93 protein-coding genes, 4 tRNA genes and 1 pseudogene are annotated in these 113,150 nt (G+C 72.7%); 45 read left to right on the forward strand and 53 right to left on the reverse strand.

Translation table 11 applies throughout. The annotated features are described in order from the left end of the window. The first annotated feature begins 82 nt into the window (after window positions 1-82). Together NLX94_RS14635 and NLX94_RS14640 are read left to right on the forward strand one after the other, a co-directional pair. A complete protein-coding gene (locus tag NLX94_RS14635; protein WP_254383144.1) occupies window positions 83-316 on the forward strand; it encodes a heavy-metal-associated domain-containing protein in 234 nt (77 codons plus the stop codon). Between the two features lie 96 nt (window positions 317-412). Further along, complete coding sequence (locus NLX94_RS14640) at window positions 413-2,686, forward strand: cation-translocating P-type ATPase (protein WP_254383145.1); 2,274 nt, start codon at window positions 413-415, stop codon at window positions 2,684-2,686. Window positions 2,687-2,971: 285 nt separating this feature from the next. Here NLX94_RS14640 and NLX94_RS14645 read toward each other — a convergent pair whose 3' ends face one another. Then, window positions 2,972-4,261 carry a citrate synthase gene (locus NLX94_RS14645; RefSeq protein ID WP_243335006.1) on the reverse strand — a complete coding sequence of 430 codons (1,290 nt, stop codon included), beginning with the start codon at window positions 4,259-4,261 and terminating at the stop codon, window positions 2,972-2,974. A 183-nt stretch (window positions 4,262-4,444) separates the two neighbouring features. Beyond that, window positions 4,445-6,691, reverse strand: a complete 2,247-nt coding sequence (locus tag NLX94_RS14650; RefSeq protein ID WP_374683948.1) for an ATP-dependent RecD-like DNA helicase — start codon at window positions 6,689-6,691, stop codon at window positions 4,445-4,447. Between the two features lie 290 nt (window positions 6,692-6,981). Here NLX94_RS14650 and NLX94_RS14655 point away from each other — a divergent pair, with 290 nt between their 5' ends. Beyond that, complete coding sequence (locus NLX94_RS14655; protein WP_254383146.1) at window positions 6,982-7,560, forward strand: DUF937 domain-containing protein; 579 nt, start codon at window positions 6,982-6,984, stop codon at window positions 7,558-7,560. 146 nt (window positions 7,561-7,706) lie between these two features. Here the strand turns inward: NLX94_RS14655 and NLX94_RS14660 are convergent, their stop codons facing one another. The 14 genes from NLX94_RS14660 to NLX94_RS14725 all read right to left on the reverse strand — a co-directional run bounded on the left by NLX94_RS14660 (window position 7,707) and on the right by NLX94_RS14725 (window position 25,373). Continuing rightward, a complete protein-coding gene (locus tag NLX94_RS14660; protein ID WP_254383147.1) occupies window positions 7,707-8,081 on the reverse strand; it encodes a nuclear transport factor 2 family protein in 375 nt (124 codons plus the stop codon). 11 nt (window positions 8,082-8,092) lie between these two features. After that, window positions 8,093-9,373 carry a PLP-dependent aminotransferase family protein gene (locus NLX94_RS14665; protein ID WP_254383148.1) on the reverse strand — a complete coding sequence of 427 codons (1,281 nt, stop codon included), beginning with the start codon at window positions 9,371-9,373 and terminating at the stop codon, window positions 8,093-8,095. Continuing rightward, a complete protein-coding gene (locus NLX94_RS14670; protein ID WP_254383149.1) occupies window positions 9,370-10,710 on the reverse strand; it encodes an MFS transporter in 1,341 nt (446 codons plus the stop codon). Before NLX94_RS14670 ends, NLX94_RS14665 begins: the two co-directional genes overlap by 4 nt. Next, a complete protein-coding gene (locus tag NLX94_RS14675; protein ID WP_254383150.1) occupies window positions 10,707-13,319 on the reverse strand; it encodes an acetyl-CoA carboxylase biotin carboxylase subunit family protein in 2,613 nt (870 codons plus the stop codon). Before NLX94_RS14675 ends, NLX94_RS14670 begins: the two co-directional genes overlap by 4 nt. Window positions 13,320-13,410: 91 nt before the next feature. After that, a complete protein-coding gene (locus tag NLX94_RS14680; RefSeq protein WP_254383151.1) occupies window positions 13,411-14,691 on the reverse strand; it encodes an acetyl-CoA carboxylase biotin carboxylase subunit family protein in 1,281 nt (426 codons plus the stop codon). Beyond that, entirely contained in the window at window positions 14,688-15,980 is a 1,293-nt protein-coding gene (locus tag NLX94_RS14685; protein ID WP_254383152.1) for an amidohydrolase, read from the reverse strand. Before NLX94_RS14685 ends, NLX94_RS14680 begins: the two co-directional genes overlap by 4 nt. Before the next feature lie 13 nt (window positions 15,981-15,993). Further along, window positions 15,994-17,349, reverse strand: a complete 1,356-nt coding sequence (locus NLX94_RS14690) for an MFS transporter (protein WP_254383153.1) — start codon at window positions 17,347-17,349, stop codon at window positions 15,994-15,996. After that, complete coding sequence (locus NLX94_RS14695) at window positions 17,336-18,052, reverse strand: hypothetical protein (RefSeq protein WP_254383154.1); 717 nt, start codon at window positions 18,050-18,052, stop codon at window positions 17,336-17,338. Before NLX94_RS14695 ends, NLX94_RS14690 begins: the two co-directional genes overlap by 14 nt. 37 nt (window positions 18,053-18,089) lie before the next feature. Continuing rightward, entirely contained in the window at window positions 18,090-19,424 is a 1,335-nt protein-coding gene (locus NLX94_RS14700) for a diaminobutyrate--2-oxoglutarate transaminase family protein (protein ID WP_254383155.1), read from the reverse strand. A gap of 4 nt (window positions 19,425-19,428) precedes the next feature. Continuing rightward, the gene (gene hypF, locus NLX94_RS14705; RefSeq protein WP_254383156.1) at window positions 19,429-21,816 is read right to left on the reverse strand and encodes a carbamoyltransferase HypF; all 2,388 of its coding nucleotides are present in this window, start codon (window positions 21,814-21,816) and stop codon (window positions 19,429-19,431) included. Between the two features lie 22 nt (window positions 21,817-21,838). After that, window positions 21,839-22,864 carry a hydrogenase expression/formation protein HypE gene (gene hypE, locus NLX94_RS14710; RefSeq protein ID WP_254383157.1) on the reverse strand — a complete coding sequence of 342 codons (1,026 nt, stop codon included), beginning with the start codon at window positions 22,862-22,864 and terminating at the stop codon, window positions 21,839-21,841. A gap of 43 nt (window positions 22,865-22,907) precedes the next feature. After that, the gene (locus NLX94_RS14715; RefSeq protein ID WP_254383158.1) at window positions 22,908-23,492 is read right to left on the reverse strand and encodes a cysteine hydrolase family protein; all 585 of its coding nucleotides are present in this window, start codon (window positions 23,490-23,492) and stop codon (window positions 22,908-22,910) included. Window positions 23,493-23,799: 307 nt separating this feature from the next. Further along, window positions 23,800-24,381 carry a GNAT family N-acetyltransferase gene (locus tag NLX94_RS14720; protein ID WP_254383159.1) on the reverse strand — a complete coding sequence of 194 codons (582 nt, stop codon included), beginning with the start codon at window positions 24,379-24,381 and terminating at the stop codon, window positions 23,800-23,802. Window positions 24,382-24,569: 188 nt separating this feature from the next. Then, a complete protein-coding gene (locus NLX94_RS14725) occupies window positions 24,570-25,373 on the reverse strand; it encodes a hypothetical protein (protein WP_254383160.1) in 804 nt (267 codons plus the stop codon). Window positions 25,374-25,774: 401 nt separating this feature from the next. On the opposite strand from NLX94_RS14725, the gene NLX94_RS14730 reads away from it, so the two are divergent. Further along, window positions 25,775-26,650, forward strand: a complete 876-nt coding sequence (locus tag NLX94_RS14730; RefSeq protein ID WP_254383161.1) for a LuxR C-terminal-related transcriptional regulator — start codon at window positions 25,775-25,777, stop codon at window positions 26,648-26,650. A gap of 63 nt (window positions 26,651-26,713) precedes the next feature. Here NLX94_RS14730 and NLX94_RS14735 read toward each other — a convergent pair whose 3' ends face one another. Then, a complete protein-coding gene (locus tag NLX94_RS14735; RefSeq protein WP_254383162.1) occupies window positions 26,714-27,712 on the reverse strand; it encodes an EamA family transporter in 999 nt (332 codons plus the stop codon). 108 nt (window positions 27,713-27,820) lie between these two features. Here NLX94_RS14735 and NLX94_RS14740 point away from each other — a divergent pair, with 108 nt between their 5' ends. Both NLX94_RS14740 and NLX94_RS14745 read left to right on the forward strand, forming a co-directional pair. Continuing rightward, complete coding sequence (locus tag NLX94_RS14740; RefSeq protein ID WP_254383163.1) at window positions 27,821-28,777, forward strand: LysR family transcriptional regulator; 957 nt, start codon at window positions 27,821-27,823, stop codon at window positions 28,775-28,777. A gap of 10 nt (window positions 28,778-28,787) precedes the next feature. After that, complete coding sequence (locus NLX94_RS14745) at window positions 28,788-30,650, forward strand: glycoside hydrolase family 3 protein (protein WP_254383164.1); 1,863 nt, start codon at window positions 28,788-28,790, stop codon at window positions 30,648-30,650. A 16-nt stretch (window positions 30,651-30,666) separates the two neighbouring features. Here the strand turns inward: NLX94_RS14745 and NLX94_RS14750 are convergent, their stop codons facing one another. Further along, window positions 30,667-32,136: a S28 family serine protease gene (locus NLX94_RS14750; RefSeq protein WP_254383165.1), complete on the reverse strand. Its 1,470-nt coding sequence runs from the start codon at window positions 32,134-32,136 to the stop codon at window positions 30,667-30,669. Between the two features lie 84 nt (window positions 32,137-32,220). After that, window positions 32,221-32,562: a hypothetical protein gene (locus NLX94_RS14755; RefSeq protein WP_254383166.1), complete on the reverse strand. Its 342-nt coding sequence runs from the start codon at window positions 32,560-32,562 to the stop codon at window positions 32,221-32,223. A gap of 351 nt (window positions 32,563-32,913) precedes the next feature. On the opposite strand from NLX94_RS14755, the gene NLX94_RS14760 reads away from it, so the two are divergent. The 3 genes from NLX94_RS14760 to NLX94_RS14770 all read left to right on the forward strand — a co-directional run bounded on the left by NLX94_RS14760 (window position 32,914) and on the right by NLX94_RS14770 (window position 36,675). After that, window positions 32,914-33,468 (forward strand): EF-hand domain-containing protein, encoded by a 555-nt coding sequence (locus tag NLX94_RS14760; protein ID WP_254383167.1) that lies wholly within the window; start codon window positions 32,914-32,916, stop codon window positions 33,466-33,468. 92 nt (window positions 33,469-33,560) lie between these two features. After that, window positions 33,561-34,757 (forward strand): 4-hydroxybenzoate 3-monooxygenase, encoded by a 1,197-nt coding sequence (locus NLX94_RS14765; RefSeq protein WP_254383168.1) that lies wholly within the window; start codon window positions 33,561-33,563, stop codon window positions 34,755-34,757. 82 nt (window positions 34,758-34,839) lie between these two features. After that, window positions 34,840-36,675, forward strand: a complete 1,836-nt coding sequence (locus tag NLX94_RS14770) for a methyltransferase (protein ID WP_308402430.1) — start codon at window positions 34,840-34,842, stop codon at window positions 36,673-36,675. Between the two features lie 46 nt (window positions 36,676-36,721). On the opposite strand, the gene NLX94_RS14775 is transcribed toward NLX94_RS14770, so the two are convergent. From NLX94_RS14775 to speB, 4 genes are all read right to left on the reverse strand, one after another. Next, window positions 36,722-40,516, reverse strand: a complete 3,795-nt coding sequence (locus NLX94_RS14775; protein ID WP_254383169.1) for an ABC transporter ATP-binding protein — start codon at window positions 40,514-40,516, stop codon at window positions 36,722-36,724. Between the two features lie 116 nt (window positions 40,517-40,632). After that, window positions 40,633-41,337, reverse strand: coding sequence for a hypothetical protein (locus tag NLX94_RS14780; protein WP_254383170.1), 705 nt, complete (start codon window positions 41,335-41,337; stop codon window positions 40,633-40,635). A gap of 16 nt (window positions 41,338-41,353) precedes the next feature. Further along, on the reverse strand, window positions 41,354-43,021 hold the full coding sequence (locus NLX94_RS14785) for a thiamine pyrophosphate-binding protein (protein WP_254383171.1): 1,668 nt from the start codon (window positions 43,019-43,021) through the stop codon (window positions 41,354-41,356). Window positions 43,022-43,025: 4 nt separating this feature from the next. Next, window positions 43,026-43,997, reverse strand: a complete 972-nt coding sequence (speB, locus tag NLX94_RS14790) for an agmatinase (RefSeq protein WP_254383172.1) — start codon at window positions 43,995-43,997, stop codon at window positions 43,026-43,028. 117 nt (window positions 43,998-44,114) lie between these two features. On the opposite strand from speB, the gene NLX94_RS14795 reads away from it, so the two are divergent. Next, the gene (locus NLX94_RS14795) at window positions 44,115-45,590 is read left to right on the forward strand and encodes a PucR family transcriptional regulator (RefSeq protein WP_254383173.1); all 1,476 of its coding nucleotides are present in this window, start codon (window positions 44,115-44,117) and stop codon (window positions 45,588-45,590) included. A gap of 28 nt (window positions 45,591-45,618) precedes the next feature. On the opposite strand, the gene NLX94_RS14800 is transcribed toward NLX94_RS14795, so the two are convergent. Next, window positions 45,619-46,491, reverse strand: a complete 873-nt coding sequence (locus NLX94_RS14800) for a hypothetical protein (protein ID WP_254383174.1) — start codon at window positions 46,489-46,491, stop codon at window positions 45,619-45,621. A 268-nt stretch (window positions 46,492-46,759) separates the two neighbouring features. On the opposite strand from NLX94_RS14800, the gene NLX94_RS14805 reads away from it, so the two are divergent. The 3 genes from NLX94_RS14805 to NLX94_RS14815 are packed head-to-tail and all read left to right on the forward strand — an operon-like array spanning window position 46,760 to window position 49,780. Next, a complete protein-coding gene (locus NLX94_RS14805; protein WP_254383175.1) occupies window positions 46,760-47,917 on the forward strand; it encodes an acyl-CoA dehydrogenase family protein in 1,158 nt (385 codons plus the stop codon). Window positions 47,918-47,935: 18 nt separating this feature from the next. Continuing rightward, on the forward strand, window positions 47,936-48,814 hold the full coding sequence (gene tesB / locus NLX94_RS14810) for an acyl-CoA thioesterase II (protein WP_254383176.1): 879 nt from the start codon (window positions 47,936-47,938) through the stop codon (window positions 48,812-48,814). Between the two features lie 27 nt (window positions 48,815-48,841). After that, window positions 48,842-49,780 carry a cation diffusion facilitator family transporter gene (locus NLX94_RS14815; RefSeq protein WP_254383177.1) on the forward strand — a complete coding sequence of 313 codons (939 nt, stop codon included), beginning with the start codon at window positions 48,842-48,844 and terminating at the stop codon, window positions 49,778-49,780. Window positions 49,781-50,405: 625 nt separating this feature from the next. Here NLX94_RS14815 and NLX94_RS14820 read toward each other — a convergent pair. Both NLX94_RS14820 and NLX94_RS14825 read right to left on the reverse strand, forming a co-directional pair. Further along, complete coding sequence (locus tag NLX94_RS14820; protein ID WP_254383368.1) at window positions 50,406-51,212, reverse strand: phosphatase; 807 nt, start codon at window positions 51,210-51,212, stop codon at window positions 50,406-50,408. Between the two features lie 56 nt (window positions 51,213-51,268). Further along, the gene (locus NLX94_RS14825) at window positions 51,269-51,847 is read right to left on the reverse strand and encodes a TetR/AcrR family transcriptional regulator (RefSeq protein WP_254383178.1); all 579 of its coding nucleotides are present in this window, start codon (window positions 51,845-51,847) and stop codon (window positions 51,269-51,271) included. Between the two features lie 109 nt (window positions 51,848-51,956). On the opposite strand from NLX94_RS14825, the gene NLX94_RS14830 reads away from it, so the two are divergent. From NLX94_RS14830 to NLX94_RS14855, 6 genes are all read left to right on the forward strand, one after another. Continuing rightward, window positions 51,957-53,573, forward strand: a complete 1,617-nt coding sequence (locus NLX94_RS14830) for a carboxyl transferase domain-containing protein (protein ID WP_254383179.1) — start codon at window positions 51,957-51,959, stop codon at window positions 53,571-53,573. Between the two features lie 16 nt (window positions 53,574-53,589). Further along, window positions 53,590-55,659 (forward strand): biotin carboxylase N-terminal domain-containing protein, encoded by a 2,070-nt coding sequence (locus NLX94_RS14835; protein WP_254383180.1) that lies wholly within the window; start codon window positions 53,590-53,592, stop codon window positions 55,657-55,659. Beyond that, window positions 55,656-56,588 (forward strand): hydroxymethylglutaryl-CoA lyase, encoded by a 933-nt coding sequence (locus NLX94_RS14840; protein ID WP_254383181.1) that lies wholly within the window; start codon window positions 55,656-55,658, stop codon window positions 56,586-56,588. The genes NLX94_RS14835 and NLX94_RS14840 overlap by 4 nt, the downstream gene beginning before the upstream one ends. Window positions 56,589-56,596: 8 nt before the next feature. Continuing rightward, window positions 56,597-57,772, forward strand: a complete 1,176-nt coding sequence (locus tag NLX94_RS14845; RefSeq protein WP_254383182.1) for an acyl-CoA dehydrogenase family protein — start codon at window positions 56,597-56,599, stop codon at window positions 57,770-57,772. Between the two features lie 137 nt (window positions 57,773-57,909). Continuing rightward, a complete protein-coding gene (locus NLX94_RS14850) occupies window positions 57,910-58,956 on the forward strand; it encodes an ABC transporter substrate-binding protein (RefSeq protein WP_254383183.1) in 1,047 nt (348 codons plus the stop codon). A 107-nt stretch (window positions 58,957-59,063) separates the two neighbouring features. Next, on the forward strand, window positions 59,064-59,984 hold the full coding sequence (locus tag NLX94_RS14855) for a siderophore-interacting protein (protein ID WP_254383184.1): 921 nt from the start codon (window positions 59,064-59,066) through the stop codon (window positions 59,982-59,984). Window positions 59,985-60,012: 28 nt separating this feature from the next. Here the strand turns inward: NLX94_RS14855 and NLX94_RS14860 are convergent, their stop codons facing one another. Beyond that, window positions 60,013-61,605 (reverse strand): beta-N-acetylhexosaminidase, encoded by a 1,593-nt coding sequence (locus NLX94_RS14860; protein ID WP_254383185.1) that lies wholly within the window; start codon window positions 61,603-61,605, stop codon window positions 60,013-60,015. A gap of 52 nt (window positions 61,606-61,657) precedes the next feature. On the opposite strand from NLX94_RS14860, the gene NLX94_RS14865 reads away from it, so the two are divergent. From NLX94_RS14865 to glmS, 3 genes are all read left to right on the forward strand, one after another. Beyond that, entirely contained in the window at window positions 61,658-62,578 is a 921-nt protein-coding gene (locus NLX94_RS14865; protein WP_254383186.1) for a DUF4429 domain-containing protein, read from the forward strand. 107 nt (window positions 62,579-62,685) lie between these two features. Further along, complete coding sequence (locus NLX94_RS14870; RefSeq protein WP_214951593.1) at window positions 62,686-62,961, forward strand: hypothetical protein; 276 nt, start codon at window positions 62,686-62,688, stop codon at window positions 62,959-62,961. A 78-nt stretch (window positions 62,962-63,039) separates the two neighbouring features. Further along, the gene (gene glmS / locus NLX94_RS14875) at window positions 63,040-64,857 is read left to right on the forward strand and encodes a glutamine--fructose-6-phosphate transaminase (isomerizing) (RefSeq protein ID WP_254383187.1); all 1,818 of its coding nucleotides are present in this window, start codon (window positions 63,040-63,042) and stop codon (window positions 64,855-64,857) included. A 91-nt stretch (window positions 64,858-64,948) separates the two neighbouring features. Here glmS and NLX94_RS14880 read toward each other — a convergent pair whose 3' ends face one another. Both NLX94_RS14880 and NLX94_RS14885 read right to left on the reverse strand, forming a co-directional pair. Further along, complete coding sequence (locus tag NLX94_RS14880; protein ID WP_254383188.1) at window positions 64,949-65,515, reverse strand: acetate uptake transporter; 567 nt, start codon at window positions 65,513-65,515, stop codon at window positions 64,949-64,951. 99 nt (window positions 65,516-65,614) lie between these two features. Continuing rightward, complete coding sequence (locus NLX94_RS14885; protein ID WP_214951587.1) at window positions 65,615-66,145, reverse strand: universal stress protein; 531 nt, start codon at window positions 66,143-66,145, stop codon at window positions 65,615-65,617. 556 nt (window positions 66,146-66,701) lie between these two features. Between NLX94_RS14885 and NLX94_RS14890 the strand changes: the two genes are divergently transcribed. The 4 genes from NLX94_RS14890 to NLX94_RS14905 all read left to right on the forward strand — a co-directional run bounded on the left by NLX94_RS14890 (window position 66,702) and on the right by NLX94_RS14905 (window position 69,341). Beyond that, window positions 66,702-66,941 carry a hypothetical protein gene (locus NLX94_RS14890; protein ID WP_374683949.1) on the forward strand — a complete coding sequence of 80 codons (240 nt, stop codon included), beginning with the start codon at window positions 66,702-66,704 and terminating at the stop codon, window positions 66,939-66,941. Window positions 66,942-67,317: 376 nt separating this feature from the next. Further along, a complete protein-coding gene (locus NLX94_RS14895) occupies window positions 67,318-68,487 on the forward strand; it encodes a helix-turn-helix domain-containing protein (protein ID WP_250741288.1) in 1,170 nt (389 codons plus the stop codon). A gap of 82 nt (window positions 68,488-68,569) precedes the next feature. Then, window positions 68,570-69,172 (forward strand): oligoribonuclease, encoded by a 603-nt coding sequence (gene orn / locus NLX94_RS14900; protein ID WP_250741286.1) that lies wholly within the window; start codon window positions 68,570-68,572, stop codon window positions 69,170-69,172. Window positions 69,173-69,268: 96 nt separating this feature from the next. Then, window positions 69,269-69,341: transfer RNA gene (locus tag NLX94_RS14905), tRNA-His, on the forward strand. 51 nt (window positions 69,342-69,392) lie between these two features. Here NLX94_RS14905 and NLX94_RS14910 read toward each other — a convergent pair. Continuing rightward, window positions 69,393-71,123: a VCBS repeat-containing protein gene (locus NLX94_RS14910; RefSeq protein ID WP_254383190.1), complete on the reverse strand. Its 1,731-nt coding sequence runs from the start codon at window positions 71,121-71,123 to the stop codon at window positions 69,393-69,395. A 164-nt stretch (window positions 71,124-71,287) separates the two neighbouring features. Here NLX94_RS14910 and NLX94_RS14915 point away from each other — a divergent pair, with 164 nt between their 5' ends. Both NLX94_RS14915 and NLX94_RS14920 read left to right on the forward strand, forming a co-directional pair. Beyond that, a complete protein-coding gene (locus tag NLX94_RS14915; RefSeq protein WP_254383191.1) occupies window positions 71,288-71,791 on the forward strand; it encodes a MarR family winged helix-turn-helix transcriptional regulator in 504 nt (167 codons plus the stop codon). Window positions 71,792-71,901: 110 nt separating this feature from the next. Next, window positions 71,902-73,245 carry an MFS transporter gene (locus tag NLX94_RS14920; RefSeq protein WP_254383192.1) on the forward strand — a complete coding sequence of 448 codons (1,344 nt, stop codon included), beginning with the start codon at window positions 71,902-71,904 and terminating at the stop codon, window positions 73,243-73,245. On the opposite strand, the gene NLX94_RS14925 is transcribed toward NLX94_RS14920, so the two are convergent. The 5 genes from NLX94_RS14925 to NLX94_RS14945 form a co-directional block, all read right to left on the reverse strand. After that, entirely contained in the window at window positions 73,160-73,462 is a 303-nt protein-coding gene (locus NLX94_RS14925; protein ID WP_254383193.1) for a hypothetical protein, read from the reverse strand. The two genes, NLX94_RS14920 and NLX94_RS14925, sit on opposite strands and share 86 nt — an antisense overlap. Window positions 73,463-73,599: 137 nt before the next feature. Further along, the gene (locus NLX94_RS14930) at window positions 73,600-74,238 is read right to left on the reverse strand and encodes a disulfide bond formation protein B (protein ID WP_254383194.1); all 639 of its coding nucleotides are present in this window, start codon (window positions 74,236-74,238) and stop codon (window positions 73,600-73,602) included. 11 nt (window positions 74,239-74,249) lie between these two features. After that, complete coding sequence (locus NLX94_RS14935; RefSeq protein ID WP_254383195.1) at window positions 74,250-74,414, reverse strand: DUF5993 family protein; 165 nt, start codon at window positions 74,412-74,414, stop codon at window positions 74,250-74,252. 63 nt (window positions 74,415-74,477) lie between these two features. Beyond that, the gene (locus tag NLX94_RS14940) at window positions 74,478-75,869 is read right to left on the reverse strand and encodes a HAMP domain-containing sensor histidine kinase (protein WP_254383196.1); all 1,392 of its coding nucleotides are present in this window, start codon (window positions 75,867-75,869) and stop codon (window positions 74,478-74,480) included. Continuing rightward, a complete protein-coding gene (locus NLX94_RS14945; protein ID WP_254383197.1) occupies window positions 75,866-76,555 on the reverse strand; it encodes a response regulator transcription factor in 690 nt (229 codons plus the stop codon). The genes NLX94_RS14940 and NLX94_RS14945 overlap by 4 nt, the downstream gene beginning before the upstream one ends. Before the next feature lie 79 nt (window positions 76,556-76,634). On the opposite strand from NLX94_RS14945, the gene NLX94_RS14950 reads away from it, so the two are divergent. Both NLX94_RS14950 and NLX94_RS14955 read left to right on the forward strand, forming a co-directional pair. Then, window positions 76,635-77,171, forward strand: coding sequence for a hypothetical protein (locus tag NLX94_RS14950; RefSeq protein ID WP_254383198.1), 537 nt, complete (start codon window positions 76,635-76,637; stop codon window positions 77,169-77,171). A gap of 59 nt (window positions 77,172-77,230) precedes the next feature. Next, window positions 77,231-78,715 carry a class I adenylate-forming enzyme family protein gene (locus NLX94_RS14955; protein WP_254383199.1) on the forward strand — a complete coding sequence of 495 codons (1,485 nt, stop codon included), beginning with the start codon at window positions 77,231-77,233 and terminating at the stop codon, window positions 78,713-78,715. A 29-nt stretch (window positions 78,716-78,744) separates the two neighbouring features. Here NLX94_RS14955 and NLX94_RS14960 read toward each other — a convergent pair whose 3' ends face one another. The 3 genes from NLX94_RS14960 to NLX94_RS14970 are packed head-to-tail and all read right to left on the reverse strand — an operon-like array spanning window position 78,745 to window position 80,650. Then, the gene (locus tag NLX94_RS14960) at window positions 78,745-79,215 is read right to left on the reverse strand and encodes a pyridoxamine 5'-phosphate oxidase family protein (protein ID WP_254383200.1); all 471 of its coding nucleotides are present in this window, start codon (window positions 79,213-79,215) and stop codon (window positions 78,745-78,747) included. Between the two features lie 48 nt (window positions 79,216-79,263). Next, complete coding sequence (locus NLX94_RS14965) at window positions 79,264-80,160, reverse strand: spermidine synthase (protein ID WP_374683950.1); 897 nt, start codon at window positions 80,158-80,160, stop codon at window positions 79,264-79,266. Between the two features lie 34 nt (window positions 80,161-80,194). Then, the gene (locus NLX94_RS14970) at window positions 80,195-80,650 is read right to left on the reverse strand and encodes a hypothetical protein (protein ID WP_254383201.1); all 456 of its coding nucleotides are present in this window, start codon (window positions 80,648-80,650) and stop codon (window positions 80,195-80,197) included. A gap of 318 nt (window positions 80,651-80,968) precedes the next feature. Here NLX94_RS14970 and NLX94_RS14975 point away from each other — a divergent pair, with 318 nt between their 5' ends. Further along, a complete protein-coding gene (locus NLX94_RS14975; protein ID WP_254383202.1) occupies window positions 80,969-82,318 on the forward strand; it encodes a tetratricopeptide repeat protein in 1,350 nt (449 codons plus the stop codon). Between the two features lie 134 nt (window positions 82,319-82,452). Here the strand turns inward: NLX94_RS14975 and NLX94_RS14980 are convergent, their stop codons facing one another. Further along, entirely contained in the window at window positions 82,453-83,049 is a 597-nt protein-coding gene (locus tag NLX94_RS14980) for a histidine phosphatase family protein (protein WP_254383203.1), read from the reverse strand. Window positions 83,050-83,203: 154 nt separating this feature from the next. Between NLX94_RS14980 and NLX94_RS14985 the strand changes: the two genes are divergently transcribed. Genes NLX94_RS14985 through NLX94_RS15000 form a run of 4 tightly spaced genes read left to right on the forward strand, consistent with a single transcriptional unit; the run spans window position 83,204 to window position 88,227 of the window. Next, a complete protein-coding gene (locus tag NLX94_RS14985) occupies window positions 83,204-84,148 on the forward strand; it encodes a phosphatase PAP2 family protein (protein WP_254383204.1) in 945 nt (314 codons plus the stop codon). After that, window positions 84,072-85,304, forward strand: coding sequence for a hypothetical protein (locus tag NLX94_RS14990; protein ID WP_254383205.1), 1,233 nt, complete (start codon window positions 84,072-84,074; stop codon window positions 85,302-85,304). Before NLX94_RS14985 ends, NLX94_RS14990 begins: the two co-directional genes overlap by 77 nt. After that, window positions 85,292-86,887: a hypothetical protein gene (locus NLX94_RS14995; protein ID WP_254383206.1), complete on the forward strand. Its 1,596-nt coding sequence runs from the start codon at window positions 85,292-85,294 to the stop codon at window positions 86,885-86,887. Before NLX94_RS14990 ends, NLX94_RS14995 begins: the two co-directional genes overlap by 13 nt. Beyond that, window positions 86,884-88,227, forward strand: coding sequence for an AAA domain-containing protein (locus tag NLX94_RS15000; protein WP_254383207.1), 1,344 nt, complete (start codon window positions 86,884-86,886; stop codon window positions 88,225-88,227). Before NLX94_RS14995 ends, NLX94_RS15000 begins: the two co-directional genes overlap by 4 nt. Window positions 88,228-88,248: 21 nt before the next feature. On the opposite strand, the gene NLX94_RS15005 is transcribed toward NLX94_RS15000, so the two are convergent. Next, on the reverse strand, window positions 88,249-88,737 hold the full coding sequence (locus NLX94_RS15005) for a MarR family winged helix-turn-helix transcriptional regulator (protein WP_254383208.1): 489 nt from the start codon (window positions 88,735-88,737) through the stop codon (window positions 88,249-88,251). 115 nt (window positions 88,738-88,852) lie between these two features. Between NLX94_RS15005 and NLX94_RS15010 the strand changes: the two genes are divergently transcribed. Then, window positions 88,853-89,422 carry an NADPH-dependent FMN reductase gene (locus NLX94_RS15010; protein ID WP_254383209.1) on the forward strand — a complete coding sequence of 190 codons (570 nt, stop codon included), beginning with the start codon at window positions 88,853-88,855 and terminating at the stop codon, window positions 89,420-89,422. A gap of 50 nt (window positions 89,423-89,472) precedes the next feature. Here the strand turns inward: NLX94_RS15010 and NLX94_RS15015 are convergent, their stop codons facing one another. Beyond that, window positions 89,473-90,735 (reverse strand): M20 family metallopeptidase, encoded by a 1,263-nt coding sequence (locus tag NLX94_RS15015; protein ID WP_254383210.1) that lies wholly within the window; start codon window positions 90,733-90,735, stop codon window positions 89,473-89,475. 121 nt (window positions 90,736-90,856) lie between these two features. Between NLX94_RS15015 and NLX94_RS15020 the strand changes: the two genes are divergently transcribed. The 4 genes and pseudogenes from NLX94_RS15020 (at window position 90,857) to NLX94_RS15035 (ending at window position 93,005) form a co-directional block, all read left to right on the forward strand. Continuing rightward, window positions 90,857-91,204, forward strand: a complete 348-nt coding sequence (locus tag NLX94_RS15020; RefSeq protein ID WP_254383211.1) for a hypothetical protein — start codon at window positions 90,857-90,859, stop codon at window positions 91,202-91,204. Between the two features lie 146 nt (window positions 91,205-91,350). Further along, window positions 91,351-91,924, forward strand: a pseudogene (locus NLX94_RS15025) (bifunctional DNA primase/polymerase). Beyond that, window positions 91,915-91,988, forward strand: a tRNA-Lys gene (locus NLX94_RS15030). Before NLX94_RS15025 ends, NLX94_RS15030 begins: the two are co-directional and overlap by 10 nt. Before the next feature lie 129 nt (window positions 91,989-92,117). Then, window positions 92,118-93,005, forward strand: a complete 888-nt coding sequence (locus tag NLX94_RS15035; protein ID WP_254383212.1) for an NAD(P)H-binding protein — start codon at window positions 92,118-92,120, stop codon at window positions 93,003-93,005. Here NLX94_RS15035 and NLX94_RS15040 read toward each other — a convergent pair. Further along, window positions 92,995-94,188 (reverse strand): M6 family metalloprotease domain-containing protein, encoded by a 1,194-nt coding sequence (locus NLX94_RS15040; protein WP_302169419.1) that lies wholly within the window; start codon window positions 94,186-94,188, stop codon window positions 92,995-92,997. The two genes, NLX94_RS15035 and NLX94_RS15040, sit on opposite strands and share 11 nt — an antisense overlap. 387 nt (window positions 94,189-94,575) lie before the next feature. Between NLX94_RS15040 and NLX94_RS15045 the strand changes: the two genes are divergently transcribed. Further along, entirely contained in the window at window positions 94,576-96,480 is a 1,905-nt protein-coding gene (locus NLX94_RS15045; RefSeq protein ID WP_374683951.1) for a putative bifunctional diguanylate cyclase/phosphodiesterase, read from the forward strand. 1 nt (window position 96,481) lies between these two features. On the opposite strand, the gene NLX94_RS15050 is transcribed toward NLX94_RS15045, so the two are convergent. Further along, window positions 96,482-96,742 carry a DUF397 domain-containing protein gene (locus tag NLX94_RS15050; protein WP_254383215.1) on the reverse strand — a complete coding sequence of 87 codons (261 nt, stop codon included), beginning with the start codon at window positions 96,740-96,742 and terminating at the stop codon, window positions 96,482-96,484. Next, window positions 96,702-97,550: a helix-turn-helix transcriptional regulator gene (locus NLX94_RS15055; RefSeq protein ID WP_254383216.1), complete on the reverse strand. Its 849-nt coding sequence runs from the start codon at window positions 97,548-97,550 to the stop codon at window positions 96,702-96,704. Before NLX94_RS15055 ends, NLX94_RS15050 begins: the two co-directional genes overlap by 41 nt. A 172-nt stretch (window positions 97,551-97,722) precedes the next feature. Between NLX94_RS15055 and NLX94_RS15060 the strand changes: the two genes are divergently transcribed. Continuing rightward, a complete protein-coding gene (locus NLX94_RS15060) occupies window positions 97,723-98,889 on the forward strand; it encodes a serine hydrolase (protein WP_254383217.1) in 1,167 nt (388 codons plus the stop codon). A gap of 67 nt (window positions 98,890-98,956) precedes the next feature. Here the strand turns inward: NLX94_RS15060 and NLX94_RS15065 are convergent, their stop codons facing one another. Next, on the reverse strand, window positions 98,957-100,663 hold the full coding sequence (locus NLX94_RS15065) for a glycosyl hydrolase family 18 protein (RefSeq protein ID WP_254383218.1): 1,707 nt from the start codon (window positions 100,661-100,663) through the stop codon (window positions 98,957-98,959). 329 nt (window positions 100,664-100,992) lie between these two features. Here NLX94_RS15065 and NLX94_RS15070 point away from each other — a divergent pair, with 329 nt between their 5' ends. Next, window positions 100,993-102,069, forward strand: a complete 1,077-nt coding sequence (locus NLX94_RS15070; RefSeq protein WP_254383219.1) for an NADAR family protein — start codon at window positions 100,993-100,995, stop codon at window positions 102,067-102,069. 21 nt (window positions 102,070-102,090) lie between these two features. On the opposite strand, the gene NLX94_RS15075 is transcribed toward NLX94_RS15070, so the two are convergent. After that, window positions 102,091-103,239, reverse strand: a complete 1,149-nt coding sequence (locus NLX94_RS15075) for an LLM class flavin-dependent oxidoreductase (RefSeq protein ID WP_254383220.1) — start codon at window positions 103,237-103,239, stop codon at window positions 102,091-102,093. 237 nt (window positions 103,240-103,476) lie between these two features. Here NLX94_RS15075 and NLX94_RS15080 point away from each other — a divergent pair, with 237 nt between their 5' ends. Next, a complete protein-coding gene (locus tag NLX94_RS15080; protein WP_254383221.1) occupies window positions 103,477-104,235 on the forward strand; it encodes an IclR family transcriptional regulator C-terminal domain-containing protein in 759 nt (252 codons plus the stop codon). 73 nt (window positions 104,236-104,308) lie between these two features. Here the strand turns inward: NLX94_RS15080 and NLX94_RS15085 are convergent. The 5 genes from NLX94_RS15085 to NLX94_RS15105 form a co-directional block, all read right to left on the reverse strand. Further along, window positions 104,309-104,382 (reverse strand) — tRNA-Lys (locus tag NLX94_RS15085). A 74-nt stretch (window positions 104,383-104,456) separates the two neighbouring features. Next, window positions 104,457-106,130, reverse strand: coding sequence for an AMP-binding protein (locus tag NLX94_RS15090; RefSeq protein WP_254383222.1), 1,674 nt, complete (start codon window positions 106,128-106,130; stop codon window positions 104,457-104,459). Window positions 106,131-106,188: 58 nt separating this feature from the next. Further along, window positions 106,189-106,815: a lytic polysaccharide monooxygenase gene (locus NLX94_RS15095; RefSeq protein ID WP_254383223.1), complete on the reverse strand. Its 627-nt coding sequence runs from the start codon at window positions 106,813-106,815 to the stop codon at window positions 106,189-106,191. 235 nt (window positions 106,816-107,050) lie between these two features. Next, window positions 107,051-110,005: an SPFH domain-containing protein gene (locus NLX94_RS15100; protein WP_254383224.1), complete on the reverse strand. Its 2,955-nt coding sequence runs from the start codon at window positions 110,003-110,005 to the stop codon at window positions 107,051-107,053. Between the two features lie 11 nt (window positions 110,006-110,016). Further along, the gene (locus NLX94_RS15105; protein WP_254383370.1) at window positions 110,017-111,381 is read right to left on the reverse strand and encodes a peptidoglycan-binding protein; all 1,365 of its coding nucleotides are present in this window, start codon (window positions 111,379-111,381) and stop codon (window positions 110,017-110,019) included. A gap of 248 nt (window positions 111,382-111,629) precedes the next feature. On the opposite strand from NLX94_RS15105, the gene NLX94_RS15110 reads away from it, so the two are divergent. Continuing rightward, window positions 111,630-111,703: transfer RNA gene (locus NLX94_RS15110), tRNA-Lys, on the forward strand. A gap of 78 nt (window positions 111,704-111,781) precedes the next feature. Here the strand turns inward: NLX94_RS15110 and NLX94_RS15115 are convergent. Both NLX94_RS15115 and NLX94_RS15120 read right to left on the reverse strand, forming a co-directional pair. Then, complete coding sequence (locus NLX94_RS15115) at window positions 111,782-112,444, reverse strand: class F sortase (protein WP_254383225.1); 663 nt, start codon at window positions 112,442-112,444, stop codon at window positions 111,782-111,784. Between the two features lie 21 nt (window positions 112,445-112,465). After that, a complete protein-coding gene (locus tag NLX94_RS15120; RefSeq protein ID WP_254383226.1) occupies window positions 112,466-113,125 on the reverse strand; it encodes a hypothetical protein in 660 nt (219 codons plus the stop codon). Window positions 113,126-113,150: the final 25 nt, after the last annotated feature.

Consider the following 113,150-nt stretch of genomic DNA (forward strand, 5'->3'; position numbering starts at 1 on the left):
AACGGTGGACCCTCCGCGAGCGATCCGCGGGCGATCCGCCGCTCCCCGGCCGCCCGGAACCACCCCTGAAGAGGAGAACGACATGAGCGCCGACACGGACACCCAGACCACCACCGTCTACCGGGTGACCGGCATGACCTGCGGGCACTGCGAGGGCGCCGTGACCGCCGAGCTCGCCGCCCTGGCGGGCGTCAGCTCGGTCAAGGCCGTCGCCGCGACCGGCGAGGTCACCGTGGTCTCGGCCGCCCCGCTCGACGAGGCCGACGTACGCGCCGCCGTCGACGAGGCCGGCTACGAGCTCGCCGGCCAGGCCTGAGCACCTCCTCTTCTCAATCGGCACAGCCCCGCCGGGCCGTACCGGCCAGCTCATACTGGTTCCGTACGGCCCGGCCCTCCCCCTGGAGCCCGGATCATGAGCAGCAGCACAGTGCACGACGGACCCATAGCGACCACCGAGGTCGAGCTGACCATCGGCGGGATGACCTGCGCCTCCTGCGCGGCCCGCATCGAGAAGAAGCTGAACCGGATGGACGGGGTCACCGCCTCGGTGAACTACGCCACCGAGAAGGCCAAGGTCTCCTACGGCGCCGACGTGCAGGTCGCCGACCTCATCGCGACGGTCGTCAAGACCGGCTACACCGCCGAGGAGCCCCCGCCGCCGGCGCCCGAGCCGGCCGAACCGGTCGACGCGGCACAGGCCCCCGACGAGGCGCGCGACCCCGAACTGGCCGCTCTGCGCCAGCGCCTCCTGGTCTCCGTGACGCTCTCGCTGCCCGTCGTCCTGCTCGCGATGGTCCCGGCCCTCCAGTTCGACAACTGGCAGTGGCTCTCGCTGACCCTCGCCGCCCCCGTCGTCGTCTGGGGCGCGCTCCCCTTCCACAAGGCCGCCTGGACCAACGCCCGGCACGGCGCCGCCACCATGGACACCCTGGTCTCGGTGGGCACCGGGGCCGCCTTCGCCTGGTCGCTGTGGGCCCTGTTCTTCGGCCACGCCGGAATGCCCGGCATGCGGCACGGCTTCGACCTCACCGTCTCCCGCACCGACGGCTCCTCGGCGATCTACCTGGAGGTGGCGGCCGGAGTCGTCAGCTTCATCCTGCTCGGCCGCTACCTGGAAGCCCGCTCGAAGCGGAAGGCCGGCGCGGCCCTCAAGGCCCTGATGCGGCTCGGCGCCAAGGACGTGGCGGTCCTGCGCGGCGGGACCGAGGTGCGCATCCCCGTGAGCGCGCTCGCGGTGGGCGACCGGTTCCTCGTCCGGCCCGGCGAGAAGATCGCCACCGACGGCACGGTCGTCGAGGGCAGCTCCGCCGTGGACGCCGCCATGCTGACCGGCGAATCGGTCCCGGTCGAGGTCACCGTGGGCGACCCCGTCACCGGAGCCACCGTCAACACCTCCGGCCGCCTCGTCGTCGAGGCCACCCGCGTCGGCTCGGACACCCAGCTCGCCCGGATGGCCAGGCTGGTCGAGGACGCCCAGAACGGCAAGGCCGAGGTGCAGCGCCTCGCCGACCGGATCTCCGGGATCTTCGTCCCGATCGTGCTCGTCCTGGCCCTCGGGACCTGGGTCGCCTGGCTGCTGGCCACCGACAACCCGACGGCCGCCTTCACCGCCGCCGTGGCCGTCCTGATCATCGCCTGCCCGTGCGCCCTGGGCCTGGCCACCCCGACCGCGCTGATGGTCGGCACCGGCCGGGGCGCGCAGCTCGGCATCCTGATCAAGGGGCCCGAGGTGCTGGAGTCCACCCGTCGCGTGGACACCGTCGTCCTGGACAAGACCGGCACCGTCACCACCGGCCGGATGACCCTGGCCGCCACCCACCCCGCCGAGGGCGTCGACCCCGTCGAACTGCTGCGCCTGGCCGGCTCCCTGGAGCACGCCTCCGAGCACCCGATCGCCCGGGCCGTCGCGGCGGGCGCCGCGGAGCTCCCGGGCGGCCTGTCGGTCCCCGAGGGCTTCGAGAACCACGGCGGACTCGGGGTCCAGGGCATGGTCGACGGACACGCCGTCCTGGTGGGCCGCGAACAGCTGCTCGCGGACTGGTCGATCGCGCTGCCCGCCGCCCTCGCCGAGGTCAAGGCCGCCGCCGAGGCGGAGGGCTCCACCGCCGTCCTGGTCGCCTGGGACGGGGAGGCCCGCGGGGTGCTGACCGTGGCCGACGCGGTCAAGGAAACCAGCGCCGAGGCCGTGTCCCGGCTGCGGGCCCTGGGTCTGACCCCGGTCCTGCTGACCGGCGACAACAAGGCCGTCGCGCAGACGGTGGCCCGCTCGGTGGGCATCGAGGAGGTCATCGCCGAGGTCCTCCCCCAGGACAAGGTGGACGTCGTACGCCGGCTGCAGGCCGAGGGCCGTACGGTCGCCATGGTCGGCGACGGGATCAACGACGCGGCCGCGCTGGCCCAGGCCGACCTGGGCCTGGCCATGGGCACCGGCACCGACGCGGCGATCGAGGCGAGCGATCTGACCCTCGTACGGGGCGACTTGCGGGTCGCGGCGGACGCGATCCGGCTCTCGCGCCGGACCCTGGCCACCATCAAGGGCAACCTGTTCTGGGCCTTCGGCTACAACGTCGCGGCGCTGCCGCTGGCCGCCGCCGGACTGCTCAACCCGATGATCGCGGGGGCCGCGATGGCCTTCTCCTCGGTCTTCGTGGTCACCAACAGCCTGCGGCTGCGCTCCTTCCGCTAGTGATCACCCTTCACGTCTCGCGCACACACCCTTCACGCGAGACGCAGATCACAGCGACCCCAACGTAACCTTCGGGCGGGGCCACAGGTCTAATGGGGCGATGCCGAAAACGTGTTGGGACGACTACACGTTCTTCCGGCACACAGACACCCGGTCCGGGTCCCGTGGGGGGAATCCGTTCCGGGGTAAGGGAAAGCGCCCCGACCTTCGACCCGTGGGGGGATCGATGGCGGGGCGCTTTTCCTGTACTGCGAGTCCTGCGGGTCCTGCGGCTCGACCCTCGGGTCAGCGGGACTCGACCGGGACGAAGTCGCGCAGGACCTCGCCGGTGTAGATCTGGCGCGGGCGGCCGATGCGGGAGCCGGGCTCCTTGATCATCTCGTGCCACTGGGCGATCCAGCCGGGCAGGCGGCCGATCGCGAAGAGCACGGTGAACATCTCGGTCGGGAAGCCCATGGCCCGGTAGATCAGGCCGGTGTAGAAGTCGACGTTCGGGTAGAGGTTGCGCTCGACGAAGTACTCGTCGGCCAGCGCGTGCTCTTCCAGCTTCAGGGCGATGTCGAGGAGCTCGTCGTCCTTGCCGAGCGCCGAGAGGACATCGTGCGCCGCCGCCTTGATGATCTTCGCCCGGGGGTCGAAGCTCTTGTAGACGCGGTGCCCGAAGCCCATCAGGCGGACGCCGTCCTCCTTGTTCTTCACCTTGCGGATGAAGGCGTCGACGTCGCCGCCGTCGTTCTTGATGCCCTCGAGCATCTCCAGAACCGACTGGTTGGCGCCACCGTGCAGCGGACCCCACAGGGCCGAGATGCCGGCGGAGATCGAGGCGAACATGTTCGCCTGCGAGGAGCCGACCAGACGCACGGTGGAGGTCGAGCAGTTCTGCTCGTGGTCCGCATGCAGGATCAGCAGCTTGTCGAGCGCGGCGACCACGACCGGGTCCAGGTCGTACTCCTGGGCCGGCACGGAGAAGGTCATGCGCAGGAAGTTCTCGACGTAGCCGAGGTCGTTGCGCGGGTAGACCACCGGGTGGCCGACCGACTTCTTGTACGCGTAGGCCGCGATCGTCGGGAGCTTGGCCAGCAGCCGGATCGTCGAGAGGTTGCGCTGCTTCTCGTCGAACGGGTTGTGGCTGTCCTGGTAGAACGTCGACAGCGCGCTGACCACGGAGGACAGCATCGCCATCGGGTGCGCGTCGCGCGGGAAGCCGTCGTAGAAGCGCTTGACGTCCTCGTGCAGCAGCGTGTGCTGGGTGATCTCGTTGCGGAACGACGCGAGCTGGTCGACGGTCGGCAGCTCCCCGTTGATCAGCAGGTAGGCGACCTCGATGAAGGTCGAGCGCTCCGCCAGCTGCTCGATCGGGTAACCGCGGTAGCGCAGGATGCCCTGCTCACCGTCGAGGTAAGTAATGGCGGACTTATAGGCGGCGGTGTTTCCGTAGCCGCTGTCCAGGGTGACCAGCCCGGTCTGAGCCCTGAGCTTCGAGATGTCGAAGCCCTGGTCACCGACGGTGCTCTCGACCACCGGGTAGGTGTATTCACCGTCCGCGTACCGCAGTACTACAGAGTTGTCGCTCACGTCATCCCTCACCGACGTAGTGCCTCTTCTTCGAGGTGCCCTGACTGCCTCTACCTTCCCCCATTTGGCGCAGGTGAGTGCACTCGGGGTCGAGCTTTGGTGTTTTTGACGGCACTCAGTGCCGCCAGCGTGCACATCCTGCCCCCTCCGCCACCGTTGTAGGAACCCCAGATGATCGATCATCTAGGTGATGTTTCCCACCGGTATACGGCCGGACAGCCTGGGTGCTACGGCCGTGTACCTCCTGCCTGCGGAAACGGTACGCACCGCCTGTGCCAGGGCTTTGCGGGACCCGACCAGGACGACCAGTTTCTTTGCCCGGGTGACGGCCGTATACAGAAGGTTCCGCTGGAGCATCATCCAAGCGCCGGTCGTGACGGGGATCACCACCGCCGGATATTCGCTCCCCTGGGAGCGGTGGATGGTGACGGCGTACGCGTGCGCCAGCTCGTCGAGCTCGGCGAACTCGTAGGCCACTTCCTCGTCTTCGTCCGTGCGCACGGTCAGCCGCTGTTCCTCCAGGTCAAGGCCGGTGACCACGCCGACCGTGCCGTTGAAGACCCCGTTCGCCCCCTTGTCGTAGTTGTTGCGAATCTGGGTGACCTTGTCGCCGACCCGGAAGACCCGGCCGCCGAACCGCTTCTCGGGCAGGCCCGGCCGGGCCGGGGTGACGGCCTGCTGGAGCAGCGCGTTGAGGTTCCCGGCGCCGGCCGGTCCGCGGTGCATGGGGGCGAGGACCTGGATGTCCCGCCTCGGGTCGAGGCCGAATCTGGCCGGAATGCGACGGGCGGCGACGTCGACCGCGAGCCTTCCGGCCTCCTCGGTGTCCTCCTCGGGGAAGAGGAAGAAGTCGGGCAGCCCGTCGGTGATGGGCGGCAGGCCGGTGTTGATCCGGTGGGCGTTGGTGACCACCCCGGACTGCTGGGCCTGGCGGAAGATGGTGGTCAGCCGGACGGCCGGGACCGGCCCGCCCTCGGCGAGCAGATCGCGCAGCACCTCGCCCGCCCCGACCGAGGGCAGCTGGTCCACGTCCCCGACCAGCAGCAGGTGTGCACCGGGTGCCACGGCCTTGACCAGCTTGTTCGCCAGCAGCAGGTCGAGCATCGAGGCCTCGTCCACGACGACCAGGTCCGCGTCGAGCGGCCGCTCCCGGTCGTACGCCGCGTCCCCGCCGGGTTTCAGTTCCAGGAGCCGGTGCACGGTGGAGGCCTCGGCCCCGGTGAGCTCCGCCAGCCGCTTCGCGGCCCGGCCGGTGGGGGCGGCGAGGACCACCTTGGCCTTCTTGGCCCGGGCCAGCTCCACGATCGAGCGGACGGTGAAGGACTTGCCGCAGCCCGGCCCGCCGGTGAGGACCGCGACCCTGCGGGTGAGGGCGAGGCGGACCGCGTCCCGCTGCGCGGGGGCCAGCTTGGCTCCGGTCCGGGCGGCGAGCCAGCCCAGGGCCTTGTCCCAGTCCACGTCCCGGAAGGCGGGCAGCCGGTCCTCGTCCGCGTTCAGGAGCCGGCGCACCTGACCGGCGAGGGACAGCTCGGCGCGGTGGAAGGGCACCAGGTACACGGCGGTGAGGGGGTCCGGGCCGCCCTGCGGGTCCGGCACGGACTCCCGTACGACCCCTTCCGGATCGGCCGCGAGTTCGGCCAGGCAGTCGATGACCAGTCCGGTGTCCACCTGGAGCAGCTTGACCCCGTCGGCGATGAGCCGGTCCTCGGGCAGGAAGCAGTGCCCCTGGTCGGCGGACTGGGACAGGGCGTACTGGAGCCCGGCCTTGACCCGCTCCGGACTGTCGTGCGGGATGCCGACGGCCTGGGCGATGCGGTCGGCGGTGAGGAAGCCGATGCCCCAGACGTCGGCGGCGAGCCGGTACGGCTGGTTCCTGACCACGGAGATGGAGGCGTCGGCGTACTTCTTGTAGATGCGGACCGCGATGGAGGTGGAGACGCCGACCCCCTGGAGGAAGACCATGACCTCCTTGATGGCCTTCTGCTCCTCCCAGGCCGCACCGATCAGCTTGGTGCGCTTGGGGCCGAGCCCCGGCACCTCGATCAGCCGCTTCGGCTGCTCCTCGATGACGTCGAGGGTGTCGAGGCCGAAGTGCTCCACGATCCGGTCGGCGATCTTCGGGCCGATCCCCTTGATCAGGCCGGAGCCGAGATAGCGCCGGATGCCCTGGATGGTCGCGGGCAGCAGCGTCGTGTAGTTCTCCACGGTGAACTGCCGGCCGTACTGGGCGTGCGAGCCCCAGCGGCCCTCCATGCGCAGCGATTCGCCCGGCTGAGCCCCGAGGAGGGACCCGACCACCGTGAGCAGGTCGCCCGCGCCCCGGCCGGTGTCGACCCGGGCGACCGTGTACCCGCTCTCCTCGTTGGCGTAGGTGATGCGCTCCAGCACACCCTCGACCACCGCCGGTGCCACGGGCGCGTTCATCGTCATGGCCCGAAGCTACAGCGCGGGTCCGACGGCCCGTCGGGCCTGTGGACAAGTGGGCGGCCGGAGACCAGAGAGGGGTCCGGCCTCGCGGCCGGACCCCCTCACGGTTACCCCTCCCTCGTCGGACTTCCCGATCCCCCCGGATCCCCCCCGGAAGTTCCGACGCAACGTACGACCCTCGACCCCCGCCCGTGGTTGCACGCGGATCCGGAACTTTACCTTTCCATTACCCAAAGGCGGTTCCGGCGCCATCCGAGGTGCCGGTGAATCACCACAGAAGTAGCGTTTCAGGCATGAGCGAATCTTCCTTCCAGGACGACGTGCTGACCGAACTCGGCGACGACAAGCTGACCGAGATCGCCGGCCTCCTCGGCACCGACACGAACGGCGCCCGGGACACCGTCGCGGCCACGGTCGGGGCGATGACCGGCGACCTCCAGCAGAAGGCCGACGCCGATGACGACGACGGCAACGAGGTCCGCCAGGCCTTCGCCGAGGTCACCCAGGCCCCGCTGGAAGGCGTGGCCACCCTCGGCGGCGGCCTGGGCGGCATGCTCAGCGGCGGGATGATGGCCGGGGTGCTGGCCAAGGTGAGCAAGCCCGTGGCCAACGCGGTCTCCAAGAAGACCGGCATCCCCGCGCCCACCGTCGCCCGGGTCATCGAGATGCTGATCCCGGTGCTGCTGGCGGTCTTCGCCAAGCGCGCGGCGGGCAAGGCCGGGGCCGGGGCGCCGACTGCGGCGGGCGCCGAGTCCCCGATCCCGTCCCCGGGAGCGGTGCCGGGCGGGGCGGGCGCGGCCCCGGGGGCTCCGGCGGCCGGCGGCGGCCTCGGCGACCTGCTGGGCCAGATCCTCGGCGGCGGCAAGAAGTAGCCGGGTTCTTCACGTAGCGCTTCACCCGTTCGGACGAAACACCCGGGCCGGGTCCGGACCGCCCCCCGGCGGTCGGAACCGGCCCGCGGCGATGTCCGGACCCGGCCCCCGGTCGGACCCGACCCTCGGTCGGACCCGGCCCCCGGTCAGATCGCCGGGCGGTAGAAGAAGGTCTTGCGGCGCTCGATCCTGCCGTCGCGGACCAGATAGGTGTCGGCGAAGGCCTCGTCGAGGGTCTTGCCGTCCTTGTCGGCGCCCTGGAAGCGCCCCCAGCAGGCGGCCGCGGCCAGGCTGCCGGTCACCTGGCTCACCTCGTGGGCTCCCGAGGTGATGATCCGCTCGTGCTCGTAGAAGCGGCGGATCCGGTCGAGCCCCTCCAGCGCCGGGTAGCCCGGCCGTTCGTACACGGCGTCCGGCGCGAAGACCTCGCCGAGCCGGTCCCACGAGCGGGTGTCGATCACCTGGAACAGCCGGGCCACCAGGGATTCGGCGGTCACGGGTGCGGGCGACGTCGTTGTCACGGGCTTGCTCCTCAGATGTGTGTCGGAAGGGGGTGGACGGGCCCGGCGGGTCCGTCGGCGAAGGCCTTCTCCCAGGCCACGGAGAGCCGGGCGACGCCCTCCTGGCGCTGCTCGCCGTCCAGGGAGGCGAAGGACAGCCGCAGGACCCGCGAGCCGTCCTCCTCGATGCAGAAGGGAGTGCCGGGCACGACGGCCACGCCCTGCGCCAGCGCGTGCGCGTACAGCGCGTCCGAGCTCACCCGGGGGTCGGTCAGCCGGCACCAGAAGAAGAGCCCGCCGCGCGGCCGTTCGAAGTCCAGCCAGGGCAGCCGTTCGCGCAGCAGCGTCTCCATCGCGCGGGCCCGGCCGCCGTACAGGGTGCGCAGGCCCGCCAGGTGGGCCGGCAGGAACTCCGGGTCCCCGAGCAGGTCGGCGAGGAGGTACTGGCCGAAGGTGTTGGTCTGCAGGTCCCCGCACTGCTTGGCGGCGACCAGCTCCCCGATCAGCTCGGCCGGGGCGACCAGGCCGGCCACCCGCAGGCCCGGGCAGACCGTCTTGGAGAGGCTCATCAGCCGGACCACCCGCCCGCTGTGGACGTCGGTGGACGGCAGCCGGCCCCCCTCGAAGGCCAGGTCCCCGTACGGGTCGTCCTCGACGACGAGGAAGCCGAACCGCTCGGCCAGCGCGGCCAGATGGCGGCGCCGCTCCTCGGAGAGCACGGCTCCGGTGGGGTTGTGGAAGTGCGGTACGACGTAGACCAGCTTGGGGCGGGCCCCGGCGAGGAGGCGCTGCTCCAGGACGTCGGTGCGCATCCCCTCGGCGTCGCCGGGCACCGGCAGCAGCCGGGCGCCGGCCCGCCGGAAGACCTGGACGGCGCCCAGGTAGCTCGGGTCGTCCAGGGCCACCTCGTCGCCCTCGTCGACGATGGTCCGGGCGACGAGGTCCAGGCCCTGCTGGCTGCCGGCGGTGACCATCACCCGGTCGGGGCCGACGGCGGCCCCCGTCGCGCTCGCCCGGGCCGCGATCACCTCGCGCATCGGGCCGATGCCGTCCGTGGGGGCGTACTGGAGTGCTCGTACGGCCGACCCGGCGAACAGCCGGTCGGTGGCCTCGGCGAGCCGGGCCACGGGGAAGCTGTCGGGGGCCGGGATCCCGCCGGCCATGGAGAGCACCCCGGGGGCGGCGGCCGCCGCCAGGATCCGGCTCACCGCGTCGGAGCGGCCCCAGCCGGTGCGGCGGGCGAGCAGGCTCCCGATGGCCTGCGGTTGCTGTACGGGGGTCACCTGGTGCGGGGTCGCCTTGAGCGGGGTCACCTTGCGTCCACCTTCCGCGGCTGCACGACGAGCTGGGGCGGGAACTCCTTCAGGCGCCACACCGGCGAGTTGAGGACCACCAGGACGGCGGTCAGGAACAGCCCGGCCGTGACGAACAGCGTTTCGCGCAGCCCGATCAGGTCGCCGAGCCAGCCGCCCAGCAGGGCGCCGAGCGGGAGCGTCCCCCAGGAGACGAAGCGGTACCCGGCGTTCATCCGGCCGAGCAGCTGGTCCGGGGTCATGGACTGGCGCAGGCTGATGATGTGGATGTTGGCCATGGTGCCGCCGGCCCCGATCAGGCCGAAGGCGGCGACGAACAGGGCCAGCGAGAGCACCCCGCCGTCGGCCGGGGCCGCCGGAATGGCCGCGGGGGCCAGGCAGCACAGCAGCAGGGCCGCCAGGATGGCGCGGCCGAGTCCGATCCTCCGCTTGAGCCACTGCGCGAGCATCGAGCCGACCAGCGAGCCGACCGCCCCGGTGCCCAGCAGCAGGCCGATGCCGCCGGGCGAGATGCCGAGCGTGCGGGCCGCGTAGAGCACGAACACCGTCTGGAGGGACATCCAGCACAGGTTGTACAGCCCCGACTGGAGGGCGCAGGCCCGCAGGTGGGCGCTGTCCCAGATGATCCGGATGCCCTCGGCGATGCTGGTCCGGATCCCGGTCCGCTCCTGCTGGGGCACCGGCTCCGGCTCCACGCGCCGTACCGCGAGCAGCGTGATCACGGAGACGAGGTACGAGGCCCCGTTGATCAGCAGCGCGTAGGGGGCGGTGACCCAGCCGATGAGCAGACCGGCCAGGCCGGGTCCGCCGATCTGGGCCAGCGAACTGGTGCCCTGGAGCTTGCTGTTGCCCTCCACCAGGTGTTCCTTGCCGACCAGGGTCGGGAGGTACGACTGGTAGGAGACGTCGAAGACCACCGTGAGGGTGCCCACGAGCAGCGCGGCGACGTACACGTGCTCGATCCGGAGCAGGTCGAGCACGGCCAGCAGCGGCACCGCGCTGACCAGCAGGGCGCGCCCCACATTGGCCATGATCATCAGGGGCCTGCGCCGCACCCGGTCGACCCAGACGCCGACCAGGAGGGTGACCATCAGGAACGGGGCGTAGGAGGCCGCGTTGACGAAGCCCACCTGGGAGGAGCTGGCGTCGAGCGTCAGCACCGCGGTGAGCGGCAGCGCCAGCGTCGTGACCTGGGCCCCGACCTGTGAGATCGCCTCCCCGGACCAGAACTTGAGGAACTCCGGGTCCCGCCAGAGCGTGGCGGGGGCGGCGGCGGCCGCGGGTGCGGCCGCCGTCTCCTCCACCGGCCCGGCGGCCCCGCTCCCGATGTCGGTCACTTCGCGTCCACTCCCTCGGCGGCCGGGTCCACGTGGAAGGCGCAGCCGATCTGGGCGCCGCGGAGCATGCTCACGATGCCCACGGCCGGGTCGGTGACCCCGCGGGCCAGGGTGCCGGCGTAGCGTCCGTCGACCATCAGCGTTCCGTAGGCGACGGCCATGTCCTCGCAGGTCTCGCCGTCCTCGGAGAGGAACCGCTCGGTGGTGGGGAGCAGGCGGTGCTGGAGGACGTAGGGGCCGTCGACGGCCTGGCGGAGCCTGGAGACCCATTCCTTCTGGTCGGTGGTCCAGCCGGGGGTGACGCCGACGCCGCCGTAGAGCAGGGTGGGCTTGAGGACCAGGTGGTCCTTGTTGGCGATGGCGTAGGGCAGCAGGTCGATCTTCTCGCCGCCGAAGGTGACCTTCTCGTCTCGGACGAAGCGGGTCCAGGGCAGGATCCGGTCGATCAGCTCGCGCTCGGCCTCGGTGAAGACGCCGCGGTTGCGCTCGTCGCTGAGCATCGCGAGGCTGCCCTTGTTGCCGTACAGCTCGCAGTCGAGCGGGGCGAACAGCTCGACCGTGCCGGCCTCGACGGCGTCGAGCAGCGGGTTGACGAGGTCGTAGGTGCGGGGCTCGTCGGGCATTTCGCCGGGCAGGAACATCCGGTAGACCACGTCGACCTTGCGGCCCTGGTGGAGGACGTTCCCGTCCTCGTACGCGAAGTCGCCCAGGTGGCAGACGACGGTCTCGAAGCCGAGCCGTTCGAAGGCCGGTACGACGAACTCCATCCAGCACTTGGACTTCTCGAAGCCCTCGGGCCAGTCGGTGATCGCCAGGTACGGCCGCTCGACGCCTGCGAGGGAGGGGGCCTGGCGGCGCAGCACCTCGGTGATGCGGGCGAGCGGGTCGGGGTAGACCAGCCCCTCGGCGGCGGCGAACTCGGCGAAGTCGGCGTCCTGGATCAGGGCGCGGGCGAACTCGCCCATCTGCCAGCCGCCCAGCGAGGAGCCCGTGTTGAGTTCCATGACGCGGAAGCCGCCGGTCTCGCGGTACAGGTCGGCGCGGGAGAGCGGGGCGAGCTCGTCCACGGAGCCGCGCAGGACCAGGTCGGCCTGGGTGGGCGACATGCCGACGGCGGTGGCGAAGGCGCGCAGGTCGCCGCCGAAGAGCCGGGCGGGCACCGCCTTGAGGAGCTCGAAGAGGCCGTTCAGGTCGTTCTCCAGGCCCGTGACGTCGGCCTCGCTGAGGAAGACGGGGCGGTTGAGCCCCTCGCCGCCGCCGGCTCCGTACCGGAACCACTCCACGCCCCGGACTCCGGAGACGGTCTGGCGGGCCGCGGTGCGCTCGTGGTCGAAGAAGCGGCGGGTCACGGCGTTCTCGACGCGGGCGCCGAGCCGGTGCGCGGCGACTCCGGAGACCTCCGTACGGGAGAGCGCCTCGGCGCGGTCCAGGGCGCTGCGGGTGCCGACCGGGGTCCCGCTGACGGCGATGAGGGCGGCGGAGCGGGGGGTCAGGCCGCGGGGCGGGAGCAGCAGCTCGTCGCCGGGCTCGACCAGGGCGACGGCCTCGGCGAGGTCCTCCACCTCCCCGGGGGCGGGCAGGACGACGCGGTCGACGGCGCCGTCGTAGGCCGGGTAGAGGAAGCGGACCTCGGCGCTGAGGGCGCGGGTCGGGGTGATGTCCGGGGTCTCCTCGAAGGCGATCCGGGCGGCGGCCAGCGGCAGGTCCACACCGGTGGCGAGCTTGTTGAGGTGCGGGATGAGGTCGCCGCCGAGGCGGCCGTTGAGCTCGATGAGGCGGGGGCCGTCCGCGGCGATGCGCAGTTCGGTGTGGGTGACTCCGTAGTCGACTCCGGCCGCGCGGTGCGAGTCCTGGACGAGCCGGGTGACGGCGCCGGCCCACGGCTCGTGGCGCCAGTCGGTGACCAGGTGCCCGACCTCCTCGAAGTACGGGTGGGCGCCGAGGCGCTTGCGGGCCACGCAGACCGGGGTGGCCACGCCGTCCACGACGACGCTGTCCACGCTGAGTTCGGGGCCCTCGATGAACTCCTCGATCAGGACCGAGGCGGTGGTGCCGGCGCCGCGCAGCCGGCTGGTGGAGGCGAGCCGGAAGGCCCGGCGCAGGCCGTCCACGTCGCGGGCCATCATCACGCCGAAGCTGCCGCCGAGGGTGCGGGGCTTGACGACGACGGGGAAGCCGATGGACTCGGCGGCGGCGACGGCCTCGTCCTCGGTGGTGGCCGGGACGTAGCGGACGGCGGCCATGCCGGCTGCTTCGAGGGCCTGGCGGGTGGCGTACTTGTCGCGGCAGATCTTGGCGGCGGCCGGGTCCATGGCCCGCATGCCGAGCTTCTTGGCGACCGAGGACACGGCGACGAGGGACCACTCGTCCCAGGTGACGATCGCGGCATGGGCGACCTCGCCGCGCAGGTCGGCGACCGGGGCGTAGAGCTTGGCGGCGTCCGTGGTGTCGGCGATCCGGTGGGTCTCCACGTAACGGGCCTGCCAGGTGGGGGCCTCTGGCGCGACGAGGGTCACCTCGTAGTGCTGGGCGAGGGAGGCCAGGGCGTATTCCCGGTACTGCTGGATGCGGCTGCCTACGAGGATGACGCGCTGGCGTTCGGAGGTCATGGAGACCACGGTGGATTCCTTTCCGGTACGGGGCGTTGGTGCTGGTCCGCCCCGGAGAACAGGGGGTACGGGAAGTGAGGTGGGGGACGGTTCAGCCGTCGGCGGCCGGCGGGGCTCCGACCGGTACGCAGGTCAGCCGGAAGGAGTTCGCGGACTCGGTGATGGCCGCCTCGACCTCCCGGGTGCTGGCGCCGCGGAAGCGGAAGCGGGTCCCGACGTGCTCGTAGCCGCTGATCGCCGGGGCGGTGGCGCCGACCGGGGTGTGCTTGACGGCGTACGGGAGCCGGTCCGGCGCGGGTTCCCGCAGCCAGCCGGCCGCTTCGACCCGGCAGGGGGCGGGCACGGGCAGCGGGAGCAGCAGGTAGCCGCCGACCCCGCCGGTCTTGAGCGGCGGCAGCACCGGGGTCAGGCCGAGCTGGATGTCCACGGCGGCGGCCATCAGGTCGACTCCGTGGACGTCGCGCCAGGTGAAGGGGATCTCTCCGCCGCCCACCCGGGCCCCGCACTCCAGGAAGACCAGCGCGGGCCCGCCGCCCGGCGCGGGGGTGACGAAGGCCTCCAGGTGGAACACCCAGGGCCGGGAGCCGCCGAGGGCGGGGCCGACGGCGGCGGCGAAGGCCTCGACCGCCTCCAGCAGTGCGGGGTCGTCCTCCTCGACGGAGCCGAGCCAGGTGCCCTGGGTGAAATCGGCGCAGGTGCCGCCGACGTAGCGCGAGACGGTCCAGCTGCCGAGCGAACCGCCCTCCCACAGGCCGTCGATGTGCAGGATCGGCCCGTCCACGTAGCTCTGGACGAGGTGGGGTTCGGCGGCCAGGGCCGCGGCCAGGTCGCCGTCCGGCCCGGTCAGCGCGGCCAGTTCGGCCGCGGAGTCGATCCGGACGACGCCCCGGCTGGCGGTGCCGCGGTGCGGTTTGACGACCAGCGGCCATCCGTGGGCCCCCCCGAAGGCCAGTACGGCGGCCGGGTCGGGCGCGGGGGCGAAGGCGGGCACCGGCAGCCCGGCGGCCTCGGCCGTGCGGCACATGGTCAGCTTGTCGCGGAACACGGCCAGTTCGGCGGTGTGCTGGCCGGGGATCGCGAACTCCTCGCGGATCAGCGCGGCCGTGTCCAGGTCCCCCTCGTTGAGGGCGATGAGCCGCGCCGGGGCGCCGAAGCGGGCCACGAGCCCGGTGACGGCGGCGCGCACGGCGGGCAGATCGTCGGTCAGTGCGACCGTGGTGACCGCGGCGGCGGCCCCGGGTAACGAGGCGCGGCCGAGCCCGGTGCTGACGTAGGTGACGTGGGCGGCGGAGTGGTCGATGTAGTCGGCGTAGTGGGCGTGGGTGTCCCGCCAGCGGTGCAGGACGATGATGTGCGGCCGGTCGGCGCTCATGCCGCCTCGCCCCCCTCGCCCGCGTCGGTGCCGGCCGGGGAGCCCGCGGCGAGCCAGGGAAGCGCTGCCGTCGCCATCGTGCGGACGCCGACGGAGAGCGCGGGTCCGGCGACGGGCGCGAAGGTGGAGGAGTGGTTCTGCGGGAGCTCCTCCAGCTTGCCGGCGGCGAAGGCCTCGCCGAAGGCCTGCGGGTCGAGGCCGCCGTAGAACCAGTACACCGAGGGGACTTGGGCGGCGGTCGCGAGGAGCCCGAAGTCCTCGCTGGCGGTGGTGGGGCCCATGGTCATGACGGCCCCGGCCCCGAAGTGCTCGCGGTGGGCCTCGGCCACCCGCTCGGCGGCCGCGGTGTCGTTCACGGTCATGGGCAGGTGGTAGACGGAGGTGATCTCCGGGTCGGCGGTCGCGCCGCCCGCCGCGGATTCGGCACGGGCGAGGCGTTCGACGGCCGCGAGGACCTTCTCGCGCACCGGCGCGGAGCTGGTGCGCACGTTGATGCCGAGCTCGGCGGTGTCGGGTATGACCGCGGCGGTGGTGCCGGCGTGCAGTTTGCCGACGGTGACCACCACCGGCTCCTGGGCGGCGATCTCGCGGGAGACCACGGTCTGGAGCCGCAGCACGAGCGAGGCCGCCATCACCACGGGGTCGACGGCCGCCTCGGGCTTGGAGCCGTGGCCGCCGCGCCCGAAGAGCTTGACGGTGATCGAGTCGGTGGCGCCCATGACCACGCCGGGCAGGGTCGCGACGAGGCCGACCGGGCCGGGTCCCACGTGCGAGCCGAGGATCACCTCGGGGCGCGGGAAGCGCTCGAAGAGCCCGTCCTCGACCATCTCGCGGGCTCCGTAGCCGCTCTCCTCCCCCGGCTGGAAGACGGCGACGACGGTGCCCCGCCAGGCCTCCCGGTTACGGGCGAACAGGGCGCAGGACCCGATGAGCGCGGCCACGTGCAGGTCGTGGCCGCAGGCGTGCATCACCGGGACCTCGGTGCCCGCGTCGTCGGTGGCCACCACCGTGCTGGCGTAGGGCAGCCCGGTGGCCTCCTTCACGGGCAGCGCGTCCATGTCGGCGCGCAGCATGACCACCGGTCCCTCGCCGTTGGCCAGGACCGCGACCACGCCGGTGCGGCCGACGCCGGTGGTGATCTCCCAGCCGCCCTGGGCGGCCAGCCGCTCGGCGACGAGGGCCGCCGTCCGCTTCTCCTGGAAGGCGAGTTCGGGGTGGGTGTGCAGCTCGCGGTAGTCGGCCTCCAGGGCCGGCATCAGCGCATCGAGACCTTCGAGCAGTGCAGTCATGTGGGTGAAGTCCTTATCGGGCATGAGGGGTTACGGACACGGGGTGTTCCCGTACGGCCCACGAGGCGGCCAGCGCCGCCGCGGCGGTCAGCGCGGGCCACCACGGCAGCCAGGCGCCCAGGCCGGCCGACCTCAGGAGTTCCGCGAGCATCGGGAACGTGCCGCCGAAGAGGCTGATCGCGGCCGCGGTGGGCAGCCCGACGGCGACGGCGCGCACGGCGGGCGGGAACAGCTGCCCCGCGAAGACGTTGCTCACCGCGAGCGGGAGGCCCAGCAGGAAGAGCAGGACCACGGTGACCACGGTGACGGGGACCCGCCCGGCGTTCATGGCCAGGAGCAGCGGCACGCTGCCCAGGGCGAGCCCGGCGAAGCCGAGGCGCAGCACGGGCAGGGCGCCGATGCGGTCGGCGGCCTTGCCGCCGCCGAGCATGGCCGCGAGCAGCGCCACCATGCCGAGGAGCAGGGCGGCGGAGGTCTCCTCCTTGGTGGCGGCTCCGGCGCTCTCGGCGTACGAGGGGAAGTCGACGGTGACGAAGTAGAAGGCGGTGGTGGCCCCGGAGGTGATGGCGAACACCACGGCGAGCCGCCCCAGATGGGCCCGGAGCACCGGCCAGGGGCTTGGCGCCTTGACCGCGGTGGCGGTAGCGGTGGCGGTGGCGGTGGCGGTGGCGGTGAAGACGGTGCTCTCCGCCGCGCCGCGCCGGATCCACAGGGCGGTCAGGCCGAGCAGGCCGCCGAAGGCGAAGCCGTAGCGCCAGGCGCCGTCCTCGACCCCGCTCTCCCCGAACACCCCGAGCAGGACGTTCATCACGATGAAGGAGAGCGCGCTGCCCAGCACCACGCCCCCGTAGGAGACGGCGCTGTAGAAGTAGCGGCGTCCGGCCGGTGCGGTCTCGGTGACATACGCGGCCACGCTCGGGTTCTCCGCCCCGACCGACAGGCCCTGCACGAGCCGGGCCCCGACGACCAGGAGCGGAGCCGCCAGGCCGATGGAAGCGTAGCCGGGTACCAGGGCCAGGAAGAGGGAGCCGGCGGCGATCAGGCCGACGGTGAGGGTCAGTCCGTAGCGCCGGCCGCGGGTGTCGGTGAGGCGGCCGATGAGCACGCTGCCCAGCGGGCGGACCAGGAAGCCGAGGGCGAAGCCGAGGTAGGCGGCGATGAGTCTGGCGGTGGGCGAGGTGCCGGGGAACAGCGCCTCGGCGAAGTAGGGGGCGAGGATGCCGTAGATGGTCCAGTCGTAGGCCTCGACGACCGAGCCGACGGTGGCGGCGGCCAGTTCCCTGCGGGGGCGCCGGGCCGGTGCGGGGGCGGGGGTGGCCCCCGGCGCCGCACCGGCCGCCGGGAGGCCCACTTGGTCAATGCTGGTCATCTGTTACTCCGTAGACCCTGATCAGTGCGGTGTCCCGCCCGGGGAAGGGCACGGCGTGCAGCCGGACCCCCGTCGCCGGGAGGGCGTCCAGGCCGGTCAGGCCCGTGAGGGCGGGCAGGCCCGCGGCGGCGAGCGCCCCCGCCACCGGCCCGTTGCCCTCGCGGCTGTCAGTGGCGACGAGGAGCGCGCCCTGCCCGGCGAGCAGCTCGACCGCGTCCTCGGTGAGGTACGGGCCGGACGCGCGGCCTGTCTGTACGACGACGGCGTGCCCCGCGAGGTCGAAGGGCGCCAGCGCCAGCCGGTCGGCGACCGGCCGCCCGGCTCCGAGGAGCCGGACCAGGACCACGGGAAGGTCCACCAGACCGGCCAGGTCCGGTGCGGTACCGCCCGGGCCCGTCGGCCAGGCGGCCCGGGTGGCGGGGCCGGTCAGGTCCGTCGTGGTGCGGCCCGAACCTTCGGCACCGGTGTTGCGGGAGCCCTTGTGCGGCTCCTGGAGCAGCTCCCGGCGGGTGATCTTCGTACTGCCGACCATCAGCAGTCCGAGGTGGCGGACGATCAGTTCGCCCAGGTCCCCGTCGGTGATGTCGTCACCGGGGATGTCCAGGCGGAACCCCTGCATCTGCAGGGCGCCGCCGTTGCTGAAGACGACCTCCGCGTCGAAGTCGACCCGCCACTCACCGCTGTTGTTCGTTCCCGTGGCCATGTTCTCTGTCCTTAACTCTTCATGGATCCGTGCTCTGTCAGGCGCAGTCGATCAGAGCTTTCTCCAGGGCCGCCGCCATCTCGTGGATCTCCTCGTCGGTGATCACCAGTGGCGGGAGCAGCCGGAGCACGGCGCCGTGCCGGCCGCCGCTCTCCAGCAGCAGCCCGTGGTCCAGGCAGGCGCGCTTGATCCGCTTGGCCCGGGCCCCGTCCGCGGGCAGGGAGCCGAGGGCGTCGGCCGGGCCCGCGGGGTCCACGATCTCGATGCCCCACATCAGCCCCCGGCCGCGGACCTGGCCGATCTCGGGGTGCCCGGCGGCCAGCCGGCCGAGCAGGGTGGCGATCAGCCCGCCCTTGGCGGCGGCCTTCTCGATCAGTCCCTCGGACTCGGTGACCCGCATGGCGGCGAGTCCCGCGACCAGGGCGATCTGGTTGCCCCGGAAGGTGCCCGCGTGGGCTCCGGGCGTCCAGGAGTCGTACTTGCCGTGGTAGAGCAGCAGCGACAGCGGGAAGCCTCCGCCGGCCGCCTTGGAGACGAGGACGGCGTCCGGCTCGATCCCGGACTCCTCGAAGGCCCACATGGTGCCGGTGCGTCCGAAGCCGGCCTGGATCTCGTCCAGGACCAGCGGGATGTCCAGCCGGGCGGTGATCTCCCGCAGCCCGCGCAGCCAGGCGGCCGGCGCCGGGATCACCCCGCCCTCGCCCTGGACGGCTTCGACGAAGATCGCGGCCGGTGTGGTGATGCCGCTCTCCGGGTCGGTGAGCAGCCGCTCGATGTACGTCAGGCCGGCCCGGATGCCCGCCTCGCCGCCGATGCCGAAGGGGCAGCGGTAGTCGTAGGGGTAGGGCAGGTGGTGGACGTCCGGCATGAGGGAGGGCACGGACTGCTTGGCGCCGAGGTTGCCGGTGAGGGCGAGGGCGCCGGCCGTCATCCCGTGGTAGGCCCCGTGGAAGGAGAGCACCGTCCGGCGGCCGGTGGCGGTCTTGAAGAGCTTGATGGCGGCTTCGGTGGCGTCGGTGCCCGCCGGTCCGCAGAACTGCGTCTTGAAGGTGTCCGCCATGGTGCCGGGCAGCCGCGCGTACAGCCCGTGCAGGTACTCGTACTTGGCCGGGGTGGTCAGGTCCAGTGCCTGCTGGACCTGACCGGAGGTGAGGTACTCCCCCACCGCGGCCAGGACCTCCGGGTGGTTGTGCCCCAGGGCGAGGGTGCCCGCCGCGGCGAGGCAGTCCAGGTACTCCCGGCCGTGCCCGTCGCGGATCCGTGCTCCGTGGCCTTCGGCGAGGAGCTTGCCGAAGGCGTTGGCGTAGGTCCGGGCGCCCGATTCGCGCGCCTCGACGAAGGTGTACATCTCGTCCGGCGTGAGGGTGGTCACGTCGTCACTTCCTCGTGTGTGAGCGGGCGTCGGCGACCATGACCTGACCGAGGGCGATTCCCCCGTCGTTGGTCGGGACGAGCCGGTGGACATGGGTGTCGAAACCGTCGGCGGTCAGCCCGGTCAGACAGTTGAGCAGCAGGAACTCGTTGAGGAACACGCCTCCGGAGAGGGCGACCTGGTTGACGCCGGTCTCCTCCCGCAGGGCCTTGCAGCGCTCGCGGACCATCTCGACGACGGCCGTGTGGAAGCGGCGGCTGATCCGCTCGGCGGGCAGTCCGGCGGCGATGTCGGCGGCCATGGCCCGGATCACGGGCCGCGGGTCCACCTCGGTCAGTCCGTCCGCCGCGTAGGACCCGAAGCGGTACGAGGCCTGCGGCTCGGGGGTGGCGTCCCGGTCGAGCAGCCCCTCCAGCTCGATCGGGCCCTGGGCCTCGTACTCGGCCCTGGCGCAGACCCCGGCGAGGGCGGCGGCCCCGTCGAAGAGCCGGCCCATGCTGGAGGTGGGCGGGGAGTTGATCCCCCGGGCCGCCATCCTCGCGAAGACCTCCCGGCGCTGTCCGTCGAGGGCGGCGAGGGCGGGGAAGCCCTCCAGGGCGCGGTCCGCGTCCCCGCCGAAGGCGTCCAGGGCGAGTGCGTACCCAGTGCGGATGGGTTCGCGTACGGCCTGGTCCCCGCCGATCAGCGGCAGGCCGCGCATCCGGCCGACCCGGCGGTAGGCGGCGTAGTCCCCGAGCAGGAACTCCCCGCCCCAGACCGTGCCGTCCTCTCCGTAGCCGAAGCCGTCGAAGATCACGCCGAGGGTGGTGCCGCTCACGTGGTTCTCCGCCATGCAGGAGGCCATGTGGGCGTGGTGGTGCTGGACTTCCACGGTGGGCAGCGCCGGGCCCGTGCCGTCGTCGTCCAGGGCGGCCCGGGTGGAGCGGAACTGCGGGTGCATGTCGTGGGCCGTGACCTCCGGCTTGAGCGCGTACAGCTGCGCCAGGTGCCGGGCGGTGCGGTGGTGCGCGGCGAAGGTCTCGTCGTTCTTGAGGTCGCCGATGTGCTGGCTGAGGAAGACCTGGGAGCCGTTGGTGAGGGCGACGGTGGTCTTCAGTTCCGCGCCGAGGGCGACCACGGGGGCCAGCTCGCGGCCGACGTCCACCGGGTAGGGGGCGTAGCCGCGGGCCCGGCGGATGAACTGGAGGAGCGGTTCGTCGAGTTCGGGGTGGTCGGAGAGGCGGACCACCGAGTCGTCGACCCGGATCTCGATGTCGCGGTCGTGGTAGAGGATCACGTCCGCGATCTCGAAGAGCTGCTCCAGGGCCTCTTCGTTGCGGTAGGCGATGGGGTAGCCGGAGATGTTGCCGCTGGTGGCGACGAGCGCTTCGAGGCCGGGCTCGTCCAGCAGCAGGTGGTGGTGGGGTGCCGAGGGCAGCATGATTCCGAGGTTGGGGTTGCGCGGGGCCACGGACTCCGGGAGGGAGCCCGCGCGCTTTCGGGCCAGCAGGATGGGCCGGGCCGGGGAGCGCAGGACGTCGATCTCCGCTTCGGAGAGCTCCACCAGGCCCTGCGCGGTGGCGAGGTCTCGGACCATCACCGCGAACGGCTTGGTGTCGCGGCGCTTGCGGCTGCGCAGCAGCGCCACGGCCTGCGCGTTGGTGGCGTCCACCACGAGGTGGAAGCCGCCGACGCTCTTCATAGCCGCGATCCCGCCGTCGGCCAGGACCCGGGCGGCCGTGAGGAGGGCCTCGTCCCCTTCGGCCGTGTTCCCCTCGCGGTCCCGGAGCAGCAGCCGGGGGCCGCAGTCCGGGCACGCGTTGGGCTGCGCGTGGTAGCGCCGGTCCATCGGGTCCTCGTACTCGTCCTTGCAGTCCGCGCACATGGTGAAGGTGGCCATGGTGGTCATCGGACGGTCGTACGGCAGGTCCTGGATGATGGAGTACCGGGGCCCGCAGTTGGTGCAGTTGATGAAGGGGTAGCGGTGCCGGCGGTCCTTCGGGTCGCGAAGTTCCGCCTGGCAGTCGCCGCATACGTGGGTGTCCGCCGGGAGCAGCGCGGACCGGGCTCCGGTGTGCTCGCTGTGCACGATGGTGAACGGGCCCGCGGGCACGGTGCCGCGGTCCAGTCCCCGGGTCGGCCGGACCTCGTCCACCCGGGCGAGTTCGGGGGCGCGGCCGCTGAGGCCCGCCGCGAACTCCTCCAGGGCGGCGACCGGTCCGGACGCCTCCACCAGCACGCCTTCGGGGTCGTTGCGAACCCAGCCGGAGAGGCCGAGTTCACGGGCCAGCTTGTAGACGAACGGCCGGTAGCCGACGCCCTGGACCACGCCGGTGACGCGGATGCGCCACTCGTCGGACGCGACGCTCCCGTCGGGCCGCTCGCTGACGGTCTGCTGCTCGGTGCTGCTCATGGCGGTCTCCTCGGTCCCCTTCTCAGCAGAGCCGGGGGAGTTCGGCGCCGAGGAGTTCCTCCAGCTGGGTCTCGCGGCCGTCCGCGTCGCGCAGCAGCACCAGGCCCTCGGTGTCCTCGGAGATCTCGCCGATGGTCACCGCGTCCTTGCCGTAGGGCTGGGAGCGCAGGGCCGCCAGTACGTCGGCCTCGGCGGCCGGGTCCACGAAGACCGCGAGGCAGCCCTCGTTGGCGCAGTGCAGCGGGTTGATGCCGAGCATGTCGGCGGCCATGGCCGTCTCGTGCTGGATCGGCAGGTCGGCCTCGGTGACGCGGATGGTGCGGCCGAGCTTGCCCGCGTACTCGTGGAGCACGGCGGTGAGGCCGCCGCGGGTGACGTCGCGCATCGAGCGGACGGCTCCGGCCGGCACATTCGACAGGACGCCGTCGATGAGGTTGTTGAGCGGGGCGCAGTCGCTGTCCACGCGCTGCTCGAAGCCGAGTCCCTCGCGGATGGAGAGCAGGTGCACCGTGTGGTTGCCGATGGGGCCGCTGAGGATCACCTTGTCGCCGGGGCGCACGTCGGTCATGGTGAGCGGCTCGCGCTCGAAGACCCCGACGCCCGCGGTGTTCAGGTAGATCTGGTCGGCCTCGCCCTTGCGGACCACCTTGGTGTCGCCGCCGACGATCTGTACGCCGGCCTCGCGGGCGGTGTCGCGGATCGATTCCAGGGCCCGGACCAGCTTGGCGATGGGGAGCCCGGTCTCCAGGATCATCCCGAGGGTGAGGTACTTGGGCCGGGCGCCGGCCACGGCCAGGTCGTTGACGGTGCCGCAGACCGCGATCTTCCCGATGTCCCCGTTGCCGAAGAACGGCGGGTCGACCACGAAGGAGTCGGTGGTCATCGCGATGCGGTCGCCCTCGATCTTGAGGATCGCGCTGTCCTCCATGATGCCGCTGTAGACGTCGCCGAGGGTCGAGGCGATCACCTGGAGCAGGTCCTGGCTGAGCTTCGCGCCGGTGCCGTGGTCGAGGACGATGAATTCGGTGGGATCCACGCTCGTGGTCATGCCGGTTCCTTCCTGGAACGGGGAGGTGCGGGGAGGGGCGTGGTCACGGGGTCTTGATGTTCTTGCGGGGCAGTCCGCCCTCGGCGTCGAGGACGCGGATGACCTCGGCGGAGTCGGTCACCGTGGCGCAGTAGCCCTCCAGCCAGTCCAGGGCGCGCTGCTTGTCGTCGAGGCGGGCCGAGACGACGCAGTCGGAGGGGACCCAGATGTTGTAGCCGCGGAAGAAGGCGTCGGCGGCGGTGGTCTGGACGCATATCTGCGTCTGCATGCCGGTGATCAGCACGGTGTCCACGCCGAGGGCCTGGAGCCGCTCGTGCAGGTCGGTCTCGTAGAAGCCCGAGTCCTTGCTCTTCTCCATGACCACGTCCTCGGGGGCGAGGAAGGCCTCGATGATGTCGGCGCCGTGGGTGCCGCGCTGGACCGGGAGGTAGCCGTCGTAGCGCTCGGCGTTCGGGTCGTCCGGGTCGTTGACCAGCTGCAGGTGGAAGATGTGGTGGCCGCGGCTGCGCATCTCGTCGAGGAAGCCGGTGAAGTGCGGGGTCGCGGCCTCGACGGCGGCGACGCGCTCCGGGTTCTTCTCGACCAGTTCGTACTGGAGGTCGTTGGTCAGGACGGCGATCTTGGACATGGCTGTGCCCTTCGGTGGAGTGGTGTGGAGCGGCGTGGTCCCGGAGCCCGTCCGGCGCACGTCGGTGTGCGCCCCGGCGGGCGGTGGCGGGAGGGGGAAGCTGCGCACCGGCCGGTCGGCCGCGAGGGGCCGTGGCGCACGGGCGGATCGGCCCGGGGCGGCGTACGGCGTGCTCGGTGCGGGGGCCTGCGCGGCCCGGGGGGCGGCGCGGCGGTCAGGAGGGGCGCGGAGGCGGGTGCGCGGGACGTACCTCGGGCGTGGGGCGCGTACGGCCTTCGGGTACGGGGATCAGAGCGGGGTCAGATGGTCAGCCCGCGACCGCGACGCGGTCGGACTCGACCTCGTGCAGCCAGGTGCCGGTGGCCTCGAAGTGGGCGGTGATGTCGGCGAGCCGGGCGTGCATGTAGAAGCCGGTGACGGGGCGGCCGTCGGCGCGGGCGTAGTCGGGCAGCCGGCCGTACTCGCGGAAGCCCAGGCGCTGCCAGAGCACGGAGGGGCCGTCGTCGCGGACTTCGAGGGTGATGACGTCGCAGCCCATCTCGCCGACCTTGCGCAGGGCCTCGGCCCAGCCTTCGAGCAGGAACTGCCCGCGGTAGTCGGGGGCCACGACGCAGCGGCGCATCTCGACGATGTGGCGCCGGGCGGGCAGCGGGGCCCGGGCGAGCGTCACCATGCCGACGATGCGGCCCTCGTCGGTGCGGACGTGGAGGAGGTCGACGGCGCCCTTCTTCAGGTCGGCCTCGAAGGCCCGCATCAGGGGCAGGCCCTTCTCCAGTCCCACGGGTTCGTAGAAGCCGAGGGTCATCTCCTTGACCGCGACGGCGTCCATCAGTTCGATCATTTCGCGCATGTCCTGTTCGGACAGTTCGCGCGGCCACGAATAGTGCATCGTCTTCCTTGGTGAGTAGACGGGTGGAGCAGCCGGACCCCGGACATCGCGGCGCTGCCCCTGTGGGGCGGCGCGGCACATCTGGTACGCAATGCCCGGGATCGCCGGACTGCGGGGGTGTCGGCCCTGCGGCCCTACGGCACTGCGGCCGTTCGGGGCCCCGCCGGCAGGTGTGCGCCGGTCGGTCGTCAGACCGAAGCGGTGGCCTTCGTCTGCAGGTTGGTCTGTACGGCGGCGGCCGGTGCGGCCTGGGTCAGCAGCGAGGCGTCCGCGCCGGCACCGAGCACGGTGGCCGCGTAGACCTCGACGAAGTAGGAGACGAACAGCGAGTTGATCTTGATGAGGTGCTCGACGAAACGCTCCTCGTCGGCCTCGTCCTTGATGATGCGCATGATCAGGTTCCAGACCATGTCGACGTGGTCGTCGTCCTCGTCGAGGGCCAGGTGGGCGCGGGCGCCCTTGGTCTTGTCGGCGCCGACGTGCTGCTCCATGATGTCCAGCCAGTCGGGCTGGGTCTTGCCCGCGATGTACTCCAGGTAGAACCCGCTGATCATCGCGGCCAGCGGACCCTCGGTGGCCATCGTGTAGTAGAAGTAGCCGTTGAGCAGCTCGGTGGCGAAGGTCGGACGGATCGCGTAGATCTCCTCGTCCGTCATGCCGACCTTGTGCAGGTCGCCGGCGAACATGCGGTCGTGGCGGCCCTCTTCCGCGCCGTACAGGCCCCACTCCTTGCAGAGCTGCGGGTCCCGGGTGGCCCAGTAGTTGGCGATGAGCGGGTCGACGGCACGCTTGAGGCCGATCCGGATCATCGTCTCGACGTTGTGCCGCTTGTACAGCTCGAGGTCGAACTTGTCCTTGTCGAGCATCCCGTCGGCGCCCGCGCTGCGCTCGTAGAAGTCCCGCTCGAACTTCAGCAGGAGCTCGTCGACGCGCTTGCGGAACTCGGGGCGTTGCAGGTTGGAGTACGTGTTGTACGACTTACTACGAGGCATCTCATCCCCAGCCGAGATCGTTGACTACCTGACCCGGACCAGTGGCGGCGGCGTCGTTCGCCGCACCACTCGTCGACGGGGCGAGGAAGACGGTCACCGCGAAAGTTGCCGCAATGGCGATGAGGAAACTCGCTATACGTGGCATGCTTGCCTGCCCCTCAAGATGTCTTGCGGTCCGGATCAGCTTCGGCATCATCCTGTCCGTTCGACGACATCCGGAGCCATCCCTTTCTGGGATCATGTTGCCGCTGGCGAAAACATGACAGGGGGATGAATTGAACTCAATCAGACAAGTCCATCCTTTTACAGTGCCCCGGCTCACCCACGCAGGGGACCGTCTCTACCGGTTCGTCACCCGAACACCCGGTACAACGCGCGAAACAGCCGCCCTGGCTCTGGACATGAGCACCGATGAGGTGCGGGAGGCCGCGGACGCGCTCGACGGTCTGGGGCTGCTCGGCGAATGCCCGGTGACGGGCATCTACACCCCGTACCCCGTGGAGCACGCGCGCATCAAGGTCCTCCACCCGGCCCAGCACAGCCTCAACGAGACGCAGACCGTCATCGATCAACTACGCGGAGAATTAGATGAGTTGACCTTGCAGACCGCACACCTGCAGGACGACACCTCGCTGGAGGTGGTGCCGGGCCTGGGCGACGTGCGCAAACTCATCGCCGGACTCGCGGACAGCAGCCGCACCGAGGTCCTCACCTCCCAGCCCGGCGGCGCCCGGGACGAGGAGGTGCTCTCCGAGAGCCTGGAGCGGACCGAGCGACTGCTGGGGCGCGGGGTGCGCATGCGGACCCTCTACCAGCACACGGCCCGGTTCAGCCCGGCGACGGCGTCCTTCGTGGGGCGGGTGACACCGCTCGGCGCGGAAGTGTGCACGCTCGCCGGCGGCTTTCCGCGCTGCATCATCTTCGACAAGCAAGTGGCGATCATCCCGCTCTCGGACGGATCGCACGGGGCGGCGATATCGAGAAACAGCCACCTTGTCTCATTCCTTTCGGAGGCCTTCGAGCGGGCCTGGAGCGCCGCCGAGAAATTCACCTCGGAAAACGACCGTCCGGCACGTGCCGCGATTACCTCCGACATTCAGCAGACCATCGTTTCGCTACTCATTCAGGGCGAATCGGACAACAGAATAGCCCATGTGGTCGGTATTTCTTTGCGCAATTGTCAACGCCACATTGCAAACATCATGAAGAGCATCGGCGCCCGCAACCGGCTCCACGCCGGATACCTGCTGGCGAAGGAGCCCTTCAACGGCGTCTGACCTGCCGGCAGTCCGCGCCGCGAGCAAGCGGCCCGGGCTGCCGGGGTCCGCGGCGGACGGCTCCTAGCGGCCCCCCGCCGCCGGAAGCGGAACCGCCGCGGGCTCGGGCGCGGGGCCGGGACCGACGGCCGCCTCAGGGCCGGGACCGGCTGCCGCCTCGGGGCCGGGACCGGCCGCCGTGCCTGCCTCCGCCACCGCCGGCCGGGGCTTCGAGGGGACCAGCAAGGTCACCGCCACCCCGCCCACCAGCAGGACGGCCGCCACCCAGCGCAGCCCGCTCACCTCCTCGCCCAGCACCAGCGCCGCCGAGCTCATCCCGAAGACCGGTACCAGCAGCGAGAAGGGGGCCACCGAGGAAGCGGGGTAGGTGCGCAGCAGGAACCCCCACGCCCCGAAGCCGAACACCGTGGTGATCCAGGCGAGGTAGACGATGACCCCGACCCCGCTCCAGTCGAGCCCGCGCAGCGCCGCGAGGTCCCGCTCGGGGCCCTCGATCAGCAGCGACAGGCCCAGCAGCGGCAGCACCGGCACCACGCTCACCCACACCATGAAGTTCAGCGCGTCGGGCGGGGACGCCTTGCGGGTCAGCACGTTGGAGACGCCCCAGCACGCCGCCGCCGCGATCACCATCGTGAAGCCCAGCACCGGCCCGGAGGCGCCCTCGTCCACGGCGGCCACGGCGATGCCCGCGAAGGCCACGGTCATGCCCGCGATCCGCAGCAGGCCCGGCCGCTCCCTGAGCACCACGGCCGCGAACACGGCGGTGAACACCGCCTGCGCCTGGAGGACCAGCGAGGAGAGCCCGGCCGGCATCCCGTTGGCCATCCCGGTGAACAGCAGCCCGAACTTCGCGATGCCGAGGACCACGCCGACGGCGATGATCCACTTCCACGCCACCTTGGGCTTCCCGACGAAGAACACCGCAGGCAGGGCCGCGACCAGGAAGCGCAGGGCGGACAGCAGCAGCGGAGGGAAGGATCCGAGCCCGAACTCGATGACGACGAAGTTGAAACCCCAGACCGCGGCTACGAGAACCGCCAGGGCGGTGTGAATGGGTCGCATGCTCCGAGCATCGACTCCTCAACCATTTAGCACCAGCGCGGATTTCTTCAGGGTCGGATGTAGCGTTGCTTCATCCGAACCCGCGGCCCCCGCCCTAAGCTGCCTGGCATGCTCGACCTCTCCCGGCTCCGCGCCCTGCACGCCGTCTCCGTCCACGGCTCGGTGGGCGCCGCCGCGGCCGCCCTCGGGTACACCCCGTCCGCCGTCTCCCAGCAGATCGCCAAGCTGGAGCGGGAGACCCGCACCACCCTGCTGGAGCGCCACGGCCGCGGGGTCGCCCTCACCGAGGAGGCCAAGCTGCTGGCCGCGACGGCCCAGCAGCTGATGGACATCTCGGAGCAGGCCGAGACCGCCCTCGAGGAGTCCCGCGGACAGCCCGTGGGCCGCCTGCGGGTCGCCGCCTTCGCCTCGGCCGCCCGCGGCCTGCTCCCCGGGGTCCTCGCGGACCTGGCGCACCGTCACCCGTCCCTGGAGGTACGGCTCACGGAGATCAACCCGCACCTGTCGATGGACCTGGTCTCGCGCGGGGTCACCGACCTCGCCGTGACCCACGACTGGGACATCGCCCCGCTGCCCGCCCCCGAGGGCGTGGAGCAGGCGGTGATCGGGGACGACCGCTGCGACCTCGTGGTGCCGGCCGGGCACCCCTTCACCTCCCGCGAGGTCATCCACCGCTCCGACCTGGGCGCGCAGCGCTGGGTCTGCCAGCCGCCCGGCCGGGTCTGCCACGACTGGCTGGTACGGACCCTGCGCACGGCCGGGTTCGAGCCCGACATCACGCACGTCGCCGAGGAGAACCACACCATCGTCGCGCTGGTCGCCGCCGGGCTCGGGGTGGCCGTCGTACCGCGGCTGGGCACCGGGACGCTGCCGCCCGGCGCGGTGGCCGTACCGCTGGAGCCGGGCCCCGTACGCCGGTTGTACGCCCTGTGGCGGACCGGGGCGGCCCGCCGGCCGGCGATCACCGAGGCCGTACGGACCCTGCGCGAGCACTGGCCCCGGGTCGCCCCCCGTCCGGGGGACTCCGCGAGTGTCCCCCGCACCGCAGGCCCCGCCCCGCAGTAGCGTCCGGCGCGTGCCGATCCACGCCTCCCGCCGGACCCTGCTCACCGTGGCCGCCGTGGCCGCCGTCACCGCCGCGGGGGTCGCCTCCGCGGCGGTGGGCCCCGACGGGGAACCCGGCGGCCCGGTCCCGGACGACTCCCTGCCGGGCGACCGCGCGCCGGGCCGCTCCCGCGGACCGGCGGCGGCGCCGCGCGAGACGATGGCGCGGATGAGCCTGGCCGAACTGGTCGGGCAGCTCTTCGTGTCGCGGGTCTACGGGCACGCCGCGACCGGGCCCGACCCCGAGGACGCCGCGCAGAACCAGCAGCTGTTCGGGGTGCGCACCCCCGCCGAGCTGGTGGCCCGCTACCACCTCGGCGGGATCGTCTACTTCGGCTGGGCGCACAACACCCGCTCCCCGCGCCAGATCGCCGAACTGTCGGCCGGGCTCCAGCGGGCGGCCGCGGACTCCGGCGCGGGCGTCCCCCTGCTGCTCTCCATCGACCAGGAGCACGGGGCCGTGGCCCGTGTGGGCCGGCCCGCGACCCTGCTCCCGGGGGCCATGGCGCTGGGAGCCCTGGCCCTGGGGACCGGCGGTTCCACCGCCGAGGCCCGCCGGGCCGCGCGCATCGCGGGCACGGAGCTGGCGGCCATGGGCATCCGGCACAACTACGCCCCGGTGGCCGACGTGAACGTCGACCCCGCCAACCCGGTCATCGGCGTACGGTCCTTCGGCTCCGACCCGCACGCCGTGGCGGCCCTGGTCGCCGCCCAGGTCCGCGGCTACCAGGGCGCCGGGGTGGCCGCCACGGTGAAGCACTTCCCGGGGCACGGGGACACCGCGACCGACAGCCACGTCGGGCTGCCGCTGATGACCCACACCCGCGCGCGGTGGGAGGAGCTGGACGAGCCGCCGTTCCGGGCGGCCGTGGAGGCGGGCGTGGACGTGGTGATGACGGCGCACATCGTCTTCCCCGCGCTCGACCCCTCGGGGGATCCGGCGACCCTCTCGCGGCCCATCGTCACCGGGATCCTGCGCGAACGCCTGGGCTTCCGGGGGGTGGTGGTCACCGACGCCCTCGACATGGCCGGGGTCCGCCAGAAGTACGGGGACGACCGGGTCCCGGTGCTGGCCCTGAAGGCGGGCTGCGACCAGCTGCTGAACCCGCCGGACCTGGGGCTGGCCGTCCGCAGCGTGCTGGCGGCCGTGGAGTCGGGCGAGCTGACCCGGGCCCGGATCGAGGAGTCGGTGCTGCGGATCCTGGAACTGAAGGCCCGACGCGGCCTGTTCGATCCGGCGGTGCGGGTGGTGGAAGCGGCCCGGGCCGCCGACGCCGTGGACGCCGCCGTCGGCATCCCCGCGCACCTGGCGGCCGCCGGGGAGATCGCGGACCGCACGACGACCCTGCTGGCCAATCCGGTGAACCTGCTGCCGCTGGATCCGGCGGACCGGCCGCTGCTCCTGGTCACCGGGACCGACCCGGTCTCCCCCACGGGTACGACGGGGCCCCCTACCGCGGTACTTGCCCGGGAGCTGTCCGCGCTGGGCTGCCGGGCCACGGCCCTGCCCCCGGCCCGCGCGGTGGCGGCCGCCCCCGGCAACGCCGCCGTGCTCGTGTGCACGTACAACGTCCCCGAGGGCGCGAGCCCGCAGCGCGAGCTGGTCACCGAACTGCTGGCCACCGGGGTGCCGGTGGTCCTGGTGGCGGTCCGCAACCCCTACGACCCGGCCCGGCTGCCGGCCTGCGCGGCCGAACTGGCCACGTACACCTGGACGGACGTGGAGCTGCGGGCTGCGGCCCGGGTGCTCACCGGGACCGTACGCCCCACAGGACGCCTGCCGGTCCCGGTGCCGGGCCGCTACCCGCTGGGCCACGGGCTGGCGTACGGGTAGCCCCGTACGCCTGCTGCTACGGGCGCAGCATCGGCTCGCGCTCGATGTCGCGCTGGTCGAGCTGCGCGTCCGGCTTCGCCAGCGGCGCGGCCTTCGCCGCACCCGTGGGCGAGGCGGCCGGGGCCACTCCGGCCCACTGCAGGATCTTCTCGGTGGCCAGCGCCTTCTCCGCTTCGGTGAGCTTGGAGACGTTGGCCCCGTGGTTGGCACCCGGAGCGATCATCACGTAGCTGTCGCGGGCCCCGTAGCCGAGGTGGAACGGTTCGGCACCCCACGGGTCGTTCTGCCCGTTGATGAAGAGCATCTGGTTCGCGTGGTGCTTGACCCAGGTGTCCACGTCCCGCATGGCCCCGGGCTGGAAGGTCATCGGGATGTCGCGGGGCACGAAGTTGCGCGGCGGCTGGTAGCCGTAGCGGCTCAGGTTGCCCAGGTGGGGCTGCTTGATGTCGGGGGAACCGAGCTGGGTGCCCGCCTGGTAGTAGTACGGGGTGTACGTCTGCAGGCCCTGGTCGGAGTAGGCCGAGAAGCCGGAGATCGCGTCGATCGTGTCCCAGATCTCCTGGTCGGTCGCGGTGGCGGCGGCCGGGATGGAGGCGCAGTCGGCGAGCAGGCTGTACTGCCAGAAGGCCCACACGTAGTCGAGCACCACGGCCTCGTAGGCCTTGTCGAGGTTGCCGACGGTGGTGAAGGTCCAGCCGTTCTCGGCGGCGGCGGCCGCGTACTTGGCCTCCAGCGGCTCGCGGCGCACGAGGGCCTCGCGCTGCACCGCGTTCAGCCGGTCGCGGCACTCCTTGGTGCCGACCTTGGCGAAGAACCGGTCGTAGGCCGAGTCCTCCTTGTTCACCACGTCGTTGGGGGCGACGTACGCGACGACGCCGTCCATGTCGCGCGGGTAGAAGCGCTCGAAGTAGGTGGCCGTCATGCCGCCCTTGCTGCCGCCCGTGGCCAGCCAGTTCTTCTTGTAGATCTTCTTCAGGGCGGTGAAGACGCGGTGCTGGTCACTGGCGGCCTGCCAGATGTCCAGGTTCGCCCAGTTGGCCGGGTCGGGGCGGGACGGGGTGAAGAAACGGTACTCCAGCGACACCTGGTTGCCGTCGACTATGGTCGTCGGCTCGCTGCGGCGCGGGTTGGTGTTGACGTTGTAGCCGGAGGTGAAGAACACCGTGGGCCGTGTGACGTCCTTGTGCAGCAGGGTGATGCGCTGCTTGAAGGTGCCCTTCCACGGCGCGCGGTGGTCGACCGGCTGCTCGTAGTTCAGTACGAAGAAGCGGTACCCGGGGTACGGCTTCTCCTCGATCAGGCTCATCCCGGGGATCGCCAGGATCCGGTCCTTGATGTCTTCCGTGGCGGCCCTGGCATCCGTGGCGGTGGCATCCGTGACGGCGGACGGTTCTGCGGCGGTGGCCGCTTGTGCCGTGGTGCCGGCCGCACCCGCGGTGCCGATCAGCACCGCGAGCGACAGCAGCCATCCGAGCTTCTTGCGCATTCGCACTCCCCATGAGTTCACATCGGTCGCCGTGAACCTAGCCGGGGGAACACGCGGCTGAACAGACCTAGTTGGGCCGCTCCATCAGCAAAGGATCCAGCCGGAATCCACGGATCCGGCCCCCACACTCCCCTTTACATACACACAGCGGTTGATCGCATGGACGGTGACAGGTCCGGCATAGCGGGTGAATTGCCCCGCATCGCGCACCGGGTATCCGCCGCGCGGCTGAATGCTCACCGACATCGCCCGCCGCTGGCCGGGCGCGCGGGCGACCGCCATCGCGCAGGCCCGGTCGCGGGTCTTGTAGACGCGCACCTCCCCCGTGGAGAACGGCAGCGTCCGCACCAGGCTCCCGGCGCATCCGCCGGCCGCCTGCGCCGGCTGCGCCACCAGCAGCCCGGCCGCCGCCAGCCACAGCGTCATGGTGATCACCCCGGCGCAGGCGGCCCATCGCCTGCGCGGGTTCCGCGCCTTCAGCACCCTGTCCCCCATCGGTCGTACGTACAACGTGCGCACGTTCGTACGACGCAGGGCAGCCCGGAAAGGTTGCCCGCGGCCGGACCGGGGCGGTGGGCGGCGCGTTGACGATCAGGCCGTTGCCGGCGGCGAGCGCCAGGGCCCCGTGGAAGCCCCGAGCGGGACCGCCGCCCATCCCCATACCTCGTAAGAGTGCATCCACAACTTCCCAGCGGGATCACGGGAGTTCATGATCAGACAGGAGATTACTCTAGGTGAGCACGAGACACCGCACCGTAGCCGTGAAAGGCAGCCGACATGACGAACGACCTGCTCGACCGCAAGCTGGACCGCGCCTTCGCCCACCTGGACTCCAACGGGGACCAGGTGATCGACGAGCACGACATCATCGGTCTCGGCTCCCGCCTGCTGTCGGCCCTCAGCGAGCCGGCGGACTCCCCCAAGGGGACCGCGGTGATGGGCGGGCTCGTCGACTTCTGGCAGGACCTGTTCACCGAGCTGGACCTGGACCGGGACGGCAAGGTCACCACCGAGGAGTACAGGACGGGCATGACCCGGCTGTACGCCCAGGGCGGGCCCACCTACGACCGCTCCTTCCGCCCGATGATGCGGGCGATCCTGACGATCGCCGACACCGACGGCGACGGGCGGATCAGCCCGGAGGAGTTCCACGCGGCCCAGCTCGCCTTCGACACGGAGCTGAGCCCCGAGGACACCGAGACCCTCTTCGCCCGGATCGACGCCGACCACGACGGCTTCCTGTCGGTGGACGAACTCCTCGGCGCGGTACGGGAGTACTACACCGGAACCGAGGAGGACGCACCGGGGAACCTGCTCTTCGGCGAGCTCTGATTCCCGCACGCCATTCCGATTCCCAGCACATTGCTCCATTCGGATGACGCTTGATCATCTTGGCTCTTTTCCCTGATTATGATTCCCGCTCTATGACGAAGACTCTGAATGGGCGGGCGGCACGGGAATCGGCCGATGTGGTCATCCTCGGGGCCGGGCCCGCCGGCCTGGTCCTGGGCATCCTTCTGCAGGCCACGGGGGTCGACTGCGTGATCCTGGAGCGTTCCTCCCGGGCCCGCGTCGAGAGCCGGGCCCGGGCCGGATTCCTCGTACCGAACACGGTGCGGATCCTCGAACGGCACGGACTCGCCGAAGGCCTGAAATCCCGCGGCCAGTTACACGGGTCCTGCGAATTCCGCACCGAGGAGCTCCGCTTCCGGCTCGATTACAAAAACCTCGGAAACGGCGGGCAGCACACCGTATATCCCCAGCAGAACCTGGTCACGGATCTCGTCGCGCACTTCCTCGGCGCGGGGGGACGGATCCGCTGGGAGACCGAAGCGCTCGGCGTCCTGGACGCGGAGGGCGAACGGCCGTACGTGACCACGCGCGAGGAGGACGGACGGCCCGGCCGCTGGGACGGGCGGTTCGTCGCCGGCTGCGACGGGCGGTGGGGCGCGGCCCGTCGGTCACTGCCGGCCGGGGCGGTCCGCCACCACCACGACCACGGCGTGAGCTGGCTCGGACTGCTGGCCGAGGCTCCGCCCAGCCTCGACGCCGTCGGGTACGCCCTCCACGGACGCGGTTTCGCCGGGCACATGGCGCGCGGCCCGCAGATCACCCGGTACTACCTCCAGTGCCCGCGCGGCATGCGGCCCGACGCCTGGTCCGAGGAGCGGATCTGGGCGGAACTCGCGCTGCGGATGGGCGCGGAGCGGCACGGACCGCTGACCGAGGGCCCGATCCTGGAGCGCGGGACCGTCGACCTGGAGTGCGACGTCGTCGAACCGCTGCGGCACGGCTCGCTGCTCCTCGCCGGCGACGCCGCGAGCCTGACCGCCCCGGCCGCCGCGAAGGGCGCGAACCTCGCGGTCCTGGAGGCGGAGCTCCTGGCCGGGGCCCTGACCGAAGTCCTCACCCGCGGCGACAGCGGGGCTCTGGACCGCTACTCCGCCCAGTGCCTGGCGCACATCTGGCGCGCACAGGAGTTCACCGCCTGGATGACCCGGCTGCTCCACGCGACCCCCGACGGGCCGTTCCACGGCTCCCTGCGGCGCGCCCGGCTGGAGTCCCTGCGCACGTCCCGCAGCCACCAGGACTGGTTCGCCGAGAACTACGTCGGCGTCTGACCGCCGGCCCCGGCTCCCCTTTCACCGGCCCCCTCACCATCCCCTCTCCCCATCCCCTTCGCCTCCCCGAGGACATTCCGCGATGACGACCCTCCCCGCTGAAACGATGCTGCCCGGTGCGCCGGCGCATTCCACCGGCGCACTGCTCCCAGCCGAAACGATGCTGCTCGACGGCACCGCGCCGCCCCCCGACACCACCGCGCCCCTCGACGACACGGCGCGCCTGCGCGCGGCGGCCGCCTTCGTCCGGGAGCACGACAGCGAGAGCCTGCTGCCCCTCCTGCTGCCCGGCCTGCACGGCCCGGAACTGCGGGCGCTGGCCGCCCGCTGCCGGTTCGCCCACACCGGGCTGCTGCTCTTCCCGCCGGATCTCCCGGGCCTGCGGGCCCTGTTCGCCGACTGCGGGCTGGACGTGGACACCGCCTCCCACCCCAGCGTGGTCGTACGGGACCGCCTCGCCCGGCGGCACCGGCGCGACGCGGCCGAGCTCGACGTCAGGATCCTGCGGCCCCACGTCCCCGGTCCGGCGGGGGAACGCCGGGCCGTCGAGGTGTTCGCCCTGGCCGCGCCGGCCGGATCGGACCTGGAGGGGATCGCCGCGTACGAGCGGGCCCGCGGGCACGAAGCGCACCTGGCCTTCGAGATCCTGCGCCCGGACCCGCTGGTCCTGCGCGGGCTGCGCGCGGTCCTCGCCCGGCACGGGGCCGCCCCCGACGGCGGCGGCTACAACCAGCACGAGGACGGCACCGTCTTCTACTTCACCGCCCCCGAGGCCTCCCCGTGCGACTACCGGCGTCTGGAGCTGTACGCGCCCGGTGACCACCGCGAGGTCCTCGCCGAGCACCTCGGCAACCCCGTACCGGCCCCCGTACCGGCCCCCGCGTCCGCCCCCGCGGCGGCCCCGGATGCCGAAAGACTGCTGCGCCTGCTCACCGGCGCGTGGACCACGCAGGCCCTCGCCGCCTTCGCCCGCCTCGGCCTGCCCGACGCCATGGACCCGGCCGCCGCGACCACCGCCACCGAGCTCGCCGGGCGGACCGGAACCCATCCCCGCGGTCTGGCCACGCTCCTGCGCTACCTCGCGATGCTCGACGTCGTGGCCCAGGACCGGGAGGGCTTCCGCCTCACCGCGCTCGGCGGCCTGCTGCGCGCCGACTCCCCGGGCTCCATGCGCCCGCTGGCCCTGATGTACGGGGGTCCCTTCTACGAGTCCTTCGCCGCGCTCGACCACACCGTGCGCACCGGGCAGCCCGCCTTCGACCACCTCTTCGGCGAGAACCACTTCGACCACTTCGCCCGCGATCCGGAGCTCGCCGACCTCTTCGACCGCTCCATGGCCGCCGGCTCGCGCATGTTCGGGCCCCTGCCCGCCCACCCCGCCATCACGGCCGCCGCCGCGGCCGGTTCCCCCCGTACCGTCGTCGACATCGCCGGTGGGAACGGCGAACTCCTCGCCCGGATCCTCGCCGCGCACCCCGCGCTGCGCGGCGTCCTCCTGGAGCGTCCCCACGCCGTGGAGGCCGCCCGCCGCACCCTCGACGCCGCGGGCTGCGGGGACCGCTGCGACTACCGGGCGGGCGATTTCGCGGACACGCCCACGGGAGGCGACGTGTACGTCCTCTCCCGCGTCCTGCACGACTGGGACGACGACCGCTGCCGCGAGATCCTGCGCCACTGCGCCCGCGCGATGTCGGAGGAGGCCGACCTCCTGATCGTCGAGCGCCTCCTGCCCGCCGACGGCTCGCCCTCGCTGGCCACGGCCTGGGACCTCCACATGGCGTGCAACGTGGGCGGCCGCGAACGGCACGCCCGCGACTACGTCGGCCTGCTCGCCGACGCCGGCCTCCAGCTGTGCACCAGCAGCCCCCTGCCCCTGGAGGGCCACGTCCTGCACGCCCGCAGGGCCCCTGCCCACTGATCCACCGGACGGCCGGCCTGCGGATCAGCGGGCAGGTGGATCGGCCCTACGCCGCCGCGGCCGGCTCGTCCTCGCCCGCGAAGGTCCGCCACAGCTCGGCGTACCGGCCGCCGCGGGCCAGGAGTTCGGCGTGGGTGCCGTCCTCCGCGACCCGGCCGCGGTCCATGACCACGACCCGGTCGGCGCGCGCGGCCGTGGTCAGCCGGTGCGCCACGACCAGGGTGGTGCGCTTGCCCGCGAGCCGGTCGGTGGCCTGGTTGACCAGGGCCTCGGTGGCCAGGTCGAGGGCGGCGGTGGCCTCGTCGAGGAGCAGCACGTCGGGGTCGACGAGCTCGGCGCGGGCCAGTGCGATCAGCTGGCGCTGGCCCGCGGAGAGGTTGCGGCCGCGCTCGGTGACGGCGTGCAGGTAGCCGCCGTCCAGGGTGGCGATCATGGCGTGGGCGCCGACCGCGTGGGCGGCGGCCTCCACCTCGGAGTCGCTCGCCTGGGGCCGCCCGTAGGCGATGGCGTCGCGGACCGTCCCCGGGAAGAGGTAGGGCTCCTGGGGGACGACGCCGAGGCGGTGGCGGTAGCCCGTCAGGTCCAGCTCGCGCAGGTCCACCCCGTCGGCGGTGACCCGGCCGGCGGTCGGATCGTAGAACCGGGCCACCATCTTGACCAGGGTGGACTTGCCGGCCCCGGTCTCGCCGACGAAGGCGACGGTCTGCCCGGCGGGGATGCGCAGGCTGATCCCGGTGAGCGCCGGTTCCTTCTCCCCGCGCTCCTCGGCCGTGCCGTACGCGAAGTGGACCCCCTCGAAGGCGATCTCGCCGCGCAGTTCGGGGACCGGGCGGGGGTCCGCGGGGCGGGGGGTGCTGGTGGGTTCGCGCAGCAGGCCCTGGATCCGGCCGAGGGAGACGGTGGCCTGCTGGTAGCCGTCGAAGACCTGCGAGAGCTGCTGGACGGGGGCGAAGAACAGGTCGATGTAGAGCAGGTACGCGACCAGCGCACCGGTGGTGAGGGTGCCCGCCTCCACCCGGCCCGCGCCGACGATCAGCACGGCGGCGGCCGCTCCGGAGGACAGCAGCTGGACGAAGGGGAAGTAGACGGAGATCAGCCACTGGCCGCGGACCCGGGCCTCGCGGTACGAGTCGCTGCGCTCGGCGAACCGGACGGCGCCGGCGCGCTGGCGGCGGAAGGCCTGGACGATGCGCAGACCGGCCACGGACTCCTGGAGGTCGGCGTTGACCAGTCCGACCCGGTCGCGGGCGAGCTCGTAGGCGGCGACGGACTTCCGGCGGAAGAAGACGGTGCCGATGATCAGCACGGGCAGGGTGGCGAAGACGATCAGCGCCAGCTCCACGTCGAGGACGAGGAGGGCGACCAGGATGCCGAAGAAGGTGAGGACGGAGACGACGGCGGTGACGAGCCCGGTCTGCAGGAAGCTGGACAGGGCGTCCACGTCGGTGGTCATCCGGGTCATGATCTTGCCGGTCAGCTCGCGCTCGTAGTAGTCGAGGCCGAGGCGCTGGAGCTGGGCGAAGATCTTGACGCGCAGGGCGTAGAGCACGCGCTCGCCGGTGCGGCCGGTCATCCGGGTCTCGGCGAACTGCGCGGCCCACTGGGCCATGACCACGCCGAGGGCGAGGAGGGAAGCCGCCCAGACGGCGCCGAGGGCGGCGGCTTCGACGCCCTGGTCGATGCCGTGCCGGATCAGGATGGGCAGGAGCAGCCCGGAGCCGGCGTCGAGGGCGACGAGGCCGAGGGATATCGCGAGCGGGGCCCAGAAGCCGCGCAGCAGGCGGCCCAGGTTGTAGCTGTCCTCGGCGGACGCGGCGCGGGTCTCGTCCACGTCGGGGGTGTCGTCGGCGGGCGGCAGCGCGGCCACCTGCGCGAGCAGTTCGGGGGTGGCGGGCATCCCGGTGGGGGCGGTGGTCTTCTCCTCCGCCTCCTCCTGGCGCTGCCAGAGCTCGGGGGTGATCCCGCCGGCCACCCGGCGCTTGGCGTTGACGGGCTCGGAGTCGATCTCGGCCTCGAGCTCGATGCTCCGCTCGATGTCGCGCTCGAACTCCTCCATCAGCGGGGCCTCGGGCGTCCGCGGGGAGCCGGCGCCCAGCGCGTCCGGGTCGGTGAGCAGCCGCCGGTACAGGGCGGAGCGGCGCTCCAGCTCCTCGTGCGTACCGACGTCGGAGAGCCGCCCGTGGTCCAGTACGGCGATCCGGTCGGCGAGCGCGAGGGTGGAGCGGCGGTGGGCGATGAGCAGGGTGGTGCGGCCGGCCATGACGGCCCGCAGCGCCTCGTGGATCTCGTGCTCGACGCGGGCGTCGACGGCGGAGGTGGCGTCGTCGAGGAGCAGCAGGCGGGGGTCGGTGAGGATGGCGCGGGCGAGCGCGATGCGCTGGCGCTGGCCGCCGGAGAGGGTCAGGCCCTGCTCGCCGACCGTGGTGTCGTACCCGGCGGGGAGCGCCTCGATGAACCCTTCGGCCTGGGCGGCGCGGGCGGCGGCGCGGATCTGGTCCTCGGTGGCGCCGGGGTGTCCGTAGGCGATGTTGGCGCGGATGCTGTCGGAGAAGAGGAAGGAGTCCTCGGGCACGAGCCCGATGGCGTCGCGCAGGGAGTCGTAGGTCAGCTCGCGGACGTCGTGGCCGCCGACGCGGACGGCGCCCCGGTCGGGGTCGTAGAAGCGCGGCAGCAGCAGCGAAACGGTGGACTTGCCGCTGCCGGAGGAACCGACGAGGGCGACGGTCTCCCCTTCGGCGATCGACAGGCCGAACCCGTCGAGCACGGGCCGCTCGGGGTCGTACCCGAACCGCACGTCGTCGAACTCGACGGTGGCGGGCGCGTCCGCGGGGAGCTCCCGCGTCCCCTCCTGGATCACCGGCTCGGTGTCGATGAGCTCGAAGACCCGCTCCGCGCCGGCGCGGGCCTGCTGGCCGACGGTGAGGACCATGGCGAGCATGCGGACGGGGCCGACGAGCTGGGCGAGGTAGGTGGAGAAGGCGACGAAGGTGCCGATGGTGACCTGCCCCTTGGTGGCCATCCAGCCGCCGAGGGCCAGCATGGCGACCTGGGCGAGGGCCGGTACGGCCTGCAGCGCCGGGGTGTAGCGGGAGTTCATCCGGATGCCGCGCATCCGTCCGGCGAACAGCCGGCGGCCGGCGTCGCGGAGCTTGCCGGTCTCCTGCTCCTCCTGGCCGAAGCCCTTGACGACGCGGACGCCGGTGACGGCCCCGTCGACGACGGTGGCGACGGCGGCGGCCTGGCTCTGGGCGTACCAGGTGGCGGGGAAGAGCTTCTTGCGGCTGCGCTTGGCGATGAACCAGAGGGCCGGGGCCATGAGCAGCGCGACGAGGGTCAGCAGCGGCGAGAGCCACAGCATGATCCCGAGGGATATCCCGAAGAGCAGGAAGTTGCCGATGGTCATGGGCAGCATGAAGAGCAGCCCTTGGATCAGCTGGAGGTCGGTGGTCGCCCGCCCCACGACCTGCCCGGTGGACAGCTCGTCCTGGCGGCGGCCGTCGAGCCGGGCGATGGTGTCGTACATGTCGGTGCGCAGGTCGTGCTGCACGTCGAGGGCGAGCCGGCCGCCGTAGTACCTGCGGATGTAGGTCAGCACGTACACGAGGACGGCGGCGCCTATGAGCATCAGGGCCCAGGGCGTCATGGGCTTGCTGTGGTCGCCGATGACGTCGTCGAGGATCACCTTGGTGACGAGCGGTACGAGCGCCATGACGGCCATGCCGCCGAGCGAGGACCCGAGGGCCAGCAGCACGTTGGCCTTGTACCGCCAGGTGTAGGCGGCGAGCCGCCTCCCCCACCCCTGTTTGCTTTCCGCCGCCGTTCCCGCCGTCGCCGTAGCCACGTACTGCCTCCCCGTTCGTCCTGCCCTGCCGGAAGCGCCAACGCTCCGACCGGCGGATTTCATCCCGCCGCAACAATTCGAACTGGGTTGCCCGCATCCCGCGCGCGGTACTGGGCCTACGGGGCGTCCGCCCGGGCGGGGGCGGGGAGCGGCTCCACCACGGGGGGCTTGGCGAGGGGCTGGTTCTCGCAGCCGAGGGCGTCAGTGACCCGGCGGGCCAGCAGATAGGTGAGGGTCATGCGGCTGTCCTTGGCCGCCTGGTCCAGCTCCAGCCGTCGGGGACTGAAGGTGTACCGCAGCTCCGCCTCCAGCCAGACCTTCCGCGAGCGCGCCGCGAGTTTGCCGGGCAGGTCGCACGGGATGAGCAGGTTCGACCGGCTTGCGGTCGTCAGGCCGAACTCCGACACGCCGATGTTCGTCAGGCCGCGCACACCGTTCAGCTCGTAGGCCACGTCGTCGAAGTACGGCCGGCCCTCGGAGCCCCGCAGGACCCATCCGGCCACGAGGACCATGTGGGCGATGTCGAGGTCCACGATCCGCTTGTACGCGCAGGCGTTGGCGCCGAAGGAGGTCTTCTTCGGGCCGATCGACGGCAGTGCCTGTTCCATCGTCTTCGCCAGGGCACTCGTGGAGTCGAGCACCTGCGTTTCGTACGACTCCCGCGCCAGGACCTCCCGCACCAGTGCGTCCTCCCGCGAGTCGGCGCCGAGCCCACACGGGTGCGCGGCGGGCTCTCCGGAGCCCGGGGTGCACGACGCCAGGGGCAGGAGGAGCAGGAGGGACACGAGCGCGGCGGCCGCCGGCCGGGCGGAAATCCTCATCCGCCCACGGAACGGCCTACAGGTGTGTCGGGGCGAACATCCGCAAGGCGGCCGGGAGAACAACCACCGAAGGACCCGGCGTCCTGAGGGCCTTGGTCAGGTCCTCGCGGAGGCCCTCCGGGGTGGTGGTGGTCGCCGGTACGCCGAAGGAGGCCGCCAGGGCGGCGAAGTCGGGGCGGGTCAGGGCCGTGCCCGTCTCGCAGCCGTACTCGCGCAGGATGCCGTAGCCACCGTCGTCCACGATCAGCCAGGTGACGTCCAGGTCGTGCTGGCGGGCGGTGGCCAGGTCGGCGATCGAGTACATCGCGCCGCCGTCGCCGGAGACCGCGAGGACCGGGGTGTCCGGCTCCGCCACGGCCGCGCCGAGGGCCGCCGGGAAGGCGTAGCCGAGGCCGCCCGCGCCCTGCGCCGAGTGCATGGTGTTGGGGTGCTTGGGGTCGAAGGCCGACCAGGCCCAGTAGGACAGGATCGTCATGTCCCAGAAGGACGGGGAGCGCGGGGGAAGGGCCTGCCGGATCGAGGTCAGGAGCTGCTGCTCCAGGGTCAGGTCCTGGGCGGCGAGGCGGGCCGCGATGTCGGCGAGGAGCAGGGCCACGCGCTCGGGGGCCTGCGGGTCGGGCCGCTCGGCCACCGTTTCGAGGAGGGCCTGCAGGGCGAGGCGGGCGTCCGCGTGGATGCCGAGGCCGGCGTGGTTGGACTCCAGCTTGCCGAGGTCCGCCTCGATCTGGACGACCCGGCCCTCCGGGAAGAACGTGTGGTAGTTCGAGGACAGCTCGCCCAGGCCGGAGCCGACGACGAGGAGGACGTCGGCGTCCTCCAGGAAGTCCGTCATGTGGCGGTCCTCCAGCCAGGACTGGAGGGACAGCGGGTGGGTCCAGGGGAAGGCCCCCTTGCCGCCGAAGGTGGTGACGACGGGGGCGTTCAGGCGTTCCGCGAGCTGCTTCAGCTTGCCGGCCGCGTCCGAGCGGATCACCCCGCCGCCCGCGATGATCACCGGGCGTTCGGCGTTCTCCAGCCAGTGCGCGGCCAGCGCGGTCAGCTCCGGACGGGGGGCCAGCTCGTGCGGGGTCGCGTCCATGCCCGTGACCTGCGGGAGGAGGGTTTCGGCGCGCAGCACGTCCTCGGGGATCTCCACCCAGACCGGGCCGTGCGGGGCGGTCAGCGCCGATTCCCAGGCCTCGGCGATCACGGACGGGATCTGGGAGGGGGTCCGGGCGGTGTGCACGGACTTGACCACGTCCCGGAAGGAGGCCGCCTGGTCGCGCAGCTCGTGCAGGTGGCCGCGCCGGCCGCCGCCCAGGCCCGGGGTCGGGACCTGCGAGGCGATCGCCAGGACGGGCGCGGAGGCCGCAGCCGCCTCGGCCAGGGCCGGGAGCGCCATGAGCGCGCCCGGGCCCGTGGACAGCAGGAGGGGGGCCGCCTCTCCGGTCGTCCGGCCGTACGCGTCGGCGGCGAACCCGGCGTTGTTTTCCGTACGCAGGCCGACGAGGCGCAGGTCCGAGCGGCCGACGGCGTCGAAGAGGCCGAGCGCGTGCTGGCCGGGCAGGCCGAAGACAGTGGTCGCGCCGAGCGAGCACAGCGTCTCCACGACCAGGTCCCCGCCCGTGCGCCCGGGTGGCGGCGCGAGTGCGGCCGCCTTCTGGGCTTCGGTGGGACGGAGTACCAGGTCGTGGTCGTGCGTCACGCTCTTAGTTGCCCTTCGCCTTCGCCGCACTGATCTGACGGCTCATGATCGTGGTCAGCTCGTACGCGGTGTGCGAGGCCGCGACCGAGGTGATCTCCGCGTGATCGTACGCCGGGGCGACCTCGACGACGTCCGCCGAGACCAGGTTGCAGGAGGAGAGTCCGCGGATGATCTCCAGGAGCTCGCGGGAGGTCATGCCGCCCGCCTCCGGGGTGCCGGTGCCGGGCGCGTGCGCCGGGTCCAGCACGTCGATGTCGATGGAGATGTACAGCGGGCGGTCGCCGATGCGCTGGCGGAGCTGGTCCGCGACCTCGTCGGCGCCGCGCCGGTAGACGTCGGCCGAGGTGACGATGCCGAAGCCCATCTTGGCGTCGTCGTCCAGGTCCTGCTTGCCGTACAGCGGGCCGCGGGTGCCGACGTGGGAGAGCGCCTCGGTGTCGAGGATGCCCTCCTCCACCGCGCGGCGGAACGGGGTGCCGTGCGTGTACTCGGCGCCGAAGTACGTGTCCCAGGTGTCCAGGTGGGCGTCGAAGTGGAGCAGCGCGACCGGGCCGTGCTTCTTCGCCACCGAGCGGAGCAGGGGCAGCGCGATGGTGTGGTCGCCGCCGAGGGTCATCAGGCGGGAGCCGCCCGCGATCAGCTCGTCGGCCGCAGCCTCGATCGTGTCGACGGCCTCGTTGATGTTGAAGGGGTTCGCCGCGATGTCGCCGGCGTCGGCGACCTGCGCGAGGGCGAACGGGGAGGCGTCCTGCGCCGGGTTGTACGGGCGCAGCAGGCGGGAGGCCTCACGGATGGCGTTGCCGCCGAAGCGGGCGCCGGGGCGGTACGAGACTCCGGAGTCGAACGGCACGCCGACGACGGCCACGTCGGCCTTGCCGCCGACCTCGTCCAGGCGGGGCAGCCGGGCGAAGGTCGCGGGGCCCGCGTAGCGCGGGATGCGGGAGGAGTCGACGGGGCCGCGCGGCTGCGTGCTCATGGGGGGGCCTTCCGGGGAGGTTGCGGTGCGGTCCTTCGAGCGTAAACGGACATCCCGGGGCAGCGAAGTGTACGTTTCATCCATCCCGCCCTCCCTCTATGTACGGAGTATCCATCCATGGAAGCCCCTCCCACCCCGCCGGTGGCGCTGGCCCGGCTGCTCGCCGACCACGAGCTGGGGCTGCGCCACCTGGCCGGACCCGCCGAGGCCGAGCTGCACGGGGTGCACGCCTCCGAGATGGCGGACCCGTCCCCGTACCTCCTGGGCGGCGAGCTCCTCCTCACGGCGGGGGCGGGCCTGGCGGAATCCGGCCCGGCGGGGGCGGGCCTCGCGGGGGCGGGCCTCCCTGAGGCGGGCCTCGCGGGCCCCGGGCCGGGCCGCACCGATGCCGGGCCGTACGTGGCCGGGCTGGTCCGGGCCGGGGCCGGCGCCCTCGGCTTCGGGGTGACCCCGGTGCACGAGACCGTGCCGCGGTCCCTCGTCGAGGCCTGCGACCGGTACGGGCTGCCCCTGGTCGAGGTGCCGCCCGGAACCCCCTTCACGGCGGTCGGCCGGAGCGTCTGGCGGCTGATGGCCCGGGCCCGGACCGCCGAGCTCCGCCGGGTGACCGAGGCCCAGCAGTCCCTGGCGGCGGCCGCCGCCCGCCCGGACCCGGTCCCGGCGGTCCTGCGCCGCCTGGCGGCGACCCTGGGCGGCTGGGCCGGGCTGCTCCCCGCCACCCCGCCGGAGCCGCCGGCGGCGGGGGCCGGCGCCGTCCCCGGGGTCTTCGCCGGGGCCCTCCCCGCGCCCGGGGTGCTGGAGGCGCTGGCCGGACTGGCCCCCCGGGTGGGGCCCGGGGCGGCCGCCACCGCCACGGGGGTGCACGACGGGGTCCAGCTCTCGGTGCACGGCCTCGGCGGGGGGCCGGTGCTCGCGCTGGCGACCCCCTCGCGGGCTCCCGGGGACCACACCGTCGCCTCGGTGGCGGCCGTCCTGCTGACCCTGCTCACCGCGCACCGCCCGGCCGGGGCGGAAGCCGCCCTGACCCGGCTGCTGCTCGGCGGGGATCCGGCCGGGGCGCTGGGCTCCGGGCCCTGGTACGCCGTCCACGCCCGCGGCGGCGGCGACCCGCGGGCCCTGGCGGCCGCGCTGGGCACCGTACTGCTGGACCCGCGCGAGGACCCCGTACGCCTGCTGACCGACCGGGAGCCCGAGCCGCAGGCCGGGTGGCGGCTCGGGGTCAGTGCCCCGGCCGCGCCCGAGGGCCTGCCCGGCGCCGACGCGCAGGCCGGGCGGGCCCTGGAACGCGCCGAGGCGGCCCGTACCCCGCTGGCCCGCCACACGGAGCCCGGCCTCGCCGGCCTGGTCGGCGCGGCCGAGGCCCGGGCCCACGCCGAGTCCCTGCTCGGCCCCCTCTCCCCCGCGCTCCGGGACACCCTGCGCAGCTGGCTGGCCCACCACGGCAGCTGGGACCGCAGCGCGGCCGCCCTCGGCATCCACCGCAACACCGTCCGCCAGCGCATCGCCCGCGCCGCCGCCCTGCTGGGCGACGCCGACCTGGACGACCCGGACACCCGGATGGAGCTCTGGTTCGCCCTGCGCCTGCTGTCCTAGGGGGTGTCGGCGGGCCGGCCGGGACCCGTCACGGGTTGGCGGTCACCTCGAAGCCCGCTCCGTAGACGTCGGCGGGGTCCGCCGCGTCGCGGGTGCGGAGGTCGGCCATGATGTTCGCCGAGCTCGTGTACGCGTACATGGGGAAGCCGAGGATGATCGCCTTGGTGATGCCCGCCCAGGGGCCCTCGGCCCGGCCCCCGTTGGCCTGCGACGGGTACGCCGATCCCGGTACGTGCCAGATCGTGGGGCCGCCGGAGTCGCCGGCCTTGTGCTGGGGGTGGGCCTGGTAGACGCCCCGGTCGTTGTTGGTGATCCGGCCGTACCAGACGCCGAGCTGGCCGGAGACGACCAGCTCGTTGTTGTTGAACCAGGCGGCGCCGATCAGCCGCTCGTTGTTCAGCGGCGGGGTGAGCGCGTTGGGGCTGGGTATCCCGCCGGGCACCTCCATCACACCGGTCTGCTTCAGGTGCGGCCCCTGGGAGGAGAGCGTCACGCCCGCCACCAGCTCGATGACCATGTAGTCCTTGGCCAGGTGTCCGGTGCTGGACCCCTCCGGGTCCTTGAACCAGCGGACGTACCCGATGGGCCCCCAGGCGATGTCCTGCCGGTGGTAGACCGGGATGATGTCCTCGCGGATCTCGCGGTCGGCGTAGGCGGGGCCGGAGATGCAGTGCCCGGCCGAGATCGCGATCTTCCGCCCGTAGTCGTCGTTGCCGACGGCCCCGATGGTGCAGAAGGAGTCGGGGCGGGCGGGGTCGAAGGCGATCTGCATCGCGTTGTGCACGCGCTTCTCCTGCCGGGGCGCCTCCGCCTGCTGCCGCTGCGCGGCGCCGGCCGTGCCCGCGCCGAGCACCACGGTGGCGGCGAGGGCAGCCGTGAGGCTCAACAGTCTCCTGATCATGCCGGTTCCTGTTCTTTCGGGGACGGGGCCCGGGGCCCGCGACCTGGAGGCACGAGTCAAGCCGCGGGGACGGTGGCGGCAGAAGGGGGTATCCGGCCAGTCGCCATTGGCCACATCGCCGGGGGCCGCTGCGCGGCACCGGGTCGCGGAAAGGGCCCGGGTCACACCGCTCCGCCCTGGACAGCCGGAGTGACCGCCGGGTAACTTAGCTATGAGCAAGCGCTTAGCTATGAAAGCGGCGGACCGCCGCGACCGAAGGGAGCCGGCCGTGCGCCGTACCGTTTTCAACGAGGACCACGAGGCGTTCCGCGAGACCATCCGCGCCTTCATCGAGGCCGAGGTCGTCCCGGTCTACGACGAGTGGTTCGCGGCCGGCCAGGCCCCGCGCGAGTTCTACTACAAGCTCGGCGAGCTGGGCATCTTCGGGATCAACGTCCCCGAGGAGTTCGGCGGCGCCGGCCTGGACACCCACAAGTTCGAGGCCGTCCTCTACGAGGAGACCTCCCGCGCGGGCGTCAACTTCGGCGGCTCCGGCGTGCACGTGCTGCTCGCCCTCCCCTACATCAAGATGCTGGCGAGCGACGAGCAGAAGAAGCGCTTCCTGCCGAAGTTCGTCTCCGGCGAGGAGATGTGGGCCCTGGCGATGACCGAGCCGGGCACCGGCTCCGACGTCGCGGGCATGAAGACCACCGCCAAGCTCTCCGAGGACGGCACGCACTACGTCCTCAACGGCTCCAAGACCTTCATCACCGGCGGCGTGCACGCCGACCGCGTGATCGTCTGCGCCCGCACCTCCGCCCCCAGCGAGGACGACCGCCGCTTCGGCATCTCCCTCTTCGCCGTGGACACCAAGTCCGAGGGCTACTCCATCGGCCGCAAGCTCGACAAGCTCGGCCTGCGCACCTCCGACACCGCCGAGCTGGCGTTCGTCGACGTGAAGGTCCCGGTCGAGGACCTGCTCGGCGAGGAGAACAAGGGCTTCTACTACCTCGGCGCCAACCTGCCGTCCGAGCGCTGGGGCATCGCCTTCGGCGCGTACGCACAGTCCAAGGCCGCCGTCCGCTTCGCCCAGCAGTACGTGACCGACCGCACCGTCTTCGGCAAGCCGGTCGCGCACTTCCAGAACACCAAGTTCGAACTGGCCGCCTGCCAGGCCGAGGTGGACGCCGCCGAGGCCGTCGCCGACCGCGCCCTGGAGGCCCTGGACGCCGGTGAGCTCACCGCCGCCGAGGCCGCCTCCGCGAAGCTGTTCTGCACCGAGGTCGCGCACCGCGTCATCGACAAGTGCCTCCAGCTGCACGGCGGCTACGGCTACATGAACGAGTACCCGATCGCCCGCCTGTACGCCGACAACCGCGTGAACCGCATCTACGGCGGCACCAGCGAGGTCATGAAGTCCATCATCGCCAAGTCGATGGGCCTGTAAGGGTCCTACCCTTCCCCCATGAACGAGGCACTGACGACGCTCCTCGATCTGCTCGACCTCGAGCAGATCGAGGAGAACATCTTCCGCGGTACCAGCCGTTCCGCGCTGGTACCGCGGGTCTTCGGCGGCCAGGTCGCGGCCCAGGCCCTGGTGGCGGCGGGCCGGACCGTCCCCGCGGACCGCACCGCGCACTCGCTCCACTCGTACTTCCTGCGCGCCGGTGATCCGGGCGCGCCCATCGTGTACTCGGTGGACCGGATCCGCGACGGGCGCTCCTTCACCACGCGCCGCGTCGTCGCCGTCCAGCACGGCCAGCCGATCTTCCACCTCTCGGCGTCCTTCCAGACGTACGAGGAGGGCCTCGACCACCAGGCCGCGATGCCCGACGCCCCCGATCCGGAGACCCTCCCGACGGCGGCCGAATCGCTCCCCGCCTACCGGGAGATCTTCCGCAACCCGGGCACCGTGGAACGGCTCATCGAGGCGCGCGGCGCGGTCGACCTGCGGTACGCGACGGTCCCGCCCTGGGGCAGCGTCGGCGAACCGGTCGAACCGCGCACGCAGGTGTGGTTCCGCACCGCCGGCAAGCTGGAGAGCGACGACGCGCTCCTGCACACCTGCCTGGCCACCTACGTCTCGGACATGACCCTGCTCGACTCCGTGCTGCTCGCGCACGGAAAGGGCGGCTGGGCGGTGGGCGACGTGGTCGGCGCATCCCTCGACCACGCGATGTGGTTCCACCGGCCGTTCCGCGCCGACGAATGGCTGCTGTACGACCAGGAGTCGCCCTCGGCGTCCGCCGGCCGGGGCCTCGGTCAGGCCCGGATCTGGACCCAGGACGGCCGACTCGCCGTGACGGTCATCCAGGAGGGCGTGGTGCGCGTCCCGCGCGCGTAGTACGGCCGTCCGACGTAACGTCACACCATGTCCAGCAGCGGTGAGAAGGAAGACGAAAGCGTAGGCACGGTCGTCGTCGCCGTGGTCACGAACCTAGGCATCGCGGCGGCCAAGGCGGTCGGCGGGGTCATCAGCGGATCGAGCGCGATGCTCTCCGAGGCGGCGCACTCGGTGGCCGACACCGTCACCGAGGTGATGCTCCTCGCCGCCCTGAAGCGGAGCGCGAAACCGGCGGACGAGGCGCACCCCCTGGGCTACGGGCCGGAGCGGTACATCTGGGCACTGCTGGCCTCGATCGCCACCTTCATCGGCGGCGCGGTCTTCGCCGTCTACGACGGCATCCACACCCTGGTCCACGGCGAGGAACCCGGCAATCCCACCGTCTCCTACATCATCCTGGCCGTGGCCGCCGTCCTGGAGGGCTACTCCCTCCTGGTCGCCTGGCGGCAGGTCAAGGGCGAGGCCGCCCGGATGCGGGCCCCCCTGGGGCTGTACGTGAAACACACCCCGGACACGGCGGTGAAGGCCGTCCTCCTGGAGAACGTGGCCGCCCTGATCGGCCTGGCCCTGGCCGCGGGCGGCCTGCTCGGGGCGCAGCTCACCGGTTCGGGCGTCTACGACGGGGTGGCCTCGCTCCTCATCGGGCTGCTGCTGGTGTGGGTGGCGTGGGAGCTCGGGCGCTCGAACGCGCAGTACCTGATCGGGCGGCCGCTGCCGGAGGCGATGCGGGCGGAGGTCCGGGAGGAGCTGCTGTCCGTGCTCCACATCGAAGCCGTGCTGGAGCTGACCACGATCGTGCAGGGCCCGGCCGAAGTCCTGATCGCGGCGAAGGTCGACTTCCACGACCTGGCTTCGGCGCGGCAGGTGGAGGAAGCCTGCGAAACGGCCGAAGCCCAGCTCCGGGACCGCTTCCCGGCGATCCGCCGCGTCTACTTGGACCCGACGCCTACTCCTTCTCCTTCTTAACGCGCCGCTCGCGCGGTGCGGCCCTGGCGGGCCTTACCGGCGTCGCGCCGCTGCGCCGGACTCCGTCCGGCGGTGCCCGGCCGGCGCTGCCGCCACTGCCGTCCCGGCACGGGCCCGGTGGGCGGGTGAGCGGGCCCTGCGGGGCAAAGTCCCCTACCCGCCCTTCCACCGTTCCCCGGGCTCCGCCCGGACCCCGGCCCTCAAACGCCGGACGGGCTGAAAACAGGACCCCCGGGCTACGCCCGGACCTGGCGGGGCCCGCCATGCCGCTGGGCTGCACCCGGACCAGCCAGGAGAGTCCCGGGCTCCGCCCGGACCCCCTGGGGCTCCGCCCCAGACCCCGGTCCTCAAACGCCGGACGGCTGAAAAGACAAGCCGGGGCCGGATGCGGGGGGCGCAGGCGGCCGGGGCGGGGACGGGGGCGGGGTGGGGTGTTGGCCGGGACGTAAAGCGTGATTTGTGGCGCCAGAGGGAGCCGCCGCCATGTCGGAGTTGTACGTAGGGCGCCTAAATCATGCAGTCCCGGCCAACACCCCACCCCGACCCCGGCACCGCCCCACCCGCAGCCCGCCCCACCCGCAAACGGACCCCAGCCACAACCCAGCCCCGCCGGCGTTTGAGGCGGCTACAGGAGGCCCGCCGCCGCCAGGAGGTAGGCGACCATCGGGTCGTAGAAGCGGGGGTCGCGGACGTGGTCGTCCAGGGGGACCGCCACCTGGAGGGTGCCTTCGGCCTCGGCCAGGAAGAGGGCCGGGTCGTTGCAGTCGGCGTAGCCCACCGCATCCAGCCCCCGCTGCGCCGCACACCCCGCCCAGCCGTGGTCGGCGACGACCAGATCGGGCTGAGGGCGGCCCTGGGCCGCCAGCGCGTCCAGGATGGCCGCCATCGGCGCCGGGGAGTGGGTGTGCCACAGCGTGGCGCCCCGCTCCAGCACCGCGACGTCCGCGAACTGCCACACCGACCCCTCGTCGGCGACGAGCCCCGCCGGGATCACCACGATCTCGCAGCCCGCCGCCCGCAGCGCATCGGCCGTGGCCCGGTGCACGTCCAGCAGCCCGCCCGGGTGCCCCGTCGCCAGCAGCACGCTCTGCCGGTCCAGCGCGGCCTTCCGCAGCCGCGCCGCCATCCGGTCCAGCGCGGACACGGTGAGCTCCGGGTCGATGGTGTCCTGGCCGACGCGGTGCGCGGGGTCGTCCACGACACCGCAGCGCTCGGCCATCACGGCGAGCACGTCCTGCTCGTCCGTCCAGCGGTCGCCGAGCTCCAGGCCCAGCCAGTAGTGCCGGTCACCGTTGGCGAGCTTGCGGTAGTGGGAGAGGTTGTTGTCACGCGGAGTGGCGACATCCCCCGCGATCCGCGTCCGGACCAGGTGGTCGATGAGTTCGGCTCGACTGGGCACAGGCGTCTCCATCGGCTTCGGCATGCGGCCCATTCTGCCGCCGAGCACCCGGAGCCGTCCCGTCCATCCCGACCTGCGGACGCGGCCGGTCATCCCGACAGCGCCCCGAAGGCCCCGTTCGCGAGCCGCCGCAGCAGCGCTTCCGTGGCGTCCCGGCCGAGCGCCGCCAGGTGCGGGGTGGAGTTCAACAGGCCGAAGACCGCGTGCACGGAGACGCGTACCTCCGCCTCGCCCACCTCGGGGTGCAGTTCCCGTACGACGTCGACCCACAGCTCGACGTACTTGCGCTGGAGCTGCCGCACGAGCTTGCGGTCGGCCTCGCGCAGCCGGTCCAGCTCCCGGTCGTGGAGGGTGATCAGTGCCCGGTCGTCGAGCGCGAAGTCGATGTGGCCGTCGATGAGGGAGGCCAGTACGCCGGACGGGTCACCCGCCGCCTCCTCCACCCGGCGGCGGCCGCCCGTGAGCAGCCGTTCGCTGATGCCGACGAGCAGCTCGGCGAGCATCGCGTCCTTGCCCGCGAAGTGCCGGTACAGACCGGGGCCGCTGATGCCCACGGCGGCCCCTATCTCGTCCACGCCCACGCCGTGGAAACCGCGCTCGGCGAAGAGGCGCGCAGCCTCGCCGAGGATCTGTTCGCGCCGGGTCGGGGCGGCCGCTCTGGTGCTCATGGGAATCCATTCTAGACAGGGCCGTTAGCGGTCGTTAACCTAAGTCCCACATGCGTTAACGCTCATTAACCGAGTGAACCAGAGCGCACCGAGCAAGGGAGCTCGACCGATGCAGCAGGCACCAGTGCTGACGAGCGCCGCCGATCCGGCGTCCGACGCCTGGCGGGCCAACGAGGCCGCCCACCGCGAGCTCTCCGAGGGCCTGCGGGCCCGGCTGGAGGCGGCCCGGCTGGGCGGCGGGGAGAAGGCCCGCGCCCGCCACACCGCCCGCGGGAAGCTGCTGCCGCGGGACCGCGTGGACACCCTCCTCGACCCCGGGTCCCCCTTCCTGGAGCTGGCCCCGCTGGCCGCCGAGGGCATGTACGGGGGCTCGGCCCCGGCCGCCGGTGTGATCGCCGGCATCGGCCGGGTCAGCGGCCGCGAGTGCGTGATCGTCGCGAACGACGCCACCGTCAAGGGCGGCACGTACTACCCGATGACCGTGAAGAAGCACCTGCGCGCCCAGGAAGTGGCCCTGGAGAATCGTCTCCCCTGCCTCTACCTGGTGGACTCGGGCGGCGCCTTCCTCCCCATGCAGGACGAGGTCTTCCCCGACCGGGACCACTTCGGCCGCATCTTCTACAACCAGGCCCGCATGTCCGGGGCCGGGATCCCGCAGATCGCCGCCGTCCTCGGCTCCTGCACGGCCGGCGGCGCGTACGTACCGGCCATGAGCGACGAGGCCGTCATCGTCCGCGGCCAGGGCACGATCTTCCTCGGCGGCCCGCCGCTGGTGAAGGCCGCCACCGGCGAGGTGGTCACGGCCGAGGAGCTGGGCGGCGGCGAGGTCCACTCCCGGACCTCCGGGGTCACCGACCACCTCGCGGAGGACGACGCCCACGCGCTGCGGATCGTACGGAACATCGTGGCGACCCTGCCCGAGCGCGGGGCCCTGCCCTGGTCGGTCGAGGCTCCCGAGGAGCCCAAGGTGGACCCGTACGGGCTGTACGGCGCGGTGCCGGTCGACTCCCGCACCCCCTACGACGCCCGCGAGATCATCGCCCGGATCACGGACGGCTCCCGCTTCCAGGAGTTCAAGGCGGAGTTCGGGCAGACCCTGGTCACCGGCTTCGCCCGGATCCACGGGCACCCGGTCGGGATCGTCGCCAACAACGGCATCCTGTTCTCCGAGTCGGCGCAGAAGGGCGCGCACTTCATCGAGCTGTGCGACCAGCGCGGCATCCCCCTCCTCTTCCTCCAGAACATCTCCGGCTTCATGGTCGGCCGGGACTACGAGGCGGGCGGCATCGCCAAGCACGGCGCCAAGATGGTGACGGCCGTGGCCTGCACCCGGGTCCCCAAGCTCACGGTGGTGGTCGGCGGCTCGTACGGCGCGGGCAACTACTCCATGTGCGGGCGGGCGTACTCGCCCCGCTTCCTGTGGATGTGGCCCAACGCCAAGATCTCCGTGATGGGCGGCGAGCAGGCGGCCTCCGTCCTGGCCACGGTCAAGCGCGACCAGATCGAGGGCGCGGGCCAGGAGTGGCCGGCCGAGGACGAGGAGGCCTTCAAGGCCCCGGTCCGGGCCCAGTACGAGGAACAGGGCAACGCCTACTACGCCACGGCGCGGCTGTGGGACGACGGGGTCATCGACCCCATGGAGACCCGGCAGGTGCTGGGACTGGCCCTGACCGCGTGCGCGAACGCCCCGCTGGGCGACTCGGGCTTCGGCATCTTCCGTATGTGACGTGAGGACCTCACTGATGTTCAGCACTGTTCTGGTCGCGAACCGGGGCGAGATCGCGGTCCGCGTCATCCGCACGCTGCGGGAGCTCGGCATCCGTTCCGTGGCCGTCTTCAGCGACGCCGACGCGGACGCCCGCCACGTACGGGAGGCCGACACGGCCGTCCGCATCGGCCCGGCGGCGGCCGCCGAGAGCTACCTCTCGGTGGAGCGGCTCCTCGACGCGGCACGCCGCACGGGAGCCGAAGCCGTCCACCCCGGCTACGGCTTCCTCGCCGAGAACGCCGCCTTCGCGGCCGCCTGCGCGGACGCCGGCCTGGCCTTCATCGGGCCGCCGGCCTCCGCGATCTCCCTGATGGGCGACAAGATCCGCGCCAAGGAGACCGTCCGCGCCGCGGGCGTCCCCGTGGTCCCCGGCTCCTCGGGCAGCGGCCTGTCCGACGCCGAACTGGTCGCCGCCGCCGAGCAGATCGGCATGCCGGTCCTGCTGAAGCCCTCGGCGGGCGGCGGCGGCAAGGGCATGCGGCTCGTACGGGACTCCGCGCTGCTCGGCGAGGAGATCGCGGCGGCCCGGCGCGAGGCGAAGTCCTCCTTCGGCGACGACACCCTGCTCGTGGAGCGCTGGGTGGACCGGCCCCGGCACATCGAGATCCAGGTACTGGCCGACGCGCACGGGAACGTGGTCCACCTCGGGGAGCGCGAGTGCTCCCTCCAGCGGCGCCACCAGAAGGTGATCGAGGAGGCGCCGTCGGTCCTGCTGACGCCGGAACTGCGGGCCTCGATGGGCGCGGCGGCGGTGGAGGCGGCGCGGTCCTGCGGCTACGTCGGCGCGGGGACGGTGGAGTTCATCGTCCCGGGCGGGGACCCCTCCTCGTACTTCTTCATGGAGATGAACACCCGCCTCCAGGTGGAGCACCCGGTGACCGAACTCGTCACCGGACTGGACCTGGTGGAGCAGCAGCTCCGGGTCGCGGCCGGCGCGGAGCTGGGCTTCGGCCAGTCGGAGGTCCGGCTGACCGGGCACGCGATCGAAGCCCGCGTCTGCGCGGAGGATCCGGCGCGGGGGTTCCTGCCGTCCGGCGGCATGGTGCTGGCCCTGTCGGAGCCGTCCGGCGGATCCGTCCGTACGGACTCGGGGCTGACGGCGGGCGTCGACACCGGATCCACGTACGACCCGATGCTGTCGAAGGTCATCGCCTACGGGCCCGACCGGGCGGCGGCGCTCCGCGTACTCCGCGGCGCCCTCGCGGACACCGTGATCCTGGGCGTGCAGACCAATGCGGGGTTCCTGCGCCGCCTGCTGGCCCACCCGGACGTAGTGTCCGGGGACCTGGACACGGGGCTGGTCGAGCGGGACCTGTCCGCGCTCCTCCCCGAGGGGGTGCCGGACGAGGTCTACGCGGCCGCGGCGCTGCTCTCTGTCCCCCACCCCGCCCCTTCCCGAAACCCTGCCGGGGGCTGGACCGACCCGTTCGACTCCGCCAACGGCTGGCGCCTCGGCGGCACCCCCGCCTGGACGGTCCACCACTTCCGCCTCCCCGGCCAGGAGCCCGTAGCGGTCCGCACCCGGCCGAGTTCAGCCTCGCCGGCGTTCGAGGCGCGGGGTCTGGGGCAGAGCCCCAGCACCACCGGCCCGCACACGGAACTCCTCCTCGGCGACGCGGATGGCTCCCCGGCCCGGGGCCGGATCGTGCACCGCACCCCCGACCACCTCACGGTCGAACTCGACGGCGTCACCCACCGCTTCGCCTACGCCGCCTCCCCGGAGGGGACCTGGCTGGGCCGCGACGCGGACAGCTGGCACGTCCAGAGCCACGACCCCGTCGCAGCCCGCGGCACCGCCCACGCAGGCGCCGACACCCTCGCCGCCCCGATGCCCGGCACCGTCACGGTGGTCAAGGTGACCGTCGGCGAGAAGGTCACCGCCGGGCAGAGCCTGCTCGTCGTCGAGGCCATGAAGATGGAGCACGTCATCTCCGCCCCGCACGCCGGCACCGTCACCGAGCTCGACGTCACCCCCGGCACCACGGTCGCCATGGACCAGGTCCTGGCCGTGGTCACCCCGGACGAGGAGGAGACGGCCGCATGAACGGACTTCCGATGAGCTTCGCGGACGAGGGCCTCCCGGCCCGGGTCCGGATCCACGAGGTGGGTGCCCGCGACGGGCTGCAGAACGAGAAGACGACCGTCCCGACCCACGTCAAGGCCGAGTTCGTGCACCGGCTGGCCGCCGCCGGACTGACCACCATCGAGGCCACGAGCTTCGTTCACCCCCAGTGGGTCCCCCAGCTGGCCGACGCCGAGGAGCTGTTCCCCCTCCTCGCCGACGTACCGGCCGCCCTCCCGGTCCTCGTCCCCAACGAGCGCGGCCTGGACCGCGCGCTCGCGCTCGGGGCCACCCGGATCGCCGTGTTCGGTTCGGCCACCGAGACCTTCGCCTCCCGCAACCTCAACCGCACGGTCGCCGGGTCCCTCGCGATGTTCGAGCCCGTCGTGGCCCGGGCCAAGGACCACAAGGTGCACGTCCGCGGCTACCTCTCCATGTGCTTCGGCGACCCCTGGGAGGGTCCGGTCCCGGTCCACCAGGTGGTCGGCGTGGCCAAGGCCCTCCTGGACCTCGGCTGTGACGAGCTGAGCCTCGGCGACACCATCGGCGTCGCCACCCCGGGTCACGTGCAGAACCTGCTCTCCGAGCTCAACGAGGAGGGCGTGGGCACCGACCGGCTCGGCGTGCACTTCCACGACACCTACGGCCAGGCCCTGTCCAACACCCTCGCCGCGCTCCAGCACGGCGTGACCACCGTCGACGCGTCCGCGGGCGGCCTCGGCGGATGCCCGTACGCCAAGAGCGCCACCGGCAATCTCGCGACCGAGGACCTCGTCTGGATGCTCGACGGCCTCGGCATCGAGACCGGGGTCGATCTGGCCGCCCTCACCGCCACGAGCGTGTGGATGGCCGAGCAGCTGGGACGTCCCAGCCCTTCCCGTACCGTCCGCGCCCTCTCCCACAAGGAGTAACGAAGACCATGGCCCTCGACCACCGGCTCACCCCCGAGCACGAGGAACTCCGCCGCACCGTAGAGGCGTTCGCGCACGATGTGGTGGCGCCCAAGATCGGCGATCTGTACGAGCGGCACGAGTTCCCGTACGAGATCGTCCGCGAGATGGGCCGCATGGGCCTGTTCGGCCTGCCCTTCCCCGAGGAGTACGGCGGCATGGGCGGCGACTACCTCGCCCTCGGCATCGCCCTGGAGGAGCTGGCCCGCGTCGACTCCTCGGTCGCCATCACCCTGGAGGCCGGCGTCTCCCTCGGCGCGATGCCCCTCTACCTCTTCGGCTCCGAGGAGCAGAAGCAGCAGTGGCTGCCGAAGATGTGCTCCGGCGAGATCCTCGGCGCCTTCGGCCTGACCGAGCCGGGCGCGGGCTCCGACGCGGGCGGCACCCGTACGACCGCCGTCCGCGACGGCGACGAGTGGGTGATCAACGGTTCCAAGTGCTTCATCACCAACTCCGGTACGGACATCACCGGTCTGGTCACCGTCACCGCCGTGACGGGCCGCACTGTGTCCGATTCCTCTGGCTCCGGCCGCCCGGAGATCTCCTCGATCATCGTCCCGTCCGGCACCCCGGGCTTCACCGTGGCCGCCCCCTACTCCAAGGTGGGGTGGAACTCCTCGGACACCCGCGAGCTGTCCTTCGACGGCGTACGGGTCCCCCTCGCCAACCTGGTCGGCGAAGAGGGCCGCGGCTACGCCCAGTTCCTGCGGATCCTCGACGAGGGCCGGATCGCGATCTCGGCGCTCGCGACGGGCCTGGCGCAGGGCTGCGTGGACGAGTCGGTGAAGTACGCGAAGGAGCGGCACGCCTTCGGCAAGGCGATCGGCGACAACCAGGCCATCCAGTTCAAGCTGGCCGACATGGAGATGCGCGCCCACATGGCCCGGATCGGCTGGCGCGACGCGGCCTCGCGGCTCGTGGCCGGGGAGCCGTTCAAGAAGGAGGCGGCCATCGCGAAGCTGTACTCCTCGACGGTGGCGGTGGACAACGCGCGCGACGCCACGCAGATCCACGGCGGCTACGGGTTCATGAACGAGTACCCGGTGGCCCGGATGTGGCGCGACTCGAAGATCCTCGAGATCGGCGAGGGCACGAGCGAGGTGCAGCGCATGCTGATCGCCCGTGAGCTGGGGGTTTCCGCCTAGCCGCGCCCAGCCGCGCCGTCGGCCGTACGGTTCGGGGCCCTCCGCGAGGAGGGCCTCTTATCGTTTTCAGCCAAGGTTAGGCTAACCTTCCCTTCGAACGCCCGAGCCACGCAGTACGCACGAAAGTGGACACCGCCATGCCCAAGTCCCGCTCCTCCCTCCTCACCCGCCGCGGGCTCATCGCGGCAGGCGGCGCCCTCGGCCTGGTGGCCGCGCTCACCGCCTGCGGTGGCGGCGACTCCGCGAAGGACGGTTCGGGCGACAAGGGCACGGGCTCCGCCTCGGGCGCCTGGAGCTTCAAGGACGACCTGGGCCAGGACGTCACCACCAAGTCCAAGCCGAAGAACATCGTCGCCTTCACCGGCACCGCGGCCGCGCTCTACGACTACGGGGTCAACGTCAAGGGCGTGTTCGGCCCGACGAAGACCGCCGACGGCAAGGCCGACGTGCAGGCCGGCTCGATGGACATCTCCAAGGTCGAGATCCTCGGCAACGTCTGGGGCGAGTTCAACGTCGAGAAGTACGCCTCCCTCCAGCCCGACCTGCTGGTGACCAACACCTGGGACACCACGTACTGGTACGTGCCCGAGGAGTCCAAGGACAAGATCCTGAAGGTGGCCCCGGCCGCCGCGATCCGCGCCGGCGGCGAGGACGTCACCATGGACAAGGCCCTGGCCCGCACCGCGGAGCTCGCCAAGTCCCTGGGCGCCGACCTGAACTCCAAGAAGGCCGTCGACGGCAAGGCCCGCTTCGAGGCCGCCTCCGCCAAGGTCCGCGAAGCGGTCAAGGCCAACCCCGGCATCAAGGTGCTCACCGCCTCCGGCGACGCGGACAAGTTCTACATCTCCACGCCGAAGACCTCGGCCGACCTGGCCTACTTCCAGCAGCTCGGCGTCGAGTTCGTCACCCCGGACAAGCTCGACGACGGCAGCACCTTCTTCGAGAGCCTCAGCTGGGAGAACGCCGGCAAGTACCCGGCCGACCTGATCCTGCTCGACAACCGCAGCAGCGCCCTCCAGCCGGAGCAGCTGGCGAAGGAGAAGCCCACCTGGGCCGCGCTCCCCGCCGCCAAGGCCGGCCAGGTCACCCCGCGCACCACCGAGCCCGTCTACTCGTACGAGAAGTGCGCGCAGATCCTGGAAGACCTCGCGAAGGCCATCCAGAACGCCAAGAAGGTCAGCTGACCCCGGGTCCCTGACCGTCCGGCCCCGGCGCCTCACCCAGGCGCCGGGGCCTTCTGCATCACCCCGCACCGCCCAGCCGTTCACCGATCCCAGGGGGGACCCTCCGCATGACCTCCGGCACCGACACCGAAGCCGCGCCCGAAACCCCGGCCGAGATCCCCCACTTCCGGTTCTTCGAGCTCGAAGTGCTCCGCACCCGCCGCCTCGGCCACTCCTTCCTGCGGATCACCTTCGGCGGCGCCGACCTCGCGGGCTTCCGCTCGGGCGGCTGCGACCAGAGCCTCTCCCTCTTCCTGCCGCCGGCCGGCCGGGAGCACACGGTGCTGCCGTCCACGGGCGAGGACACCTGGTTCGGGGACTGGCGCGGGATGCCGGACGAGGAGCGCCCGGTGATGCGCTCGTACACGGTCCGCGAGCAGCGCCGGACCGCCGCGGGCGTGGACGAGGTGGACATCGACTTCGTCCTGCACGGCTCCTCCTCCCCCGCCTCGGCCTGGGCCGGCCGCGCGGTGACCGGCCGCCGGATCATGGCGATCGGCCCGGCCGTCGCGGAGAACAAGTCCGTACGGTTCCAGCCGCCCGCCGGCACCGACGCGTTCCTGCTGTACGCGGACGAGACCGCCCTCCCCGCGGCCGCCGCGATCCTGGACCGGCTGCCCGCGGGCACCCCGGTCCGGGCCTGGTTCGAGGTCCCGCACGAGGACGACCGGCTGTACCTGCGGGCGCCCGACGGCGCGGACGTCACCTGGGTCGTACGGGAGCCGGGCACCGGAGCGGAGCGCACCGACCGGGTGCTGGAGGTCCTCCGGGCGGCGGAGCGGCCCGCCGCCGGAGCCCCGTACGCCTGGATCGCGGGCGAGTCCGCGACGATCCGCGCGGTCCGCAGGCACTTCGTCCAGGACTGCGGCGTGGACCGCCGCTCGGTCCGCTTCACCGGCTACTGGCGCCTCGGCGCGAGCGAGGAGGAGCTCCTCGCGGAGGCCTACGCGGGCCGGGCCCCCGACGAGGACCCGACGGCGGCGCTCTAGCCGCCCCCCGCCGGGTCCGCGCCGCCGCCTACTGCCAGGGCACGTCCGGCGCCCGGTGGTAGGTGACGTCCTGGGCGTCCAGGCGGGGGGCCTGGGCGGCCAGCCGCCGGCTGTACGAGGTCCAGTCGCGGGCGGTGGCCGGGGACCAGCCCAGCTCCGCCAGGCCCAGTACGCGCGGGAAGGCCATCAGCTCCCAGTCCCCCCGGGTCGCGATGGTCTCCGTCCACAGCGGGGCCTCCACCCCGAGGACGGCGGATTCCGGGAGGCCCGTCAGGTAGGTCCCCGGGTCCCAGTCGTAGGCCCGGCGGACCGGCACGTACCCGGCCCAGGCCAGTCCCGGCTTCGTCTCCTTGTCGTACTTCATGTCCAGGTAGAGCCGGTCCGCCGGGGACAGGATCACCGGGCTGCCGGCCTTGGCCGCCGCGGTCACCGCCGCCTTCTCGGCGGCCGCCGTGCGGTCGTGGCCCCAGTACTGGAGCACCGCCCCCGGGGCCGGCCGGGCCGTCGCGAGCTGGTGCCAGGCCACCACCGTCTTGCCGTGCTTCGCGACCACCGCCTGGGCCCGGTCCATGAAGGCGGCGTAGTCCGCCGCGGGCGTGGAGTGGGCCTCGTCGCCGCCGATGTGCAGGTACTTGCCGGGGGTCAGCTCCGCGAGCTCCCCCAGCACCTGGTCGATGAACTCGTAGGTCCGCTCCTGGCCCACGCACAGCGAACTGAAGCCGACCTTGATCCCGGTGTAGCGCTCGCGCGCCTTGCCGTCGCAGTTCAGCTCGGCGTAGGAGGCCTGCGCGGCGTTCACGTGGCCGGGCATGTCGATCTCCGGGACCACGTCCACGTACCGCTCCGCGGCGTACGCCACCAGGTCCCGGTACTCGTCCTTCGTCCAGTGCCCGCCGGGGCCGCCGCCGACCTCGCTCGCGCCCCCGTACTCCGCCAGCCTCGGCCAGGAGTCGATCGCGAGGCGCCAGCCCTGGTCGTCGGTCAGGTGCAGGTGCAGGGTGTTGACCTTGTACTGCGCGAGCTGGTCGACGTACCTCTTGACCTGCTCCACCGGGAAGAAGTGCCGGGCCACGTCCACCATCGCGCCCCGGTACGCGAAGCGCGGCGCGTCCGTGACCGTGCCGCCCGGGACCGTGCCCGGGCCGGAGACCGGCAGGAGCTGGCGCAGCGTCTGGCCGGCGTGGAAGAGGCCCGCGGGCGTGCGCGCGGTGAGGGTCACCCCGCCGGGCCCGGACTCCAGCCGGTAGGCCTCCTCCCCCGTCCCCCCGGCCTCCCCGTCGATCCGCAGCCGGATCCCGTCGCCCTCCGTGCCGTCCACCACGGGCAGCGGCAGCCCGCTGGGGCCGCGCAGCTGCTCCGCGAGGAGTTCGCCGACCCTGCGGACCTCCTCGTCGTCGGTCAGGCCGGTACGGATGACCGTGCCCGGGCCGAAGGTGTACCCCGGGCCCCCGGCCCGGGCGGAGACGGGGGCCGGCAGGAGCCGTTCGTAGGGCGCGAGCGCGGCGGGCGGATCATCGCTGGGGCGGGCGTCGTCCCCCCGCGCGGCGCTGCTGCAGGAGGCGGCCGCGGGGACGGCGGCGAGGACGAGGAGGGCGGCGAGGACGCGTCGCGGGACTCTCATGCGCATAGGTATAGGCCAACCGGGCCCGTGGGGCCGATGCAAGAATCCCAGGATGGCGGAAATCATCCAGAAGGACGGCACATGGACCTTCGACGGGGACGCGGTGCGCATCGTGCCCGGCCGCGACAAGGGGGTGGGGCTGCTGCGCCAGACGCTGGGCGAGGTGCTCGTCCCGCTGCGCGCGCTGGCCGGGGTCTCGTACGAACCGGGGCGCAAGGCGGGCCGGCTGCGCCTGCGGCTGCGTGACGGCGCCGACCCCCTCCTGCAGGTGACGGGCGGACGGCTGCCGGAAGCCTCCGACCCGTACCGGCTGACGGTGGAGCCCGACCGCGGCGGGGTGGCGGAGTACTTCGTGGACGAGGTCCGCAACGCCCTGCTGCTGGACCAGGTGGACCCCGGGCCCACCGACTCCTACCTGCTGCCGGGTCCCGCCGTGCCGATCACGGTCGGCGCGGGCGACGGGACGGTGGCCTTCGACGGGGACCGGGTCTGCCTGGAGTGGAACTGGACGACCGAGGAGGCGAAACGGTCCGGCGGGGCCCGGGAGTTCAGGGTCGCGGACCTGCGGTCGGTGGAATGGGCCCCGTCCCGGGGGCTGGAGAACGGGTGGATCCGCTTCGCTCTGGCCGGCGCCACGCAGAGCTCGGCCCCGAAGTACGACCCGCACACGGTGGAACTGTTCGGCTTCAAGAAGGACCCCCTGATGGCGCTGGTCGCGGCCGCCGTCGCGGTCCGCATGCCGCACCCGGCGGCCCCCGCGCAGGAGCCCGTGCCGGAGCCCGGCCCCGCCCTCGCCGCGCCCCCCGCCCCGGCCCTTCCTCCCGTCGCCGCCCCGTCCCCCGCTCCCGCCCCGGCGGAGGACCACGACGCCCTGCTGCGCCGGCTGCGCGAGCTGGGGGAGCTGCATCAGGCGGGGATCCTCACGGCCGAGGAGTTCACCACGGCGAAAGCGGCAATTTTGGGTCGTTTCTGACCGCCAAAGACCGGAATTCACCCCTCCTCTGGTCCAGACCAGCATGATCCTGCCCGATATCGGGCAGGATTTTTGCGTTCTGCGGCTCGTGCCGCCAATATCAACGGATGCCCGACCGCCGCCCGTCGCACGACGACCTCGTCGACCACTTGGTGCGCAGCACCTCGCTCCAGCGGGGCGAAGCCGCCCGAGTGGTGCTCGACGTACTCGCGTACTTCGACGAGAGCACCGAGGAGTTCGTCCGCCGGCGCCACCGTGAGCTCCAGTCCGGGGGCGCGGTCAACGCGGACATCTTCGAGCGGATCGCGGCCGAGCTGCCGCACCGCGCCGTGGCACCGCCGGAGCTCTCGCTCCGGCAACTGCGCCGCATCGTCTACGGCTGAGCTGCCCGCAGCGGGCACCACCTGCCGGGGATCCGGACAGCGGCAAGAACAACCGAACTTCAGGAGGGGAAAGACCTTATGTGCGGAATCGTGGGTTACATCGGCAAGCGTGACGTGGCACCGCTGCTGCTGGAGGGCCTGCAGCGACTGGAGTACCGCGGCTACGACTCCGCGGGCATCGTCGTCAACAGCCCGAAGGCCGCGGCCCTGAAGGTCGTCAAGGCCAAGGGCCGCGTACGCGAGCTGGAGTCCCGGGTACCCAAGCGCTTCGCCGGCACCACCGGCATCGCCCACACCCGCTGGGCCACCCACGGCGCCCCGAGCGACATCAACTCCCACCCGCACCTGGACGCCGACAACAAGGTCGCCGTCGTCCACAACGGCATCGTCGACAACGCCTCGGAGCTGCGCGCCAAGCTCGAGGCCGACGGGGTCGTCTTCCTCTCGGAGACCGACACCGAGGTGCTCGTCCACCTCATCGCCCGCGCCCAGGCCGACACCCTGGAGGAGAAGGTCCGCGAGGCTCTCAAGGTCGTCGAGGGCACCTACGGCATCGCCGTCATGCACGCCGACTTCTCCGACCGCATCGTCGTGGCCCGCAACGGCTCCCCGGTCGTCCTCGGCATCGGCGAGAAGGAGATGTTCGTCGCCTCGGACATCGCCGCGCTCGTCGCCCACACCCGTCAGATCGTCACCCTCGACGACGGCGAGATGGCGACCCTGAAGGCCGACGACTTCCGGACCTACACCACCTCCGGTACGACGACCACCGCCACGCCCGAGACCGTGGAGTGGGAGGCCGCCTCCTACGACATGGGCGGCCACGACACGTACATGCACAAGGAGATCTCCGAGCAGGCCGACGCGGTCGACCGCGTCCTGCGCGGCCGGATCGACGACCGCTTCAACACCGTCCACCTGGGCGGCCTGAACCTGGACCCGCGCGAGGCGCGCGGCATCCGCCGGGTCAAGATCCTGGGCTGCGGCACCTCGTACCACGCCGGTCTGATCGGCGCGGGCCTCATCGAGAGCCTGGCCCGCATCCCCGCCGACGCCGAGCCGGCCTCGGAGTTCCGCTACCGCAACCCGGTCGTGGACCCCGACACCCTCTACATCGCGGTCTCCCAGTCCGGTGAGACGTACGACGTGCTCGCGGCGGTGCAGGAGCTCAAGCGCAAGGGCGCCCGCGTCCTCGGCGTGGTCAACGTGGTCGGCTCCGCGATCGCCCGCGCCGCCGACGGCGGCGTGTACGTGCACGCCGGACCCGAGGTCTGCGTCGTCTCCACCAAGTGCTTCACCAACACGGTCGTGGCCTTCGCGCTGCTCGCCGTGCACCTGGGCCGCATCCGCGACCTGTCCGTCACCGACGGCAAGCGGATCATCGACGGCCTGCGCAAGCTGCCCGCGCAGATCCAGGAGATCCTGGACGGCGAGGAGGACATCAAGAAGCTGGCCGCGGAGTACGCCGAGGCCAAGTCGATGATGTTCATCGGCCGCGTCCGGGGCTACCCGGTGGCCCTGGAGGCCTCCCTGAAGCTCAAGGAGATCTCCTACATCCACGCCGAGGCCTACCCGGCCTCCGAGCTCAAGCACGGTCCGCTCGCCCTGATCGAGCCCTCGCTGCCGACGGTCGCGATCGTCCCGGACGACGACCTGCTGGAGAAGAACCGTGCGGCGCTGGAGGAGATCAAGGCCCGCAGCGGCCGGATCCTGGCGGTCGCCCACACCAAGCAGGAGAAGGCCGACCACACGATCCTCGTGCCCAAGAACGAGGACGAGCTGGACCCGATCCTGATGGGCATCCCGCTGCAGCTGCTGGCGTACCACACCGCCCTGGCCATGGGCCGGGACATCGACAAGCCGCGCAACCTGGCGAAGTCGGTCACGGTCGAGTAGTCGAGCGGGTCTCGCGCACGAGAAGGCCCCCGGGGATCCCCCGGGGGCCTTTTCGTGTGCTCGGGCCGTTTCGTGCGTTCGGGCCCTGCCCTCAGCTCGCGGCGACCGCGCCGCGCGAGCCCTTTCCGAGGGCCATCGGCCAGCTCGCCAGCGCCGCGGTGGCCCCGTACCAGGCCAGGAGTCCGCAGAGCGCCGCCACCCAGCCGCCCGCCTTGGCCAGCCCGCCGCTGTCGGCGAAGCTGCCTATCGCCAGGAGCAGCAGGGAGAGGGTGAACAGGCCGTACACGCCCTGACCGAACAGTCCGCCCGAGGCCGCGGCGGTGAGGGTCAGTCCCAGCATGGCGAACAGCACGAGGAACATCCCGGCCGCGTCTGCCGAAACCTTTCCGTCGGCCCCACTGGCCCAGATGAACCAGAAGGTGCCGATGCCCGCGAAGGCCGTGCCGTTGAAGCCGTTGCCGCCGCGGTACTCCAGGACTCCGAGGACGAACAGGGCGAGTCCGCCGAGGTACATCGCGAGCGACACGGAGTTGGCCGCGGTCACACCGTCGATGACGCCGGTGTTGCCGATACCGAATGCGAGAAGGGTGAGACCCAGGGCGATGTGCCCGAGGGTCGAAGTCGAGGCCGTGCTTCCCGCAGAGACACCATTGTCCACGGCGGGCTCCCTTCGATCTGCAGTTGTTTGCTGCGTCCCAGCAGCCTTTATCTACCCCTTACATGGGGGTGCACAACCGCACAATCGACATACAGTCGGTTACGGGATGACAACAACCGGTCGCTGCGCCCGCTTGGCCAGCCGGCCCGCCACCGAGCCGAAGATCCGGCCGACGATCCCGTGCGTGGAGCCGACCACGATGGCGTCCGCCGAGTACTCCCGGCCGACCTCCTCCAGCTCGTGGCAGATGTCCCCGCCGCGCTCGACGAGGATCCACGGAACCTCGGACAGGTAGTCCGCGCAGGCCAGCTCCAGCCCCAGCACCTCGGTGCGGTGGTCCGGCACGTCCACGAAGACCGGCGGCTCGCATCCCGCCCACACGGTGGTGGGCAGCCGGTTCGCGACATGGACGATGATCAGACCGGAGCCCGAGCGGCGGGCCATGCCGATCGCGTACGCGAGGGCGCGCTCACTGGACGTGGATCCGTCGAAGCCCACCACGACCCCGTGCCGGAAGGCCGGGTCGCAGGGATGACGTGGTTGTTCCACCGCGCGCAGGTCGGCCGATTCGGGGTCGGCGAGGCGTTTGCGCTTGCGGTCCGCGGGTTCGGAGAATTCGTGACCGGCCATGGGTGTCTCGGCGAAGAGGTCCTCAGGGGAAGGGACAAGGGGACGGGGCGCCAGTAGGCGGAAGCGACGATTCAAGCGGGACGATTCCAGAAAACGACAACTCAGTGTGACCGAGCTCTGTCCGGGAAGCATCTTCCCAAGCCCATACCCACCAGGGTACGGCGACACTCCTGTGCTGCACAGGTCATGCCGCCCTTGGAGAGCGTCCAAGGGAGCATGCCGCAGCCACGCCTCCTTGGCAATGTCCGCTGCCCCCTACAGCCAGTGACCAGGAGCACCCCATCGGGTGGGTGCCACCCGTGCGCGCAGTGACCGAGCCGAGCCGCACGCCGTTGGACACGAGTCCGACCGTCCAGGAAGAGCCCGCAGGGAGCACGCCGTGCCCGGTCATCCGGTTCACCCCGTCCAGCCCGCTCAGTCGCCCGCTCAGCCGACGCAGTCCGTCCACATCTCTCCCCCTCCCCTTCACTCGTCCGTGCAGCCCGCCCGGCACCCCCACGAGGACTCCGCGGGTGACGTGGTGCGCTGGGCGGCTTTCAGCTGCCTGCTCGTCCCCGTGGTCCTCGTCGTCTACGGGACCTCCTTCGGCGGGGCCGCCGTCGCCACGCTCGGCCTGGCGGCCGTCACGGCGGCCTGCCGGGTGCTGCTGCGCCACTCCGAACAGACGGAGCGGAATGCCGCCCGGGTCCTCGCGGAGGACCGATTGACGCCCGCGCACCGGGGCCGGCACTCGCGCGCCGGGGCCGCGACCCAGCGCGGATGTCAGGTTTCCGGCGGGATGTCCCCTCACGACTGACCGATTCGCACATCCACACCCGCATGTTTTCAGCCAACTTCCCGGCAGGTCACCCCCCTTGCCGGAATGTCCCCCCGACCCCCTCACCATCAGCGACTACGGCGCCACAAGGGGACTTTGACCCTACGAGTACTGGCCATGGCCGGACAGTGCGCTTTCCACCCGGGTAGCGGAGTGGAACGCTTCCTGATCGAATGCTTTTCGCCAAGTTGCCAAGTCGACATAGCGCTGCGTGCTGAACTTGTCACGCCGACACCACGGGACGCAGTAGATTCGATCATGTATTTACGGCGGGGGAGCCACGTGCAAGGCCGAGGGGATACGTGCAGGTGCGACCAGACCAAGGAGTCGCGACACCCAAGGGGGGCTTAGCGCCATGAGCCAGGATTCCACCGCCGTCGTCGTTGACGGCAGGAAGCTCGCGGGGCGTCGCCGCAGGGAGATCGTCGCGGTGCTGCTCTTCAGCGGCGGACCGATCTTCGAGAGCTCCATTCCACTTTCCGTGTTCGGCATTGACCGGCAGGACGCGGGAGTTCCACGCTACCGACTGCTCGTGTGTGCCGGTGAGGACGGTCCTCTGCGGACCACCGGCGGACTCGAACTGACCGCGCCATACGGGTTGGAGGCGATCGCCCGGGCAGGCACGGTCGTCGTTCCCGCGTGGCGTTCCATCACCTCGCCGCCGCCGCCGGAGGCGCTCGACGCGCTGCGTCTGGCGCACGAGGAGGGGGCCCGGATCGTCGGACTGTGCACGGGGGCCTTCGTGCTCGCCGCCGCCGGTCTGCTGGACGGCCGGCCCGCGACGACGCACTGGATGTACGCGCCGACGCTGGCCAAGCGCTACCCGTCCGTCCACGTCGATCCGCGCGAGCTGTTCGTCGACGACGGCGACGTGCTCACGTCCGCGGGCACCGCGGCCGGAATCGACCTGTGCCTGCACATCGTGCGCACGGACCACGGCAGCGAGGCGGCCGGGGCACTGGCCCGCAGGCTCGTCGTCCCGCCGCGCCGCACGGGTGGCCAGGAGCGCTACCTCGACCGGTCGCTGCCGGAGGAGATCGGCGCCGACCCGCTGGCCGAGGTCGTCGCCTGGGCTCTGGAGCACCTCCACGAGCAGTTCGACGTGGAGACGCTGGCGGCGCGCGCCTACATGAGCAGGCGCACCTTCGACCGGCGGTTCCGCTCGCTCACCGGCAGTGCGCCGCTGCAGTGGCTGATCACCCAGCGGGTGCTCCAGGCGCAGCGGCTGCTGGAGACCTCCGACTACTCGGTCGACGAGGTCGCCGGGCGCTGCGGGTTCCGCTCGCCGGTCGCGCTGCGCGGGCACTTCCGACGCCAGCTGGGGTCCTCCCCGGCCGCCTACCGCTCCGCCTACCGGGCCCGCCGCCCGCAGGCCGACGTGGTCCAGGTGGCTCAGCTGTCGGAGTCGCCGGTCCCGCACCAGCGCACTCCGCAGCCGCAGCGCGCGGCGGCGGCGCTGGCCGCGGCCGGTCCCACGGTGACGGAGCTGTACGCCCCGGGCCGGGTGCTGCGCGAGCACGCGTAACGAGGTCCCGGGAAGGTCCCCCGCACCAGTGGTCACCTCGGTGGTCACCGGTGCGGGGGACCTTCCGCATAAGGTGGGGCGCATGAACGATCGCATGGTGTGGATCGACTGCGAGATGACCGGGCTCTCGTTGACGGACGACGCACTTATCGAGGTGGCCGCACTGGTCACCGACTCGGAGCTCAACGTGCTCGGCGAAGGCGTGGACATTGTGATCCGCCCGCCGGACGCGGCCCTGGAAACCATGCCCGACGTGGTGCGCGAGATGCACACGGCGTCCGGCCTGCTCGACGAGCTGGCCGGCGGGACCACCCTCGCGGACGCGGAGGCCCAGGTCCTGGCCTACGTACGGGAACACGTGAAGGAACCCCGCAAGGCCCCGCTCTGCGGAAACACGGTCGGCACCGACCGCGGCTTCCTGCTGCGCGACATGGCCGCACTGGAGGGGTACCTGCACTACCGGATCGTGGACGTGTCCTCGATCAAGGAGCTGGCGCGGCGCTGGTACCCGCGCGCCTACTTCAACAGCCCCCCGAAGAACGGCAACCACCGGGCGCTCGCGGACATCAAGGAGTCCATCGCCGAGCTGCGCTACTACCGGGAGGCCGTCTTCGTGCCGCAGCCCGGTCCGGACTCGGACACGGCGCGCACCATCGCCGCCAAGCACGTCGTTCCTGGGGCCTAGCGGCCACCGGAGAGGGGTGCGGGGAAAGGGGGGAGCGAGCACCCTCCCGGACCCTGTACCCTTTTCTTCGGCCGGTCGGTTTTCCGACCGGACATGGTGGGTGTAGCTCAGTTGGTAGAGCACCTGGTTGTGGTCCAGGTGGCCGCGGGTTCAAGTCCCGTCACTCACCCTGACGAGAAGGCCCCGGTCCGCGAAAGCGGACCGGGGCCTTCCGCGTTTCTCAGAACAGCAGGTTGTACTTGTCGAAGCCGGTGCCGAGGACAGAGACCTTCACCCGCGGGATGTACGGCTTGGCGGGGACGCCGTTGCCCTGGTACAGCCACAGGTTGCCGGACTTGTCCCGGGCCACCAGGTCGGCCTTGCCGTCGGACGTCAGGTCGCCCGGAGCCACGATCGAGTTGTAGATCTGCCAGCCGGTGCCCACCTGCTTCTTGAGCGCGAACGGCTTCGCCGCCACCCCGGTGCCCTCGTACAGCCACAGCCGGCCCGCCTTGTCCCGGGCCACCAGGTCGGCCTTGCCGTCGGCGGTCAGATCGACACCGCCCGCCAGCTGGTCGTACACCCCCCAGCCACGGCCGACCTGCACCTTGGTCGCGAACGGCTTCGCGTCCACACCCGTCCCCGCGTACAGCCACAGACCGCCCACCGCGTCCCGCGCCAGCAGATCCGCCTTCTTGTCACCGGTCAGATCGGAGACACTCACCAGGGTGTTGTAGGTGTTCCACCCCGACCCGACCCGTATCCGGTCCTTGTAGATGCCACCGTCACCCGACATCGGGTGGAACCACAGCACCCCGGCCTTGTCACGGCCCACCGCACCCGGCCCGGTGCTCTGGATCGTCACCGGCCCCAGCCGGGTCAGCGCGGTGTACTGGTTCCAGTCGAAGCTGCCGCCGACCGGGTCGACAGGGGTGAACGGCTCGGCAACCTTGCCGGTGCCCTTGTGGTCCCACAGACCGCCCTCGGCGTCACGGCCCACGAGCCGGTACCGCTCGGTCACCGGTATCGAGCCGGCGACCGCGAAGTCCGAAGTCTTCTCCGGGTTGCCCGTGCCGTAGGCGTACACCTCGTAGACCGCGGTGGTGGTCAGCTTCCACGCAGGCGCTTTCGCCTCGGCCTTCAGCGTGTAGGTGAGGGTGTAGTCACCGGGCTTCGCGATGTCGCACCAGACGCCGCCGTAGCCGATCTCGCCGGTCGAGTGGGAGCACTCGGCACCGCTGGCACCGGCTGCACCGGAGTCCACGACGCTGATCTTCAGCTCGCCCTGGTCCCACCAGCGGAAGCCCGCTGCCGCGGTCAGGCCCAGTTGCAGTTTGCCCTTGTCGACCGCGTGCAGCTTCACCGTGTGCTTCACCGTGCCGCCGGCCGGCAGCGTCGGCGTCGACAGCTTGATGGTGTTCTGCGCGACGTGCGCCTTGGTCTTCGCCGTGACGGTGGCGTGCGCCCGGCGCGGACCGATGGCCTTGGAGCCCGCGGTCTGCGCCTCCTTGATGCCCGCAGTGATGCTGGCACCGCGCGGCACGTAGACGAGCCCGTAGTAGGCCGTCGTGCCGTCCGCCGCGCCACTCGTCGCCGAGATCCACGGCGCCGGGTTGCTCCAGCCTCCGTCGAGGTCGCACAAGTACACCCCGGCCACCCCGGCCTTCGCCGTGCAGCCCTCGTGCGAGTCCACCTTCAGACCGGCAGGGAGCCCGCCGCCGGACCAGCCGGCATCCGTCAGCGGCTTCTTGCTCACCACATAGACGTACGTACCGTCCGGCTCCCCTGTGTTCTGGCCGCCGGTGCCCGACGGGGACAACTGGGCCCAGCCCTCGCCCGGCATCAGGACCTTGTCCTCGACAGGACTGAAGTAGAACGTCGGATCCCCGGCCGCCACGGCCGTGCCCGCACCCGCGATACCACCGGTGACCAGCAGCGCAACCGCGACACCAGCACCCAAAAGCCTTCTCATGTGCCCCCCAGGGAGATCGATCAATCGGCGGACGCTAGCACGCACGATCGCCGACGATTCCGCTCGGGTTCCCGTTCGCCCTGTCCTAGACTGAATACGTGACGCAGATTCTGCGTGGCGCAATCTCTGCGTTACACAGATAAATTTGGACCCCGGAGAAGCCGATGTCAACGGATTACGCCCGTTCGAGTGAGGACTGGACCCGCGCCGAGCTGCTCGCGCGCATCGTCACCGAGAGCCGGCGGCACCACGCCGACTACTCGCTCTTCAACCAGGCCATGGCCGACCACGTCGGCCTGCACCCCACCGACATGCAGTGCGTCGCCCTCCTCGGCATGGAGCCCGGCCCGGTCAGCACCGGTGGCATCGCCCGCCTCACCGGCCTGACCTCCGGCTCCGCCACCCGCCTCGTGGACCGCCTGGTCAAGGCCGGCATCGTCGAGCGGCACGCCGACCCGAACGACCGCCGCCGCTCCCTCGTCGCCCTCTCCCCCGCCGCCCGCGACCGGATCGGCGCCGCCTGGGAGACCCCGGGCCGGGCCTTCGGCGCCGTTCTGGCGGGCTACTCCGACTCCGAACTGGCCGTCATCGCCGACTACCTGCACCGCACCGCCGAGGTCGGCCGCACCCAGGCCCAGCGGCTGACCTCGGGCGACGACACCCCCTAGCCCTTCCCGGGGCCCTTCCCAACCGGCCGCTCCGGCGTTAGCGTCCAGCCCAACGGGCAACGGCGCGCGCCGGAGAAACGGGAGGGTCGGCGTGCGGCTGGAGGTTGTCCATGCCCGCACCCATGCCCACACCCGCGCCCGCCCCCGCCGGCTTCCGCAGCGTGCTCGCCCTCGGCGGCCCGGCCCTGCCCGTCCACGGGTTCCTCGCCCGCCTCCCCGCCGCGCTCTGCCCCATCGGGACGCTGCTGCTGATCAACGAGCGCGACGGCATCGGCGACGCCGGGACCATGGCCGCCGCCCTCTGGCTCGGGCAGGCCCTCGGCGGCCCGGTCATCGGCCGGCTCGCCGACCGGCGCGGCCACCGGCCCGTCCTGCTGGCCGCCTGCGCCGCGAACGCCGCCGTGCTCCTCGCCCTCGTCGCCGCCGTCCTCGGCGGACTGCCGCTCGCCGCCCGCATCGCGCTCGCCGTCGCCGCCGGACTCACGACGGCCCAGGTCGGACCGCTGGCCCGGGCCCGGTGGGCGCGGCTGGCCGGAGAGGACAAGGCCCTGGTCGGGTCCGCGCTCTCCTTCGACACCACCCTCGACGAGGTCGGCTTCATGGTGGGGCCCGCGCTGGCCGGGATCCTCGCGGTGACCGTGCACCCCGCGTCGGCGCTGCTCCTCGCGGCCGCCCTGGGGCTGGTGTTCGGAACGCTCTTCGCCGTGCATCCCACGGCGCCGGGGCCGACGGGAGCGGGCGCCGCCGCGCGGGACGGCGTACGGCTGTGGTCTCCGGGGCTCGCGCTGCTGTTCCTCGTGGCCGTCCTGCAGGGCGCCGCGTGGAGCGGGGCCAACACCGGGGTCAACGCGCTCGCCGTGGCGGTCGGTTCCCCCGGGGCCGCCGGGCTCGTGTGGGCCGCCATGGCGGTGACCAGCTCGGTGGCCGGCTTCGTGACCGTGGCCCGGCCCGGGAAGGCCGACCTGACCGTCCGGCTGCGCCGGACCATCGCCGCCCAGGCGCTGCTGACGCTGCCGCTGCTCGCCGTCGGCGGGCTGTGGGGCGCGGCCTTCGCCGTCGCCGGGATCGGACTGGCGGTCGCACCGCACCTGATCGCGCTGTTCGGCCTCGTGGAACGGGCCGGTCCCGCGCGGCGGATGGGCGAGGCCATGACCCTGGCCGGCAGCGGTCTGATCATCGGGCAGGCGCTGGCCGCTGCCGCCTCCGGTCCGCTCGCCGCGGCCTACGGGTACCGGGCGGCCTTCGCCGTGTCGTGCGCGGCCGCGGCCGCCTCCGCGGCGCTGGCGTGGGCGGCCGCCGACCGGGTGCTCGGGCCGCGGCCCGGAGCGGACCCCGCGCCGGACCCGGCGCCGGATCCCGAGCCGCGGCTCAGCCCGGCGAGGACTTCATCGCCGCCAGACCCTTCGCCAGGTCCTCGGCGTTCATCACCGGGCCGACCTCCAGCTCGGCGTTGAACTGCAGGAACAGGTCCTCCATCAGGGACGGCATCTGGGAGCTGTCCTGGAGGTCGAAGACCAGCCAGCAGGACCGGACGCCCTCGTGGAGGCCGAAGTAGGCGGCCTCCGGCTTCACCGTGTCCATGAGCTTCTTGATGGCCGCCGGAAGGGCGCCGCTCTTGATGCCCTCGTTCGTAGCCGCCGTGTCGAAGTGGGCCCTGAGCATGACTCTCATGCGCGGCTCCTTTCCTCACGGCCACCCTGGGCGCGGTTACGGGGGGCGGCAACATCTCCGCCTCCGTCCGGGCGGGGGCTACGCCGTCCGGTTCGCGCAGGGGGTACGGACACCACCACGGATGCGGATCCGCCGGGTCACAGGATCCCCACGTCGTAGAAGAACTGGTAGCGCGTCGGGTCGTCCGGCAGGAACCAGTGGAAGCCCTCCTCCAGGAAGACGGCCACGACGTTCACGGCGATCACCAGCCCCAGGAACCACAGCGCGACCGTCCCCACCGTGCGGTACGGGCCCGGGTCCTGCGCCGGGACCGAGCGGTCCGCGGTGGCGTGGGCGAAGGCCAGGACGATGCCCACGGCGACGACCGAGGCCTGGAAGAGGATCCACGCCCAGACGTAGAGGTGCAGGCCGAACACCTCGCTCCCGTACCCCTTGTCGCCCGGCAGGATGTGCAGCATCGTCTGCCGCCACGAGGCGAACGAGCCTGCGATCACGGCGACCAGGGACAGGCCCCAGCCCATCATGTAGTCGCGTCCGGTCACCGCCCCGTAGGACAGCGCGGTCCGGATGATGTGGGCCGCGCCCATCGCCGCCAGCAGCATGAACATCCGCTGCACGATGCAGAGCGGGCAGGGGTACTCCCACAGGCCGAACTGGTAGAACAGCCCGCCGCACACCACCCCCGTCCAGCCGATGGCGAAGAAGCACGCGAACCAGAACTGCACCCGGCCCAGCAGGCCGCCCTCCGGCTGTGCCTCCGGGAGGAGGCTGGACATCGCGGCCACGGTCAGTAGCTCAAGGTGAGGGCGAGGCCGCTGGTGATGTGGTGCGCCATCAGCAGGATCACGGCGAGGAGCATGAGCCACCAGGCGCCGAGCACGACGAACCGCGGGGCGCCCCGGTACATCGCGATCAGCGTGGCGAGGAGGCCGCCGAAGATGAGGGTGTCCATGGCGCGGACCGTACCGACAGGGGGACATACCGGACACGCGGCGCGCCCCCGCCGCCCCCAGGGTTACGCCGGTCGCCCCGCCGCGTGCCCGCGCCGCTTGCGCCGGCCCCGTCCGGTCCGGGCCGACTCCCCCCGCGCCCGCCCGTCCAGCGCGATCCACACCCGCACCTCGGTGCCGCCGAGCACCGAACGCCCCAGCCGCACGTCCCCGCCCGTCGATTCCGCGACCCGCCGGACGATGTCCAGCCCCAGGCCCGTGGACCCGTCGCGGCCGCCGTCGTTGCCGCGCCGCAGGGCCGCGTCCGGATCGGCGATGCCGCCGCCCGCGTCCGAGACGAGCACGATGACCGCGTCCCCCGCGTCGTGGACGTCCACCGCGAAGGGGGTGCCCTCGGGGGTGTGCCGGAACACGTTGCCCAGCATGGCGTCCAGCGCCGCGGCCAGCTCCGGCCGGGCCACGGGGATCCGTACCGTACGGTCGACCCCGGCGAGCCGCACCTCGCGGCCCTCGTCCTCCGCCAGCGCCGACCAGAACCCCATCCGGTCGCGGATCACCTCGGAGGCGTCGCAGCCGGCCCCGGGCCCCTGCGCGCCGGCCGGGCGCTGCTCGCGGGCGGTACGGATGATCGTGTCGACCTCCCGTTCCAGTTGCTCCACGGCCGCCCGGGTCTGCTCCGCGGCCGGGCCGTCGCCGAGCGAGGCCGCGTTGAGGCGCAGCACCGTCAGCGGGGTCCGCAGCCGGTGCGAGAGGTCGGCGGCCAGCTCCCGCTCGTTGGCCAGGAGTTCCACGACCTGGTCCGCCATCGAGTTGAAGGCGACGGCCGCCGAGCGGAGTTCCTTCGGACCCTCCTCCGGGACCCGCGCTCCGAGCCGCCCCTCGCCCAGCCGGTGCGCCGCGTCCGCGAGCCGCTCGGCCGGTCGCACCAGGCGGGCGCCGAGCCGGTCCGCGACCGCCACCGAGCCCACGACCAGGGCGAGTCCGACGCCCGCCAGCACCACCCAGGCGGTGGCGACGCCATTGCTGACCTCGCTCTCCGGTACGAGGATCTCCACGACGGCGATGTCCCCGGAGCCGAGCGCCACGGGCTGGAGCAGCGCGAAGCCGCCGCCCGCGACCGGGGCCGTCGCGGCCCGCCCGATGCGCCGGACCTCGGAGACGGCGCGCTCGCCGGCCCAGCCGTCGCCGATGTCCACGCGCGGGCTGTCCCCGACGGCCGGCACGTGTACGGCCATCCGCCGGTCGGCGCCCATCTGCGTGGACTCCACGGCCTTGCGCAGCTGCACCGGGTCGGTGGTGATGGACAGCGTCGGCCCGATGGTGGCGGCCTGCCGCTCGGCGTTGGAGAACGCCCGGTCGCTGGCCATCTCCTGGACGACCAGCCCGAGGGGCACGGCGAAGGCCACGACCACCATCACGGTGACCGCGAGGCAGACCTTGACCAGGGCCCACCTCACGCCGGCGGCTCCAGCTTGACCCCGACCCCCCGCAGCGTGTGCAGGTAGCGCGGGCTGGCGGCGGTCTCGCCGAGCTTGCGGCGCAGCCACGACAGGTGGACGTCGATGGTCTGGTCGTCGCCGTACGACTGCTGCCAGACCTCGGCGAGCAGCTCCCGGCGGGCCACGACCACGCCGGGCCGTCCGGCGAGGAAGGCCAGCAGGTCGAACTCCCGCCGCGTGAGGTCCAGTACCGCCCCGTCCAGCTCGGCCTGCCGGCGCAGCGGGTCGATGGCGAGGCCGCCGACGCGCAGGACGCGGGAGGGCGGCTCGGCTCCCGCGGAGGAGCGGGCGCGGCGCAGGACGGCGGCCATCCGGGCGGAGAGGTGTTCCACGGAGAAAGGTTTGGTCAGGTAGTCGTCGGCGCCGTCGTTGAGCAGCCGGACGATCTCCGCCTCGTCGTCGCGGGCGGTCGCGATGATGACGGGCACGTCGGTGATCCCGCGCAGCATCTTGAGCGCCTCGGACCCGTCCAGGTCGGGCAGTCCGAGGTCGAGGATGACCACGTCGAAGCGGTGGTGGGCGACCTCGCGCAGCGCCTCCAGAGCGGTGCCGACGCTGCGCACGGTGTGCGAGGCCTCGGTCAGGTGCCGGATGAGGGCGGAACGTACGAACTGGTCGTCCTCGACCACGAGCACACTAGCCATGGCCCGCACCGTAGCCCATTCGGGGGATGCGGAGGGGTGGCGGGCCAGGTCTGGGACAGGTGGTGCAGGATGTCCCCCGATGCGAAGAGGACTTGTCGGCAGAACGGTCGGCCACGCCGGGGCGTGGCTGCTGGCCACCGGGGCGGCGGTGACGCTGTCGTGGTGGGGCGTGCACACGGTCATGTCGGGCACGGCCTACGATCCGCCGCTCGCGGTGCCGCTGGCCGCGCAGCCCCTCTCCTCCTCCACGCACCGGGCGCAGCCTCCGGAGCCCTCGCCCTCGGCGACGCCGTCCTCCCCGGCGTCGGCGTCCCCGACGCCGTCCTCCCCCTCTCCCTCCGCCAAGTCCTCCGCACCGCCCACCCCCCGGCCACAGCGGCAGGTCCCCCCGGCCGGGAACGTGAAGGCGTACAGCGTCTCGGGGGGCCGGGTCGTCTTCGACCTCGGCGCCACCTCCGCCGAGCTGGTGTCGGCGACCCCGCTGGCCGGCTGGCGGATGCAGGTCTGGAAGCAGCCGTCCTGGATCCGCGTCACCTTCACCCGTGACGGCCGCGAGGTGTCGGTGTTCTGCACCTGGCACGACCACCCGCCGCTGGTGGAGCTCGTCGACCCGTAGGGCCCGTCCTCCGAGCAGGGCCCGTCCTCCGGATGGGGACCGCCGGATACCGTGGCGCCATGAGCACCGGCGCGCGGTACGTGACCGACCTGATCGACGCCTGCGAGCGGTACGCGGACCGGCCCGCCTTCGGGTCCGGATCCTGGGTCCTCACCCAGTCCGAGGTGCTGGCCTGGACGTACCGGCTGGCGGGCGCCCTGGGCGAACTGGGCGTCCGGCGCGGCTCCGGGCTGGCCGTCGTCTCGGCGGGCAATCCGCCCCGGACCCTGCTCGTCCGGCTCGCCGCGCACGTGCTGGGGGCCCGCCTGACGCATGTGTGCGTCGGCCCCGCGACCCACGGGCTCGACCACCTCCTACGGGACTGCGAGCCCGCCCTGATCGTCCACGACACCCCGGTGCCGCCGGGCCCGGCGCCCCGCATCGCCCTGGCCGCACTGCTGGAGTCGGCCTCGGCCCGGGAGGCCCTGCCCGTCGCGGTGGCGGCGCGCGACGAGGACGTGGCCCGGGTGACCTACACGGGCGGTACGACGGGCCGGCCGAAGGGGGTGGCCTCGACCTTCGCCGCGATGGCGGCCCGTACGGCCACCCGCACCGACGCCCCCGCCTCCGCCCCGCTCACCTTCGTGTCGACCGATTCGCTCTCCCAGCGCTCCGGCGGCCGGTGCCTGGAGCAGCTGCGGACCGGCGGCCGCTCCGAGATCCTGCACCCCTTCGGCACCCGGGAGTTCGCCGAGGCCTGCCGGCGGCTCGGGCCCGCGGCCACGTACCTGACGCCCTCGATGCTGTACCGGCTGCTCGACGACCCGGAGACCGCCGACGGCGTACCCGGCCTGGTACGGGTCTCCTACGGCGACTCCCCCGTCCACCCGGAGCGGCTGCGCCGGGCGCTGACCCGGTGGGGTCCGGAGGTGCGCTGGACCCAGGGCTACGGGATGAACGAGGCCGGGGTGCTCACCAGGCTCTCCCCGGCCGACCACGACGCTGCCGCCGCCGGCCGCCCCCACCTGCTCGGCTCCGTCGGCCGTCCGGCGCCCGGGGTGCAGGTCGAGGTACGGGGCTCCGCGCCGGGGGCCACCGGGGAGGTGTGGGTGCGGTCCCCGATGGTGATGGCCGGCTACCGCAACCAGCCCGCCCTGACCGCCGAGGTGCTGCGCGACGGCTGGCTGTGCACCGGGGACGTCGGGCACCTCGACGCCGAGGGGTACCTGTACCTCGACGACCGGGTCAAGGACGTGGTGATGGTGCACGGGGCGAACATCTACTGCGGCCCGATCGAGACGGCCCTGACCCGGCACCCCGCCGTGGCCCGGGCGGCCGTCGTGGGGCGGACGGACCCGCTCACCGGGGAGGCGGTGTGCGCCTTCCTGGTCGCGGCCCCCGGGCACGCCCCGACGGACGCGGTGGCCGCCGAGGCGTGCGCGCTGGTCGCGGCGGAGCTGGCGCCGGGGCAGCGGCCGGCGGCGGTGTTCTGGCTGCCGGAGCTCCCGCTGACGGACCGCGGCAAGCCGGACAAGCGCCGGCTGCGGGAGCTGGCGGCCTCCTAGTGCTGTGACCTCCTAGTGCCGTGACCGCACTAGCCGTTGATGTCGAGGGCCGTCCCGTACAGGCGGGACACCTTCAGCCGGATGACCACGCGGCGCTCGGAGACCAGCTGCTCCAGGAACGCGTCCTCGGCCTCGCGGCCCTGCGGCCTCGCGGCCTCCGGCACCATCGCGAGCAGCTCCCGCCCGACCTCGTCCCCGGGCGCGGTCGTGATGCCGGAGACCTCTGCCTCGCCCTCGGCCACGGCGAAGGACCATATGTCGCCGCCCGGAACGTGCACGGCCACCCGCGGGTCCCGCCGGAGCTGCTTGACCTTGATGCGGTCCGCGGTCGTGGAGAACCGCACGATCCGCGCTTCGGCGTCCCAGCTGTAGAGCATGGTCGTCAGATGCGGATGGCCGCTGCTCTTGTTGGTGGCGAGGGTCCCGAACTGCTGGGTGCCCAGCAGCGCGGAGAGTTCTTCGTCGGACAGGGCGCGGGGAGCCGCGGGCTTCTGAGTCATGCCGCGATCAACTCCCGTGCCCACCTGGGCATTCCACCTCGCCCGACGTCAGCGGAAAACCGACGGCGGGGGCTCCGGCGAGGCCACCGCCGAGGCGTCCGAGACCGGGACGGCGCCGCCCGCGAAGTCGGTGAGGGCGCGGCCGTGTTCGACCCGTCCGGGGTGCGGGTCGCTCGCCACCCGGCGGGTGAACTCCGCGACGGGCAACTCCCGGTCGGCGGCCACCAGCACGGCGTTGCCGAAGCGTTTCCCCCGCCACACCACGGGGTCGGCGGCCAGCGCCAGTTCCGCGAACCGGGACGCGGCCGTGGCGATCTGGCCCCGCAGGTGGGAGAGCGGCGGACCGTCCGCGAGGTTCGCCACGTACCAGCCGCCCGGCGCCAGGGCCCGGCGTACGTCGTCCAGGAACTCGGCGCTCGTCAGGTGCGCCGGGGTGCGGGCCCCGCTGAACACGTCGGCGATCACCAGGTCGGCCCAGCCGTCCGGGACCTTCGCCAGCCCGGCCCGGGCGTCGACCGCGCGGACCCGGACCCGCGCCTGCGGGTCCAGCGGCAGGTGTTCCCGTACGAAGGCCACGAGCCCGGCGTCGATCTCGACGATCTGCTGCGTCGAGCGGGGGCGGGAGGCGGCCGTGTAGCGCGCGAGGGTGAAGGCGCCGCCGCCGAGGTGCAGCACGTTCAGGGGCTGGCGGGCGGGGGCGAAGAGGTCGATCAGATGGCCGATCCGGCGCTGGTAGGAGAAGTCCAGGTGTCCGGGGTCGTCCAGGTCCACGTGGGACTGCGGGGCTCCGTCGATCAGCAGGGTCCAGGCGCGCGCACGCTCCCGGTCGGGCTCCAGCGCGGCGTGGCCGCCGTCCACCTGCCCGGCCGGTGCCTCGGCGGTCTCGCGCCCGCGCCGCTTGTCACTGCCCTTGTCGGTGCTCTTGCCCTTGCCCTTGCTCGCCACACCCTCATTATGGCTGGTCAGGGCCCGACAGCACCTAGCGGCAGTTGTCCGCGGCCTCGATCAGGCGGGCCGCCTCGCCGAGCGCCGCCCGCAGCACCTCGGGGTCGGTGACCGGCCCGACGGCCTCCGGCGGCAGCAGCCAGCCGGTGTCGCCCGCGGTGGGCGAGGTGTCGCCGAAGCACATGCCGCGCCCGTTGGTGTGCGTACAGGCGCTGCCCGGGAGGTCCCACCGGTCGGCGGTCCCGGGCGGGACGAGGAAGCCGAGGGTGCTGCCCGAGCCGTCGTGCAGGACCGGGCCGACGCCGCCCGCGCGGCTGGCCTGGCCGGCGGCCCGCTGGATGATGTCGACGGCCTCCAGGCCCTGCCGGGTGGGCACGGTGACCAGGTCCGGGGCGCCCAGACCGAGGGAGGCCCCGGCGGCCGCGAAGGGAGCTCCCGCCGTCAGGGGCGCTCCGGGCTCGGGCGCGGTGTTCGTGTCCGTGCTCTCCATGCCGCCCTCCACCAAGGGAACCCCTCCTCGATCCGCGTACGAGCCTCGCGGGAGCGGTCGGGGAAGCCCGCGGGCTTCCTCCCACTCCGCATGGGTTCAACGCACGGGAACGTCAACAGGTTCGGTGGCAAGACGCTGCAAAGGATGGCAGTTCATGGCGGATCGCGGGTGAGATATCCGTTTTGTAGCCAAACACCGGGTCAACCCTCCGCCGCTGGCGGTACGTTCATGCCCGCCGGGCAGCACGGTCACACAGGCATCACCCACAGCCCCACAGTCACCGGCAGCGCGATCCCTTGCCCCAGAGAGGCCACGTCCATGGCGGCGTCCCCCCACTCACCCAACACCCCCTTCCGGCGGCTGCGCGGTCAGCATTCCCCGGCCGAGTTCGCCGCGCTGGTGCGCAGGGCGGCCAAGGAAATCGGAGAAACGGTTTCCTGCGACGCCCGCTACATCGGCCGGGTCGAGTCCGGCGAGATCCGCTGCCCCAACTACGCCTACGAGCGGGTCTTCCTCCACATGTTCCCCGGCCGCACCCTCGCCGACCTGGGATTCTCCCCCCGCGAGACGGTACGGGGCCGGCTGGCGCAGCGCGAACAGGCAGCGCCCTTCGGCTCCTTCGGCCCGCGCCCCCACCCCACCGGCTCCCCCGCCCCTTCGCGTTCCAAGGAGAGCGACGTGCTGCGTCGCGCGTTCATGGCGGGGGGTTCCGCCACCGTGGCGGCCGCGACCCTCAGCCTCACCCTGCTCGGCGACACCCGCCGGCTCCCCTCCCGCGCCGGCGAGTCCGAGGCGGCCGCCGTCGAGGACGCCGTACGCCAGATCCGGCTGCTGGACGACCGGCACGGCGCCGACGCCCTGTACCGGCGGGCCGCGGAACCCCTGCGCACCGCCTACGCGCTGCTCGACGCCGGGGCGACCCGGCAGTCCACCGAGGACCGGCTGCACGCGGGCGCGGGCGAGCTGGCCATCTCGGTGGGGTGGCTCGCGCACGACTCGGGCCGGTTCGACGACGCCCGCTCGCACTACGCGGAGGCGCTCGCCACGGCCCGGGTCTCCGGGGACTCCGGTCTGGAGGCGCACGCCTTCAGCAACATGGCCTTCCTCGCCCGGGACTGCGGGCGCCCCCGCGAATCGGTACGGGCCGCCCAGGCGGGCCGCCGCGCAGCCCGCGCGCTCGGTTCCCCGCGGCTGCTGTCGCTGCTCGCCCTGCGGGAGGCCGGCGGCTGGGCGGGGCTGTCTGACCGCAAGGCCTGCGAGGAGGCGCTGACCCGGGCGCACACGGAGTTCTCGCGCGGTGAGGCGGGGGCGGACCCCGAGTGGATGTCCTTCTTCGGCGAGGCCGAGCTCGAATCCCTGGAGTCCCGCTGCTGGGCCGCGCTCGGGGAGCACGCCCGGGCCGCCCGGCACGCACGCCGGGCGGCGGACCTCCAGGATCCGCACTTCGCCCGCAACGTCGCCCTCTACACGGCGGAGCTGGCCGACAACCTGGCCCACGCGGGCGCCCCCGACGAGGCCGCCTGGGCGGGCGGGCGGGTGCTGGAGCTGCTGGGCGAGGTCCAGTCGACCCGGATCCAGTCGATGCTGGCGGCGACGGCCCGCACGCTGGTTCCGCACCAGCGCTCCCCGCGCGTGGGCTCGTTCCTCGCCAGGCACGCCTCGGCCTGACCCTCCGGGGGGGGCGGCCGGGGAGGGCGGGGCGCGCTGCGCCCGAGCCCCCGGGGCTCCGCCCCGGACCCCGCTCCTCAAACGCCGGAGGGGCTGGATTTGGCCGGCGTCAGCCGCACGTGCGGCGCCGCCGGCTACGCGTCCAGGTGCCCCGTGTCGTTCCAGCGTTCCAGCGCGGGGGCCCCGTACGCCCAGCCGAGGACCGACAGGGAGGTCGGGTCCAGGCGGATGCGGGCGCCGAAGGAGGCCTCGAAGCCGAGCCAGCGGGCGGCCAGGGTGCGCAGGATGTGGCCGTGCGCGAAGACGAGGACGTCGCGTTCGGCCGAGCGGGCCCAGGTGACGACCTCGTCCGCGCGGGCCGAGACCTCGGCGACGGACTCGCCGCCCGGGACCCCGTCGCGCCAGATCAGCCAGCCGGGCCGGATCGCCTGGATCTCGGCCGGGGTCATGCCCTCGTAGTCGCCGTAGTCCCACTCCATCAGCGTGTCCCACGGCTCGGCCTGGATGCCGAAGCCGGCGAGGTCGCAGCTCTCGCTCGCCCGGACCAGGGGGCTGGTGCGCACCTCCAGGCCGCGCAGGCTCGCCCACGGGTCGCGGGCGAGGCGCTCGCCGAGCAGCTTCGCGCCGCGCTTCCCCTCCTCCAGCAGGGGCACGTCCGTGCGCCCGGTGTGCTTGCCGAGCTGGGACCACGCCGTCTGGCCGTGGCGGGCCAAGAGGATGCGGGGGGCCATATGAGTTCTCCCGGTCGAGGGGGCGAGATGGGCGGAGCATCAGCATCGACGGCCCCGACCATTCGCACGGCTTTGCGGGGTTTCCGTCGCCGCTCCATCATCCATCAGGTGAACGCCACGCAACCCTTGAGTCTTCACGCACGTCATACGCCGTATGACTAATAGGCGGCAGCCTCCGCGATGGTGGGCAGAACTGCTGCTCCTGGGACTCGTCTACGGGGCGTACTCGGGCGGCAGACTCCTGGCCCGGGGTGACGTCGGGCTGGCGGTGGAGCACGGGCTCGCGATCCTGCGCGTGGAAGAGCTCCTGGCCCTCGATCTGGAGCGGCCGCTCAACCGGCTCTTCACCGGCCAAGCGGTCCTCGGCATACCCGCCGACTTCGTCTACGCCTCGCTGCACTACCTCGTCACCCCCGCGGTGCTGGTCTGGCTCTACCGGAGCCGCCCCCAGCAGTATCGTTTCGCCCGCACCTGGCTGATGGCCTCCACCCTCCTCGGACTCGTCGGCTTCGCCCTCGTGCCCACCTGCCCGCCCCGGCTGCTCGACGCCTCCTACGGGTTCACCGACACGATGGCCCACTACAGCGCCTACGGCTGGTGGGGCGCGGAGGCCAGCGCGCCGCGCGGGCTCGGCTCCTTCACCAACCAGTTCGCGGCCATGCCCAGCCTGCACGTGGGCTGGGCCCTGTGGTGCGGGGTCCTGCTGTGGTGCTGCGCGCGGCGGCCGCTGGTCCGGACGCTCGGGGCCGCGTATCCCGCCGTCACCACCGTCGTGGTCATGGGCACGGCCAACCACTACTTCCTCGACGCCGTCGCCGGGGCCGCCGTGATGGGGGCCGGCTACCTCGCGGCCCGCGCCCTGCCCGCCGGGATCACCGGGCCAGGCGGGATCACCGGGCCCGACCGGATCGCGGGGCCCGAACGGGTCTCCGCACCCGCCGCTTCCTCCCCGCAAGCCACCCGAACAGCCGGTTTCCGCGGTAAGTCCACGATTGTCAGTGGCGGATGGGAGACTTCCGCGGGTGAGCTCCTACCTGTCCAGCGGTCAGCCGACGACGCCCCAGACTCCCCCGAGGACGCTGCGGCAACGGCTCGCTGACCTGCGCGGCCCCGCCGTCGCGCCGCGCCCGCTCGACGCCCGCGCGCTGGCGGCCCTCGCCGCCAACCCCGGCTGCGGCAGACGCGCCCTGCTCGACGGCGCCGGCGTGGACAAGACGGGCCTCGCGGCGGCCCTCGGCTCCCCCGCGCCCTTCGGGCAGTCGCAGTTCGCCATCGTGCGCGGCAACTCCTTCGAGGCCAAGGTCAAGGGAGACGGCGGGGCCGAGCTCCTGCGGCTGGTGTACGAGCACCTCGGCGCGGGGCCGGGAGGCGCGGCGGGATCCGGCGGCACGTCCGCCGCGCCCGGGCCGGACGCCCTCACCCCCGACCTCACCGCCGCCGGCCCCCAGGGCCGCGCCGCCCGCACCGCGCTCGCCCTGCGCGAGGCGACCGCCGCCGGGGCCTGGACCCTGCTCGACCACCCCATGCTCGCGCTGGAGGTGGCCGGCACCCCCGCCTACCTCGAGCCGGACGCCGTCGTCGTGCACCCCGACGGGCGCTGGACCGTGGTGGAGATCAAGTCCTTCCCGATGATCGACGGCTCGGCCGACGCCGCGAAGGTGGGCGCCGCCGCCCGCCAGGCCGCCGTCTACGTCCTGGCCCTGGAGGCGACCGCGGCGAAGGTGGCCGGCGCCGAGGTCGGGCACACCGTGCTGCTCGTCTGCCCCAAGGACTTCTCCAACCTGCCCACCGCCGCCCCGGTCGACATCCGCCGCGAGCGCTCGGTGACCCGGCGCCAGCTGGAGCGACTCACCCGGGTCGAGGAGCTGGCCGGGGCCCTGCCCGAAGGCCTCACCTTCGATCCGGCGTGCTCCGCCGAGGAGCTGACCGAGGCCGTCTCGGCCGTGTCCGCCGCCTACGCCCCCGAGTGCCTGGCCGCCTGCGAGCTGGCCTTCCACTGCCGGGACCGGGCGCGCGCGGCCGGCGAGGTGACCGCGCTCGGCCGCTCCGTACGGGGCGAGCTGGGCGGGCTGACCACGGTCGAGGCGGCCCTCGCGGCAGCGGCCGGACACCCCGACGGCGCTGCCCCCGCCGCCGACCTGGCCTTCGAGGACCCCACCGCGGCCGCGCTGCGGTACGCCGCCCGGCTGCGCGCCGAGGCACTGGAGCAAGCTCCTGCCCGCATCCGCCCGGAGGCCGTCGAATGTCCCTGCTGAACACCCTGGCCCGGCTGGAGGCCGTCCGCGCCGGGCGGGCCCAGCCGCTGGCGACCGTACGGCACCGGCATCTCGGCGAGCAGCCGCTGGTCTTCGTACCGCTGACGACGGCGGGTGAGGCCGGGGCACCGCTGGGTGCGATGTTCGGCACCGATCCGCAGGACCCGCGGATCCTGGTCGTGCCGCAGCCGCGCGACCGGGACATGCGCTGGGAGTTCCTGGCCGAGCTCGCCCGGAACCTGGTGCCGTACATCGACGGGTACGCGGACGCCGTCGAGCCGGTGGAGCGCACCGAGACCGACCCGGAGACGGGCAAGCGGGTCAAGGTGGAGGCCGAGCTCTGCCTGGACGCGCCGCAGCTGATCGTGCCGAGCCGCGCGGGCATCGAGTACGTCCGGCTGCTGGGGCGGTCCATGCGGTTCCGGCGGACCGCCGAGGAGGACCCCGAGAACCCGTATCCGGCGCCCGCGCAGGTCCCGCTGCTGGGCCGCTGGTTCACCCACTTCGCCGAGCGCTCTCGGGTACCGGGGTCCTCGCTGCTGCTGTCGGCCACGGACCTGCTGTCGCGGCACTGGGCGACCGGGCAGAGCAATCTGGAGGACCAGCACCTGCAGGCGCTGCTGGCGTGGATCGACCCGCCCGAGGGGGCCTCCGGCGCCGAGCTGGCGCTGCGGGCCGAGCTCGGCCGGGACGAGCACGGCCAGTTGCTGCTCCCTCCGGCCGGTCCGGCCACCGATCCGGCCTTCGACAACAAGCTGCTGGCCCCGGCGATCGCGAAGTTCGACGCGGCGCGCATGACCGAGCCCAGGGACGGTGACGGTCCGCGGTTCGCCGAGCGGGCGGTCCGCCGGCTGGTCGTGGACCAGATGCAGAGCACCTGGTGGGCGGTGTGGCACGCGCTGGACCTGCTCCGCGAACTGCCCGTCGGACAGCGGGCCGAGGACCGCTGGACCGGTGACCGCTGGTCGTACACCGGCCACCGGGACCGGGTCCGGGCGGGCGAGGGCCCGCAGCCGCGCCGCGACGACGCGGTGACGGCCGCGCGCAAGCTCGCGGCGCGGGAGACCGAGCAGGTGCGGCTCGACGCCCAGGAGGCGCTGGACGACCCGCTGGTGATGGCGGGGCGGCGGCTCTCCGGCGAGGCCTTCGCCGGCGAGGTCACCGAAGTGGTCATGGAGTGGACGGAGTCGAAGCGGCCGAGCCCGCGCCCGCTGGTGTGGGTGGCCACGGAGGACCGGCCGCAGCTCACGGAGGACGGCGAGGGCGGTACTGGCCCCAAGGTGTACCGCTCCCTCGACGGGCGCCCGCAGAGCGCGCAGTTCGTGCGCCGGGAGGAGGACGGCCGGCTCGTGCTGCGCGTCCTCGACAAGATGGGCCGCGGCAAGGACCCGGAGCCGGGCTCGGTGCCGGAGAAGGGCGACCGGGTGTGCTGGACGCTGTTCGAGCACGATGCGCGCGGCGGCCCGAAGCTGCCGGACCCCGAGCAGACGCCGTGGACCCACGGCGGTCCGCCCGCGCACCTGACCGGTGGCGCCCCCGCGCTGCCGCTGCCCGACCCCGTGACCGCCGAGGACCTGCTGTGAGCACCGCAAGCACCGCTTTCGATCCGGGCGCGGCCGCCGGCCGGGCCACCGACGCCATCCTGCGCGACACCCTGCACGGCGGGGCCCGGGGCGTGGTCGTCGATTCCCCGCCCGGGGCCGGGAAGTCCACCCTGGTGGTGCGGGCGGCCCGGGACCTGGCGGCTGCGGGCCGCCGGCTGATGGTGGTCGCGCAGACGAACGCCCAGGTCGACGACCTGGTGCTGCGGCTGCACGCGAAGGAGCCGGAGCTGAAGGTGGGCCGGCTGCACAGCAGCGAGGGCGACGCCTACGATCCGGCCCTGCGCGAGCTGGACTCGGTGGTGCTGTCGGCGAAGCCGGGGGATCTCGCGGGGCTGCCCATCACCATCTCGACGGCGGCCAAGTGGGCGTGGGTCAAGGACGTGGAGCCCTGGGAGCACGCCATCGTGGACGAGGCGTACCAGATGCGGTCGGACGCGCTGCTGGCGGTGGCCGGGCTGTTCGACCGGGCGCTGTTCGTGGGCGACCCGGGGCAGCTGGACCCGTTCAGCGTGGTCGGCGCCGAGCAGTGGGCGGGCCTGTCCTACGATCCTTCGGCCTCGGCGGTGTCCACCCTCCTCGCGCACAACCCGGACCTGCCGCAGCACCGGCTGCCCGTGTCCTGGCGGCTGCCGGCTTCGGCCGCGCCGCTGGTCTCCCGCGCCTTCTACCCGTACACGCGGTTCCGCAGCGGTACGGGCCCGGGCGAGCGGCGGATGTCCTACGGGGTCGCGGGCGACGGCTCGGGCCCCGACCGGGTGCTGGACGAGGCCGCCGAGTCGGGGTGGGGGCTCCTCGAACTGCCGGCCCGGCACACCCCGCGCACCGACCCGGAGGCGGTGCGGGCGGTGGCCCTGGTGGTGCGCCGGGCGCTGGACCGGGGTGCGGTGACGGAGGACGAGCAGGCGGGCGGCCCGTCCCCGCTGACGGCGGACCGGATCGCGGTGGGCACCGCGCACCGGGACCAGGCGGCGGCGGTCCGCTCGGCGCTGTCCGCGCTCGGGGTCACGGGGGTCACCGTGGACACGGCCAACCGGCTCCAGGGCCGCGAGTACGACCTCACGGTGGTCCTGCACCCCCTGTCGGGCCGCCCCGACGCGACCGCCTTCCACCTGGAGACGGGCCGGCTGTGCGTCCTCGCCTCCCGGCACCGGCACGCCTGCGTGGTGGTGGCCCGGGCGGGGATAGCGGAGCTCCTGGACGCCCACCCGTCCTCGGACCCGGTGCAGCTGGGCGTGACGATGAAGTTCCCCGACGGCTGGGAGGCCAACCACTCGGTCCTGGCCCACCTGGCCGAACACCGGGTGGTCTGGCGGCCCTAGGCCGTCTCTCGGCAGCCCGGCTCAGCGGGTCTTGCGCTCCACGCCGAGGCGGGTGCGGAGCAGCTCGCCCACCTCCGCGAAGGTGCGCAGCTGATCCGGGGTCAGGATGTCGATGAGGTGGCGGCGCACCGATTCCACGTGGAGCGGGGCGGCCGTCATGATCGTGGTGACGCCCTGCTCGGTGAGCACCACCTCGGCGCCGCGCCCGTCGTCGGGCACCTCTTCGCGGCGGACGATTCCGCGCTGCTCCATCCGGGTGAGCTGGTGGGAGAGCCGGCTGCGGGACCACTGCATGAGGACGGCGAGGGCGCTGATGCGCATGCGGTGGCCGTCGGTGGAGCCGAGGACGGACAGCACGTCGTAGTCGGCTTCGGAGAGCCCGCTGTCCTGGGTCAGATCCCGCGCGATATCGGCGTTGACCAGCGGGAACATCCGCCGCCAGGCGTACCAGGCCTGCTGTTCGGGCTCGCTGAGCCAGCGCGGCGCGCTCTCACTCTCGTTCGCGGTCATGGTCGAAGTCTAGACCGGTACGTGACACGTCACCTATCTGGTTGACACGTCACCCATCCCTGCGCTCTCATAGGTGACACGTCAACAAAACTGTCCCGGACGCGAGGAGCCCGCCATGAACCCCCGCCCGATCCGCCTGCACGTCATCTCCGCCTCCGTCCGCCCCACCTCCGCCGCCCGCCCTCTGGCCCGCTGGGCCGCGGCCCAGGCCGACGAGCAGGGGCGCTTCGAGGTCACCCCCGTCGATCTCGCCGAGATCGCCCTGCCCTTCCTGGACGAGCCGGAGTACGCCTCCACCGGGATCTACGCCCACCCCCACACCCGCGCATGGAGCGCCCTGGTCGACTCCGCCGACGCCTTCCTCTTCGTGCTGCCGATGTACAACGGCGGTTTCACCGCCCCCTTCAAGAACGCCGTCGACTTCCTCTACCGCGAATGGCAGGGCAAGCCCGCCGGGCTGCTCTCCTACAGCGACGGCGGCTCCGGCGGCGCCCCGGCCGGCCGGATGCTGCGCCCGGTGCTGCAGGCCGTCGGCATGGTGCCCACCGGGGCCTCGGTGGCCGTCCCGGGGATCGCCGGGCTGGTCGCGACGGGGGCCTTCCGGGCCCCGGAGGGCGTCACGGACGAGCTGGCGGCCGTACTGGACGAGCTCGCGGCCCTCGCGAGGACGCCGGTCTGCGCCTGACGGGCCCGGTCAGCGTGTGACGGGCCCGGCCGACCCGTGACGGGCCCCGGTCAGCGCGCGAGGAGCGCCCCGCTCAGGTGGTCGTACGCGGCGTGCGCGTGCAGCCGTACGCCCGTGATCAGGGCGGCGTCGTCGGCGTAGAAGGCGGGGTGGTGGTTGCCCACCAGGCCCCGGCCGCCGGGGACGGGCACCGGTTCGCCGCTCGCCGGGTCCAGGGCGGTGTCCTGGACGCCGAGCATCACGTACAGCCCGCCGAAGCGGGTGATGAACTCGGATACGTCGTCGTAGCCGAGCGTCCCGCCGACCTCCACCACCCGGTCCGCGCCCGCGACCCGGCGCAGGGTGGGCAGCGCGGCCTCGACCCAGGCCGGGTCGTTGCGCACCGCGGGCACGTCCTGGAGCAGTTCTACGGTCGCGGAGGCCCCGTAGGCCCCGGCCGTGTGCTCGGCCAGCGCGGTCAGCCGGGCTTTGACCTCGGGCATGTCCCGCTCCTCGGCGCAGCGGATCGTGCCCCAGAGAGTGACCGTTTCGCCGATGACGTTGTACCGGCCGACGTCCTCGATGTGGCCGATGGAGACCGTCACCGGGGAGAACGCCGAGACCTGGCGGTAGAGCTGGCCGATCCCGGTCAGCAGCGCCCCGACCGCGGGCATCGGGTCGACCCCGTACCAGGGCGACGAGGCGTGGGCCTGGCGGCCGGTGACGGTGACGCGGACCAGGCAGGAGGCCCCGTACATCGGGCCGGACTTGTAGCCCACCCAGCCCTTGGGGTGCGGGGTGACGTGCATACCGAAGGCCATGGTGGGGACGGGATCGGCGAAGGCCCCCTCGGCCACCATCAGCCGCGCCCCGCCCTCCTCGTCGACGGGCGGGCCCTCCTCGGCGGGCTGGAACACGAACAGCACGGTTCCGGGCAGCCGTTCCCGTACCCGTACGTCGGCCAGTGCGCGCGCCGCTCCGAGGAGCATCGCGGTGTGGCAGTCGTGGCCGCAGGCGTGCGAGGCCCCGCCGGTGGCGGCGAACTTCGCCCCGCAGCGGTCGGGGACGGGCAGTGCGTCGATGTCGGCCCGCAGCGCCGCCACCCGGTCCCCGGGCAGGCCGCCGCGCAGCACCCCGACCACCCCGTGCCCGGCGATGCCGGTCCGCACCTCGTCCAGCCCGAACCCGGCGAGCTCCCGCGCCACCAGCCGCGCGGTGGCGGCCTCACGGTTGGGCAGCTCCGGATTGCGGTGCAGATGACGGCGCCAGCCGATCACCTGCTCGATGCCCTCGTCACAGAGCCGGTCCAGCTCCTCGTGCACACCTTTGGCCATACGTACGTTCTAGCCCACGCACCGGGACCCTCGGGCGCCCTTGCGCGAAGCTGGACAATGGACGGTGGCCAGAGAGCTTTCCGGCACGGAAGCTTCCCCCACGTCCAGCAGGAGGACACGCATGGCAGAGCCCGAGCGGACCGCGCGGAGGCTGCGGCCCGCGCAGTTGCTCTTCGAGCCGTCGGAGACCGTCACGGACCCGGAGCACTTCTTCGACCTCGAGTCGATCGAGGACCCCCGGGAGCTGCTGGCCCGGGCGACGGAGCTGACCCTGGCCTTCCGCGCCGCGCAGGAGCGGGCGGTGGAGTTCCAGGCGGTGGCGGCGGCGCAGCTCGCGGATCCCCGGCGGTTCGACCGGCTGCCGGCGGCGGCGATCGCGGAGCAGGCGGAGTGGACCGAGGACTACGCCCGCAAGATGATCGAGTTCGGCGAGTCCCTGCTGCGCGGAACCGCCCCCGAGGGCGCCTGAGGACACGCCCGGCCGCACCCTCCGGTCTACGCGACCCTGGCATATGCGGGGCGCAACATACCCCAGTCCCACCCACCCTGTCCCGGTTTCCCGTAACTCCCGGAGATCGGTCCGCTACCCCGGGTAGACCTGGGCATATGACGACGATGACCGGCTGCCCCGCGCTCGACCCGCGGACGACGACCGCTTCCGCGACCCACGTCACCCCGGCCGGCGCCGCCTGGCTGGCCTCGGCCTCCGCCCGGCCCGCCGGCACGCTGGCGGCCTGGCAGGCCCGGCCCACCGCGCCCGCCGTGCTGCCCTGCGGGACCGCCTTCGACGTCGTCAACGTCCCCCTCGTCCTCGGCCGCCGGATGCTCGACCTGCTCTGGGCCGAGGGCCCCGGCTCCGGGCCGGCCGCCGTGCACCGCGGGCGGACCCTGCTCTTCGCGGCCCCCGGCACCGCCCACCGGCTGCCGGCCCTGCTGGCCTGGGAGGAGTGGAGCACCCCCGTGCCCGCCCCGCTCTGCCACGGCCCCGGCGACGCCGTCACCGTGCCCCCGCTGACCGCCGACGGGGGACCCTCGCGGTGGCTCGTGGCCCCCGACACCCGGCTGCCGTGGCTCCCCGGGCCGGAGGCTCTGCTGTGGGCGTTCGTCCGTGCCACCCGAGCTGCGGATATCGATTTTTCCGATCGCCGGTCGGGGTGCTAATGTCTTCCTCGTCACCAAGCGCCGCTAGCTCAGTTGGTTAGAGCAGCTGACTCTTAATCAGCGGGTCCGGGGTTCGAGTCCCTGGCGGCGCACAGACGGAGAAAGGCCCCCACACAAGTGGGGGCCTTTTTCGTGTCCGGGATCCAGCCTTGACCTCAACCTTGGTTGACGTACGAGAGTCGTGTCATCGAACGGCGAGACGGTGAGACGGGGAGATTCCGATGACACAGCCCACGATTCTGGTGACCGGCGCGACCGGGAAGGTCGGCGGCTCGGTCGTCGCCCAACTGCACGCGGCGGGCGTGCCCGTACGGGCGCTCGTGCGCGGGGAGTCGGACTTCCCGGAGGGCGTGCGGGCCGTGCGCGGCGATCTCGGTGATCCCGCGTCGCTGGGCGCGGCTCTGGAGGGCGTCGACGCGGTCTTCCTGGTGTGGCCCTTCCTGAGCCCCGAGGGCGCGTCGGACGTGATCGACGCGATCGCGAAGCACGCCCGGCGGGTGGTGTACCTGTCGTCCGCCGGGGTGGGGAACGAGCAGGAGGAGCCGGGCGAGGCGATCACCGTGTTCCACACGGAGCTGGAGCGGCTGGTCGAGGCCTCGGGGCTGGAGTGGACGGCGCTGCGGCCCACCGGGTTCGCGAGCAACACGCTGGGCTGGGCGGAGGAGGTCCGCACCACCGGTGCGGTGCGGGCGCCGCTGGCGGCGCTGGCCCGTCCGCTGATCCACGAGGCGGACATCGCCGCGGTCGCCGTCCGGGCGCTGACGACCGACGCCCTGCTCGGCGCCCGCCCCCTGATCACCGGGCCCGAACTGGTCACCCAGGAACAGCAGGCGGCCCTCATCGGGGAGGCGATCGGGCGACCGGTGCGGTTCGAGGAGATCACCCTGGACGAGGCCGCCGAGCAGATGAGGGCCTCGGGCTACCCGGCGGAGCTGGTGGCGGCCGTACTGCCGGGCCAGGCGCGGCTGCTCGCCGATCCGGAGCCGGTCACCGGTGAAGTGGAGCGCATCACCGGCGCCCCGGCCCGGCCCTTCCGCGCATGGGCGGTGGACCACGCGGCGGACTTCCACAGCCCTTCCGGCCCGCCCGCCGGATCCGCTACCGCGTGATCTTCACCGTGTACGCGCCCGACTGCGTGCGGTCCGCCACCTCCACGGTGATGCCCTCGCCGGGGACGGTGAAGGTCTCCCCCACCTCCAGCGGGGCGTCCGCCAGCGGCGGGTACACGGAGCGGTCCCAGCAGGCCTCGGTGTCGGGGTGCGCGTCCACGACCTCGATCGGCCCGCCGCCGGAGGCCGCCTCGTTGCGGACCCGGTAGACGAGGACCCCCTCGGTGCAGGTGTCCCCGTCGTTGCCGGCGGAGCCCCGCGCCTCGATGGCGATCGCGCTGCCGGGCCCCGTACGGACCACCGCGAGGCGGGTGCCGCCCGTGCCGCCCGGGCGCGGGGCCTCGGACAGCGGCTGGAGGGTGTGCAGGGAGGAGCCGGTTCCCACGCAGTCCACCTGGGAGGCGTCCAGCCAGCCGAGCTTCCACTTCTGCCAGGCGAAGAGGTCCGGGGCCATGCCGAACTGGCTGCCCATGACGTCCCAGTCCCCGACGTACGTGTCCCAGTCGCCCTTGCCGTCGGAGGGCCGGTGGTAGAGGTCGGGCAGGTCGAAGACGTGCCCGGTCTCGTGGGCCAGCACGTTGCGGTCCGGCGGGTGCTTCTCGAAGACCGTGACGATGCGGCGCAGGTCGGCGCCGTCGGCCCGGATCGGCTGCTCGAAGTTGACGACCTTGGTGGCGTCGGAGTCCACGCCCGGCGCGTCCGGGTCGGCGACGAAGTAGACGACGTCGTACCGGCTGAAGTCCACCGACGGATCGGCGCCGGCCACCGCGTCGCGGAGGTAGGCGGCCCGGTCGGCCGGGGCCCAGTCGCGCTGTATCCCGTAGGCGGCGGACGGCTTCGGCATCTGGATCCACTGCTTCTGCGGGTGCGGGACCAGCCGGAAGCGGCCGTAGGAGGCCCGCTCGAAGAACTCGCTGGTCGCCGGGAAGTAGTCGGCGGTGAGCTGCTCGGTGGTGAGGGTGGTGCGGTGGTCGGGGAAGGAGAGGAAGACCATGACCGCGTTCAGGGTGCGCTCGGGCTTGGGGTAGGCGCCGTTCCAGCTGTCCAGGCCCAGGGAGTGGTGGGCCGCGGTACGGGTCAGCGCGCAGGGTCCGGCTCCGGGATCGGCGACCGCGGGGCCCGCGACGAGCGACATGGCGGCGAGCGCCGTCAGGGAAGTGAGCGCCGCCGCCGTGGTTCGCATGCGGGAGCGGTCCACTCCCCCGGGTGTCTGCTGTCGCGGCACATCGACCTCCGGTGGTGGATTAGTACCTGTTCATCCACCTTGAGGCGATTGTCTTATTAATGCCCTGTTCCGCTGCCCCACACGAGTGAGCACTAGGGCAAGCCAGTGACGCCGGGTTTCGCACACGTGCCTACGGAAAGTCACGACCGATCAGGTCGGGTCAGCGGTGGGCGTCGCATGCTCACAGCCGCGCAGAAACGGTCATTCGCCGTCAGGGCGACGATCCGTCATCACGCCGAACTCCCGCGTCCCGCACGGCGTCGCCGCTGGATAGGGCCGTCCGGGAGCCTCTATGATCGGCACACTTTCCTGCACGGACACTCACACGCACTGCGGGAGCCAACGGTGAGCGGAACCCCAGATGGAACCGGTTCGGCGGCCGACAGCATCCGACCGGCCATGACGCAGCGTCACCCAGCGACGTCGGCGGCGACGGCAACCCCGGAGCGCGCGGACCACCGCGCCGACCACCAGGCCGACTACCGGGCCGCCTTCAACGCGGCCCACCTCCCCATGGCCGTCGTCGACCGCACCGGCCACATCGCCGGAGCCAACCACGCCCTCGCCGCCCTCCTCGGCTCCGAGCCGCACCTGCTCGCCGGGCAGTCCGCCGCCGACCTGGTGGACCTGGCCTCCGAGGCCCGGACCTGGCACGCCTACCAGGAGGTGCTGCGCGGCCGGCAGGCCCGGCTCCGCTGCACCCGCCGCCTCAAGCACCCCGACGGGCACTCCCTGTGGACCGAGATCACCCTCGGCCCGGTCCCCGGCACCGACGCCGGTGACGTCCTGCTCTCCGTCGCCGACATCAGCGACCGCCGCGACCTCCAGGCCCGGCTGCGCCACCTCGAGATGCACGATCCTGTGACCCGGCTGCCCAACCGGGCCCTGTTCTTCGAGCGGCTCTCCGCCGCCCTGGAGGCCTCCTCGTACGGGCAGAGCGGCACGGGCCGGATCGGGCTGTGCTACCTGGACCTCGACGGGTTCAAGGCCGTCAACGACACCCTGGGCCACCGGGTCGGCGACCGGCTGCTGACCGCCGTCGCCCAGCGGCTCACCCAGTGCGCCGACCAGTCCGGCTACGGGCGCACCGGCGGCCACCTGGTGGCCCGGCTCGGCGGCGACGAGTTCGCCCTGCTGGTCGAGGAGTCCACCGGCACCGAGCAGCTCGCGGACCTGGCGCGCAGCGTCCTGGCCGCCGTACAGGAGCCCTTCGACCTGGCCGGTCAGCGGCTGGCGGTCTCCGCGTCCATCGGGGTGGTGGAGCGGGCGGCGGCCGGCACCTCGGCGACCGGCCTGATGCAAGCCGCGGACACGACGCTCTACTGGGCCAAGGCGGACGGCAAGGCCCGCTGGACCCTCTTCGACCCGGAGCGCAACGCCCACCGCATGACCCGCCAGGCCCTGTCCTCCACGCTCCGCCCGGCCGTGGAGCGCGGCGAGTTCACGGTGGAGTACCAGCCGCTGGTGGACCTGGAGAGCGGGGCGGTGCGCGGGGTGGAGGCCCTGGTCCGCTGGAACCACCCGCAGTTCGGCACGCTGACGCCGAATCGGTTCATCGGAATTGCCGAAGAGGACGGATCCATCGTCCAGTTGGGCCGCTGGGTGCTGCGGACCGCCTGCCGGCAGGCCCGGCGCTGGCAGATCGAGCAGCCCAGCGACTCCCCCGTCTTCGTCTCCGTCAACGTGGCCGTACGCCAGGTCTGGGACTCCGACCTCGTCGGCGACGTCGCCGAGATCCTGGCCGAGACCGGCCTCGCACCCCAGCTCCTCCAGCTCGAACTGACGGAGTCCGCCGTCATGGGCTCGGCGGGCCGCCCGCTCCAGGCCCTCCAGGCCCTGAGCGACATGGGGGTGCGGATCGCCATCGACGACTTCGGCACCGGCTACTCGAACCTCGCCTACCTCAGCCGCCTGCCCGTCTCCGTCCTCAAACTGGACGGCTCCTTCGTCCGCGGCTTCCGCTACGAGGAGGGCTCCCACCCGAACCCGGCCGACGAGACCATCGTCGAAGCCCTGGTCCAGCTCGCACACCGGCTGGGCCTGACGGTCACCGCCGAATGCGTGGAGACCGCCGGCCAGGCGGCCCGCCTGCGGCGCGTCGGCTGCGACACCGGCCAGGGCTGGCTCTACTCCCGCGCGGTGGCCCCGGAGGTCATCGCCGACATCATCGGCCGACAGCTGGCTGCCGCCGCGGGTGCAGGTACGAACCCCGGGCAGCCGGAGGGGCCCGCCCCGCACCCGGAGATCTGAGTCAGAGACTCCGCACGAAGGCGCCGAAGGCCTCCGGCGCGATGGTGAAGGCGGGGCCGTCGGGCCGCTTGGAGTCGCGGACGGCGACCCGGCAGGGCTGGGCGGCGATCTCGACGCACTCGCCTCCGGTGGTCCCGCTGTACGAAGCCTTGCGCCAGGCGACGGTGCCGAGGGGGGCACACTCGACGCACTCGCCGCCGGTGTTGCCGCTGTAGCTCGACTTACGCCACGCCGCGTTGGTCAGGTTTCGGCTGGTGCCCATAGCGTTCCTCCATTACGCGGATGATCAATGCCGCCGATTCCTCCACTGAGAGAGCAGCGGCCTGCAGGTGAGCGTAACGAAGCGCGGCTTCCTTCACCGTGTCTGGGTTGGCGGTCATGCGCCCGGAAATGAGGTCCTCCGAGTAGACGATGTCCGGATCACCGTCGAACCTCATCGCGGTGAACGAGCCGATAAGACTTGCGTGTTCACCGGCCGAGAACGGCAGGACCTGAATCCTGACCCAGCGCCTACCCCGGAAGCTCAAGAGATGATCGAGCTGCTCCCTCATGACGTCCCGGCCGCCGATCGGCCGGTAGAGGGCGGCTTCATCCAGCACTACCCACGCCATGGGCGGACGGACCCGGTCCAGGAGCCTCTGGCGTTCCAGGCGGGCTGCGACCAGATCGTCCAGGTCATCCGGTAGACCCGTGGCCAGTACGGCGCGTGCGTATCGGGGTGTCTGCAAGAGCCCGTAGACCAACTGAGCCTGATACGTGGAGATGAATGCCGCCCTCGCCTCCATCTCCGCGTACGCCTGGAACCAGTGCGGCAGCTGGCTGCGTAGGACCAGACCCACCAGGCGGGAGAAGTGCCCGTCCGTGCCCAGCGCAGCGTCGAGCCGCTCGGAGAAGTCCCGGGTCGGCACCCGTTTCCTGTTCTCGATCATGCCGATCAGCGAGCCCGTGCAGTAGATGATGTCGCCCAGCTGCTGCTGCTTCAGCCCGGCCGCTTCCCGTAGGCGGCACAGCTCGTAGGCGTAGTAATCCAGCGGCGAGGCGCTGGGATCGAGAGCGCGGATGTTGACCATGGGCGGTCCCCCCATGTGAACGCGTGCGGATCCACTCGTTGCCGAGCGTAGCGACCACCACACGCTCCGGTACGGGGAATCCGGCAACCCGGATGTCCATCCGGCTGGCACCCGTTCGCACGGGGCGCACGCCGGATGGCCGCCCCTCCCCGGCCGTTCGTAGCGTCGGTTCATGATCTTCCGTCGCTTCTGGTTACCGACCGCGCTGCTGGCGCTGACCCTGTCCTCCCTCCCATCCGTCGCGGCCTCGGCCGCCCCGCGTCCCTCCGACACCGGCTGGTCCCTGCAACGCGATGCCGACGCGCTGCGGGACACCGGGGTCACCGGGGTCGCGGTCCGGCTGGACGCCCCGGGCGGGACCGTCACGGCCCGCTCCGGGGTGGCGGACCTGGTCACGCGGCGGCCGGTTCCGGAGGACGGCCACCTGCGGCTGGGCAGTACCACCAAGACGTTCGTCGCCACCGTCGTACTGCAACTGGTGGGCGAGAAGCGGATCTCCCTCGACCAGACGGTGGAGCAGCTGCTGCCCGGGGTCGTATCCGGCGCCGGACACGACGGCCGGGCCATCACCCTCCGCGATCTGCTGCGGCACACCAGCGGACTGCCCGAGTACATCTCCGACGTCTTCCCCGAGCCCACCGCCCGGGCCTACTTCGACAACCGCTGGCGCGCCTATCGGCCCGAGCAGCTGGTGGAGCTGGCTCTGCGCCACGAGCCCGACTTCCCGGCAGGCACCCGCTGGGCGTACTCCAACACGAACTACGTACTGGCCGGCATGATCATCGAGAAGGTCACCGGCCGCACCTGGGACCAGCAGGTCCACGAGCGCATCCTGCGCCCCCTCGGCCTCCGGCGGACCGCGACCCCCGGGACGTGGCCCTTCCTCCCCGGCCCGCACTCCTCCAACTACCAGCAGTTCACCGCGAACGGCCCCCTGGTCGACACGACGCTCCCCTACCGCCCCTTCGACAGCGGGGCCGACGGCTCGATGACCGGTTCCGCCCGCGACCTCAACCGGTTCCTCTCCGCACTGGCCGGCGGACAACTGCTGGCCCCCGCCGAGATGGCCGCCCTGCGCGACACCGTTCCGGTGGGGCCGGACAGCGGTCACCCGGAGGGCACGCGGGACGGCCCGGGCCTGTTCTTCACACCTCTGTCCTGCGGTGGCGGATACCTCGGGCACGGCGGCAACGGCTTCGGATACGAAGTCCAGGCGGCGACGACCACGGACGGGCTGCGCACCGTCACCGTCTCCGCACACAGCCGCTCCGCGGACCCGCGGGTCGCGGCCCGCCAGGAGGACGCGGTGCGCACCCTCATCGATCGCGCCCTGTGCTGACACGACAGCCCCCGCACCCTGGGAGAGGGGTGCGGGGGCTGTCGGCGCTCGGCGCGGGGTGGGGGGATCAGCAGGCGCCGAGGTCCTTCCAGACACCCCATTCACCGGTGGTGCCGGGCACCTCGTTCTGCGTCCACCACTGGGCCTTGTACTTGCGGCCGTTGTACGAGACCTCGTTGCCACCGTTGTAGACGGTGCCGTGGACGTAGGCCGGAGCCGGGCAGCCCGAGGTGGGCGGCGTCGTCGGAGGCGTGGTCGGCGGCGTGGTCGGAGGCGTCGTGGGCGGGGTGGTGGGAGGCGTGGTCGGCGGGGTGGTCGGCGGCTGGGTGGCACCGCCGAGGGCGTCCGAGATCTGGTTCAGCAGGGTCGCGTTGGCGTCCAGGCCGAGCAGGGAGTACATCATCGCGCCGGCCAGGCCGCGCTGCTTGCCGTAGTCGACCCGGGCCTGGATGGACTTCTGGTTGAGGCCGGTGAAGAACTCGCCGTCCTTGTAGAAGTACGAGGCCTTGGCCTGGTCGTCCCAGAAGGTGGTCGCCGGGTTGTCGACGATGCCGCCGAGCTCCTTGTAGAGCGCGATGCCGGCCTGCTGGCTGGTCGGACGGGCGCCGGAGGCCTGGGAGGCGGGCTGGGCGAGGCCGTTGGTGGTGCCGGGCTGCACGCCCTTCCAGCCGCGGTAGTAGAACTCGTAGCCCAGGACCAGCTTGTTGGCGGGGAAGCCGCCGGTGATGCCGTAGGCCGAGTTGCCGTCGATCCAGGAGTCGATGGCGTTCTTGATGCTGTACTTCTCGGTGCCCGGAGCGATCGCGTCGGTCGGGTCGGCGGACGAGGGCAGCAGCGGGGACTGGTGGTACGTCGGGCCGTCCGAGTCCCAGGCGCCGTGCATGTCGTACGTCATGATGTTCGCGTAGTCGAGGTACGCGCCGATCTTGTCCGTCTCGATGTACTTGATCTTGTCCTGGCCGGCCGGGAGGGCGGAGGTCAGCAGGTACTTCTTGCCGCCGTTGGCCGCGCCGTGGGCGTCGAGCTGCTCGCGGAACTCCTTGAGCAGGAGCGTGAAGTTCTGCTTGTCCTCGGGGGCGTAGTGGTTGCCGAGGTGGCCGCCGGACGAGCCCGGGTACTCCCAGTCGATGTCGATGCCGTCGAAGATGCCGGCCGCGCTGCCCGCGCCGCCGTAGCCGCCCTCGACGGGCAGGTTGCCCTTGATGTACTGGTCGATGCAGGAGGAGACGAGCTTCTTGCGGGAAGCGTCGGTCTTGGCCGCGTCGCTGAAGTACTTCGAGTAGGTCCAGCCGCCGAGCGAGATGTTGATCTTCAGGTTCGGGTACTTCGCCTTGAGCTGCTTGAACTGGTTGAACACGCCGACGATCGGCTGGTCCCACTTGTCCGCGACGCCGCTGACGCTGTCGGCCGCGCTGAAGGACTTCTGGTAGTCGGCGTACGAGTCGCCCGCACCGTCACCGGCGTTGGGGTTGTTGTCGTCGCCCGCCGCCTTGTTCGCCTCGAAACAGGTGAGGTTGGTCGGGTGGATGTTGCCGAACGAGTAGTTGATGACGTCCAACTTGCTCGCTATGCCACGGGTGTCGAGGTGCTTCGGGTAGAAGGCGTTCCCGTACACGCTCCACTGGTCGTAGTAGGCGATGCGGACGTTGCCGGCCGCCGCGGTGGTACCGGCTTCGGCGGCCGAGGCGGTGGTGAGTCCCGCGAAGGCGGCCAGCGTCCCGCCGGCCAGCGCGGCCGTGGCGGCGGCCGCGATGAGGGATTTACGGATGTGCATGAACTGCCTCCGGGGAAGTGGGAGGGGAAGGCAAGACTTCAGGTGGGAGTAGTGATAGCGATCACTCCACCCCCGAGTCAATGGTTTGGACCAAAGAAGGACTAGACCACTCGCGACCCAGAACCCCACGTCAGCGACGTGGGACCCCACCAAAAATCGCCCGCCACCCGTGGTGACGAGCGATTTAAGGCTGACTTCATTCATGCTCCGGCAAGGTTTCGGCAACAAACCAGCCAAACTCCGGATGTCAGGTCGTGTGAGCCGGTCAGGGCCCGCTGTACACCCGTGAACCCTTCCGAACGGGTCCGCGCCGGCGGCAGAATCACCGGATGATCGGCAACCGCATCACCCATCGCGTCGTGGACGGCGTCCGCATCCCGGGCACCTGGCGGCCCATCTTCATCCGCAACGGTCGCTACTTCCTGACCGAGCTCTTCATCTACGCCGACGGGCTCATCGACTGCTGGGGACTGGTCACCCTCGAGGAGTTCGAGGAGAAGATCCGGACCGGCTGGGTGGCCACCGCCCTCCCGGACGGCGCCGAGGCGGCCGTACACGGGCTGGCAAGCTGGAAGTTCAGTGAGCCCCGGAACCAGCTCACCCCCGATCTGCTGGTCGCCGAAGTCCGCGACAGCATCGACCAGCTGAACAAGCGACCCGACTCCACGGGCCGCTGCCTGGCCGCCGTCGATGCCTTCCTCGCCGACCGGACGGAGGAGAACCGGGCCGCGGCCCGGACCGCATTCCTGGCCGTACCGGAAACGCAGCGCCGCTACACGCTGGGCGACATGGACAGCAAGGACTGGCCGCTGCGGGTCCTGGTGGCGGGTCCCGGCGGCCGGACGTACCTGCCGATCGACCCGCCCGTCACGCAGGAGGCGTACGACAGCGCCATCGCGTACTTCGAGCAGCGGGCCCGCTGGAAGGAGCAGCAGCGGACGCGTGTTCCGGCTGACGGCCCCGAGGTCCCGTACGCTCCCGCGGTCCACCTCGCCCACTCGTTCCGGAGCGAGCCCCTGACCGATCCCGGCCGGGTCGGCCTCCGCAACGAGTACCCCGCCCCGATCACGGTCGGCGGGATCGTCCACCCCTCTGTCGCCGACGCCTACTGGTCCCTGTCGATCGCTCCGCCGGGGACTCCCGCTGCGCCCGGCACGCTGGGCCGCGAGGGCTGGGAGCACGCCCGGACCGCCGTCATGACCGGCCTGCTGCGCGCCAAGTACGACCAGCATCCCGAGCTGGCCGAGATCCTGCTGGCGACGGGCGATGCCACCTTGGTCTACCAGGACATCGACTCAGCCTTCTGGGGAGAGAACGCCGGCCGGGGCCGCAACTGGACCGGCCGGCTCCTCGAACTCGTACGCTCCGAGCTGCACATGCGGCGGGCCGGGATCCCCGGGCTGTAGCGGGCTCCGGGCGCGGCCGGCTCAGGCGCCGAGGTCCGGCATGCCGTACGCGTCCGCGACCAGGGCGTACGAGCGGAGGCGGGCCTCCCCGGAGTGGGCGTTGGCGGTCAGCATCAGCTCGTCCGCGCCCGTCCGCTTCGCCAGGTCGTAAAGGCCCGCCGTGACCTCGTCGGGGGTGCCGTGGACCACGCTCGCGAGCCGGTCGTCCACGAACTCCCGCTCCAGCGGGGTGTACGGGTACGCCGCCGCCTCCTCGGGCGTCGGGACGAGCCCGGGGCGCCCGCTGCGCAGCCGGAGCATGGACAGCGCGCCGGTCAGCACCTGCGCGCGGGCCTCCGCGGCCGTGTCGGCGGCGAGGGCCGCGACTCCGATGACTGCGTACGGGGCGTCCAGGACGGCCGAGGGGCGGAAGGACTGCCGGTAGAGGTCGAGGGCGGGCAGGGTTCCGGCCGGGGAGAAGTGGTGGGCGTAGGCGAAGGGCAGCCCGAGTCCGCCGGCGAGGCGGGCGCTGAAGCCGGAGGAGCCGAGCAGCCACACCGGCGGCCGCCCGGCGGGCCCCTGGACGGGTCCCGGCACCGCGTGCACGCGGGCGTACGGGTGCCCGTCGGGGAAGTCGTCGTCGAGGAAGCGGATCAGCTCCGCGAGCTGCCGGGGGAACTCGTCCACGGCCTCGTCGCGGCGCCCGGGCCCGCGCAGGGCGGCGGCCGTGTTCCCGTCGGTGCCGGGGGCCCGGCCGAGGCCGAGGTCGATCCGGCCCGGGGCCAGGGCCTCCAGGGTGCCGAACTGCTCGGCGACGGCGAGCGGGGCGTGGTTGGGCAGCATGACCCCGCCGGAGCCGAGCCGGATCCGGGAGGTGTGGGCGGCGAGGTGGGCCAGGATCACCGCCGGGGAGGAGCTGGCGACCCCGGGCATCGAGTGGTGTTCGGCGACCCAGTGGCGGTGGTAGCCGCGCGACTCGGCGAGCCGGGCGATGGCGGCGCTGGTGCGCAGGGAGGCGTGGGCGGTGCTGCCGGCGCCCACGGTGACGAGGTCGAGCACCGAGAGCGGCACCGGCGCCCGGCCCCGGGCCGTCCCGCGGATCCCGTCGTGGTCGCCGCCGCCGGCACCGTCGCGGGTTCCGGATCCGTCGATCCCCTGCCCGGTACCCCTCGCGTCACTGAGCTCGCTCATCGTCTCTCCCGCTCCGTCCGCCCGTCCGTCCCGTCCTTACGGGAACCCGAACCGCGCGGCCGGTCCGGGCATTCCCGGCACTCTCGGACACCACCCATGACCTTGGCATATGCCAGTGGAGTAGATCCAGGCAGAGCGATGTGATTGAGCCATCAATCTCACCAACAGGCGCTCCACACGGGCCTCTTGATGGCTATCGTGTGAGAGCAAGCGGTAACAACCTGCTAGGGGGAAACCGTGGCGCTGAAGCCCGAGCCGACCGCGCCGTTCCACTCGGTGCAGTACGCCCTGCGCGTACTCGAAACGGTCGCCCGCCATACCGGCGGCGTGACCGACGTACAGATCGCGCGTGAGACCGGCCTGCCCGCGGTCCATCTCGCCCCCATGCTCCTCATGCTGCGCCGAGAGGGGTACGTACTGCAGGTGTCCGACGGCGCCTACGCCATAGGGGACTCACTCGTCCTCCTCGGCTCCGGCGTCGACCGCCAGCAGGCGCTGCAGGACAAGCTCCAGGACACCCTGGACCGGCTGCGCGACTCCGTCGGCGCCGCGGTCTACATCAGCCGGTACGTGGACGGCGAGGTCCGGATCACCCAGTTCGCGGACAGCCCGCGCACGCCCAAGGTCCACGAGTGGGTCGACTTCCGCTCGGCGGCGCACGCCAGCGCGGTCGGCAAGTGCCTGCTGACCCAGCTCGACCTGGACGGCCGCCGCGACCACCTGTCCCGGCACAAGATCGCCCGGCTGACCTCGAAGACCATCGTGAACGAGCGGATCCTCTTCTCGAAGCTGGACAGCCAGCCGGCCACGGTGCCCACGCTCGACCTGCAGGAATACGCGGTGGGCACGGTCTGCGCGGCCGTCCCGATCACCGCGGGAGCCTCGGTGGGCTGCCTGGCCCTGTCGCTGCCCGTGGAGCACGCCCACCGGCTGCGGGCCGCGGCCGACGTGCTGAACCGCAAGGCCGCGCCGCTGCTGCTGTCGCTCGCCCTCTGACTCAGCAGAGGTGGGGAGCCCGGAAAACACTTCGGGCGGTTCCCGGTGAACCGGAAACCGCCCGAAGGACAGGTGCGCCGCCAGGGACTCGAACCCCGGACCCGCTGATTAAGAGTCAGCTGCTCTAACCAACTGAGCTAGCGGCGCCTGCTGACAGAGAAAATACTACCTGCTCCTCCGGAGTGCTCAAAACCGCCTCCGGAGGCGGCGCGAAACCGCCCTCACCGCCCCAGCAGATCGGCCCGCCCCTGGGCCTCGTAGGCCGCCAGGAGCCCGGCCAGCGCCTCCGCGTCCAGTCTCCGGTACGCGTCCTCGCCCGGCGGCCGCCACCAGACCGGGTCGGTGGTCCGGAAGCCTTCGGAGCGCAGGGCGACCCGGTGGACCTTGTTGGTCGCGGTGGTCGGCATGGCGGGGACGACGCGTACGTAGCGCGGGGCCATCTTCGTGCCGAGGTCGGGCTGGGCGGCGAGGAAGGCCGCGAACCCCTGCGGGGAGAAGACGGCCCCCTCGCGCAGGGCCACGGCGGCCATCACCTGGTCGCCCGCCACCTCGTCCGGTACGGCGTACACGGCCACCGCGGCCGCCCGCGCCCAGCGGGCCAGGATGTTCTCGATCACCGCGGCGGCCAGGTTCTCGCTGTCCACGCGCAGCCGGTCGTCGGTGCGGCCTGCGAAGTAGAGGAAGCCGTCGGGGTCGCGGAAGAAGAGGTCCCCGGTCCAGTACCAGCCGTCGCGGGTGCGGGCGGCCTCCGCGTCGGGGTTGCGCCAGTAGCCCTCGAAGAGGCTGCGGCCCTTGTTGACCAGCTCGCCGATGGCCTCGGAGCCGTTGAGGAGCCGTCCGCGCGCGTCGAGGACGGCCGGCGGGCACTCGGTGCCCGTCTCCGGGTCGATGACGGCCAGGTCGTCGCCGGCGCCCGCGCGGCCCAGGGAGCCCGGCGGGGTGTCGGGGGTGCGCTGCACGGAGGCGCCGCCCTCGGTGGCCCCGTACCCCTCGACGAGGCGGACCCCGAAGCGCTCGGCGAAGCGCGCCGCGTCGACCGCGCCCGCCTCGGTGCCGAAGCCGAGCCGCAGGGTGTGCGTACGGTCGTCCGGGCGGGGCGGGGTGGCGAGGAGGTACTGCACCGCACGGCCGACGTAGGTGAAGTACGTCGCCTCGTAGGCCCGTACGTCGTCCAGGAACGCGGAGGCCGAGAAGCGGCGGCGCAGGGCCACGGCGGCCCCGCCGACGAGGGCGGGGAGCCAGTCGGCGATGACGGCGTTGCCGTGGAAGAGGGGCATGCAGACGTAGTGGACGTCGTCCGGGGTGACCGAAAAGTGCCGTGCGAGCGAGGCTCCGGCACCGGCCAGGCGGCCCTGGGTGCAGATGGCGGCCTTGGGGGCTCCGGTGGAGCCGGAGGTGAAGTAGAGGAGCAGCCGGGAGGCCGGGCCGGGGCCCGTTCCCAGGACGGCGTCGCCGGGCTTCGCGCCGGCGTACGGGGCGAGCAGGGCCGCGTACTCCTCCGTGTCCGTGACCAGGAGGCGTACGCCGGGCAGGTCGAGGCCGCGCAGGAGCGGGAGGTGGGTCCGCTCGGTCACCAGGATCCGGCAGTCGGTGTGCAGGATGTCGCGGGCCAGCTCGGGACCGCGCCGGGTGGGGTTGATCCCGGCGACGGCGGCCCCGGCGAGGGCCGCCGCGCCGAGCCAGAACGGGAACTCGGGGGTGTTGTCGAGCAGCACCCCGATGTGCGGCTCCGCCCCCGGCGGCAGCAGGTCGACGAGGAGCGCGGCGCGCGCCGCGGCCTCCCGGGCGGTCCGGTGGTGGCTGAGGACGCCGTCGGCGTACTTCAGACCGGGCCGGTGGTCGCCCCATTGGCTCGCGATGAGCTCCGCGACGGTTTCGGGTGTCGTCGTCCGCATGCCGCCGGAGAATAGCTGACGTCCCGTCAGAAATGAACGCCGTGGCGGGCCGCGACGGTCAGAACTGGACGTCGGAGCAGGAGTAGAAGGCCATCGGGGTGTCGTTGACGGTCCACACGGCGAGGATCATGTGCCGGCCGGTCTTGCCGCTCGGCATGGTGCCCTGGTGGACGGTGGTCATGGCGGGGCGGGCGCCGTTGTAGGCGACCGTGAGGAAGGGCTGCGGGTCGAGGGCGGCGCGGGTGAGCGGCTTGGTGGAGTCCCAGCCGTTCTTGGTGACGTAGTACCGGAAGTCGGTGGCGGAGTGGTTCGCGGTGAACTGCCAGCGGAAGGAGTAGCTCTGCCCGCTGGTCACCGGGGTGGCCGGCCAGGCGCCGCCGCGCGGGTCGTCGAGCTGGGCGAACTGCGTGTTGCCGCCCGCACATATGCGGCCGTCGGCGGGACCGGCCGCCGGGAAGCCCTTGAAGCCCTCGACGCTCTGCGGCTCCCACTGGATGGGACCGCAGTCGGAAACGGTCTTGTTGGCACAGAGCTTCTGGCGGCTGATCGGGGTGTCGGTGTACCCGTGGCTGCTGGCCGTGGGGGCCGTGACGAGCGCGAGGGCGGCGACGACTCCGAGGCCGACGGTGGTGGCGGTGGCCGTGGCGGCGGCCCGCTTGGTTCTGGGCATGCGGAAGGAACGCATGAGGCTGGGGCTCCTTGAACGTGGGGGGGGATGTCCGGAGAGAGCGTGCGCACGCGCGGGGATGGGCCGTACCGGTTTCGGCGGCACGGCCCGTTCGCGAGCTCTGCTTTAGGTCTAGACCAAGTCCCACAGTATTGACGGGAGTTGTCCCTGTCCAGACCAATGGAAGAACGGATGGTCCGGTCCACCCGGATTCCACCCGTTCTCCCGTCGGACCGGCCCCGGCCGGTGAGGGCTACTCCGAGCGGCCCGTGTAGAAGGCGACGGTCAGGTCCTTCACGAGGGCCTTGCGCTCGTAGTCGTCGAGCTCCACGATCCCCCGCGAGGTGAGCCGGTGGACCGTGTCGTCCACCGCGTCGACCACCGAAGTCAGCACGGTGTCCCGGTGCTTGGCGTCGATCGCCGCGACCCGGCGGCGGCGCATGGCGTCCGCGACCTCCGGGGCGTACTCGATCCGGGTCGGCTGCGCCGAGAACACCTCCACCCCGACCGCCTCGGTCTCGGCCGCCAGCATCCTGGTCAGCGCGTCACCGACGGCTTCGGCGTCGCGCAGGGTCGGGGCGTCCTCGTGGAAGGCGTCGGCGGGGAGCTGGGACAGGACCCGGGCCATCGCCGATTCCACCTGCTCGGCGAGGTAGTCGACGTGGTCCTCCACGGCCAGGGTCGCCCGGGCGGTGTCCTTGACCTGCCAGACCACCTGGACGACGACCTGGAGGGCGAGGCCGCCCGAGTCCACGGCGGGCATCGGGTCGCTGCGCCAGTGGCGCAGCCGGACGTCGACCCGGCGGCGCAGCAGGAGGGGGCTGATCCAGGTCAGGCCGGTACGTCGGACCGTGCCGCGGTAGCGGCCGAAGAGGGTGAGCACCCAGGCGTGGCCGGCCCGGCCCCGGCCCAGACCGCCGAGGGCGAGGAGGGTCACCACCCCGAGGAAGGCGAGCGGCGGCCAGAACCGTGCCTGCAGTCCCCGGTACGGGCGGGGCTCCGCGCCGAACGCCGCCGCGAGGGAGTCGGGGACGGCCCCGGCCCGCCAGAGCACGACCGCGCAGCCGGCGAGGGCGATGCCGCCGACGGTCACCGCGATCCAGCCGGGCAGCACCGGGCCGTGGTGCTCGTGCAGCCGGTCGTCGCCCCGGGGGACGCGGCGGCCGGGGGCGGAGCGGGGCTTCGGGCGGGGCTCCGCCTTGGGCTTCGGCTGCTCCTGCGTCTGCTGCCGCTTCGGCTGCGGCTGGGCGGCGCCCCGGAACGGCAGGTGCACCGGCACCTCCGTCACCGCGACCCCGCGTGCCGGGGCGACCCGGGGCAGGTCCTGCGTGTCGTCCTCCCCGATCCGCGCCACGGCCCGGGCCACGACCTCGGCGACCTCGGCGCCGTCGGCGATGCCGGGCCCGGGCACGATGCCGCCGGGTGCCGGCGCGGGGACGGACCAGGTCAGCTCCCGGGCTGCCTCTTCCTGCTCGGGCAGGTCCCGTACGGGGGCCGGATCCGCGGACCCGGCCTCCGGCGCGGGCGCCGGGACCGCGTGCTGCGGGGCGCGGCCCTGCTCGGGGGACGAACCGCCCTGTCCGGGCAGGTCCCAGGCGGCGGGCGGACCCGCGTGCCGGGGGCCGCGCGGGGCGGCCGGGGGCCAGACCTCGTCCTGCGGGTGCGGCCGGGCGGTTTCCGCGCCGGGGGTCCGCAGCCGGAGCGTCTCCACGGGCGGCTCGGCCTGCGCCCGCGCCGCCGGTACGTCGCTGCGCGCACCCTCCCCGCCCCGCCCGGCCTGCGCCACCGCACCCACGGCGACGAGCCCGTCCGCGTCCCGACCGCCGCCGGCCGGCACCGCGGCCGCGACTCCATCACGCGCGGGACCCGCCGCCCGGACTTCCCCGCGCACGGGACCGGCCGACCCGGCTTCCCCGCGCACGGGACCGGCCGACCCGGCTTCCTCGCGCACGGGGCCGGCCGGCTCGGCCGCCGGCGCCCAGCCGATCGGCCCGGCCCACCACCCGGTCCCGGCCGCCGCGGGCGGTGCCGCCGACACGGAGGAAACCTCTGCCCCCGCCGCCTCGGAGAACCCGGTCCACCCGGCCCCGACCGGCTCGGGCACGGCCAACAGGTGTGCGTCCCGCTCGGCAACGGCCTCTGCCGTCCCGGCGCCGACCCGCACGGCTCCGGCCGGCACCGGCTCAGCCCGGTCGGGCGCGACCGACAGGTGTACGCCCCCGTCGGCAACGTCCCCGGCCAACCCGGCGCCAACCGGCACAGCTGCGGCCAGGGCCTGCTCACCCCGGTCGGCCACGACCAACAGGTGTGCGTCCCGCTCGGCGTTGGCTCCGGCCCCTGCCGTCCCGGCACCAACCGGCACAGCTGCGGCCAGGGCCTGCTCACCCCGGTCGGGCACGGCCGACCAATGCGCGTCCCGCTCGGCCCCGGCGGCGGTCGGCACGGCGCCGACCGGCACCGGCCCGGCCCGGTCGGGCCCGGCCGACAGGTGCACGTCCCCATCGGCAGCGGCCCTCGCCCCGGCCAGCCCTGCGCCGACCGGCATGGCTACAGCCAGCGCCGGCTCGCCCCGCTCGAGGACGGCCCGCTCGGGGACGGCCCGCTCCGTGTCGGTTCCGGCGGGGACCCACCCCGCCGCGGCCGGCGCGGGCTCGGCCCGCTCGGCGGCGGTCCCGGCTGCAGTCGGCGCGGCTGCCGCCGCCACTGGCGCGGCCCGGTCGGGCACGGTCCGCTCGGGCGCAGCCCACTCGGCGGTGGTCCCGGCGGGAACCCGCCCCGCCTCGGCCGGGGTGGGCTCGGCGCCGGCCCCGGCGGCGGTCGGCGTGGCTGCCGCCGCCACCGGCGCGGCCCGGTCGGGCCCGGCCGGCGCAGGCGCGGCCCCGGCCGGGGTCCAGTCCGGCGTGACCCGCGTGGGCTCCGCGTGCGGGGTCTGCTCCTGGTCGGCCCCGGCGCCCGCCTGCCCGGGGCCCGGCGTCGAGGCTGCGGACGGCGCGGGCGGAGCCCCGTAGGGCTCGGTGTGGTCCGGTGTCGCCGAGGGGTGGGCGGGCGACGGCTGGGCGCCCTGGTCGGGGGCGGCCCCCGACGCCTCCCACCCGGCGGCGGCCGGGGCGGGCTCGGGGTGGGCCCCCGCGACCGTGGCCGGGCGGGGGGTGGGGTGCGGGGGGATCTCGAAGGTGCCTGTGGTCGATGTCGTGCGCGTGGGGTACATCGTTGCCTCCGTCATGCGAACAGCCGGCGCCAGGTTTCCGGGCCCGGGTAGCCGTCGGCCTCGGCGCCGCGCCAGCCCTGGGCTCGCTGGAACGCCTCGACGTTGCGGCGGTCGGCCTCGCCCCAGCGGGGGCCCGGTCCGGACCGGTAGTGCTTGCCGTAGCCCTTCTTGACCAGCTGGCGGCCGAGGGCGGTGATGGACGGGTGGGACGCGCCCGGCCGGAAGAAGGACGCCCCGGGGAAGGCGGGCTTGCCCGCCGGGCCGGGGGCGCCGCCGGTGGTCGGCGGGATGTCCTTGCCCTGGCGCTGGGCGAGCAGCCGCCAGGTGTGCGCGCCCGGGATGCCGTCGGCGTCCGCGCCCGTCCAGCCCTGGGCGCGCTGGAAGGCCTCGGTCGCCTGCCGGTCGGCGTCGGTCCACTTCGTGCCGACGCCCTTGGGGTAGAAGCGCAGGCCGCCGCGGTCGGAGAGCATCCGGCCGAGCTGGGCCACGTAGGCGTTGTCCGCGCCCGGCCCGAACTTCGACGCACCGGGGAAGGTGGCCGAGACGCCCCCCGTTCCGCCCGGCGCGGGCGGCTCGCCGGTGACCGGGGGCTCGGGAACGACTCCGCCCACCACCCCGTTGAAGCGGTACGGGACGTACTTCACGGCGTTGTTCCAGTAGCCGTACGGGGTGGCCTGCTTCCGCGTGATCGGCCGCGTCTGCTCGTAGGCGACGTAGTGCGTGCGCGTCTCGTCCACCCACCCGCCGAAGAGCACGACGTGCGAGCCCTTGTTGGGGTCGGCCGGGTTGTGGAAGAGCAGCATGTCTCCGGGGAGCAGCTCGTCCTTCGTGATCCGGGTGGCGAACTTGTCGAGGCTGCCGGTCCATTCGTTGGTGCCGAGGTTCCACGCCATCGAGACGAAGCCGGAGCAGTCCTGCCGGTACCCGTCCGACCAGTACTGCTCCATGCTGTACGGGACCTGCGCGTCCAGCCACAGCTTCGCCCGGTTGATGATCGTCGCCCGGTCGGTCCGCCGCACCGCCGAGGGCGCTCCGGGCAGCCCGGCGGGCTTCGCGGTGGCGCCGCCCTTGCCGCCCTTCGCCCCCTTGGGCCCGTGCAGCGGGGCCCGGCCGCCCTGCGGGGTGCCGGGGTCGTCCGCGGCGACCCGGCCGCCGGGGCCCGGGGTGGCCGCGGCCACGGACGCTCCCCCGCCGCCGAGGACCACCCCCGCGGCGGTGGCGAGCACCAGGGCCCGGCGGGCTCCGCGCGCGGCGGGGTGTCCGCCGTCGCGCAGCGGTATGGCCCGGGCGCGTGCGAGCGTGCGGCGGCGCTGGGCGCAGCCCTGGCACGGGCAGTCGCCGGCGGGTTCGTACTCCTCGAAGGAGGGCAGCGGCATCGGCGGGTTCGCCTCGGCCGTGGGCGTCATTTCGTGCACATGCGTCGGAGGCTGCATCGTCATGCGGTTCCGTCCACTCCCCTGCTCGTCGCTGGTCGGCCGGGACCGGATCTGTCGGGGCATCAGATTCGGCCTGGCCCAGACATATCGTGCACGACAAAACCCCCAAACATGGGTTAATCGGACAGAACGCGCGCGGCTTGTCACGAGCACCCGCAGCGGTGCGGTAGAGTTTTCCCTGTCACCAAGCGCCGCTAGCTCAGTTGGTTAGAGCAGCTGACTCTTAATCAGCGGGTCCGGGGTTCGAGTCCCTGGCGGCGCACAGACGCAAAGAAGCCCCTCGCAGTGAGAACTGCGAGGGGCTTCTTCGTTCCCGCGCACACGCCCGGGCCGGCCGGGTTCAGGCCGCCGTTCCGGGGCGGACTCCGGCGCCCGTCAGATACGCCGACACGACCACGTTCGCCGAGTACTCCTTGGCCACCTTGTCGTAGGTGCCGCCGCAGGTGACCAGCCGCAGTTCGGCCCGGCCGCGGACCTTGGGGCCGTACACCTTCGCGGGGTCGAAGTCCGCGCGCTCGTGGACCCGTACGTCCTCGATCGTGAACTCCGCCACCGAGCCGTCGGCCCGCACCACCCGCACCTTGTCGCCCGTCTTCGCCGAGCTCAGGCCGTAGAACACGGCCGGCTTCGACCGCGTGTCCACGTGCCCGACCAGCAGCGCCGTCCCGGCCGTGCCCGGCTGGGCGCCGCCGCGCCACCAGCCGACCGTGCCCGGGTTCTCGTACGGGGGCGGCTCGATCGCCCCCTGCGCGTCGAGGTCCCGGACGATCACCGGGGCCTGGACACCGAGGGACGGTACGTCGACCCGCGCGGGCGCGGCCGGCCCCAGCGGGGCGTGTGCCGCGGGCAGGCCCGGCGCGGCCGGTCCCCCGGCCCTGCCGGGCAGGGGTATCGCCACACCGGTGATCTCCTTGCCCCACAGCCACAGGCCGAGGACCAGCACCGACCAGGCCGCGAAGGTCAGCAGCCGGGAGCCGCCGGAGCTCCGCTGCTCGGCACTCACCCGATCACCCGATCATCCCGGTCACCCGCCGCTGCGGCGGCGGCGCAGGGTCAGCGCCCGGCCGGCGACCGCGAGGGTGGCGGCCGCCGCGAGCACGGCGCCGATCACCGTGTGCGGCAGGCCCGGGCCCTCGCTCTCGTGGCTCTTCTTCGCCGCCGCGGCGAGCTGCGCGGAGTCGGCGGCCTTGGCAGCATCCGCCGCGGACGCCGCCTTCGATTTCGCGGCGATTTCCTCGGACATGCCCCCGCCGCCCGCGTGGACCGGCCAGACGGGTGTGTGGTGGGGGTTGGGGCGGTGCTCGCGGCGGCGTTCGATCTCGATCGTGCCCCACTCGCGTTCACCGCCGCGGCCGCCGCACTTGATCTTGATGTCATGGCGGCCTGGCTCGGCCCAGGAGCGGATCATCGCGTCGCCCCACAGGGTGCGGCGGTCGTCGCGGCCGGTGGACAGGCGGACCTCGGAGACGAAGACCACGGACTGGGCCACGGCCCAGTCCTCCTCGCAGCCGCGGACGCGCAGCTTGACCTGCGCCCCCGGCTCCGCAGGGCTGGGGTCGGCCGAGACGCTGCCGCGGTCGCGGTTCCATTCCTCCGCGAAGGCGAAGGGGGCGGTCACGGCGGACAGGGCCGTCAGGGCGACGGCCATCCCGGTGACACGGAGAGCGAGCACATCACTGCGCATGGTGAACCTCCTCAACAAGGAGATT

This window comes from Streptomyces sp. TBY4 (assembly GCF_024213195.1).
Classification (GTDB): domain Bacteria; phylum Actinomycetota; class Actinomycetes; order Streptomycetales; family Streptomycetaceae; genus Streptomyces.

What these genes read in the sequence shown, in the direction of transcription:
- NLX94_RS15090 (WP_254383222.1), bottom strand. Translation starts at nt 106,130, where the DNA reads ATGCGGACGACGACACCCGAAACCGTCGCGGAGCTCATCGCGAGCCAA.
- NLX94_RS14770 (WP_308402430.1), top strand. Translation starts at nt 34,840, where the DNA reads ATGACGACCCTCCCCGCTGAAACGATGCTGCCCGGTGCGCCGGCGCAT.
- NLX94_RS14635 (WP_254383144.1), top strand. Translation starts at nt 83, where the DNA reads ATGAGCGCCGACACGGACACCCAGACCACCACCGTCTACCGGGTGACC.
- NLX94_RS14800 (WP_254383174.1), bottom strand. Translation starts at nt 46,491, where the DNA reads ATGATCAGGAGACTGTTGAGCCTCACGGCTGCCCTCGCCGCCACCGTG.
- NLX94_RS14950 (WP_254383198.1), top strand. Translation starts at nt 76,635, where the DNA reads ATGCGAAGAGGACTTGTCGGCAGAACGGTCGGCCACGCCGGGGCGTGG.
- tesB (WP_254383176.1), top strand. Translation starts at nt 47,936, where the DNA reads ATGAACGAGGCACTGACGACGCTCCTCGATCTGCTCGACCTCGAGCAG.
- NLX94_RS15050 (WP_254383215.1), bottom strand. Translation starts at nt 96,742, where the DNA reads ATGGGCACCAGCCGAAACCTGACCAACGCGGCGTGGCGTAAGTCGAGC.
- NLX94_RS14740 (WP_254383163.1), top strand. Translation starts at nt 27,821, where the DNA reads ATGCTCGACCTCTCCCGGCTCCGCGCCCTGCACGCCGTCTCCGTCCAC.
- NLX94_RS14885 (WP_214951587.1), bottom strand. Translation starts at nt 66,145, where the DNA reads ATGGCCGGTCACGAATTCTCCGAACCCGCGGACCGCAAGCGCAAACGC.
- NLX94_RS14695 (WP_254383154.1), bottom strand. Translation starts at nt 18,052, where the DNA reads ATGGCCACGGGAACGAACAACAGCGGTGAGTGGCGGGTCGACTTCGAC.
- NLX94_RS14720 (WP_254383159.1), bottom strand. Translation starts at nt 24,381, where the DNA reads ATGCACTATTCGTGGCCGCGCGAACTGTCCGAACAGGACATGCGCGAA.
- NLX94_RS14755 (WP_254383166.1), bottom strand. Translation starts at nt 32,562, where the DNA reads ATGACGCTGTGGCTGGCGGCGGCCGGGCTGCTGGTGGCGCAGCCGGCG.
- NLX94_RS14935 (WP_254383195.1), bottom strand. Translation starts at nt 74,414, where the DNA reads ATGGACACCCTCATCTTCGGCGGCCTCCTCGCCACGCTGATCGCGATG.
- NLX94_RS14825 (WP_254383178.1), bottom strand. Translation starts at nt 51,847, where the DNA reads ATGAGCACCAGAGCGGCCGCCCCGACCCGGCGCGAACAGATCCTCGGC.
- NLX94_RS14845 (WP_254383182.1), top strand. Translation starts at nt 56,597, where the DNA reads ATGGCCCTCGACCACCGGCTCACCCCCGAGCACGAGGAACTCCGCCGC.
- NLX94_RS14855 (WP_254383184.1), top strand. Translation starts at nt 59,064, where the DNA reads ATGACCTCCGGCACCGACACCGAAGCCGCGCCCGAAACCCCGGCCGAG.
- NLX94_RS14980 (WP_254383203.1), bottom strand. Translation starts at nt 83,049, where the DNA reads ATGGCCCCCCGCATCCTCTTGGCCCGCCACGGCCAGACGGCGTGGTCC.
- NLX94_RS14925 (WP_254383193.1), bottom strand. Translation starts at nt 73,462, where the DNA reads ATGAGAGTCATGCTCAGGGCCCACTTCGACACGGCGGCTACGAACGAG.
- NLX94_RS14765 (WP_254383168.1), top strand. Translation starts at nt 33,561, where the DNA reads ATGACGAAGACTCTGAATGGGCGGGCGGCACGGGAATCGGCCGATGTG.
- NLX94_RS14945 (WP_254383197.1), bottom strand. Translation starts at nt 76,555, where the DNA reads ATGGCTAGTGTGCTCGTGGTCGAGGACGACCAGTTCGTACGTTCCGCC.
- NLX94_RS14860 (WP_254383185.1), bottom strand. Translation starts at nt 61,605, where the DNA reads ATGAGAGTCCCGCGACGCGTCCTCGCCGCCCTCCTCGTCCTCGCCGCC.
- NLX94_RS14865 (WP_254383186.1), top strand. Translation starts at nt 61,658, where the DNA reads ATGGCGGAAATCATCCAGAAGGACGGCACATGGACCTTCGACGGGGAC.
- NLX94_RS14840 (WP_254383181.1), top strand. Translation starts at nt 55,656, where the DNA reads ATGAACGGACTTCCGATGAGCTTCGCGGACGAGGGCCTCCCGGCCCGG.
- NLX94_RS14975 (WP_254383202.1), top strand. Translation starts at nt 80,969, where the DNA reads ATGGCGGCGTCCCCCCACTCACCCAACACCCCCTTCCGGCGGCTGCGC.
- NLX94_RS14920 (WP_254383192.1), top strand. Translation starts at nt 71,902, where the DNA reads ATGCCCGCACCCATGCCCACACCCGCGCCCGCCCCCGCCGGCTTCCGC.
- NLX94_RS14680 (WP_254383151.1), bottom strand. Translation starts at nt 14,691, where the DNA reads ATGAGCGCCGACCGGCCGCACATCATCGTCCTGCACCGCTGGCGGGAC.
- hypE (WP_254383157.1), bottom strand. Translation starts at nt 22,864, where the DNA reads ATGACCACGAGCGTGGATCCCACCGAATTCATCGTCCTCGACCACGGC.
- NLX94_RS14685 (WP_254383152.1), bottom strand. Translation starts at nt 15,980, where the DNA reads ATGACTGCACTGCTCGAAGGTCTCGATGCGCTGATGCCGGCCCTGGAG.
- orn (WP_250741286.1), top strand. Translation starts at nt 68,570, where the DNA reads ATGAACGATCGCATGGTGTGGATCGACTGCGAGATGACCGGGCTCTCG.
- NLX94_RS14715 (WP_254383158.1), bottom strand. Translation starts at nt 23,492, where the DNA reads ATGTCCAAGATCGCCGTCCTGACCAACGACCTCCAGTACGAACTGGTC.
- NLX94_RS14850 (WP_254383183.1), top strand. Translation starts at nt 57,910, where the DNA reads ATGCCCAAGTCCCGCTCCTCCCTCCTCACCCGCCGCGGGCTCATCGCG.
- NLX94_RS15015 (WP_254383210.1), bottom strand. Translation starts at nt 90,735, where the DNA reads ATGGCCAAAGGTGTGCACGAGGAGCTGGACCGGCTCTGTGACGAGGGC.
- NLX94_RS14830 (WP_254383179.1), top strand. Translation starts at nt 51,957, where the DNA reads ATGCAGCAGGCACCAGTGCTGACGAGCGCCGCCGATCCGGCGTCCGAC.
- NLX94_RS15105 (WP_254383370.1), bottom strand. Translation starts at nt 111,381, where the DNA reads ATGCCGCTGCCCTCCTTCGAGGAGTACGAACCCGCCGGCGACTGCCCG.
- NLX94_RS15005 (WP_254383208.1), bottom strand. Translation starts at nt 88,737, where the DNA reads ATGACCGCGAACGAGAGTGAGAGCGCGCCGCGCTGGCTCAGCGAGCCC.
- NLX94_RS14995 (WP_254383206.1), top strand. Translation starts at nt 85,292, where the DNA reads ATGTCCCTGCTGAACACCCTGGCCCGGCTGGAGGCCGTCCGCGCCGGG.
- NLX94_RS14815 (WP_254383177.1), top strand. Translation starts at nt 48,842, where the DNA reads ATGTCCAGCAGCGGTGAGAAGGAAGACGAAAGCGTAGGCACGGTCGTC.
- hypF (WP_254383156.1), bottom strand. Translation starts at nt 21,816, where the DNA reads ATGAGCAGCACCGAGCAGCAGACCGTCAGCGAGCGGCCCGACGGGAGC.
- NLX94_RS15070 (WP_254383219.1), top strand. Translation starts at nt 100,993, where the DNA reads ATGATCGGCAACCGCATCACCCATCGCGTCGTGGACGGCGTCCGCATC.
- NLX94_RS14725 (WP_254383160.1), bottom strand. Translation starts at nt 25,373, where the DNA reads ATGCCTCGTAGTAAGTCGTACAACACGTACTCCAACCTGCAACGCCCC.
- NLX94_RS14760 (WP_254383167.1), top strand. Translation starts at nt 32,914, where the DNA reads ATGACGAACGACCTGCTCGACCGCAAGCTGGACCGCGCCTTCGCCCAC.
- NLX94_RS15060 (WP_254383217.1), top strand. Translation starts at nt 97,723, where the DNA reads ATGATCTTCCGTCGCTTCTGGTTACCGACCGCGCTGCTGGCGCTGACC.
- NLX94_RS14895 (WP_250741288.1), top strand. Translation starts at nt 67,318, where the DNA reads ATGAGCCAGGATTCCACCGCCGTCGTCGTTGACGGCAGGAAGCTCGCG.
- NLX94_RS15100 (WP_254383224.1), bottom strand. Translation starts at nt 110,005, where the DNA reads ATGTACCCCACGCGCACGACATCGACCACAGGCACCTTCGAGATCCCC.
- NLX94_RS14835 (WP_254383180.1), top strand. Translation starts at nt 53,590, where the DNA reads ATGTTCAGCACTGTTCTGGTCGCGAACCGGGGCGAGATCGCGGTCCGC.
- NLX94_RS15010 (WP_254383209.1), top strand. Translation starts at nt 88,853, where the DNA reads ATGAACCCCCGCCCGATCCGCCTGCACGTCATCTCCGCCTCCGTCCGC.
- NLX94_RS15095 (WP_254383223.1), bottom strand. Translation starts at nt 106,815, where the DNA reads ATGCGTTCCTTCCGCATGCCCAGAACCAAGCGGGCCGCCGCCACGGCC.
- NLX94_RS14750 (WP_254383165.1), bottom strand. Translation starts at nt 32,136, where the DNA reads ATGCGCAAGAAGCTCGGATGGCTGCTGTCGCTCGCGGTGCTGATCGGC.
- NLX94_RS14690 (WP_254383153.1), bottom strand. Translation starts at nt 17,349, where the DNA reads ATGACCAGCATTGACCAAGTGGGCCTCCCGGCGGCCGGTGCGGCGCCG.
- NLX94_RS14650 (WP_374683948.1), bottom strand. Translation starts at nt 6,691, where the DNA reads ATGACGATGAACGCGCCCGTGGCACCGGCGGTGGTCGAGGGTGTGCTG.
- NLX94_RS14915 (WP_254383191.1), top strand. Translation starts at nt 71,288, where the DNA reads ATGTCAACGGATTACGCCCGTTCGAGTGAGGACTGGACCCGCGCCGAG.
- NLX94_RS15065 (WP_254383218.1), bottom strand. Translation starts at nt 100,663, where the DNA reads ATGCACATCCGTAAATCCCTCATCGCGGCCGCCGCCACGGCCGCGCTG.
- NLX94_RS15040 (WP_302169419.1), bottom strand. Translation starts at nt 94,188, where the DNA reads ATGCGAACCACGGCGGCGGCGCTCACTTCCCTGACGGCGCTCGCCGCC.
- NLX94_RS14910 (WP_254383190.1), bottom strand. Translation starts at nt 71,123, where the DNA reads ATGAGAAGGCTTTTGGGTGCTGGTGTCGCGGTTGCGCTGCTGGTCACC.
- NLX94_RS14960 (WP_254383200.1), bottom strand. Translation starts at nt 79,215, where the DNA reads ATGACTCAGAAGCCCGCGGCTCCCCGCGCCCTGTCCGACGAAGAACTC.
- glmS (WP_254383187.1), top strand. Translation starts at nt 63,040, where the DNA reads ATGTGCGGAATCGTGGGTTACATCGGCAAGCGTGACGTGGCACCGCTG.
- NLX94_RS15020 (WP_254383211.1), top strand. Translation starts at nt 90,857, where the DNA reads ATGGCAGAGCCCGAGCGGACCGCGCGGAGGCTGCGGCCCGCGCAGTTG.
- NLX94_RS14970 (WP_254383201.1), bottom strand. Translation starts at nt 80,650, where the DNA reads ATGGAGAGCACGGACACGAACACCGCGCCCGAGCCCGGAGCGCCCCTG.
- speB (WP_254383172.1), bottom strand. Translation starts at nt 43,997, where the DNA reads ATGAGCACGCAGCCGCGCGGCCCCGTCGACTCCTCCCGCATCCCGCGC.
- NLX94_RS14655 (WP_254383146.1), top strand. Translation starts at nt 6,982, where the DNA reads ATGAGCGAATCTTCCTTCCAGGACGACGTGCTGACCGAACTCGGCGAC.
- NLX94_RS15075 (WP_254383220.1), bottom strand. Translation starts at nt 103,239, where the DNA reads ATGAGCGAGCTCAGTGACGCGAGGGGTACCGGGCAGGGGATCGACGGA.
- NLX94_RS14780 (WP_254383170.1), bottom strand. Translation starts at nt 41,337, where the DNA reads ATGAGGATTTCCGCCCGGCCGGCGGCCGCCGCGCTCGTGTCCCTCCTG.
- NLX94_RS15035 (WP_254383212.1), top strand. Translation starts at nt 92,118, where the DNA reads ATGACACAGCCCACGATTCTGGTGACCGGCGCGACCGGGAAGGTCGGC.
- NLX94_RS14930 (WP_254383194.1), bottom strand. Translation starts at nt 74,238, where the DNA reads ATGTCCAGCCTCCTCCCGGAGGCACAGCCGGAGGGCGGCCTGCTGGGC.
- NLX94_RS14640 (WP_254383145.1), top strand. Translation starts at nt 413, where the DNA reads ATGAGCAGCAGCACAGTGCACGACGGACCCATAGCGACCACCGAGGTC.
- NLX94_RS14730 (WP_254383161.1), top strand. Translation starts at nt 25,775, where the DNA reads ATGAGCACCGATGAGGTGCGGGAGGCCGCGGACGCGCTCGACGGTCTG.
- NLX94_RS14985 (WP_254383204.1), top strand. Translation starts at nt 83,204, where the DNA reads ATGACTAATAGGCGGCAGCCTCCGCGATGGTGGGCAGAACTGCTGCTC.
- NLX94_RS14820 (WP_254383368.1), bottom strand. Translation starts at nt 51,212, where the DNA reads ATGGGCCGCATGCCGAAGCCGATGGAGACGCCTGTGCCCAGTCGAGCC.
- NLX94_RS14955 (WP_254383199.1), top strand. Translation starts at nt 77,231, where the DNA reads ATGAGCACCGGCGCGCGGTACGTGACCGACCTGATCGACGCCTGCGAG.
- NLX94_RS14735 (WP_254383162.1), bottom strand. Translation starts at nt 27,712, where the DNA reads ATGCGACCCATTCACACCGCCCTGGCGGTTCTCGTAGCCGCGGTCTGG.
- NLX94_RS14675 (WP_254383150.1), bottom strand. Translation starts at nt 13,319, where the DNA reads ATGACCTCCGAACGCCAGCGCGTCATCCTCGTAGGCAGCCGCATCCAG.
- NLX94_RS15120 (WP_254383226.1), bottom strand. Translation starts at nt 113,125, where the DNA reads ATGCGCAGTGATGTGCTCGCTCTCCGTGTCACCGGGATGGCCGTCGCC.
- NLX94_RS14795 (WP_254383173.1), top strand. Translation starts at nt 44,115, where the DNA reads ATGGAAGCCCCTCCCACCCCGCCGGTGGCGCTGGCCCGGCTGCTCGCC.
- NLX94_RS15055 (WP_254383216.1), bottom strand. Translation starts at nt 97,550, where the DNA reads ATGGTCAACATCCGCGCTCTCGATCCCAGCGCCTCGCCGCTGGATTAC.
- NLX94_RS14870 (WP_214951593.1), top strand. Translation starts at nt 62,686, where the DNA reads ATGCCCGACCGCCGCCCGTCGCACGACGACCTCGTCGACCACTTGGTG.